At 72.6% G+C, this 114,772-nt stretch carries 99 protein-coding genes and 1 tRNA gene (2 of these 100 cut by a window edge); 57 read left to right on the top strand and 43 right to left on the bottom strand.

The features are described 5' to 3' along the window. The 4 genes from OIE12_RS08530 to OIE12_RS08515 form a co-directional block, all read left to right on the top strand. On the top strand, position 1 holds a 1-nt sliver of the coding sequence (locus OIE12_RS08530; RefSeq protein ID WP_329133370.1) for a YggS family pyridoxal phosphate-dependent enzyme. It extends 719 nt beyond the left edge of the window; a 1-nt sliver of its 720-nt coding sequence is all that appears in the window; its start codon lies beyond the left edge, outside the window; only part of the stop codon is in view: it crosses the left edge, with 1 base visible at position 1. Between the two features lie 129 nt (positions 2-130). Continuing rightward, positions 131-763: a cell division protein SepF gene (locus tag OIE12_RS08525; RefSeq protein ID WP_329133368.1), complete on the top strand. Its 633-nt coding sequence runs from the start codon at positions 131-133 to the stop codon at positions 761-763. Between the two features lie 62 nt (positions 764-825). After that, the gene (locus OIE12_RS08520) at positions 826-1,116 is read left to right on the top strand and encodes a YggT family protein (protein ID WP_006143575.1); all 291 of its coding nucleotides are present in this window, start codon (positions 826-828) and stop codon (positions 1,114-1,116) included. 52 nt (positions 1,117-1,168) lie between these two features. Then, on the top strand, positions 1,169-2,395 hold the full coding sequence (locus OIE12_RS08515) for a DivIVA domain-containing protein (protein WP_329133366.1): 1,227 nt from the start codon (positions 1,169-1,171) through the stop codon (positions 2,393-2,395). Positions 2,396-2,687: 292 nt separating this feature from the next. Here the strand turns inward: OIE12_RS08515 and ileS are convergent, their stop codons facing one another. Continuing rightward, on the bottom strand, positions 2,688-5,831 hold the full coding sequence (gene ileS, locus OIE12_RS08510; RefSeq protein ID WP_329133364.1) for an isoleucine--tRNA ligase: 3,144 nt from the start codon (positions 5,829-5,831) through the stop codon (positions 2,688-2,690). 282 nt (positions 5,832-6,113) lie between these two features. On the opposite strand from ileS, the gene OIE12_RS08505 reads away from it, so the two are divergent. The 5 genes from OIE12_RS08505 (at position 6,114) to OIE12_RS08485 (ending at position 10,899) form a co-directional block, all read left to right on the top strand. Then, on the top strand, positions 6,114-6,932 hold the full coding sequence (locus OIE12_RS08505) for a TraR/DksA family transcriptional regulator (RefSeq protein WP_443054028.1): 819 nt from the start codon (positions 6,114-6,116) through the stop codon (positions 6,930-6,932). A 78-nt stretch (positions 6,933-7,010) separates the two neighbouring features. Further along, a complete protein-coding gene (gene lspA, locus OIE12_RS08500) occupies positions 7,011-7,679 on the top strand; it encodes a signal peptidase II (RefSeq protein WP_329133360.1) in 669 nt (222 codons plus the stop codon). Between the two features lie 70 nt (positions 7,680-7,749). Then, positions 7,750-8,694, top strand: coding sequence for an RluA family pseudouridine synthase (locus OIE12_RS08495; protein ID WP_030380311.1), 945 nt, complete (start codon positions 7,750-7,752; stop codon positions 8,692-8,694). Next, positions 8,691-9,179, top strand: coding sequence for a GNAT family N-acetyltransferase (locus tag OIE12_RS08490; protein WP_329133357.1), 489 nt, complete (start codon positions 8,691-8,693; stop codon positions 9,177-9,179). Before OIE12_RS08495 ends, OIE12_RS08490 begins: the two co-directional genes overlap by 4 nt. Before the next feature lie 133 nt (positions 9,180-9,312). Then, positions 9,313-10,899 carry a Na+/H+ antiporter gene (locus tag OIE12_RS08485; RefSeq protein WP_329133355.1) on the top strand — a complete coding sequence of 529 codons (1,587 nt, stop codon included), beginning with the start codon at positions 9,313-9,315 and terminating at the stop codon, positions 10,897-10,899. Positions 10,900-11,003: 104 nt separating this feature from the next. Here OIE12_RS08485 and OIE12_RS08480 read toward each other — a convergent pair whose 3' ends face one another. After that, positions 11,004-12,185 carry a mechanosensitive ion channel family protein gene (locus OIE12_RS08480; RefSeq protein ID WP_329133353.1) on the bottom strand — a complete coding sequence of 394 codons (1,182 nt, stop codon included), beginning with the start codon at positions 12,183-12,185 and terminating at the stop codon, positions 11,004-11,006. A gap of 120 nt (positions 12,186-12,305) precedes the next feature. On the opposite strand from OIE12_RS08480, the gene OIE12_RS08475 reads away from it, so the two are divergent. Further along, positions 12,306-12,890: a dienelactone hydrolase family protein gene (locus tag OIE12_RS08475; RefSeq protein ID WP_329133351.1), complete on the top strand. Its 585-nt coding sequence runs from the start codon at positions 12,306-12,308 to the stop codon at positions 12,888-12,890. A gap of 22 nt (positions 12,891-12,912) precedes the next feature. Here OIE12_RS08475 and OIE12_RS08470 read toward each other — a convergent pair whose 3' ends face one another. The 4 genes from OIE12_RS08470 to OIE12_RS08455 all read right to left on the bottom strand — a co-directional run bounded on the left by OIE12_RS08470 (position 12,913) and on the right by OIE12_RS08455 (position 17,853). After that, positions 12,913-14,586, bottom strand: a complete 1,674-nt coding sequence (locus OIE12_RS08470; protein WP_329141784.1) for an alkaline phosphatase D family protein — start codon at positions 14,584-14,586, stop codon at positions 12,913-12,915. A gap of 197 nt (positions 14,587-14,783) precedes the next feature. Then, positions 14,784-15,596, bottom strand: coding sequence for a thioredoxin domain-containing protein (locus OIE12_RS08465; protein ID WP_329133349.1), 813 nt, complete (start codon positions 15,594-15,596; stop codon positions 14,784-14,786). A gap of 107 nt (positions 15,597-15,703) precedes the next feature. Further along, entirely contained in the window at positions 15,704-16,399 is a 696-nt protein-coding gene (locus OIE12_RS08460; protein ID WP_329133347.1) for a hypothetical protein, read from the bottom strand. A 119-nt stretch (positions 16,400-16,518) separates the two neighbouring features. Then, positions 16,519-17,853, bottom strand: coding sequence for a DUF2252 domain-containing protein (locus OIE12_RS08455; RefSeq protein WP_329133346.1), 1,335 nt, complete (start codon positions 17,851-17,853; stop codon positions 16,519-16,521). Between the two features lie 274 nt (positions 17,854-18,127). Between OIE12_RS08455 and dnaE the strand changes: the two genes are divergently transcribed. Then, positions 18,128-21,667: a DNA polymerase III subunit alpha gene (gene dnaE / locus OIE12_RS08450; RefSeq protein ID WP_329133344.1), complete on the top strand. Its 3,540-nt coding sequence runs from the start codon at positions 18,128-18,130 to the stop codon at positions 21,665-21,667. Positions 21,668-21,862: 195 nt separating this feature from the next. Here the strand turns inward: dnaE and OIE12_RS08445 are convergent, their stop codons facing one another. Next, complete coding sequence (locus tag OIE12_RS08445; protein ID WP_329133342.1) at positions 21,863-22,057, bottom strand: hypothetical protein; 195 nt, start codon at positions 22,055-22,057, stop codon at positions 21,863-21,865. 223 nt (positions 22,058-22,280) lie between these two features. Here OIE12_RS08445 and OIE12_RS08440 point away from each other — a divergent pair, with 223 nt between their 5' ends. The 4 genes from OIE12_RS08440 to OIE12_RS08425 all read left to right on the top strand — a co-directional run bounded on the left by OIE12_RS08440 (position 22,281) and on the right by OIE12_RS08425 (position 26,448). Next, complete coding sequence (locus tag OIE12_RS08440; protein ID WP_329133340.1) at positions 22,281-23,495, top strand: NYN domain-containing protein; 1,215 nt, start codon at positions 22,281-22,283, stop codon at positions 23,493-23,495. A gap of 261 nt (positions 23,496-23,756) precedes the next feature. Next, entirely contained in the window at positions 23,757-24,728 is a 972-nt protein-coding gene (locus OIE12_RS08435; RefSeq protein ID WP_329141782.1) for an ABC transporter ATP-binding protein, read from the top strand. A gap of 140 nt (positions 24,729-24,868) precedes the next feature. Continuing rightward, positions 24,869-25,690, top strand: coding sequence for an ABC transporter permease (locus tag OIE12_RS08430; RefSeq protein ID WP_329133338.1), 822 nt, complete (start codon positions 24,869-24,871; stop codon positions 25,688-25,690). A gap of 32 nt (positions 25,691-25,722) precedes the next feature. Then, entirely contained in the window at positions 25,723-26,448 is a 726-nt protein-coding gene (locus OIE12_RS08425) for an AAA family ATPase (protein ID WP_329133336.1), read from the top strand. A 122-nt stretch (positions 26,449-26,570) separates the two neighbouring features. On the opposite strand, the gene ybaK is transcribed toward OIE12_RS08425, so the two are convergent. The 4 genes from ybaK to OIE12_RS08405 form a co-directional block, all read right to left on the bottom strand. Next, the gene (gene ybaK, locus OIE12_RS08420; RefSeq protein WP_329133334.1) at positions 26,571-27,080 is read right to left on the bottom strand and encodes a Cys-tRNA(Pro) deacylase; all 510 of its coding nucleotides are present in this window, start codon (positions 27,078-27,080) and stop codon (positions 26,571-26,573) included. A 64-nt stretch (positions 27,081-27,144) separates the two neighbouring features. Next, positions 27,145-27,885 (bottom strand): LON peptidase substrate-binding domain-containing protein, encoded by a 741-nt coding sequence (locus OIE12_RS08415; RefSeq protein ID WP_329133332.1) that lies wholly within the window; start codon positions 27,883-27,885, stop codon positions 27,145-27,147. Between the two features lie 20 nt (positions 27,886-27,905). Next, positions 27,906-29,120: a hypothetical protein gene (locus OIE12_RS08410; RefSeq protein WP_329133330.1), complete on the bottom strand. Its 1,215-nt coding sequence runs from the start codon at positions 29,118-29,120 to the stop codon at positions 27,906-27,908. Between the two features lie 154 nt (positions 29,121-29,274). After that, entirely contained in the window at positions 29,275-30,870 is a 1,596-nt protein-coding gene (locus OIE12_RS08405; RefSeq protein ID WP_443053778.1) for an oxidoreductase, read from the bottom strand. A 237-nt stretch (positions 30,871-31,107) separates the two neighbouring features. On the opposite strand from OIE12_RS08405, the gene hisD reads away from it, so the two are divergent. The 8 genes from hisD to hisF are packed head-to-tail and all read left to right on the top strand — an operon-like array spanning position 31,108 to position 36,902. Continuing rightward, entirely contained in the window at positions 31,108-32,433 is a 1,326-nt protein-coding gene (gene hisD, locus OIE12_RS08400; protein WP_329133327.1) for a histidinol dehydrogenase, read from the top strand. Continuing rightward, a complete protein-coding gene (locus OIE12_RS08395; RefSeq protein WP_329133325.1) occupies positions 32,430-33,623 on the top strand; it encodes a histidinol-phosphate transaminase in 1,194 nt (397 codons plus the stop codon). The genes hisD and OIE12_RS08395 overlap by 4 nt, the downstream gene beginning before the upstream one ends. After that, positions 33,620-34,213: an imidazoleglycerol-phosphate dehydratase HisB gene (hisB, locus tag OIE12_RS08390; RefSeq protein ID WP_030380290.1), complete on the top strand. Its 594-nt coding sequence runs from the start codon at positions 33,620-33,622 to the stop codon at positions 34,211-34,213. Before OIE12_RS08395 ends, hisB begins: the two co-directional genes overlap by 4 nt. Beyond that, positions 34,210-34,374 (top strand): hypothetical protein, encoded by a 165-nt coding sequence (locus OIE12_RS08385; protein ID WP_329133323.1) that lies wholly within the window; start codon positions 34,210-34,212, stop codon positions 34,372-34,374. Before hisB ends, OIE12_RS08385 begins: the two co-directional genes overlap by 4 nt. Further along, on the top strand, positions 34,371-35,018 hold the full coding sequence (gene hisH, locus OIE12_RS08380) for an imidazole glycerol phosphate synthase subunit HisH (protein WP_443053777.1): 648 nt from the start codon (positions 34,371-34,373) through the stop codon (positions 35,016-35,018). The genes OIE12_RS08385 and hisH overlap by 4 nt, the downstream gene beginning before the upstream one ends. A gap of 5 nt (positions 35,019-35,023) precedes the next feature. Beyond that, entirely contained in the window at positions 35,024-35,749 is a 726-nt protein-coding gene (gene priA, locus OIE12_RS08375) for a bifunctional 1-(5-phosphoribosyl)-5-((5-phosphoribosylamino)methylideneamino)imidazole-4-carboxamide isomerase/phosphoribosylanthranilate isomerase PriA (RefSeq protein WP_329133319.1), read from the top strand. After that, positions 35,746-36,150: a RidA family protein gene (locus tag OIE12_RS08370; protein WP_329133317.1), complete on the top strand. Its 405-nt coding sequence runs from the start codon at positions 35,746-35,748 to the stop codon at positions 36,148-36,150. The genes priA and OIE12_RS08370 overlap by 4 nt, the downstream gene beginning before the upstream one ends. Continuing rightward, positions 36,147-36,902, top strand: a complete 756-nt coding sequence (gene hisF / locus OIE12_RS08365; RefSeq protein WP_030380285.1) for an imidazole glycerol phosphate synthase subunit HisF — start codon at positions 36,147-36,149, stop codon at positions 36,900-36,902. Before OIE12_RS08370 ends, hisF begins: the two co-directional genes overlap by 4 nt. 22 nt (positions 36,903-36,924) lie before the next feature. On the opposite strand, the gene OIE12_RS08360 is transcribed toward hisF, so the two are convergent. Further along, positions 36,925-37,560, bottom strand: coding sequence for a TIGR03085 family metal-binding protein (locus OIE12_RS08360; RefSeq protein WP_329133314.1), 636 nt, complete (start codon positions 37,558-37,560; stop codon positions 36,925-36,927). A gap of 177 nt (positions 37,561-37,737) precedes the next feature. Here OIE12_RS08360 and hisI point away from each other — a divergent pair, with 177 nt between their 5' ends. The 11 genes from hisI to lgt all read left to right on the top strand — a co-directional run bounded on the left by hisI (position 37,738) and on the right by lgt (position 47,073). Then, positions 37,738-38,127 (top strand): phosphoribosyl-AMP cyclohydrolase, encoded by a 390-nt coding sequence (gene hisI / locus OIE12_RS08355; RefSeq protein ID WP_030380283.1) that lies wholly within the window; start codon positions 37,738-37,740, stop codon positions 38,125-38,127. A gap of 11 nt (positions 38,128-38,138) precedes the next feature. After that, complete coding sequence (locus OIE12_RS08350) at positions 38,139-39,671, top strand: anthranilate synthase component I (protein WP_329133310.1); 1,533 nt, start codon at positions 38,139-38,141, stop codon at positions 39,669-39,671. 96 nt (positions 39,672-39,767) lie between these two features. Beyond that, positions 39,768-40,406: a TIGR02234 family membrane protein gene (locus tag OIE12_RS08345; protein WP_329133308.1), complete on the top strand. Its 639-nt coding sequence runs from the start codon at positions 39,768-39,770 to the stop codon at positions 40,404-40,406. Between the two features lie 108 nt (positions 40,407-40,514). Continuing rightward, positions 40,515-40,739 carry an HGxxPAAW family protein gene (locus tag OIE12_RS08340; protein ID WP_030380280.1) on the top strand — a complete coding sequence of 75 codons (225 nt, stop codon included), beginning with the start codon at positions 40,515-40,517 and terminating at the stop codon, positions 40,737-40,739. A gap of 218 nt (positions 40,740-40,957) precedes the next feature. Further along, complete coding sequence (locus OIE12_RS08335; RefSeq protein ID WP_329133304.1) at positions 40,958-41,359, top strand: DUF2752 domain-containing protein; 402 nt, start codon at positions 40,958-40,960, stop codon at positions 41,357-41,359. Between the two features lie 123 nt (positions 41,360-41,482). Then, on the top strand, positions 41,483-42,292 hold the full coding sequence (gene trpC / locus OIE12_RS08330; protein WP_329133302.1) for an indole-3-glycerol phosphate synthase TrpC: 810 nt from the start codon (positions 41,483-41,485) through the stop codon (positions 42,290-42,292). A gap of 64 nt (positions 42,293-42,356) precedes the next feature. Continuing rightward, positions 42,357-42,548: a tryptophan biosynthesis modulator TrpM gene (trpM, locus tag OIE12_RS08325; RefSeq protein ID WP_329133301.1), complete on the top strand. Its 192-nt coding sequence runs from the start codon at positions 42,357-42,359 to the stop codon at positions 42,546-42,548. Between the two features lie 281 nt (positions 42,549-42,829). Next, positions 42,830-44,113, top strand: coding sequence for a tryptophan synthase subunit beta (trpB, locus tag OIE12_RS08320; RefSeq protein WP_329133299.1), 1,284 nt, complete (start codon positions 42,830-42,832; stop codon positions 44,111-44,113). Then, positions 44,110-44,949, top strand: coding sequence for a tryptophan synthase subunit alpha (gene trpA / locus OIE12_RS08315; protein WP_329133297.1), 840 nt, complete (start codon positions 44,110-44,112; stop codon positions 44,947-44,949). Before trpB ends, trpA begins: the two co-directional genes overlap by 4 nt. Before the next feature lie 108 nt (positions 44,950-45,057). Next, a complete protein-coding gene (locus OIE12_RS08310) occupies positions 45,058-45,834 on the top strand; it encodes a thioredoxin domain-containing protein (RefSeq protein ID WP_329133295.1) in 777 nt (258 codons plus the stop codon). Between the two features lie 120 nt (positions 45,835-45,954). Next, positions 45,955-47,073: a prolipoprotein diacylglyceryl transferase gene (lgt, locus tag OIE12_RS08305; protein WP_329133293.1), complete on the top strand. Its 1,119-nt coding sequence runs from the start codon at positions 45,955-45,957 to the stop codon at positions 47,071-47,073. 99 nt (positions 47,074-47,172) lie between these two features. On the opposite strand, the gene OIE12_RS08300 is transcribed toward lgt, so the two are convergent. From OIE12_RS08300 to OIE12_RS08275, 6 genes are read right to left on the bottom strand one after another with little or no spacing between them, the layout of a single operon-like run. Next, positions 47,173-48,024 carry an HpcH/HpaI aldolase/citrate lyase family protein gene (locus OIE12_RS08300; RefSeq protein ID WP_329133291.1) on the bottom strand — a complete coding sequence of 284 codons (852 nt, stop codon included), beginning with the start codon at positions 48,022-48,024 and terminating at the stop codon, positions 47,173-47,175. Continuing rightward, complete coding sequence (locus OIE12_RS08295) at positions 48,021-49,229, bottom strand: CaiB/BaiF CoA transferase family protein (RefSeq protein ID WP_329133289.1); 1,209 nt, start codon at positions 49,227-49,229, stop codon at positions 48,021-48,023. The genes OIE12_RS08300 and OIE12_RS08295 overlap by 4 nt, the downstream gene beginning before the upstream one ends. Continuing rightward, entirely contained in the window at positions 49,226-50,608 is a 1,383-nt protein-coding gene (locus OIE12_RS08290; protein WP_329133288.1) for an ADP-ribosylglycohydrolase family protein, read from the bottom strand. The genes OIE12_RS08295 and OIE12_RS08290 overlap by 4 nt, the downstream gene beginning before the upstream one ends. A 2-nt stretch (positions 50,609-50,610) precedes the next feature. Beyond that, a complete protein-coding gene (locus OIE12_RS08285) occupies positions 50,611-51,780 on the bottom strand; it encodes an ADP-ribosylglycohydrolase family protein (protein ID WP_329133286.1) in 1,170 nt (389 codons plus the stop codon). A 7-nt stretch (positions 51,781-51,787) separates the two neighbouring features. Then, entirely contained in the window at positions 51,788-52,942 is a 1,155-nt protein-coding gene (locus OIE12_RS08280; RefSeq protein WP_329133284.1) for an ADP-ribosylglycohydrolase family protein, read from the bottom strand. Continuing rightward, on the bottom strand, positions 52,939-54,195 hold the full coding sequence (locus OIE12_RS08275) for an ADP-ribosylglycohydrolase family protein (RefSeq protein ID WP_329141778.1): 1,257 nt from the start codon (positions 54,193-54,195) through the stop codon (positions 52,939-52,941). Before OIE12_RS08275 ends, OIE12_RS08280 begins: the two co-directional genes overlap by 4 nt. A 491-nt stretch (positions 54,196-54,686) precedes the next feature. Between OIE12_RS08275 and OIE12_RS08270 the strand changes: the two genes are divergently transcribed. The 3 genes from OIE12_RS08270 to OIE12_RS08260 all read left to right on the top strand — a co-directional run bounded on the left by OIE12_RS08270 (position 54,687) and on the right by OIE12_RS08260 (position 62,117). Continuing rightward, on the top strand, positions 54,687-55,418 hold the full coding sequence (locus OIE12_RS08270; protein ID WP_030382357.1) for a VIT1/CCC1 transporter family protein: 732 nt from the start codon (positions 54,687-54,689) through the stop codon (positions 55,416-55,418). Between the two features lie 635 nt (positions 55,419-56,053). Next, on the top strand, positions 56,054-60,661 hold the full coding sequence (gene gltB / locus OIE12_RS08265; RefSeq protein WP_329141776.1) for a glutamate synthase large subunit: 4,608 nt from the start codon (positions 56,054-56,056) through the stop codon (positions 60,659-60,661). Beyond that, a complete protein-coding gene (locus tag OIE12_RS08260) occupies positions 60,654-62,117 on the top strand; it encodes a glutamate synthase subunit beta (RefSeq protein ID WP_329133281.1) in 1,464 nt (487 codons plus the stop codon). Before gltB ends, OIE12_RS08260 begins: the two co-directional genes overlap by 8 nt. Positions 62,118-62,306: 189 nt before the next feature. Here OIE12_RS08260 and OIE12_RS08255 read toward each other — a convergent pair whose 3' ends face one another. The 4 genes from OIE12_RS08255 to OIE12_RS08240 form a co-directional block, all read right to left on the bottom strand. Further along, positions 62,307-63,176 (bottom strand): chitosanase, encoded by an 870-nt coding sequence (locus tag OIE12_RS08255; protein WP_329133279.1) that lies wholly within the window; start codon positions 63,174-63,176, stop codon positions 62,307-62,309. Positions 63,177-63,408: 232 nt separating this feature from the next. Continuing rightward, complete coding sequence (locus OIE12_RS08250) at positions 63,409-64,248, bottom strand: chitosanase (RefSeq protein ID WP_329133277.1); 840 nt, start codon at positions 64,246-64,248, stop codon at positions 63,409-63,411. 86 nt (positions 64,249-64,334) lie between these two features. Next, positions 64,335-65,075, bottom strand: a complete 741-nt coding sequence (locus tag OIE12_RS08245; RefSeq protein ID WP_329133275.1) for an ankyrin repeat domain-containing protein — start codon at positions 65,073-65,075, stop codon at positions 64,335-64,337. Between the two features lie 114 nt (positions 65,076-65,189). Beyond that, complete coding sequence (locus OIE12_RS08240) at positions 65,190-66,092, bottom strand: hypothetical protein (RefSeq protein WP_329133273.1); 903 nt, start codon at positions 66,090-66,092, stop codon at positions 65,190-65,192. 120 nt (positions 66,093-66,212) lie between these two features. Between OIE12_RS08240 and OIE12_RS08235 the strand changes: the two genes are divergently transcribed. Together OIE12_RS08235 and pepN are read left to right on the top strand one after the other, a co-directional pair. Next, positions 66,213-66,581 (top strand): chorismate mutase, encoded by a 369-nt coding sequence (locus OIE12_RS08235; protein ID WP_329133271.1) that lies wholly within the window; start codon positions 66,213-66,215, stop codon positions 66,579-66,581. Positions 66,582-66,675: 94 nt separating this feature from the next. Further along, positions 66,676-69,201 carry an aminopeptidase N gene (gene pepN, locus OIE12_RS08230; protein WP_329133269.1) on the top strand — a complete coding sequence of 842 codons (2,526 nt, stop codon included), beginning with the start codon at positions 66,676-66,678 and terminating at the stop codon, positions 69,199-69,201. 45 nt (positions 69,202-69,246) lie between these two features. On the opposite strand, the gene pyk is transcribed toward pepN, so the two are convergent. Beyond that, complete coding sequence (gene pyk, locus OIE12_RS08225; RefSeq protein WP_329133267.1) at positions 69,247-70,410, bottom strand: pyruvate kinase; 1,164 nt, start codon at positions 70,408-70,410, stop codon at positions 69,247-69,249. Between the two features lie 262 nt (positions 70,411-70,672). Between pyk and OIE12_RS08220 the strand changes: the two genes are divergently transcribed. Further along, positions 70,673-72,472 (top strand): bifunctional metallophosphatase/5'-nucleotidase, encoded by a 1,800-nt coding sequence (locus OIE12_RS08220; RefSeq protein WP_329133265.1) that lies wholly within the window; start codon positions 70,673-70,675, stop codon positions 72,470-72,472. Positions 72,473-72,485: 13 nt separating this feature from the next. Here the strand turns inward: OIE12_RS08220 and OIE12_RS08215 are convergent, their stop codons facing one another. The 3 genes from OIE12_RS08215 to OIE12_RS08205 all read right to left on the bottom strand — a co-directional run bounded on the left by OIE12_RS08215 (position 72,486) and on the right by OIE12_RS08205 (position 75,593). After that, positions 72,486-73,898, bottom strand: a complete 1,413-nt coding sequence (locus OIE12_RS08215; protein WP_329133263.1) for a lysine N(6)-hydroxylase/L-ornithine N(5)-oxygenase family protein — start codon at positions 73,896-73,898, stop codon at positions 72,486-72,488. Continuing rightward, a complete protein-coding gene (locus OIE12_RS08210) occupies positions 73,898-75,253 on the bottom strand; it encodes a pyridoxal phosphate-dependent decarboxylase family protein (protein WP_329133261.1) in 1,356 nt (451 codons plus the stop codon). Before OIE12_RS08210 ends, OIE12_RS08215 begins: the two co-directional genes overlap by 1 nt. 257 nt (positions 75,254-75,510) lie before the next feature. Beyond that, positions 75,511-75,593 (bottom strand) — tRNA-Leu (locus OIE12_RS08205). A 92-nt stretch (positions 75,594-75,685) separates the two neighbouring features. Here OIE12_RS08205 and OIE12_RS08200 point away from each other — a divergent pair. Next, entirely contained in the window at positions 75,686-76,342 is a 657-nt protein-coding gene (locus OIE12_RS08200) for an ANTAR domain-containing response regulator (protein ID WP_329133258.1), read from the top strand. A gap of 73 nt (positions 76,343-76,415) precedes the next feature. Here OIE12_RS08200 and OIE12_RS08195 read toward each other — a convergent pair whose 3' ends face one another. From OIE12_RS08195 to OIE12_RS08165, 7 genes are all read right to left on the bottom strand, one after another. Continuing rightward, positions 76,416-77,132, bottom strand: a complete 717-nt coding sequence (locus OIE12_RS08195; RefSeq protein WP_329133256.1) for an ABC transporter ATP-binding protein — start codon at positions 77,130-77,132, stop codon at positions 76,416-76,418. Further along, positions 77,129-78,082, bottom strand: a complete 954-nt coding sequence (locus OIE12_RS08190; protein ID WP_329133254.1) for an ABC transporter ATP-binding protein — start codon at positions 78,080-78,082, stop codon at positions 77,129-77,131. The genes OIE12_RS08195 and OIE12_RS08190 overlap by 4 nt, the downstream gene beginning before the upstream one ends. Before the next feature lie 5 nt (positions 78,083-78,087). Then, positions 78,088-79,896 (bottom strand): branched-chain amino acid ABC transporter permease, encoded by a 1,809-nt coding sequence (locus OIE12_RS08185; RefSeq protein WP_329133252.1) that lies wholly within the window; start codon positions 79,894-79,896, stop codon positions 78,088-78,090. A 4-nt stretch (positions 79,897-79,900) separates the two neighbouring features. Next, entirely contained in the window at positions 79,901-80,830 is a 930-nt protein-coding gene (locus tag OIE12_RS08180) for a branched-chain amino acid ABC transporter permease (RefSeq protein WP_329133250.1), read from the bottom strand. A 123-nt stretch (positions 80,831-80,953) separates the two neighbouring features. Beyond that, positions 80,954-82,177, bottom strand: coding sequence for a branched-chain amino acid ABC transporter substrate-binding protein (locus tag OIE12_RS08175; RefSeq protein ID WP_329133248.1), 1,224 nt, complete (start codon positions 82,175-82,177; stop codon positions 80,954-80,956). 621 nt (positions 82,178-82,798) lie between these two features. Then, positions 82,799-83,287 carry a PaaI family thioesterase gene (locus tag OIE12_RS08170; RefSeq protein WP_329133246.1) on the bottom strand — a complete coding sequence of 163 codons (489 nt, stop codon included), beginning with the start codon at positions 83,285-83,287 and terminating at the stop codon, positions 82,799-82,801. Positions 83,288-83,379: 92 nt separating this feature from the next. Further along, positions 83,380-85,659, bottom strand: coding sequence for an FdhF/YdeP family oxidoreductase (locus OIE12_RS08165; protein WP_329133244.1), 2,280 nt, complete (start codon positions 85,657-85,659; stop codon positions 83,380-83,382). Between the two features lie 169 nt (positions 85,660-85,828). Between OIE12_RS08165 and polA the strand changes: the two genes are divergently transcribed. Then, positions 85,829-88,552 carry a DNA polymerase I gene (gene polA, locus OIE12_RS08160; protein WP_329133242.1) on the top strand — a complete coding sequence of 908 codons (2,724 nt, stop codon included), beginning with the start codon at positions 85,829-85,831 and terminating at the stop codon, positions 88,550-88,552. A gap of 716 nt (positions 88,553-89,268) precedes the next feature. Next, positions 89,269-91,011, top strand: a complete 1,743-nt coding sequence (locus OIE12_RS08155) for a lytic transglycosylase domain-containing protein (protein ID WP_329133239.1) — start codon at positions 89,269-89,271, stop codon at positions 91,009-91,011. A gap of 42 nt (positions 91,012-91,053) precedes the next feature. On the opposite strand, the gene hrpB is transcribed toward OIE12_RS08155, so the two are convergent. Continuing rightward, positions 91,054-93,633 (bottom strand): ATP-dependent helicase HrpB, encoded by a 2,580-nt coding sequence (gene hrpB, locus OIE12_RS08150; protein ID WP_329133237.1) that lies wholly within the window; start codon positions 93,631-93,633, stop codon positions 91,054-91,056. A 71-nt stretch (positions 93,634-93,704) separates the two neighbouring features. Continuing rightward, positions 93,705-94,517, bottom strand: a complete 813-nt coding sequence (locus OIE12_RS08145; protein WP_329141774.1) for a class I SAM-dependent methyltransferase — start codon at positions 94,515-94,517, stop codon at positions 93,705-93,707. A gap of 374 nt (positions 94,518-94,891) precedes the next feature. Here OIE12_RS08145 and rpsA point away from each other — a divergent pair, with 374 nt between their 5' ends. From rpsA to OIE12_RS08125, 4 genes are all read left to right on the top strand, one after another. Next, positions 94,892-96,385: a 30S ribosomal protein S1 gene (rpsA, locus tag OIE12_RS08140; RefSeq protein WP_329133235.1), complete on the top strand. Its 1,494-nt coding sequence runs from the start codon at positions 94,892-94,894 to the stop codon at positions 96,383-96,385. 238 nt (positions 96,386-96,623) lie between these two features. Beyond that, positions 96,624-97,562 (top strand): PAC2 family protein, encoded by a 939-nt coding sequence (locus OIE12_RS08135; protein WP_329133233.1) that lies wholly within the window; start codon positions 96,624-96,626, stop codon positions 97,560-97,562. 141 nt (positions 97,563-97,703) lie between these two features. Further along, positions 97,704-98,330 carry a dephospho-CoA kinase gene (gene coaE, locus OIE12_RS08130; protein ID WP_329133231.1) on the top strand — a complete coding sequence of 209 codons (627 nt, stop codon included), beginning with the start codon at positions 97,704-97,706 and terminating at the stop codon, positions 98,328-98,330. Positions 98,331-98,379: 49 nt separating this feature from the next. Next, the gene (locus OIE12_RS08125) at positions 98,380-98,760 is read left to right on the top strand and encodes a tetratricopeptide repeat protein (RefSeq protein WP_329133229.1); all 381 of its coding nucleotides are present in this window, start codon (positions 98,380-98,382) and stop codon (positions 98,758-98,760) included. 29 nt (positions 98,761-98,789) lie between these two features. Here the strand turns inward: OIE12_RS08125 and OIE12_RS08120 are convergent, their stop codons facing one another. Then, a complete protein-coding gene (locus OIE12_RS08120; protein ID WP_329133227.1) occupies positions 98,790-99,056 on the bottom strand; it encodes a DUF6343 family protein in 267 nt (88 codons plus the stop codon). 128 nt (positions 99,057-99,184) lie between these two features. Here OIE12_RS08120 and OIE12_RS08115 point away from each other — a divergent pair, with 128 nt between their 5' ends. Further along, entirely contained in the window at positions 99,185-99,874 is a 690-nt protein-coding gene (locus tag OIE12_RS08115) for a class I SAM-dependent methyltransferase (protein ID WP_329133224.1), read from the top strand. Positions 99,875-99,902: 28 nt separating this feature from the next. Here OIE12_RS08115 and OIE12_RS08110 read toward each other — a convergent pair whose 3' ends face one another. After that, complete coding sequence (locus OIE12_RS08110) at positions 99,903-100,394, bottom strand: RNA-binding S4 domain-containing protein (RefSeq protein WP_329133222.1); 492 nt, start codon at positions 100,392-100,394, stop codon at positions 99,903-99,905. An 87-nt stretch (positions 100,395-100,481) separates the two neighbouring features. Here OIE12_RS08110 and OIE12_RS08105 point away from each other — a divergent pair, with 87 nt between their 5' ends. The 3 genes from OIE12_RS08105 (at position 100,482) to OIE12_RS08095 (ending at position 103,620) form a co-directional block, all read left to right on the top strand. Continuing rightward, entirely contained in the window at positions 100,482-101,237 is a 756-nt protein-coding gene (locus tag OIE12_RS08105) for a uracil-DNA glycosylase (RefSeq protein WP_329133221.1), read from the top strand. A gap of 181 nt (positions 101,238-101,418) precedes the next feature. Beyond that, on the top strand, positions 101,419-103,311 hold the full coding sequence (locus OIE12_RS08100) for an FUSC family protein (RefSeq protein ID WP_329133219.1): 1,893 nt from the start codon (positions 101,419-101,421) through the stop codon (positions 103,309-103,311). 132 nt (positions 103,312-103,443) lie between these two features. Continuing rightward, the gene (locus tag OIE12_RS08095) at positions 103,444-103,620 is read left to right on the top strand and encodes a hypothetical protein (RefSeq protein ID WP_199806916.1); all 177 of its coding nucleotides are present in this window, start codon (positions 103,444-103,446) and stop codon (positions 103,618-103,620) included. 27 nt (positions 103,621-103,647) lie between these two features. Here the strand turns inward: OIE12_RS08095 and OIE12_RS08090 are convergent, their stop codons facing one another. Together OIE12_RS08090 and OIE12_RS08085 are read right to left on the bottom strand one after the other, a co-directional pair. Further along, the gene (locus OIE12_RS08090) at positions 103,648-104,124 is read right to left on the bottom strand and encodes a hypothetical protein (protein ID WP_329133215.1); all 477 of its coding nucleotides are present in this window, start codon (positions 104,122-104,124) and stop codon (positions 103,648-103,650) included. Next, positions 104,115-104,915: an ATP-binding protein gene (locus OIE12_RS08085; protein ID WP_329133213.1), complete on the bottom strand. Its 801-nt coding sequence runs from the start codon at positions 104,913-104,915 to the stop codon at positions 104,115-104,117. Before OIE12_RS08085 ends, OIE12_RS08090 begins: the two co-directional genes overlap by 10 nt. A 269-nt stretch (positions 104,916-105,184) precedes the next feature. Here OIE12_RS08085 and OIE12_RS08080 point away from each other — a divergent pair, with 269 nt between their 5' ends. From OIE12_RS08080 to OIE12_RS08065, 4 genes are all read left to right on the top strand, one after another. Then, positions 105,185-106,045 (top strand): helix-turn-helix domain-containing protein, encoded by an 861-nt coding sequence (locus OIE12_RS08080; protein ID WP_329133211.1) that lies wholly within the window; start codon positions 105,185-105,187, stop codon positions 106,043-106,045. Between the two features lie 90 nt (positions 106,046-106,135). Then, complete coding sequence (locus tag OIE12_RS08075) at positions 106,136-106,351, top strand: DUF397 domain-containing protein (protein ID WP_050811338.1); 216 nt, start codon at positions 106,136-106,138, stop codon at positions 106,349-106,351. Positions 106,352-106,650: 299 nt separating this feature from the next. Then, entirely contained in the window at positions 106,651-107,298 is a 648-nt protein-coding gene (locus OIE12_RS08070) for a uridine kinase (RefSeq protein ID WP_329133209.1), read from the top strand. Positions 107,299-107,404: 106 nt separating this feature from the next. Then, on the top strand, positions 107,405-108,199 hold the full coding sequence (locus tag OIE12_RS08065; RefSeq protein ID WP_329133207.1) for a methyltransferase domain-containing protein: 795 nt from the start codon (positions 107,405-107,407) through the stop codon (positions 108,197-108,199). 4 nt (positions 108,200-108,203) lie between these two features. Here OIE12_RS08065 and OIE12_RS08060 read toward each other — a convergent pair whose 3' ends face one another. The 4 genes from OIE12_RS08060 to OIE12_RS08045 form a co-directional block, all read right to left on the bottom strand. Beyond that, a complete protein-coding gene (locus OIE12_RS08060; RefSeq protein WP_329133205.1) occupies positions 108,204-109,154 on the bottom strand; it encodes a carbohydrate kinase family protein in 951 nt (316 codons plus the stop codon). After that, on the bottom strand, positions 109,151-110,056 hold the full coding sequence (locus tag OIE12_RS08055) for a pseudouridine-5'-phosphate glycosidase (RefSeq protein WP_329133203.1): 906 nt from the start codon (positions 110,054-110,056) through the stop codon (positions 109,151-109,153). Before OIE12_RS08055 ends, OIE12_RS08060 begins: the two co-directional genes overlap by 4 nt. A gap of 103 nt (positions 110,057-110,159) precedes the next feature. Further along, entirely contained in the window at positions 110,160-110,723 is a 564-nt protein-coding gene (locus OIE12_RS08050; protein ID WP_329133200.1) for a methylated-DNA--[protein]-cysteine S-methyltransferase, read from the bottom strand. A 59-nt stretch (positions 110,724-110,782) separates the two neighbouring features. Beyond that, on the bottom strand, positions 110,783-111,655 hold the full coding sequence (locus OIE12_RS08045; protein ID WP_329133198.1) for a glycerophosphodiester phosphodiesterase: 873 nt from the start codon (positions 111,653-111,655) through the stop codon (positions 110,783-110,785). A gap of 229 nt (positions 111,656-111,884) precedes the next feature. Between OIE12_RS08045 and OIE12_RS08040 the strand changes: the two genes are divergently transcribed. Both OIE12_RS08040 and uvrB read left to right on the top strand, forming a co-directional pair. Next, positions 111,885-112,766: an MHYT domain-containing protein gene (locus OIE12_RS08040; RefSeq protein ID WP_329133197.1), complete on the top strand. Its 882-nt coding sequence runs from the start codon at positions 111,885-111,887 to the stop codon at positions 112,764-112,766. Positions 112,767-112,806: 40 nt separating this feature from the next. Further along, positions 112,807-114,772, top strand: partial view of an excinuclease ABC subunit UvrB gene (uvrB, locus tag OIE12_RS08035; protein ID WP_329133196.1) — the 5' portion only. Its footprint extends 179 nt past the window's final position; only the first 1,966 of its 2,145 coding nucleotides appear in the window; it begins with the start codon at positions 112,807-112,809; the stop codon falls past the right edge of the window.

The following is a 114,772-nucleotide window of genomic DNA, read 5'->3' as shown; positions in this document are numbered from 1 at the left end:
ACGTCGCCAGGAAGTCGGACCACAGCAGAAAATATGGTCATTACCGCTGGTAGCGGGCGTAACGACCTCGTGGATCGCGGGCACTTGGGAAGTCGTCAGTGGATCCACCACAGAGCGGAGGACTCGGAGCATGGCCGGCGCGATGCGCAAGATGGCGGTCTACCTCGGCCTCGTGGAGGACGATGGGTACGACGGCAGGGGGTTCGACCCCGACGACGACTTCGAACCGGAGCTCGACCCGGAGCCCGAACGGGAGCGCCGTCGGCACGAGCCGTCACACCAGTCACTTCAGCCGCAACGGGACGAACCGGCACGATCGGTACAGCCGCCCGCGCCGCGCGAGCCACTGCCCCACGCCGCTTCGCTTCCCGCGGAATCCGGACGTCCGGCACGCATCGCGCCCGTGGCATCCATCACACAAGAACGCGCCAGCCTGGAGAAGAACGCACCGGTGATCATGCCCAAGGTCGTGTCGGAACGAGAGCCGTACCGGATCACGACACTTCACCCCCGGACCTACAACGAGGCCCGTACCATCGGGGAACACTTCCGTGAGGGCACCCCGGTGATCATGAATCTGACTGAGATGGATGACACAGACGCGAAGCGACTTGTCGACTTTGCGGCCGGTCTGGTGTTTGGTCTTCACGGCAGCATCGAGCGGGTGACGCAGAAGGTCTTCCTGTTGTCTCCTGCTAACGTCGATGTCACGGCGGAGGACAAGGCCCGCATCGCAGAGGGCGGGTTCTTCAACCAGAGCTGAGAAGCAGGGCCCGGCAGGACCAGGAATGACGCACAGAAACAGGGGAGAGGGACGCACGGATCATGGGCGTGGTGGTGCAGGTCGTCTACGTCGTGCTGATGTGCTTCCTCGTGGTGCTCATCTTCCGGTTGGTCATGGACTACGTCTTCCAGTTCGCCCGCTCATGGCAACCCGGCAGGGCGATGGTGGTCGTCCTCGAGGCGACCTACACTGTCACCGATCCACCGCTGAAGCTTCTGCGGCGGTTCATCCCGCCGCTGCGTCTCGGGGGCGTGGCGCTCGACCTGTCCTTCTTCGTACTGATGATCATCGTCTACATCCTGATCTCCCTCGTGGGTAGTGCACTGGGGTGAGCGTGGACGACATGGGCCTGCCGACTGCCGACGACAACGTTGAGGTGAAGAAATGCCGTTGACCCCCGAGGACGTGCGGAACAAGCAGTTCACGACCGTCCGCCTCCGAGAAGGCTATGACGAGGACGAGGTCGATGCCTTCCTCGACGAGGTCGAAGCCGAACTGACCCGGCTGCTGCGCGAGAACGAGGACCTGCGCGCCAAGCTGGCCGCGGCCACGCGTGCCGCCGCGCAGAACCAGCAGAACATGCGCAAGCCCCCGGAGGGCCAGGACGGACCGCCGCACCAGGGCGGCCCGCACCAGCAGCAGGGCGGTCCGCACCAGCAGGGCGGCCCCCACCAGCAGGGCCATCCGCAGCAGGGGCACCCGCAGCAGGGCATGCGAGGTCCCGGCGCTCCGGTGCCCGCCGGCATATCGGGCCCGCCGCAGCAGCAGATGGGTGGCCCCATGGGTGGTCCGCCCCAGCTGCCGAGCGGCGCCCCGCAGCTGCCCGCCGGCCCCGGTGGCGGTCAGGGCGGCCCGCAGGGTCCCGGCCCGATGGGTCAGGGCCCCGGTCCCATGGGCCAGGGACCGATGGGCGGCCAGCCGCCCATGCAGCAGATGGGCGGCCCCATGGGCGGTCCGATGGGTGGCCCCGGCCCCATGGGTGGTCCGATGGGCGGCCCCGGTCAGGGCCCTGGTGGCGACAGCGCCGCCCGTGTCCTCTCGCTGGCCCAGCAGACCGCCGACCAGGCGATCGCCGAGGCCCGCTCAGAGGCCAACAAGATCGTCGGCGAGGCGCGTTCGCGTGCCGAGGGTCTGGAGCGGGACGCCCGTGCCAAGGCCGACGCCCTGGAGCGGGACGCGCAGGAGAAGCACCGCGTCGCGATGGGCTCCCTGGAGTCCGCCCGCGCCACGCTGGAGCGCAAGGTCGAGGATCTGCGCGGCTTCGAGCGCGAGTACCGTACGCGGCTGAAGTCGTACCTGGAGTCGCAGCTGCGTCAGCTGGAGACCCAGGCCGACGACTCGCTGGCGCCGCCGCGCACGCCGGCCACGGCGTCGCTGCCGTCGCCGTCCGCGCCGTCCATGGCGCCGGCGGGGGCGAGCGCGCCGTCCTACGGCGGCAACCAGCCGATGGGTGGTCCGCAGGGGCCGTCGGCGCCGTCGTACGGCGGGCAGCAGCAGATGACGCCCGCGATGACGCAGCCGATGGCGCCGGTCAGGCCGCAGGGCCCGTCCCCGATGGGCCAGGCTCCGTCCCCGATGCGGGGCTTCCTGATCGACGAGGACGACAACTGAGCGCGGCGTAGCCCGCGCGACGGGGTCGTCGGCAGACCCGGAAGGCGGTCCCGGAGGTTTCCCTCCGGGACCGCCTTCGTGTGTGCGCGCCTAGCTTTTCTCGCCCCCGCCGCCCCTTCCCATTCCCGTCCCCGGGGGCAAGCCCCCGGACCCCCGAGAAGATTGCGCAGTTCCCCGCGCCCCTATCAGGGGCGCGGGGAACTGCGCACGGGGTCAAAGGGGCGGAGCCCCTTGAGGATGGGACGGGTAGGGGCGGCGGGGGCGAGGAAAATGCCCGCCGCCCCCCGGAGGGTTACGCCTTGCGGAGGCGGAACGTGAGGGTCAGGGAGTCCTCCGTGAACGGATCACCGTACGACCCGTCCGCCTCCCCCCGCACGAACTCCGTCGCCAGCACCTCGTCCGCGATCAACCCGGAGTGCTCGGACAGCGCCGCCGCCACCCCCGGCTCCACCGCGTCCCACCGCAGCACGATCCGGTCCGCGACGTCCAGCCCGCTGTTCTTCCGCGCCTCCTGGATCAGCCGGATGGCATCCCGCGCGAGCCCCGCCCGCCGCAGCTCCTCCGTGATCTCCAAGTCCAGCGCGACCGTCGCCCCGGAGTCGGAGGCCACCGACCACCCCTCCCGCGGGGTCTCCGTGATGATCACCTCGTCCGGCGCCAGCGTGATCTTCTCGCCGTCGACCTCCACCGACGCCGTCCCCTCGCGCAGCGCCAGCGACAGCGCCGCCGCGTCCGCCGCCGCGACCGCCCGGGCCACGTCCTGCACCCGCTTGCCGAACCGCTTGCCCAGCGCCCGGAAGTTGGCCTTGGCCGTGGTGTCCACCAGGGACCCGCCGACCTCGCTCAGCGCGGCCAGCGACTCGACGTTCAGCTCCTCCGTGATCTGCGTGTGCAGCTCGGGGTCGAGGGACTCGAAGCCGTTCGCCGCGATCAGCGCCCGCCGCAGCGGCTGGCGCGTCTTGACGCCGGACTCCGCACGCGTGGCGCGGCCCAGCTCGACCAGCCGCCGCACCAGCACCATCTGCCGCGAGAGCTCCGGGTCGATCGCGGACAGGTCCGCCTGAGGCCAGGAGGACAGGTGCACGGACTCCGGCGCGTCCGGCGTCACCGGCACCACCAGGTCCTGCCACACCCGCTCGGTGAGGAACGGGGTCAGCGGGGCCATCAGCTTCGTCACCGTCTCGACGACCTCGTGCAGCGTGCGCAGCGCCGCCTTGTCGCCCTGCCAGAACCGGCGCCGGGAGCGGCGCACGTACCAGTTGGACAGGTCGTCGACGAACGCGGACAGCAGCTTGCCGGCGCGCTGGGTGTCGTAGCCCTCCAGGGCCTGGGTCACCTGGTCGGTCAGCGCGTGCAGCTCGCTCAGCAGCCAGCGGTCGAGCACCGGGCGGTCGGCCGGGGCCGGGTCGGCCGCGCTCGGCGCCCAGCCGGAGGTCCGGGCGTACAGGGCCTGGAAGGCGACCGTGTTCCAGTAGGTCAGCAGCGTCTTGCGGACGACCTCCTGGATGGTGCCGTGGCCGACCCGGCGGGCCGCCCAGGGCGAGCCGCCGGCCGCCATGAACCAGCGGACCGCGTCGGCGCCGTGCTGGTCCATGAGCGGGATCGGCTGCAGGATGTTGCCCAGGTGCTTGGACATCTTGCGGCCGTCCTCGGCCAGGATGTGGCCCAGGCAGACGACGTTCTCGTACGACGACTTGTCGAACACCAGGGTGCCGATGGCCATCAGCGTGTAGAACCAGCCGCGGGTCTGGTCGATCGCCTCGGAGATGAACTGCGCCGGGTACCGGCTCTCGAACAGCTCCTTGTTCTTGTACGGGTAGCCCCACTGCGCGAACGGCATCGAGCCCGAGTCGTACCAGGCGTCGATGACCTCGGGCACGCGGGTGGCCGTCGCCCCGCAGCCGTCCTGGGGGCAGGCGAAGGTGACCTCGTCGATGAACGGGCGGTGCGGGTCCAGCCCGGACTGGTCGGTGCCGGTCAGCTCGGTGAGTTCCGCGCGGGAGCCGATCACCGTGAGGTGGTCCTCCGCGCAGCGCCAGATGGGCAGCGGGGTGCCCCAGTAGCGGTTGCGGGAGAGCGCCCAGTCGATGTTGTTGTTGAGCCAGTCGCCGTACCGGCCGTGCTTGACCCGCTCCGGGAACCAGTTGGTCTTCTCGTTCTCCTGCAGGAGCCGGTCCTTGACGGCGGTGGTGCGGATGTACCAGGACGGCTGCGCGTAGTAGAGCAGCGCGGTGTGGCAGCGCCAGCAGTGCGGGTAGCTGTGCTCGTACGGCAGGTGCCGGAAGAGCAGACCGCGCTCCTTGAGGTCCTCGGTCAGCTTCTCGTCGGCCTTCTTGAAGAAGACGCCGCCGACCAGCGGGACGTCCTCCTCGAAGGTGCCGTCGGGGCGCACCGGGTTGACGACGGGCAGCCCGTAGGAGCGGCACACCTTGAGGTCGTCCTCACCGAAGGCGGGGGACTGGTGGACCAGACCGGTGCCGTCCTCGGTCGTCACGTACTCCGCGTTGACGACGTAGTGCGCGGGCTCGCTGAACTCCACCAGCTCGAAGGGGCGCTGGTACGTCCAGCGCTCCATCTCGGCGCCGGTGAAGGACTGTCCGGTCCTCTCCCAGCCCTCGCCGAGCGCCTTCTCGACCAGCGGCTCGGCGACGACCAGCTTCTCCTCACCATTCGTCGCGACGACGTACGTGACGCCGGGGTGGGCCGCGACGGCCGTGTTGGACACCAGCGTCCAGGGCGTCGTCGTCCACACCAGGAGCGCGGCTTCGCCGGCCAGCGGGCCGGAGGTGAGCGGGAAGCGGACGTAGACGGAGGGGTCGACGACCGTCTCGTAGCCCTGGGCGAGCTCGTGGTCGGACAGGCCCGTGCCGCAGCGCGGGCACCAGGGGGCGACGCGGTGGTCCTGGACGAGCAGGCCCTTGGTGAAGATCTCCTTCAGCGACCACCAGACCGACTCGATGTACTCGGGGTCCATCGTGCGGTAGGGGTCGTTGAGGTCGGTCCAGTACCCCATGCGGGTCGTGAGCTCTTCGAAGGCGTCCGTGTGGCGCGTCACCGACTCGCGGCACTTGGCGTTGAACTCGGCGATGCCGTACGCCTCGATGTCCTGCTTGCCGGTGAAGCCCAGCTCCTTCTCGACCGCCAGCTCGACGGGGAGGCCGTGGCAGTCCCAGCCGGCCTTGCGCGCCACGTGGTAGCCGCGCATGGTGCGGAAGCGGGGGAAGACGTCCTTGAAGACGCGGGCCTCGATGTGGTGGGCGCCCGGCATGCCGTTGGCGGTGGGCGGGCCTTCGTAGAACACCCATTCGGGGCGGCCCGCGGACTGGTCCAGGGTCTTGGCGAAGATCTTCTGCTCGCGCCAGAAGTCGAGCACCGCGTGCTCGAGCGCGGGCAGGTCGACCTGGGCGGGCACCTGGCGGTACGTCGGCGCTGTCATCAGCGAGATTCCTCCAACGGACTTGCTGCCTTCCGTCGGAGGGACGAGAGCCACTACTCGTGCGTACGCCGTGTGCGGCGGGCTCCCGCGGTACCACCCTCCTTGGCCCGCCGGCGCACCCTGCGCTCCGGTGAGCCCCCTCATTGGGGTCGCGATACCGGGTCTACTCGCCGCCGCCGGCCCCGGTGACGGCGGCCCGCTGCGGCTTTCTTCCGGCGGCTCCGGGGTGATCTTCGCGTCGCGCTCGCCCCCGGGCTCCCACCGTCCCCGGGTCGCTCTGGGCTGCGTACGCCGCTACTCGTCCCCATCCACGCTTTTTCGCTCCGCCCAGTGTACGGCGCCGGGCCGACAGCGGCCGACCGGTTTCCGGGACGACCCGGGCCGCCGGGTCCGGCCGCGCGGGTGACCCGAACGGCACGGCGGCGGCGTCCGGATTCCGGGACGGGGCGCCGGGCGGATTACCCGGCCGGGAGCTGGGCACAACGCTTGCATGCTCGCCGCCCGGCACCCGCCGGGCGGACCGATACCCGGCATGCCCCGTTGCCGAGGGTCACAAGTCGATTTATCGTCCCAGCACGATGCGCACGAACCACCCCGCGAAGCAGACGGGAGCCCACGGTGGTTGCTAAGAAGACTCCGGCCACGGCCACGGCGGCGAAGGACCCCACCCCCGTGCCCAAGGCCCGGCTCGCCGCGGTGGACCCCGGTGAGCTCGCGGTACGTCCCGGCGAGGACCCCTGGACCCCGGACGAGGTCGCCGAGGCCCGGGCCGAACTGCAGTCCGAGCTGATGCGGCTGCGCACCGAGCTCGACTCCTCCGGCCGGGCGCTCGCCGGCCTCATGCGCGACTCCGGGGACGGCGCCGGCGACGACCAGGCCGACACCGGCACCAAGAACATCACGCGCGAGCACGAACTGGCCCTCGCCGCCAACGCCCGCGAGATGCTGGAGCAGACCGAGCGCGCCCTCGACCGGCTCGACACGGGCACCTACGGCCTCTGCGAGAACTGCGGCAACCCCATCGGCAAGGCGCGCATGCAGGCCTTCCCGCGCGCCACGCTGTGCGTGGAGTGCAAGCAGAAGCAGGAACGCCGTTTCTGAAGCCCTCCTGAGCGCCTGCTGTGACGGTGACGTGTCGTACTCTCGTCCTCAGTCAGGTACCTAGGTTGAGGGATTCACGTGGCAGAGGCGGAGCGCATCATCGGTACGCCGGACATCCCGGAAGCGGCGGGGAGCGGGCCCGAGGAGGCCCGTGAGCAGGCCGCCGCCGACGACGCCTCCGCGCGCGCGGAGGCCGAATCCGGGGAGAGCGGCGAGACCGGGGAGAGCGGCGAGCCCGGCGGGCCCGCCGCCCGTCCCCGCGGCCGGCGGCGGATCGCCGTGCTGTTCTCCGTGGCCGCGTTCGCCTACGCCCTCGACCTGGTCAGCAAGCTCATCGTGGTGGCGAAGCTGGAGCACCACGCCCCCGTGCGCCTCATCGGCGACTGGCTCCAGCTGGAGGCGATCCGCAACGCGGGCGCCGCCTTCAGCTTCGGCGAGGCGTACACGGTGATCTTCACGGTGATCGCGGCGGCCGTGATCGTGGTGATCGCCCGCCTGGCCCGCAAGCTCTACAGTCTGCCCTGGGCGATCGCGCTCGGCCTGCTGCTCGGCGGCGCGCTCGGCAACCTCACCGACCGCGTCTTCCGCGCCCCCGGCGTCTTCAAGGGCGCGGTCGTCGACTTCATCTCGCCCAAGCACTTCGCCGTCTTCAACCTGGCGGACTCGGCGATCGTGTGCGGCGGCATCCTGATCGTGCTGCTCTCCTTCCGCGGCCTGGACCCGGACGGCAGCGTCCACAAGGACTGAGGCCGGCCGGCCGCCGGAGTTTTCCACAGGCTCGTGCGGGGGGTTCCGGCCCGTCCGGCATACTCGACGGGTGAGCACGCTTCCCGAGATCCGCACCCTGCCCGTGCCCGACGGCCTGGAGGGCGAGCGCGTAGACGCCGCCATCTCCCGCATGTTCGGCTTCTCCCGTACGAAGGCGGCCGAGCTGGCCTCGGCGGGCAAGGTGCACGTCGACGGCTCGGCGGTCGGCAAGTCGGAGCGGGTCCACGGCGGCGCCTGGCTCGAGGTCGAGATGCCGCAGGCGCCCGCGCCGGTGCAGATCGTCGCCGAGCCGGTCGAGGGCATGGAGATCGTGCACGACGACGAGGACGTGGTCGTCATCGTCAAGCCGGTCGGCGTCGCCGCGCACCCGAGCCCCGGCTGGACGGGGACGACCGTGATCGGCGGCCTGGCCGCCGCCGGGTACCGCATCTCCACCTCCGGCGCCGCCGAACGCCAGGGCATCGTGCACCGTCTGGACGTCGGCACCTCGGGCCTGATGGTGGTGGCCAAGTCCGAGCGGGCGTACACCTCGCTCAAGCGCCAGTTCAAGGAGCGCACGGTCGACAAGCGCTACCACACCCTCGTCCAGGGCCACCCCGACCCGACCAGCGGCACCATCGACGCCCCCATCGGCCGCCACCCGCACCACGACTACAAATGGGCGGTCACCGCGGAGGGCAAGCCCTCCGTCACGCACTACGACCTGATCGAGGCGTTCCGCGCCGCCTCCCTGCTCGACGTGAAGCTGGAGACCGGCCGCACCCACCAGATCCGCGTCCACATGGCCGCCCACCGCCACCCCTGCGTCGGCGACCTCACCTACGGCGCCGATCCGACCCTCGCCAAGCGGCTGCGGCTGACCCGGCAGTGGCTGCACGCGGTCCGCCTCGGCTTCGAGCACCCCGGCGACGGCGAGTGGGTCGAGTTCGCCAGCGACTACCCCGAGGACCTGCAGCAGGCCCTGGACCAGGTGCGTGAGGAGACCTACGCATGAGCACGACGACCGGTGACGGGCAGCCGTACGAGGTGCGCGTCGCCGAAGGCCCCGCCGACCGCGAGGCCTGCTTCGCGGTCCGCAAGGAGGTCTTCGTCGTCGAGCAGGGCGTCCCGCAGGACATCGAGTACGACGTCCACGACGCCGGCGCGGTGCACGTACTGGCGGTGCGGCGGGCGGACGGCATGCCGCTCGGCACCGGCCGGCTGCTGTCCGGCGAGGCGGCCGCGGCGAAGAACGGCGGCGAACCGTCGGTGGGCTCCCTCGGCCGGCTCGCGGTCACCAAGGAGGCGCGCGGCCTCGGCGTCGGCGCGGCCCTGGTGCGCGCGATAGAGGAGGCGGCCCGGGAGCGCGGCCTGACCGCCGTCGATCTGCACGCGCAGACGCACGCGCTGGGTTTTTACCGGCGGCTGGGGTACGAGGCGTACGGACCGGAGTTCCCGGACGCCGGGATACCCCACCGGGCGATGCGGCGCCCCGTCTGAGACGGACGGGGCGGCGGCGCGGCGGGGCCGGCCGACGGAGTCTGCCGGTGCGGCCCCCGGGGGTGGCGTGGCAGGCTGGATCTCCGGCCCTTCTTGATCGTCCTGATCGTCCCTGACCCCGGGAGCGCTGACCGTGGACCAGCTGGCCCTGCTGTTCGTGCTGCTCCTCGGGGCCGTGGTGAGCGTTCCGGTGGGGGACCGGCTCGGACTGCCCTCGCCGGTGCTCATGACGCTGCTCGGCATCGTGCTGGCGCTGCCGGACTTCGTCCCCAACGTCGACATCCCGCCCGGTCTGATCCTGCCGGCCCTGCTGCCGCCGCTGCTGTACGCGGCGGTGCGGCGCACCTCCTGGCGGCAGTTCACGGCCAACAAACGGCCCATCTTCCTGCTGGCCGTGGCCCTGGTGTTCGTCACCATGATCGCGGTCGCGGCGGTCGCGGGCGCCGTCGTCCCGGGGCTGCCGATCGCTGCCGCCGTCGCGCTCGGCGCGCTGGTCGCGCCGCCCGACCCGGTGGCCGCGACCGCCGTCGCCGGGCAGCTCGGGCTGCCGCGCCGGCTCGTCTCCATCCTGGAGGGCGAGGGCCTGTTCAACGACGTCACCGCGATCACGCTCTACCACGTGGCCATCGCCGCCGCCGTCAGCGGCTCGTTCTCGCTGCCCGCGGCCCTGCTCGAACTGCTGCTCTCCGCGGTCGTCGCCGTCGTCGTCGGCACGGTGCTCGGCTGGCTGTCCAACAAGCTGATGGACGTCCTCGGCGACCCGACCCTGCAGATCGGGCTCACCCTGCTGGTGCCCTTCGCGTCGTACGTCATGGCCGACGAACTGCACGGCTCCGGCGTGCTGGCGGTGCTCACCACCGCGCTGTTCCTCGCGGAGTACGCCACCGACCCGGACGACGTGCTGACCCGGCTCGCCGGGCACACCTTCTGGGAGGTCGTCGACACCCTGGTCACCGGGGTGGCGTTCGGCCTGATCGGACTGGAGCTGCACCACGCGCTCTCGACCGCCGAGGGCCGCTGGGGCGAGATGCTCGGCTGGGCCGGGGCGGTCGTCGGCGTCGTGATCCTCGTCCGCCTGCTGTGGCTGCTGCCCGCCACCTGGCTGACCCAGCGGCTGCACAGCCGGCGCGACCAGGACGAGGACATCCCGACCAGCTGGCGGGAGACCATCGTGATGTGGTGGTCCGGGATGCGCGGAGTGGCCTCGGTCGCGCTGGCGCTCGCCATCCCGCTGGAGATGGACGACGGTTCGCCCTTCCCGGACCGGGGCGAGATCGTCTTCATCGCCTTCGCGGTCATCATGGCCACGCTCGTCCTCCAGGGCCTGACGCTGCCCTGGCTGGTGCGCCGGCTGGGGGTGCAGGCCGACACCGAGCGGGAGAAGGAGTTCGAGAAGGAGCTCGCCACCCGCGCGGCCCGGGCGGCCAAGAAGCGGCTCGCGGAGATCGAGCAGCACGAGGACCTGACCGAGGAACTGTCCGAGCAGATGCTGCGCCGGGCCTTCGACATCGGGGTGCGGATCAGCCCCGACATGGCGGAGGACGAGCGCCGGGAGGCGCACGAGAAGCGGGCGCGGCGGCTGAAGCGGATCCGGCGCATCCAGGGCGAGATGCTGAGCGCCGCCCGGCACGAGATCCTGGCCGCCCGCAGCGAGCCGGGCGCGGACCCGGAGGTCGTCGACCGCGTCCTGCGCCACCTGGACGTGCGCAGTCTGCGGTGACGACCGCCGGGGCGGTGCCCTGCGGGGAGCCGCGGTGTCGCCGGCCCGGGCCCTGCGAAGGGCCCGGCCCCGCGCCCTGCGAAGGGCCCGGCCCCGCGCCGGGCTCAGCCCTTGCCGGGCGGCCGGTTGGCCGTGACCCAGCTCGCGCCCTCCGACTGCCGGGACCGCGTCCCGTCGGACCGCCCGGGCCCGGACTCGTCCGGCGGCGCGGGCCGGGCGCCCGGGACGGCGAAACGGCCGTCGAGATGGTGCGGCGGCCGTACCGCCTCCGCCGTGTTGACCCGCGGCAGCGCGTACGGATGGTGCTCGCTCAGCCAGCGGATCATCTCCTCGCGGACCGCGACCCGCACCGTCCAGATGTCGTCCGCGTCCTTCGCCGTCACCAGTGCCCGCACCTCCATGGTGTTGGGCGTGGTGTCGGTGACGACGAGGCTGTAGGCGCGCCCGTCCCACGCCGGGCACTGGCGCAGGATGTCCCGCAGCCGCTCGCGCATCGTCTCCACGGGCGCGCTGTGGTCGACGTGGAAGTAGACCGTGCCGGTCATCTGCGCGCCGCCGCGCGACCAGTTCTCGAACGGCTTGGAGGTGAAGTACGACACCGGCATGGTGATCCGGCGTTCGTCCCAGGTCCGCACCGTCAGGAACGTCAGCGTGATCTCGTCGACGGTGCCCCACTCGCCGTCCACCACCACGGTGTCGCCGATCCGCACCATGTCGCCGAAGGCGATCTGCAGCCCGGCGAACAGATTGCTCAGCGTCGACTGCGCGGCGACACCGGCGACGATCCCGACGATGCCCGCCGAGGCCAGGATGGAGGCGCCGGCCGCCCGCATCGCGGGGAACGTCAGCAGCATCGCGGCGACCGCGACCACCCCGACGACCGCCGAGACGACCCGCATGATCAGCGACACCTGGGTCCGCACCCGGCGCACCCGTGCCGCGTCGCGGTGGGCGCGGGCATAGCGGCTGTACGACGTCTCGACGACCGCCGCCGCGATCCGGATCACCAGCCAGGCGGCGGAGCCGATCAGCACCAGGGTCAGGGCGCGCCCGATGCCGACGTGGTGGTCGTCGAGCAGCTTCGCCTCGTCGTAGGAGCCTCTCAGCAGGGCCGCGCACAGCACGAGCTGGTAGGGGATGCGGCCGCGGCGCAGCAGACCCCACAGGGGGGTCTCGTGGTGCCGCTGGTCCGCTTGGCGCAGCAGACGGTCCGAGGCCCAGCCGAGGAACAGGGTGAGCAGGACGGAACCGCCGACGACGATCAGGGGGCGGAGTACGTTCTCCATGCCTCCGAACGTAACCGGCACGGCCGGTCATGAACATGTGTCGTCCCGGCGATCGCGGGTAGCCCCGGGCGCCCGCGTGAGCGACCTCACGCACCCTCTGCGGCTGGCACCATGGGGTCCATGAACATCATGCTCTTCCACTCGACGTACGGACTGCGGCCCGCCGTCCGCGAGGCCGCCGACCGGCTGCGTGCCGCCGGGCACGAGGTGTGGACCCCGGACCTCTTCGACGGCCGTACGTTCGACACGGTCGAGGAGGGCACGGCCCACAAGGACGAGCTCGGCAAGGAGGAGCTGCTCAAGCGGGCGGTACTGGCCGCCGCTCCGTACTCCGAGCGCGGCCTGGTGTACGCCGGCTTCTCGCTGGGCGCCGCGACCGCCCAGACCCTGGCGCTCGGCGACGCGAAGGCCCGGGGACTGCTGCTCCTGCACGGCACGTCGGACCTCGCGCCGAACGCCTCGGTGGACGACCTGCCGGTCCAGCTGCACGTGGCGGAGCCGGACCCGTTCGAGCCGGACGACTGGCTGAGCGCCTGGTACCTGCAGATGGGCCGGGCGGGGGCCGACGTGGAGGTCTACAGGTACGCGGGCGCCGGCCACCTCTACACCGACCGCGGGCTCCCCGACTACGACGAGGAGGCCGCCGAGGCCACCTGGCGGGTGGCGCTCGGTTTCCTGGAGACCCTGGAGGCCGGAGAAGACTGAGTCCTCATGAGCCGACGAGCCCTCAGACGGGATCCTGCGCCCGCTCGACCCGCTGCGTGCCGCTCCGGGTGCGGTACGACCGGGCCCAGGAGGAGGTCGCGGCCGGGTCCCGGCGGTCGGAGACGACGTAGTAGTCCATCTGCGCCCGCTCGGGGGTGAGGTCGAGCACGCCGTAGCCGTGCCGGTCGGTGTCGACCCACTGGACGTGCCGGTTGGCGGTGCGGATCAGCGGGGCCGCCATCGCCGAGACGGTGCCCTCGGGTGCTTTGACGAAGTCGTCGAGGTTGTCGGACGTGATCGAGGTGACCACGAACTCGACGCCCGCGGAACCGGACTTCGGATAGGTGGCCGCGTCGAACGGCACGTCGTTGGCCCAGGCCATGTGGATGTCGCCGGTGAGGAAGACGGTGTTGCCGATGCCGTGCTCCCGCAGATGGCCGAGGAGTTCGCGCCGGTCGCGGGTGTAGCCGTCCCACTGGTCGGTGTTGAGGGCGAGCCCCTCTTTGGGCTTGCCGAGCAACTGGGCCAGCGGCCGCAGCAGGGCGGCGGAGAGGGAGCCCACCGCGAACGGCGCGATCATGACCGAGTTCCCGACCAGCCGCCAGGTGGTGTCGGACGCCTTCAGCCCCGCCTTGAGCCAGTCGAGCTGGCCCCGTCCGGTGAGGGTGCGCTCCGGGTCGTCGACCGAACCGCTGCCCGTGGCCGCCTGTTCGGAGCGGAAGGTGCGCAGGTCGAGCAGGGACAGATCGGCGAGCGTGCCGAAGCGCAGCCGGCGGTAGGTGGTGCCCTCGGTCGCGGGCCGGACCGGCATCCACTCGAAGTAGGCCTGCTTCGCGGCCGCCTGGCGGTCCGTCCAGGCGCCCTCTTCGCCCTCGGTGTGGTTGCCCGCGCCGCCGGACCACGCGTTGTCGGCGAACTCGTGGTCGTCCCAGATCGCGACGACCGGCGCGGTGTGGTGCAGCGCCTGCAGATCGGGGTCGGTCTTGTACGTGCCGTGCCGCACCCGGTAGTCGGCGAGTGTGACGATCTCGTGCGCCGGGGAGTGCGGGCGGACGACGGTGCCCCGGTGGGCGTACGTGCCGGTGGGGAACTCGTAGATGTAGTCGCCGAGATGCAGCCAGGCGTCCAGGTCGCCGCGGGCGGCCAGATGACGGTAGGAGGAGAAGTGGCCGGCCTCCCAGTTGGCGCAGGCGACGACGCCGAGGCGCAGGTGGGTGAGGCGGGCGTCGGCGGCCGGGGCGGTGCGGGTGCGGGCGACGGGGGACTCGGCGGGGCCGGCGGTGAAGCGGAACCAGTAGTCGGTGGCCGGCCGCAGCCCGCGGACGTCGGCCTTGACGGTGTGGTCGCGGGCGGCGGTCGCGGTGAGGGACCCCTTGGCGACGATCTCGGTGAACGCCCGGTCGGTGGCGACGACCCAGCCGACCCGGACGTCAGGACCGAGTCCGGAGCCGGGCACCGCCTCGGGGGTGGGCGTCACCCGGGTCCACAGCAGGATGCCGTCGGGCAGCGGGTCGCCGGAGGCCACGCCGTGCAGGAAGGCGGTGGTGCCGGGCGCGGCCCGGGCGGGCAGCGCGGCGGCGAGCGGGCCGACGAGTCCCGCGGTGGCGGCGGCCGCCCTGCCGACGGTCCGGCGCAGCGGCGCGAGCGCCTCCGCGAGCCGGGAGGTCTCCTCGGGCGAGGCCGAGGGCGCGGGGATGGAGGGGACGCGCGTGGAGGGCACCGGCGGAGGCGGTGCGGAAAGGGGCGCGGCGGCGGGGGTGCTGTCGGACGATCCGTGTCGGCTGGGGGTCACGGACGATCAGGCTAGTGTCCGGAACCGGCCGCCAGCGGGCGAACTCGTCAAAGTCCGCCCGCTGTTCGGCCGGCGACGTCAGGGCCTCAGGGTGTCCGGCGTCAGGACGCCAGCGCCTTGTCGATGGCGGTGTTGAAGTCGTCCACCGTCATGGGTGCGTTCTGCCCGTCGGAGCCGGTCAGCGTCTTGCCGTCCATCTTGAGCGTCGGGGTGCCGTTCACGCCGCTCTTGTCGAACTTCGCCGACATGTCCAGCGCCCACTTGTCGTAGGTGCCGTTCTTGACCGCCTTCTGGAACGCCGCGTTGTCCTTCAGCGCGGGCACGGTGTTGGCGACCTTGATCAGGTAGGCGTCGTCCTTGAACTTGTCCTCGGTCTCCTCGGGGTGCCACTTCTTGGAGTAGAGGGCCGTCTTGTAGTCGGCGAACGCGTCGGTGCTGACGTTGAGGGCGGCACCCATCGCGCTCAGCGCGTTCTTGGAGCCCTCGCCCTGGCTGTTGGTGTCGATGAACGTGGCACCGATGTACTGGATCTTGTACTTGCCGTCCTCGACGCCCTTGTGGACGGTCGGGCCGACGGTCTGCTCGAAGCTCGCGCAGATCGGGCAGCGCGGGTCCTCGTACATCTCGAGGGTCTTCTTGGCGCTGTCCTTGCCGATGACGACGGTCAGGCCGTCCTTGCCGCTGGTGTGGGCCGGCTTGACGAGCTTGTCGTCCTTCGCGGCCTCCCAGTAGCCGGGCTTGTTGCCCTGCACGACCGCGTAGCTGATGCCGCCGGCTATCGCCAGCACGGCGACTATGGAGCCGGCCACGATGACCTGCCGCTTGACCTTGTCGCGCTTGGCCTGGCGCTCGCGCTCCTGGCGCAGCCGCTCCCGGGCCGCCGTCTTCGCCGCCGCGCTGTTTCGCTTGCTCATGTGGGTGATCTCCGTGGGAACGCGCGTACCGGTCGGGTACGCGGAATGCCTGTCGGGGTGGGGGCGTGCTCGGGTGCCGTCCCGCTCCGTCCGGGGGCGCGTGCGCCTCAGCCGAGCGAGGGGACGGGCAGGGCCGGGCACGGCGGGCCCCGCAGGCCCAGGGAGTGCGCGAACAGCCGGGCGCGCGGTGCGGGAGCCGCCGGGTGCGCGGGAAGCGCCGTGCGGCCCGCCGTGCGGCGCCGTACCGTGACCGCGGCGACCGCGAGCAGCAGCGGCCGGAAGGTGACCGCGGCGGCCGCGCGCAGCAGCTGGGCCAGGGCCCGCTCGCCGCGGCGCAGCCAGGCGGCCGCGAGCAGCCCCACGGTCACATGGGCGGCCAGCAGCAGCCAGGCGGTGGCCGGGTCGGCGAGCAGCGTGGAGACCCGTGCGGTGCCGGAGCCGGTCATGTGGGTGAGCGGGGTGCCGACCCCGCCGCCGCGGCACAGCACGTCCCAGCCGACCGAGCGCAGCGGCCCGGTGACGGGGCCGCCCGCGGCGCCGTAGCAGGCGTGCTGGCCGGTGGTGAAGACCGTGTCGGCGCCCAGTTCCAGCGGGACGAGGAGCGCCGCGATCCGCCCGAAGCCGCGCTCGCGGCCGGCCAGGGCGTAGGCGACGGCGAACACGGCGGCAGCGGTCGCGGCCACCGTGCCGGTCGGCAGCGGGACCCCGGACAGCAGCACGTGCGACGCGGTGCCGAGTGTCACGACGATCGCCGTGAACAGCGCCGCGCGTACGGCTCTGAGGTGGTTCGCTGATATGTCCATCGCGCTGGAGAGTGTCCCATGCGCTCCGGTAAGCGCCCCCTAAAGGGGAGCTGTGCGTTACCGGAGCGTTGTGGTGGCGGAGGCCGGGAGGGGGCCCGGCCGGGCGGTCACGGGCCGGGTCAGAGGCCGGGGATCCGGCCGTTGCGGAACAGGTCGACGAAGATCTGGTGATCGGCACGCGCGCGTGCGCCGTAGCTGTGCGCGAAGTCGACCAGGAGGGCCGCGAAGCCGTCCTCGTCGGCGGCGATCGCGGCGTCAATGGCCCGCTCGGTGGAGAACGGCACCAGGGACTCGCCGGACTGGTCGTCCGCCGCCGCGTGCATCGTGGCGGTGGCCCGGCCCAGGTCGGCGACGACGGCGGCGATCTCCTCCGGGTCGTCGATGTCGCCCCAGTCCAGGTCCACGGCGTACGGCGACACCTCGGCGACCAGTTGCCCGGCGCCGTCCAGCTCCGTCCAGCCCAGCCAGGGGTCGGCGTGCGCCTGGAGGGCGCGCTGGGAGATCACCGTGCGGTGGCCCTCGTGCTGGAAGTAGTCGCTGATCGCCCGGTCCGTGATGTGCCGGGAGACGGCCGGGGTCTGGGCCTGCTTGATGTAGATGACGACGTCGTTCTCCAGGGCGTCGCTGTTGCCCTCCAGGAGGATGTTGTACGAGGGCAGCCCGGCCGAGCCGATGCCGATGCCCCGGCGGCCCACGACGTCCTTCACACGGTAGGAGTCGGGGCGGGTCAGGGAGGACTCCGGCAGCGTCTCCAGATAGCCGTCGAAGGCGGCGAGCACCTTGTAGCGGGTGGCGGCGTCCAGCTCGATGGAGCCGCCGCCGGGCGCGAAGCGGCGCTCGAAGTCGCGGATCTCCGTCATCGAGTCCAGCAGGCCGAAGCGGGTCAGCGAGCGGGCGTCGCGCAGCGCGTCGAGCAGCGGGCCCTGGGCGGTGTCCAGGGTGAACGGCGGCACCTCGTCGTCCTTGGCACCGGTGGCCAGGGCGTGGACGCGCTCCCGGTAGGCGCCCGCGTAGACGCCGACCAGCTCGGAGATCTGCTCGTCGCTGAGCGCCTTGGCGTACCCGATCAGGGCGACCGAGGCGGCCAGCCGCTTCAGGTCCCAGGTGAAGGGGCCGACGTACGCCTCGTCGAAGTCGTTCACGTTGAAGATCAGCCGGCCGTTGGCGTCCATGTACGTGCCGAAGTTCTCCGCGTGCAGGTCGCCGTGGATCCACACCCGGGAGGTGCGCTCGTCCAGGTAGGAGCCCGTGAAGTCGCCGTCGCCCGCCGCGTCCAGGTCGTGGTAGAAGAGGCACGCCGTGCCCCGGTAGAAGGCGAACGCGGAGGCCGCCATCTTGCGGAACTTCACGCGGAACGCGGCCGGGTCGGCGGCCAGGAGCCGGCCGAAGGCGGTGTCGAAGACGGCGAGGATCTCCTCGCCGCGGTGCTCGGCGGTGAGCTGCGGGACCGACATCGCTGGGTGCCTCCAGGTGCAGGTGGTGCGTGACAGATGTGACGGGGGCGACGTCCGCCGGGCCGGACGACGGGCGGTCGCCCCGCCGGTCCTTCCAACGCGCGACGGCCACCGGAAGTGCCCGCGCCGCGCGCGCCCGGACGACACGCGCGGCCCCCGCACGAAGGTACGCGGAGGGGGCCCGCCGGTGTCAGTGCCGGGGCATAGACTTCCGAGCTGACCCCCGGACTGTCCGCCAGCCCGTCGCCCCTCGTTTCCGTTGGAGGCCGAAACCGTGTCGAAGCCGCCGTTCACGCACCTGCACGTCCACACCCAGTACTCGATGCTGGACGGCGCCGCGCGGCTGAACGACATGTTCAAGGCCTGCGACGAGATGGGGATGACGCACATCGCCATGTCCGACCACGGCAACCTGCACGGGGCGTACGACTTCTTCCACTCCGCGAAGAAGGCGGGCGTGACGCCGATCATCGGCATCGAGGCGTACGTCGCCCCCGAGTCCCGGCGCAACAAGCGCAAGATCCGCTGGGGCCAGCCGCACCAGAAGCGGGACGACGTGTCCGGTTCGGGTGGTTACACCCACAAGACGATCTGGGCGGCCAACGCCACCGGACTGCACAACCTCTTCCGGCTCTCCTCCGACGCCTACGCCGAGGGCTGGCTGCAGAAGTGGCCCCGTATGGACAAGGAGACCATCTCCCAGTGGTCCGAGGGGCTCATCGCCTCCACCGGCTGCCCCTCGGGCGAACTGCAGACCCGGCTGCGCCTCGGCCAGTACGACGAGGCCCTGAAGTCGGCCGCCGAGTACCAGGACATCTTCGGCAAGGACCGCTACTTCCTGGAGCTGATGGACCACGGCATCGACATCGAGCACCGGGTCCGCGACGGCCTCCTGGAGATCGGCAGGAAGCTCGGCATCCCCCCGCTGGTCACCAACGACTCGCACTACACCTACGCGCACGAGGCGAGCGCCCACGACGCCCTGCTGTGCATCCAGACCGGCAAGAACCTCTCCGACCCCGACCGCTTCAAGTTCGACGGCACCGGCTACTACCTGAAGTCCACGGACGAGATGTACGCCATCGACTCCTCGGACGCCTGGCAGGAGGGCTGCCGCAACACCCTCCTGGTCGCCGAACAGGTCGACACCACGGGCATGTTCGAGAAGCGCGACCTGATGCCCAAGTTCGACATCCCCGAGGGCTACACCGAGGTCACCTGGTTCAAGGAGGAGGTCCGCCGCGGCATGGAGCGCCGCTTCCCCGGCGGCATCCCCGAGGACCGCCAGAAGCAGGTCGAGTACGAGATGGACGTCATCATCCAGATGGGGTTCCCGGGCTACTTCCTCGTCGTCGCCGACTTCATCATGTGGGCCAAGAACAACGGCATCGCCGTCGGCCCCGGGCGGGGCTCCGCGGCCGGCTCGATCGTCGCCTACGCCATGGGCATCACCGACCTCGACCCCATTCCGCACGGCCTGATCTTCGAGCGGTTCCTCAACCCCGAGCGCGTCTCCATGCCCGACGTCGACATCGACTTCGACGAGCGCAGGCGCGTCGAGGTCATCCGGTACGTCACCGAGAAGTACGGCGCCGACAAGGTCGCCATGATCGGCACCTACGGCAAGATCAAGGCCAAGAACGCCATCAAGGACTCCGCGCGCGTCCTGGGCTACCCGTACGCGATGGGCGACCGCATCACCAAGGCGATGCCCGCCGACGTCCTCGGCAAGGGCATCGACCTCAACGGCATCACCGATCCCTCGCACCCCCGCTACAGCGAGGCCGGCGAGGTCCGCGGGATGTACGAGAACGAACCGGACGTCAAGAAGGTCATCGACACCGCCAAGGGCGTCGAGGGCCTGGTCCGGCAGATGGGCGTGCACGCCGCCGGCGTGATCATGTCCAGCGAGACCATCACCGAGCACGTGCCCGTCTGGGTCCGGCACACCGACAACGTGACCATCACGCAGTGGGACTACCCGAGCTGCGAGTCGCTCGGCCTGCTGAAGATGGACTTCCTCGGCCTGCGCAACCTGACGATCATGGACGACGCGGTCAAGATGGTGAAGGCCAACAAGGGCCTCGACATCGACCTGCTGTCGCTGCCGCTGGACGACCCCAAGACCTTCGAACTGCTCCAGCGCGGCGACACCCTCGGGGTCTTCCAGTTCGACGGCGGTCCCATGCGCTCCCTGCTGCGCCTGATGAAGCCCGACAACTTCGAGGACATCTCCGCCGTCTCGGCGCTCTACCGGCCCGGCCCCATGGGCATGGACTCGCACACCAACTACGCGCTGCGCAAGAACGGCGCCCAGGAGATCACCCCGATCCACCCCGAGCTGGAGGCCCCGCTCAAGGAGGTCCTGGACGTCACCTACGGCCTGATCGTCTACCAGGAGCAGGTGCAGAAGGCCGCCCAGATCATCGCCGGGTACTCGCTCGGCGAGGCCGACATCCTCCGTCGCGTGATGGGCAAGAAGAAGGCCGACGAGCTGGCGAAGAACTTCACCATCTTCCAGGCCGGCGCCAAGAAGAACGGCTACAGCGACGAGGCGATCCAGGCCCTGTGGGACGTCCTGGTCCCGTTCGCCGGCTACGCCTTCAACAAGGCGCACTCCGCCGCGTACGGCCTGGTCTCGTACTGGACGGCCTACCTGAAGGCCAACTACCCGGCCGAGTACATGGCCGGACTGCTCACCTCGGTCAAGGACGACAAGGACAAGTCGGCCGTCTACCTCAACGAGTGCCGGCGCATGGGCATCAAGGTGCTCCCGCCCAACGTCAACGAGTCGGAGTCCAACTTCGCCGCCCAGGGCGACGACGTGATCCTCTTCGGCCTCTCCGCGGTGCGCAACGTCGGCACCAACGTGGTCGACTCGATCATCAAGTCCCGCAAGGCGAAGGGGAAGTACGCCTCCTTCCCGGACTACCTGGACAAGGTCGAGGCCGTCGTCTGCAACAAGCGGACCACGGAATCCCTCATCAAGGCGGGCGCCTTCGACTCCATGGGGCACACCCGCAAGGGGCTCACCGCCCAGTACGAACCGATGATCGACAACGTGGTCGCGGTCAAGCGCAAGGAGGCCGAGGGCCAGTTCGACCTCTTCGGCGGCATGGGCGACGCCGACACCAGCGAGCCGGGCTTCGGGCTCGACGTGGAGTTCTCGCCCGACGAGTGGGACAAGACGTATCTGCTCGCCCAGGAGCGGGAGATGCTCGGCCTCTACGTCTCCGACCACCCCCTCTTCGGCCTGGAGCACGTGCTGTCCGACAAGGCCGACGCGGGCATCGCCCAGCTCACCGGCGGCGACTTCGGGGACGGCGCGGTCGTCACCATCGGCGGCATCATCTCCGGGTTGCAGCGCAAGATGACCAAGCAGGGCAACGCCTGGGCGATCGCCACCGTCGAGGACCTGGCCGGCTCCCTGGAGTGCATGTTCTTCCCGGCGACGTACCAGCTGGTCTCGACGCAACTGGTCGAGGACGCCGTGGTGTTCGTCAAGGGCCGGCTCGACAAGCGGGAGGACGTGCCGCGGCTGGTCGCGATGGAGCTCCAGGTGCCCGACCTGTCCAACGCGGGGACCAACGCGCCGGTGGTGCTCACCATCCCGGCCACCAGGGTCACTCCGCCCATGGTCAGCCGGCTCGGCGAGATCCTCAGTCACCACAAGGGCGACAGCGAGGTGCGGATCAAGCTCCAGGGCCCCCGCAAGACCACGGTCCTCCGGCTCGACCGGCACCGGGTGAAGCCGGACCCGGCGCTCTTCGGCGACCTCAAGGTGCTGCTCGGCCCGTCCTGCCTGGCGGGTTGAGACCCGCCCGGACCGCCGGGCCCGTCAGGCTCACCCGGCCCGCCGGGCCGAGGGCCTGTCCGGCCCGGTGGGTTGAGGGGCCGACGTGAACGCCCGGTGGAGATCCCGGCAGGGATTCCGGCCGAGGTCGGCGCGCACAGGTGCACGCAAGGGGCGCATCCCGCACGGGATGCGCCCCTTGTAGTACGCCCGGCCTCAGTTGTGGCCGAAGCTCTTCCGCTGCTTGCGGCCGGGCTGGGCCGGGCCCGCATCCGCCGGGGCTATGGAGGCGGCCTGCGCCTCCCGCTCGGGCCGGTGCGCCTGCTCCGCCGCGTGTTCCGCCTGGGCGGAGCGGTTCTGCGGGCCGTTGTTCTTCTGCTGCTTGCGGTTCTGGTTCTTGTTCTTGGCCATGCTGATTCGCCTCCTGTTAAGGGGGTCCGGGGGTCGGACGGGATCAGACTCACACAGCCGTACAAAGAACGCATTCCGGGCAATTACCGTGTGTGACAAGGTGGCTGGCGGCATACGCGCCCGTGCGCCACGCCGAAGATCCAGTTCGGACCGTTAACCCCCGTGCCGTCGGGCAGACTCGAAGGAAGCCCGAAGCAAACCTCCCGGAAAGAGGGTGGACCGCGTGGACCGCTGCATCGTCCTGGTGGACGCCGGATACCTGCTCGGGGCCGCCGCCAGCCTTCTCGCGGGTGAACCCTCCCGCTCCCGCATCACCGTCGACCACGCCGCCCTCATCCAGGGCCTGCGCGACCGCGCCGAGTCCGACACCCGGCAGCCCCTGCTGCGCATCTACTGGTTCGACGGCGCCCCCGACCGCGTCCCGCAGCCCGAGCACCGCAGGCTGCGCGTGATGCCCCGGGTCACCGTCCGCCTCGGCGCCCTGACCCGCAGCGACGGACGGTGGGCGCAGAAGGGCGTCGACGCCGCCATGCACGCGGAACTCACCGAACTCGCCCGCAACCGGGCCTGCTCCGACGTGGTCCTGGTCACCGGGGACGGCGATCTGCTGCCGGGCATGATGGCCGCCAAGGAACACGGCGTCGCCGTCCACCTCTGGGCGGTGCAGGCCGCCGACGGCGACTACAACCAGTCCGAGGACCTGGTCGCCGAGGCCGACGAACGCCGGGTCCTGGACCGCGCCTGGATCACCCGGGCGGTACGCGCCAAGGAGTACGGCGGTATCTGCGCGCCCCCGCACGTGCCCCGGCCCGAGATCGCCGCGATCCTCTCCGCCCCGCTGCCGGAGTCCTCGCTCTCCGCCGCGCCCGAACGCCCCGCCGAGCAGCCCCGGCACCCGGCGGCGGCCGAGCCGCGCAACGGCTCGGGGGAGCGCGGGCTGCCCGCCGCGAAGGGTGTGCCCACGCCGAAGGACCTCGCGGGGCTGCGCGCCCCCGGCCCGCAGCCGGCGTCCCCGCCGCCCTCGGCGACGCTGCGGTGGTCCTCCGACAAGGGCTGGGTCGACCGGCCCGGGGGCGAGTCCTCCGAGGCCGCCTCGCTGCCGACGCTCGCGCAGCTCACCAGTGCGGAGCAGCGGTGGGCCGACCGCGAGGAGGACATCACGGCGGTCGGCGGCGACCCGCTTGAGGTCGGACAGGTGTTCGCCCGCCGTTGGGCGGAGCGGCTGACCGACCAGATCCATCTGCAGAAACTTTCCGGCATGTATCCCCGGGTGCCCCACCGCATCGACGGCGAGCTGCTGCGGTACGCGGCGCGCTTCGGCCTGCTCGCCCACAAGGACGACCAGATCGACGAACAGGACCGCTACGCGATCCGCGCGGGCTTCTGGCGCGAAATCGACGGCCGAACGGCTACGGAACGGGTGCCGGCGGGGGAGTAGGGGGCGCGCCGTCGGGGCGCGGGGCTGTGTTGTCTGCGCGGCTCCGCCGCGGGGTGCGCGACAAGCCCCCACCGGCGGTCAGCCGACAACGTACCCCGGGGTCCAAGGGGCGGAGCCCCTTGAAGGGATGGGAAGGGTAAGGGCGGCGGGGGCGAGAAAAGCCCTCCGGGCGCCACCCCGGCGAGGGTTTGTCGGCGATACCCCGTAGTCTCGTCCTTTGTGAGTACGCGCACCGCACCGACCCGACAACAGGGCGACGTCGTGTGCGCCGTACGCGGACTGACCAAGACCTACCCCGCCGCCCGCGCCCGCCGCGGCACCCCCGCCATCCCCGAGATCACCGCCACCGACGACATCCGCCTGGACGTCCGCCGCGGCGAGATCTTCGGCCTGCTCGGCCCCAATGGCGCCGGCAAGTCCACCCTCGTCCGCCAGCTCACCGGCCTGATGCGCCCCGACCGCGGCAGCGTCGAGATCCTCGGCCACGACATCGTCCGCCACCCCGAGCGCGCCTCCCGCATCCTCGCCTACCTCGGCCAGGAGTCCACCGCCCTCGACGAGCTGACCGTCTCGCTGGCCGCCGAGACGACCGGTCGACTGCGCGGCCTCGACCTGCGCCGGGCCCGCGTGGAGCGGGACGCCGTCCTGGAGGAGCTCGGCCTCACCCCGCTGGCCGCCCGCCCCTTGAAAAAGCTCTCCGGCGGCCAGCGCAGACTCGCCTGCTTCGCCGCCGCCCTCGTCGGCGAGCGCCCCCTGCTGGTGCTGGACGAGCCCACCACCGGCATGGACCCGGTCGCCCGCCGCGCGGTGTGGGCCGCCGTCGACCGCCGCCGCGCGGAACACGGCACCACCGTGCTGCTGGTCACGCACAACGTCATCGAGGCGGAGACCGTCCTCGACCGGGTCGCCGTCCTGCACCACGGCCGCGTCGTCGCCTGCGACACGCCCGCGGGTCTCAAGGCGGAGGTCGCGGGCGAGGTCCGCGTGGAACTCGTCTGGCGCGACCGCCCGCCACTGGACGTGCCCGAGGTCGCCGCCCTGCACGACCGCGCCGCCGAGTCCGGACGCCGCTGGACGCTGCGGCTCGCTCCCGAGGAGGCCAGGGCCGTCGTCGCCACGGTCACCGGCGGCGCCGCCTTCGCCGCCCTGGACGACTTCACCCTCGCCACGCCCAGCCTGGAGGACGTCTACCTCGCGCTCGGCGGGGACGTCCGGGGACTGGTGAAGGCGTGAGGCGGGCCGGTGCGGCGGTGAGCACGCCGGGCGCCGCGTCCGTACGGTCCGTGGGGAACGGAACGACCGCCCCGAGGGAGAAGACCCCGAGGGAGAAGACCCCGAGGGAGAAGACCCCGAGCGAGAAGGAGCAGCGCGTCGTGAGTGTCGTACCCGCCGGGATCCTGCCCGCCGCCCCCGGGGCGGTGCCGGACGCCGCCCCGGAGGCGGCCGTCCTCGGACCGCGGGCCCGGCTGTGGCCCGCGCTCGCCGCCGTGTACAAGGCGCAGCTCTCCCGCGCCCGGGTCGCCCGCATCCCGCTGCTGTTCGTGGCGACGTTCCAGTCGATCGGCATCATGATCCTCATGCGCGGGGTCGTGGACGACGCCGCCGGGGCGCGCGCGGTGGTCGCCGGCTCCTCCGTCCTCGTCGTGGCCTTCGTGGCGCTCAACCTGCTGGCGCAGTACTTCGGGCAGCTCCGCGCCGACGGCGGCCTCGACCACTACGCCACGCTCCCGGTGCCGCCGGCCGCCGTGGTGCTCGGCGCGGCGGGCGCGTACGCCTCCTTCACCGTGCCGGGCACGGTGGTCACCGCCGTCTTCGGCTGTCTGCTGTTCGGACTGCCGCTCGGCCATCTGTGGATCCTGGCCGCGGTGATTCCGCTGGCCGGGGCCGCGCTCGCCGGGCTCGGCGCCGCCCTGGGGCTGCTCGCCCCGCGCCCCGAACTCGCCACCCTGCTCGGCCAGCTCGGCATGTCGGCGGCACTCCTGCTCGGGGTGCTCCCGCCCGGCCGGCTGCCGGAGGTGGTCCGCCTCGCGCGCGATCTGCTGCCGTCCACGTACGGTGTGGAGGCGTTCGCGCGGACGTTCGGGGAACACCCGGACTGGATGTACGTCCTCGGCGACCTCGCCGTGTGCGCCGGCGTCGGGCTCGCCTCGCTGGCCGTGGCGACCTGGGCGTACCGGCGCGCGGCCGTCCGGTGACGCGACCGACCGACTCGACCGACGATGACAGGGTGACCGTTCCGTTGACTCCTCCGCCCCCGCAGGAACCGTCCCGCCACGACCAGGCCGGACAGCAGGCCCCCGCCCCGTCCGCCCCGGCGGCGCCGGGGCCCGCGTACGAGCGGTGGCAGGGGCCCGACGGTGCGGCCGTGCCCGGGCCCTTCGGCCAGGGGCCGGGCGTGTCGTACGCACAGGACGGACCCGGTATGAAGACCGAAGTGCGGGAGGGCGTCGTCGTCGCGCTGGGCGTGGCGGTGACGGGGGTGCTGCTCGGGGTGCTGTGGTGGTGGCTGGCGCCGCATGTGCCGCTGGTCGGGGACGTGGTCGGCAAGAACTGGGTCGTCTACCTCAAGGACAGCGAGGGGGAGCAGGCGATCGGGGTCGACGGGACGTTCACGCTGCTCGCGCTGGCGTTCGGGGCGGTGAGCGCGGTGGTGGTGTTCCTGGCCCGGCGGCGGGGCGGGGTGCCGTTGGTGGTGGCGCTCGCGGTGGGCGGCGTGCTGGGATCGTTGCTCGCGTGGCGGGTGGGGGTCTGGCTGGGGCCCGCGCAGGATGTGGTCGCGCACGCGAAGAGTGTGGGCAAGGGGGTGACGTTCTCCGCGCCGTTGAAGCTGGGCGCGAAGGGGGCGTTGCTGGCGTGGTCCCTGGCGGCGCTGGTCGTTCACCTGGGCCTCACGGCGTTGTTCGGCCCGAGGGACCCGGAACCCGTGCCGGCGCCGTTGCCTCCGGCGGCCTAGGGGCACGGTCGGCCGGGGGTGCTGTCACGGCGGCTTCGCGACCCGGCGCTCGCCGGGTGCCGCTGCGCCCACCCGTGCCGCCCCAGCGGCACGACTGCCCGCAGTGGGGAGCCGCGCCCCTGCTAGCCCCGCGCGATCGGCGCGACGACCGCCCCCGTCAGCGTCGCCAGGTCACCCGGGGCGAGCTCCACCTCCAGGCCCCGTCGGCCCGCCGACACGCACACCGTGGCGTGCGCGGAGGCGGACGCGTCCAGGACCGTTCGCAGGCGTTTGCGCTGGCCCAGGGGGGAGATGCCGCCGCGTACGTACCCCGTCGTCCGCTCGGCCAGCGTCGGGTCGGCCATCGCCGCGCGCTTGCCGCCCACCGCCGTCGCGAGCGCCTTCAGGTCGAGCGAGCCCGCCACCGGGACCACGCCGACCACCAGCGCGCCGTCCACGTCGGCCACCAGCGTCTTGAAGACCCGGTCCGGGGAGACACCCATCGCCTCGGCCGCCTCCTCGCCGTACGAGGGGTGGGAGGGGTCGTGGTCGTAGGAGTGGACCGTGTACGCCACCCCCGCCGCCGTCAGCGCCACCGTGGCCGGGGTCCCGCCCCCGCCCGGCTGCTGCTGTTTCTTCGTCTTCTTCGCCATCCCGGCCCTCGTACGTGTTCGCGTTCGTCTTCGTACCGTGCTGCGCACCCCGTCCCGCGCCGGGTCAGTTGAGGCTCTGCGGGCCCCGCGTCAGTTCCGCCGCCGGCAGCGACGGCAGATTGCGGATGATCGCGGTCTCCGCGCGCAGCAGCTTCAGCTCGTCCCGCAGCCGCGAGGCGGTGTCCGGCGCCTGGAGCAGCCGCTGCTTCGCCGGGGTGTCCAGCATCGCCGCCGCGGCGACCAGGTACGACACCACGGACGGCTCGTCGGGGAGCTCCCCGCTGGTCGACAGCGACCGCTCCCGCGCCCCGGCCAGCCGCTTCTGGTACTTGCGGAACGCCCGCAGCACGCCCTCGGCCAGCGTCGCGGCACCGTCGCCCGGCTCCTCCTCCAGCTCCTCCAGTTCGGCCGTCAGGAAGGCGCCGGAGGCGTCCACCGAGAGCAGCCGGACCCGGGTGGTGCCGGTGGCCAGCACCTCGAACGTGCCGTCGGGCCGCTCCCGGATGGTCGCCGCGTCCGCGACGCAGCCCACCGCGTGCAGTGCCTTGGCCGGATCGGCCCCGAAGCCCGCCGCGGGCCCCCGCTCGGGCACGGCCGTCGGATCGGGCATGCCGGGCTCGCTGGGCGCCACCTCGTGGCCGTCGCGGATGGCGACGACGGCGAAGCGGCGCGGTTCCTCCTCGGGGGTCTTCAGCAGCTCGCGCATCATGGCGCGATAACGCTCCTCGAAGACGTTCAGCGGAAGCACGAGCCCCGGGAACAGCACCGAGTTCAACGGGAAGAGCGGAAGCCGGACGATGGTCACGACGGGACAGCCTAATGGTCCTACGGCCGGGAACGGCCGGTGCGGTCACCCGGCGGGTACGGATCGGAGGCGCCGGGTGGGCGCGCGGGGCGCGGACCGCCCGCGTGCGGCGCGCGGCCGTGCGCCGCCCGGAGCCGGACGCCGTCCCGTACCCGCAGGAACCGGGCGAGCGGGTCGTCGCCGTCCCGTTCCCAGGGGAACGAGATGGCGTACGGGCCGATCAGGCGCAGCTGCTCCAGCGCGTCGTCCCAGCGGTACAGGCGGACCAGCACGTGCGCGAGGAGGTTGCGCACCTCGGCGGGCCAGGGGTCGGCCGGCGCGTACCCGGCGGAGAGCGCGACGGCCCGGTCCGCCGCCGCGTCCAGCCGGGACCGCGAGACGGCCGCGCCGCCCCGTGCGGCGAGGTAGGCGTGGGCCGCCCGGACGGGCAGCGCCTGCACCAGCGACCCCGGGAGCGCGTCCTGCGCGGCCCGCTCGGCGAAGTCGAAGCACTCGCGGTGGCACGCCGGGCCGGAGCCGCCCCGGGCGTCGCACGCGCTCGCGAGGTACCGCAGGGCGGCCACATGGCACCCGTAGTGGTGCGGGGAGCGGCGCACGGCCTCCACCCACAACCGCTCGAACTCGGTGTGTCCCGCACGGACGCCCCGGGCGTGGTCCAGGGCGATCCGCCAGGGCACCGGGTCGCCCCCGCCGCTCTCGGCGACCGCCGTGACCAGCGGACTCGCCCGGCGCAGCAGTTCGGCGCGGGCCGGGGAGACCCAGCCGCGGTCCACCGCGAGCTGGGCCCCGACCAGCGCCGCGTCCGGGGAGTCCGGGTCGGCGGCGCACCAGTCGTCGAACCACTCGCCGCGCGAGCGCGCGAACAGCGCGAGCCGCCGGACGTAGCCGTCGCGGTCCTCCCACGCGGCGGCCTCGCGGGTGGCGGCCAGCAGCGCGGCCGCCGGCCCGTACTCGCCGCGGCCGGCCGCGACGAGCGCGGGGGAGAGGCGGTCGTCGGGCGCGTCGAGCAGCACCTCGTCATCCGGAACGAGACCGCCCGGGAGGAGACCGTCCGGACCGAGACCGTCCGGACCAAAATCGCCGGGACCGGGGCCGTCCGAACCGGGGCCGCCTGGAACACGACCACCCGCCCGCGAGAGACCGTCGGGGACGGGCCCGGCGGCGGGTCGCGGAGCGTTCCGGGACGGCCGAGCGGTACGGAGCAGGGCGCGCAAGCGGGTCATGGTGTCGACCATTGAAAACACCAGGTCGCGCACGCGCCAGAGGTGCGGACGAAACGGAAATTGGTTGTACGGGGGAGGGTCAAGGCGCGGTAAAAGGTGAGCAACCCTCATCTGTCGCACGGGTGTACGCATGCCCCGTGCGCCCCGGTCCGTCGAGGGACTTCCCTCAGCTCCGCCGCAGCGCCCGCGTCACACCCGCGGCCACCGTCGTCGCCAGGACCCAGCCCAGCAGGATCAGCGCCGTGGCCAGCCACTGCCAGCCGCCGGCGAGCCGCCACTGGTCGGCCTGCCCGAGGTCGATCACCGGCAGCAGCAGGTCGAGCGCGAACAGCGAGGCGTTCCAGTGCGGATGCTTCTGCGGATCGACCGGCGGCGGGTCGTTCCCCGCGAACGCCAGCGACGCGGCCGCCCACAGCACCGCCATCCACACCGCGGCCCGCCCCGGCCGGTACCCGTAGGCCACCGTCCAGTCCTGCGCGTACCCCCACAGCTTCGCGGCGAGCGGCAGGGTCTCCCGACGGCGGCGCTGCTTGGCGAGCAGCACCTCGCGGGCGTCCTCGTCCTCCCCGGAGCCGCGCAGCACGGCCGCGAGCCGTTCGTAGGGTTCCGGGTCGTACTCGGCGGTCGCCGCGGTGACCCATTCCACGCGCCGCTGGAGCGGGAAGGCGTCCTGCGGCACCAGGTTCTCGTAGGTGAAGCCGCCCATGTGCAGCCGGCCGGGGCCGGGCCAGCTCGTCGTACGGTCGACGAGGTTGCCGATCCGGGCGCCCGACAGCACCACCCGGCCGCGCTCCGGCCGCTCCCCGAGGAAGCGCAGCTCGGGCATCTGCACCCGGCGCAGCGACAGCTCCTGGTCGTCCCGGAAGCGGAACCGGGCGCCCTCCAGGTCCACGGAGTCCCCGAACCGCCCGTCGTCGAGGCGGATTCCGCCCAGCGCCTCGAAACGCTGTACGAGCGTGCCGCGGGCCGGGGTGGTGCCGCTGGTCAGCACCGGGTTGCCGAGTCCGGCGGGGCTCAGGTAGAGCGTGCGTTCGACGGTGAGCTGGGGCGCGTTCAGGGCGTGCCGTGTGGCCGTACTGGCCAGCCGGGCGCCCCGCAGGCTCAGCGACACGCCGACCTGGGCGCTGCGCAGGCTCAGCTCGCCCTCCGTGTGGAGCATCTCGGCCTGGAGGTCCTGGCCGACCGAGATGCCGTCCGCGACGATCGCCCGGCCGGTGCGGTCCCGGCCCACGGCCGCCTGGTTGAGCAGCAGATCGGTGCCTATGTGCGCGTCGGTGAGCCGGATGCCGCCGGGGACCCGGCAGCGCGGCAGATGCAGATCGCCCTCGGTGTGCACCCGGGCCGCCTCCAGCCGGGGCATCGCGCAGTCCAGCAGCCGCACGGTGGTGAACCGGGCCTCCGGCAGCCGTACCTCCTGCTCGAAGCGGCAGCCCTTGATCTCGACGTACGGATCGACGGTGCCGCCCGCCAGATCGAGCGGGTCGGTGATCCGCACCCCGGTCAGCTTCAGCGAGGCGACCCGGCCGGCCAGCGCGGGCGGGCCGTCGAGCAGCAGCCAGCACACCACGCGGGCGCGGACCGTGCGCTCGGGGCCCCAGGGGGCGCCGCCGTGTGGATCGTCCACGCGCGCGTCGCCGCTGCGCAGGTCGTAGACGGTGCCGGCACGGAACGCCTGCCACATGCCGGCCTCGACGGTGGTCAGTCCGTCGGGAACATCGGGAACATCGGTCGTCGTGGCGCGCAGGCCGTCACTCTCGGTCACGGCGCGCCCGTCCTCCCCGTCACGGTGCCTCCTTCCTGCCCCACAGGTGGCGCTACTCGCGGGTTGGTACAACGGGTGATGCCCGCTGAGTCAGGTGTTGAACACTCAAAGTGACGACGACTTCGCCGCCCGCCCGTCCATGCGTGGCGTATCGGCCACGTGTGCGAGCCGTGCGTGACGTATCAGCCACTGATACGGACGGACGGCCACCGTTGCCGGTCTGAGAGAATTGACCGTGTGATCTCCCGAATCGATCTGCGCGGCGACGCCCTTCCCGAGGGACCCGCCCTGCGCGACCTGCTGCCCCGAGCCGACTTCGACGTCGCGGCCGCCCTGGAGAAGGTGCGCCCGATCTGCGAGGCCGTGCATCATCGGGGCGACGCGGCGCTGATCGACTTCGCCGAGAAGTTCGACGGCGTCCGGCTGGAATCCGTCCGCGTACCCGCCGAGGCCCTGAAAGAGGCGCTGGAGCGGCTCGACCCGCAGGTTCGCGCGGCCCTGGAGGAGTCCATCCGCCGCGCCCGCATGGTCCACCGCGCGCAGCGCCGCACCACGCACACCACCAAGGTCGTCCCCGGCGGCACGGTCACCGAGAAGTGGGTCCCGGTCGACCGCGTCGGGCTGTACGCGCCCGGCGGCCGCTCGGTCTACCCGTCCTCCGTGGTGATGAACGTGGTGCCCGCCCAGGAGGCCGGCGTCGAGTCGATCGCGCTCGCCTCCCCGGCCCAGGCCGAGTATGACGGCCTGCCGCACCCGACGATCCTCGCCGCCTGCGCCCTGCTCGGCGTCGACGAGGTGTACGCCGCGGGCGGCGCCACCGCCGTCGCGATGTTCGCCTACGGCACCGAGTCCTGCCCGCCCGCGAACATGGTGACCGGCCCCGGCAACATCTGGGTCGCCGCCGCCAAGCGCTTCTTCACCGGCCGCATCGGCATCGACGCCGAGGCGGGCCCGACCGAGATCGCGATCCTCGCCGACGCCACGGCCGACCCGGTGCACGTCGCCTCCGACCTGATCAGCCAGGCCGAGCACGACCCGCTGGCCGCCGCCGTCCTCGTCACCGACTCCCCGGAGCTGGCCGACGCGGTCGAGCGCGAACTCCAGCCGCAGGTCGCCGCCACCAAGCACGTCGAGGACCGCATCGTGCCCGCCCTCACGGGCCGCCAGTCCGCGATCGTCCTGGTCGACGGCGTCGAGGAGGGCCTGCGCGTGGTCGACGCGTACGGCGCCGAGCACCTGGAGATCCAGACCGCCGACGCCGCGGCCGTCGCCGACCGCGTGCGCAACGCCGGCGCGATCTTCGTCGGCCCCTGGGCCCCGGTCTCGCTCGGCGACTACGCGGCCGGCTCCAACCACGTCCTCCCGACCGGCGGCTGCGCCTGCCACTCCTCGGGGCTCTCCGTCCAGTCCTTCCTGCGCGGCATCCACGTCGTCGACTACACGCGCGACGCGCTCGCCGAGGTCGCCCACCATGTGGTGACGCTCGCGGAGGCGGAGGACCTGCCGGCGCACGGCGCGGCGGTCAAGGCGAGGTTCGACTGGAAGGTACCCGGAAGCAAGTGAGCACGTTCGGCATCGACGACCTCCCCGTACGGGACGAACTGCGCGGCAAGTCCCCCTACGGCGCACCGCAGCTCGACGTCCCCGTGCGGCTGAACACCAACGAGAACCCGTACCCGCTGCCCGAACCGCTCGTCGAGCGGATCGCCGAACGGGTGCGCGAGGCCGCCCGCACCCTCAACCGCTACCCGGACCGGGACGCGGTCGAGCTGCGCACCCGGCTCGCCGAGTATCTGACGAAGACCGGCGGCCACCCCGTCGGCCCGGAGAACGTGTGGGCCGCCAACGGCTCCAACGAGGTCCTCCAGCAGCTGCTGCAGACCTTCGGCGGGCCCGGGCGCACCGCGATCGGCTTCGAGCCGTCGTACTCGATGCACTCGCTCATCGCGCGCGGCACCGGCACCGGCTGGATCTCCGGCCCCCGCAACGACGACTTCACCATCGACGTGCGCGCCGCCGAGCGGGCCATCGCCGAGCACCGCCCCGACGTCGTCTTCATCACCAGCCCCAACAACCCCACCGGCACCGCGGTCCCGCCCGCCACCGTCCTCGCCCTGTTCGAGGCCGCCCAGGCGGCGAAGCCCTCCCTGGTCGTCGTCGACGAGGCGTACATCGAGTTCAGCCACGGCGACTCGCTGCTGCCGCTGCTGGAGGGACGGCCGCATCTCGTCGTCTCCCGCACGATGTCGAAGGCGTTCGGCGCGGCGGGACTGCGCCTCGGCTACCTCGCCGCGCACCCGGCCGTCGTCGACGCCGTCCAGCTCGTCCGGCTGCCGTACCACCTCTCGGCCGTCAACCAGGCGACCGCGCTGGCCGCGCTGGAGTTCTCCGACACGCTGCTCGGCTACGTCGAACAGCTGAAGACCGAACGGGACCGGCTGGTCGCTGAACTGCGCGGAATCGGCTACGAGGTGACGGCGTCCGACGCCAACTTCGTCCAGTTCGGGCGGTTCGCCGACTCCCACGAGGCATGGCGGAAGATCCTCGACCGGGGCGTCCTGGTCCGGGACAACGGCGTACCGGGGTGGCTGCGGGTGACCGCGGGAACCCCGGCGGAGAACGACGCGTTCCTCGAAGCGGTGAACGAAGTGATGGCGTCAGCCACACGCGCACTCAGGAAGGACCTCGGGGCGGACCACGAGAAGGCCACCGCGACGGACCTCAAGGACCAAGGACAGGAGCGGAGCGCATGAGCCGCGTCGGGCGCGTGGAGCGCACCACCAAGGAGACCTCGGTCGTCGTCGAGATCGACCTCGACGGCACCGGCAAGGTCGACGTGTCGACGGGCGTCGGCTTCTACGACCACATGCTCGACCAGCTCGGCCGGCACGGTCTGTTCGACCTCACCGTGAAGACCGAGGGCGACCTGCACATCGACTCCCACCACACCATCGAGGACACCGCCCTCGCGCTCGGCGCCGCCTTCAAGCAGGCCCTCGGCGACAAGGTGGGCATCTACCGCTTCGGCAACTGCACGGTCCCGCTGGACGAGTCCCTCGCCCAGGTCACCGTCGACCTCTCCGGCCGCCCCTACCTGGTGCACACCGAGCCGGAGACCATGGCGCCGATGATCGGCTCGTACGACACCACGATGACCCGGCACATCCTGGAGTCCTTCGTCGCCCAGGCGCAGATCGCGCTGCACGTGCACGTGCCCTACGGGCGCAACGCGCACCACATCGTCGAATGCCAGTTCAAGGCGCTCGCCCGCGCCCTGCGCTACGCCTCCGAGCGGGACCCGCGCGCGGCCGGCATCCTCCCCTCCACCAAGGGCGCGCTGTGAACGGGGGGTCGACGGCGCTCATCGTGCTGGGGCTCTTCCTGGCGGGCGGGATCGTCTCCTTCGTCCGGCAGAAGATGCCCACGAGCCTCATCGTGCTGCTCTCCGTCGGCGCGGCCATGTGCCTCGTCGCGGGCGTCATGCGACTGGAGGTGTGGAATTGACCAGTCCGAGCACCCGGAAGGTCGTCGTCTTCGACTACGGCTTCGGCAACGTCCGCTCCGCCGAGCGCGCCCTCGCGCGGGCCGGCGCGGACGTCGAGATCACCCGTGACTACGACCGGGCCATGAACGCCGACGGCCTGCTCGTGCCCGGCGTGGGCGCCTTCGCGGCCTGTATGAAGGGGCTCCAGGAGGCCCGCGGCGACTGGATCATCGGCCGCCGGCTGGCCGGCGGCCGCCCGGTCATGGGCATCTGCGTCGGCATGCAGATCCTCTTCGCCCGCGGCATCGAACACGGTGTCGAAACCGAGGGCATGGACGAGTGGCCCGGCTCCGTCGAACCCCTCAAGGCCGACGTCGTCCCCCACATGGGCTGGAACACCGTCGAGGCACCGGCCGGCTCGCAGCTCTTCGCCGGGCTCGACGCCGACGCGCGCTTCTACTTCGTGCACTCCTACGCCGTCCACGACTGGACCCTCAAGACCGCGAACCCGGCCCTGCGCGCCCCGAAGGTCACCTGGTCCACGCACGGCGAGCGGTTCGTCGCCGCCGTCGAGAACGGCGCCCTGTGGGCCACCCAGTTCCACCCCGAGAAGTCCGGCGACGCCGGCGCCCAGCTCCTCACCAACTGGATCGGAACCCTGTAGACACCATGGCCACGCTCGAACTCCTCCCCGCCGTCGACGTCCGCGACGGCCAGGCCGTCCGCCTGGTCCACGGCGAGTCCGGCACCGAGACCTCCTACGGCTCCCCCCTGGAGGCCGCCCTTGCCTGGCAGCGCTCCGGCGCCGAGTGGCTGCACCTGGTCGACCTGGACGCCGCGTTCGGCACCGGCGACAACCGCGCGCTGATCGCCGAGGTCGCGGGGGCCATGGACATCAAGGTCGAGCTGTCCGGCGGCATCCGCGACGACGACACCCTCGCCGCCGCCCTCGCCACCGGCTGCACCCGCGTCAACCTCGGCACCGCCGCCCTGGAGACCCCCGAATGGGTCGCCAAGGTCATCGCCGAGCACGGCGACAGGATCGCCGTCGGCCTCGACGTGCGCGGCACCACCCTGCGCGGCCGCGGCTGGACCCGCGACGGCGGCGACCTCTACGAGACGCTGGCCCGCCTCGACAAGGAGGGCTGCGCCCGCTACGTCGTCACCGACATCGCCAAGGACGGCACCCTCCAGGGCCCCAACCTGCAACTGCTCAGAGACGTCTGCGCCGCCACCGACCGCCCGGTGGTGGCCTCCGGCGGCGTCTCCTCCCTGGACGACCTGCGCGCCCTGACCTCCCTCGTCCCGCTCGGTGTCGAGGGCGCCATCGTCGGGAAGGCCCTGTACGCGAAGGCGTTCACGTTGGAAGAGGCCCTGGAGGTTGTGTCGTCATGACGTCCGACGCCGTACGGCGCGTGCAGAGCGGAAGCACCTGGGAAGAGTCCTTCGGTTTCGCACGCGCCGTCGCGGCGGGCGACCGTGTCCTGGTGGGCGGCACCACGGCCTTCCGGGACGGCGTCCTGCAGGGCGAGGGCGACCCCTACGAGCAGGCCAGGGCGGCCTTCGCCGGCGCCCTGGAGGCGATCGCCGAGTTCGGGCTCGGCCCCGAGTCGGTGGTCCGCACCCGCGTCTACCTCACCCATCCGCGGGACGTGGACGAGGTGGGCCGGGCGCACAAGGAACTCTTCGACGCGGTGCGGCCGGTCGCCAGCCTGCTCGTCGTGGACGGATTCTTCGACTCGCGCGTGCTGGTCGAAGTCGAACTGGAAGCATTCAGAGGAGCCGTGGATTCATGACCCTGGCGGTCCGAGTCATCCCCTGCCTGGACGTGGACAACGGCCGGGTCGTCAAGGGCGTCAACTTCCAGAACCTGCGGGACGCGGGCGACCCCGTCGAGATGGCCAAGGTGTACGACGCCGAGGGCGCCGACGAGCTGACGTTCCTGGACATCACCGCCTCCTCCGGCGACCGCGAGACCACCTACGACGTCGTCCGCCGCACCGCCGAGCAGGTCTTCATCCCGCTCACCGTGGGCGGCGGCGTACGTACGCCCGAGGACGTGGACAAGCTGCTGCGGGCGGGCGCGGACAAGGTCGGCGTCAACACGGCGGCGATCGCCCGCCCCGAACTGATCCGCGAGATCGCCGAACGGTTCGGCCGCCAGGTCCTGGTCCTCTCCGTCGACGCCCGCCGCACGGAGACCGGCTCCTTCGAGGTCACCACCCACGGCGGCCGCCGCGGCACCGGCATCGACGCCGTCGAGTGGGCCCACCGGGCCGCCGACCTCGGCGCCGGGGAGATCCTGCTCAACTCGATGGACGCGGACGGCACCAAGGACGGCTACGACCTGGAGATGATCCGGGCCGTGCGCAAACACGTCACGGTCCCGGTGATCGCCTCCGGCGGCGCCGGCGCCCTGCCGCACTTCCCGCCGGCCGTGGAGGCCGGCGCGGACGCGGTGCTCGCGGCCTCCGTGTTCCACTTCGGCGATCTGCGCATCGGCGAGGTCAAGCGGGAACTGCGGGAGGCGGGCCACCCCGTACGGTAGGCCCGCCCGCCCCGGGGCCCTGTCAGTTCCCGAGCCGCTTGGTGCCCCGCGCCTTGGCGACCGCGTCCACGTCGCCGTCCAGCTCCACCCGGGCCGCGCCCTGCCGGCCGTGCGCGAACAGCAGCAGCTCCGAGGGCTCCCCGGTGACGGTGACCACCGGTGTGCCGCGGTGGGCGACGGCCGTCTGGCCGTCCGGCCGCCGCAGCACCAGGCCGGTCGGGGCGCCGCGGCCCAGCATCCGGGCCATCCGCTCCAGTCGCGACCACAGGGTGTCCTGGAAGACCGCGTCCAGCTCACGGGGCGTCCAGTCGGGCTGCGCCCGGCGCACGTCCTCGGTGTGCACGTAGAACTCGACGGTGTTGGACGCCTCGTCGATCTGCTTCAGCGAGAAGGGCGAGAACCGGGGCGGACCGGTACGGATGAGCTGGATCAGCTCCTCGTACGGCTTGGCCCGGAACTCGTCCATCACCCGGTCGAGGCGCGGGGCCAGCTGCTTGATCACGATCCCCCCGGCCGCGTCCGGCCGCCGCTCCCGCAGGACGATGTGCGCCGCCAGATCCCGTGTCCGCCACCCCTCGCACAGGGTGTCCGCATGGGGCCCCGACGCCTCCAACAGATCCGCCAGAAGAAGTCGTTCACGCTTCGCATGGGTCGACATACGCTCAGCTTACGACCGGCGCCCCCGCAAGGGGCGCGGGACGGTACCGCGCGCGGTTCCGCCACAGGCGGCGCGGCCGGCAGTGCCCCACCCGCACCCGCCAAAAAGTACGACTACAGGGTCCGCCCTGTGGACAACCGGAAGATCCACAACTCCCCGCGCGGCACAATGACACGCATGACCAGCCGCACGCCCGCACCGCCACCCGCCGACAGCCCCCTGCCCCCCGACCTCGCCGCCCGCCTCAAGCGGACTCCCGACGGCCTCCTCCCCGCCATCGCCCAGCAACACGACACCGGCGAAGTCCTCATGCTCGGCTGGATGGACGACGAGGCCCTCCACCGCACCCTCACCACCGGCCGCTGCACCTACTGGTCCCGCAGCCGCCAGGAGTACTGGGTCAAGGGCGACACCTCCGGCCACGTCCAGCACGTCAAGTCCGTCGCCCTGGACTGCGACGCCGACACCGTGCTGGTCAAGGTCGACCAGGTCGGCGCCGCCTGCCACACCGGCGCCCGCACCTGCTTCGACGCGGACGTCCTCCTGCCCACCACCCCCGCTCAGTAGGGTCGACCGCCATGGACCTCGAGACGTTCCGCAAGCTGGCCACCGACCGCCGCGTCATCCCCGTCAGCCGCAAGCTCCTCGCCGACGGCGACACCCCGGTCGCGCTCTACCGCAAGCTCGCCGCCGAACGCCCCGGCACCTTCCTGCTGGAGTCCGCGGAGAACGGCCGCGCGGCGTTCACCTGGTCCCGCTACTCCTTCGTCGGCGTCCGCAGCCAGGCCGCGCTGACCGAACGCGAGGGCCGCACCCACTGGCTGGGCACCCCGCCCGTCGGCGTCCCGGCCGACGGCGACCCGCTCGCCGCGCTGCGCGCCACCGTCGAGGCCCTGCACACCCCCCGGGACCTCGCCCACGACCTGGGGCTCCCGCCCTTCACCGGCGGCATGGTCGGCTACCTGGGCTACGACATCGTGCGCCGTCTGGAGAAGGTCGGCCCCGGCGAGCGGGACGACCTGGGGCTCCCCGAGCTGACCATGCTGCTCACCTCCGACCTCGCCGTCCTCGACCACTGGGACGGCACGGTCCTGCTCATCGCCAACGCGATCAACCACAACGACCTGGACACCGGCGTCGACGAGGCCTACGCCGACGCCGTGGCCCGGCTGGACGCGATGGAGGCGGACCTGGCCCGGCCGGTCGCACAGCCGCCCGCCGCGCTCCCGCCCTCCGAACTGCCCGAGTACACCGCGCGGTGGGGCGGACCCGACTTCCGGAAGGCCGTCGAGGACATCAAGGAGCGCATCCGGGCCGGGGAGGCCTTCCAGGTCGTCCCCTCGCAGCGGTTCGAGACACCGTGCACGGCGAGCGCGCTGGACGTCTACCGGGTGCTGCGGGCGACCAACCCGTCGCCGTACATGTATCTGTTCCGCTTCCCCTGCGCGGACGGCGAGGCCTTCGACGTCGTCGGCTCGTCCCCCGAGGCGCTGGTCAAGGTGGAGGACGGACACGCCATGGTCCACCCCATCGCCGGCACCCGGCCGCGCGGGGCGAGCCCGCAGGAGGACCAGGCACTCGCCGACGAACTGCTCGCCGACCCCAAGGAGCGCGCCGAGCACCTCATGCTCGTCGACCTCGGCCGCAACGACCTGGGCAGGGTCTGTGAGCCCGGCTCGGTCGAGGTGGTCGACTTCATGTCCGTCGAGCGGTACTCGCACGTCATGCACATCGTGTCCACGGTCACCGGTCGCGTCGCCGCCGGCCGCACCGCGTTCGACGTGCTGACCGCCTGCTTCCCCGCGGGCACCCTCTCCGGCGCGCCCAAGCCCCGCGCCCTGCAGATCATCGACGAACTCGAACCGTCCCGGCGCGGCCTGTACGGCGGCTGCGTCGGCTACCTGGACTTCGCGGGCGACTCCGACACGGCCATCGCGATCCGTACGGCGCTGCTGCGGGACGGCACGGCGTACGTGCAGGCCGGCGCCGGAATCGTCGCGGACTCGGACCCGCTCGCCGAGGACACCGAGTGCCGCAACAAGGCCGCGGCGGTACTCCGCGCGGTCCACACGGCGAACCGCCTGGAAGGAGCCGCCACGGGAGCACGGTGACCGGGGACAACACCGAGGACAACACGGACACGGTGACCGAGGACACGGAACCCGACCCGAACCCCGGGTGACCGTTCGCCCGGTGTTCGGGTGATAGTGGAGTACGTGACTGCCCTACCTCACCCCTCCGCCGAGGAGTCCGCGCCCGCCCGGTCCGGACGCCGCAGCCTCGCCACCGCCCTGCTGAGCGGGGCGCTCGGCGCCGCCGTGGCCCTGCTCTCCACCCGGCAGGGCTGGTCCTCCGGCACCGTCGCGGTGCCCGGCGGCAACTTCCCGCTGCACGTCAAGGGCAGCGACGTCACCGGCGTCCCCGCGGCCCTCGCCGTGGTCGGACTCGCCGCGCTCGTCGCCGTCTTCGCCGTCCGCCGGACCGGCCGCTACCTGGTCTCCGCGCTGCTCGCGCTCTCCGGCGCCGGCACGATCGCCGCGGCCCTGCTCGGGGCCGGCGACAGCTCGGCGCTGGACGAGCAGGCCGCCCAGACCTCCGGCGACGCCTCCGCCACCGCCGCGGCGCTCACCCATACGGCCTGGCCGTACATCGCGGCCCTCGGCGGTGCCCTGCTGCTGCTCGCCGGGCTGCTCGCGCTGCGCTACGGCCGGCTGTGGCCGGCGATGTCCGGCCGCTACGAACGCGACGGCACGCCCCGGCCGCGCCGGGCCCGCCCGGTCGACCCGGACCGTCCCGAGGACCTGTGGAAGGCGCTGGACCGGGGCGAGGACCCGACCGGCGCGTAGGGGAGCCGCCGGGCGGGTGACCCCCGCGCTCACGGCGCGGGCGCCGGTGCGGGAGAATGACCGCAGAGCGTCCGGCTCACCTACGTACACAGCAACGAGGAGCAAGTCATGGCGGGCAGCAGCCACGGTCACACCCCGGCCGCCTGGACCGGTGTCATCATCGCCTTCATCGGTTTCTGCGTGGCGGGGGTGTTCATGGTCGCGGCCCAGCCGGCGGGTTTCTGGGCGGGGATCGGGCTCATCCTGCTGGGCGCGGTCGTCGGCGGGATCATGCGCATGATGGGCCTCGGCCAGCCGAAGCACACCCACCCGGCCCACCAGGTCCAGGGCTGACCGACCCCCCGGTTCTTTTTCCCGCCCCCGCCGCCCCTACCCATTCCCGTCCCTCCGGGGGCAAGCCCCCGGACCCCCGAAAGATTGCGCAGTTCCCCGCGCCCCTTGATAGGGGCGCGGGGAACTGCGCAACGGGGTCCAAGGGGCAGAGCCCCTTGAGGACGGGAAGGGTAGGGGCGGCGGGGGCGAAAAACGCTTGGGCGCGCCAGAATGCCGGGGTGAACGTCGAACCACGCGCCGTGGCGGCCCCCGCCGCGACCCTCGCGGCAACCGTCGCCGCCTTCGCCTACGTCGCCGCCGTCGACCCCAACGAGCCCGGCCACTACCCCGCCTGCCCCCTCCTCCGCGTCACCGGCCTGTACTGCCCCGGCTGCGGCGGCCTCCGCAGCGCCCACGCCTTCGCCCACGGCGATCTCACCACCGCCCTCACCGACAACGTCTTCGCCGTCGCCGGCTTCCTCGGCTTCGCCGTGCTGTGGACCGTCTGGGTGGTCCGCGCCCTCACCGGCCGCCCCCTCCGCCTCGAACCCGGCCCCCTCCCGCTGTGGACCGGCGGCGCGTTGCTGCTGGTCTTCACGGTTGTCCGGAACCTGCCCTTCGGTGGCCGGCTCCACCCTTGATCATCGGGGATACGTCCAGGTAGTGGGACCGGCCCGGGCCGGATGCGAGGACCACGGGTTCCTCCGGATACCATCGCAAGAGCCATCGGCTCAGCATCAACCGGCAGGAAGGGGGCCGCTCGCGTGAGTGTGCTCGACGAGATCATCGACGGAGTCCGTGCCGACCTCGCGGAGCGGCAGGCGCGCGTCAGCCTCGACGAGCTCAAGGAGCGCGCGGCGAAGGCTCCCGCGGCCAAGGACGGGCTCGCCGCGCTGCGCGGCGACGGCGTCAAGGTGATCTGCGAGGTCAAGCGGTCCAGCCCCTCCAAGGGCGCGCTCGCCGCGATCGCCGACCCCGCCGGACTGGCCGCCGACTACGAGGCGGGCGGCGCGGCCGTCATCTCCGTCCTCACCGAACAGCGCCGCTTCGGCGGCTCGCTCGCCGACCTCGAGGCGGTCCGCGCGCGCGTCGACATCCCGATCCTGCGCAAGGACTTCGTCGTCACGTCGTACCAGCTGTGGGAGGCCCGGGCGTACGGCGCCGACCTGGTGCTGCTGATCGTGGCCGCCCTGGAGCAGCCGGCCCTGGAGTCGCTGATCGAGCGCGCCCACTCCATCGGCCTCACCCCGCTCGTCGAGGTGCACGACGAGGACGAGGTCGAGCGGGCGGTGGACGCCGGCGCGCAGGTGATCGGCGTCAACGCGCGCAACCTCAAGACGCTCAGCGTCGACCGGGGCACGTTCGACCGGGTCGTCCCCGAGATCCCCGAGCACATCGTCAAGGTGGCCGAGTCCGGTGTGCGCGGCCCGCACGACCTGATCGCGTACGCCAACGCGGGCGCCGACGCGGTGCTGGTGGGCGAGTCCCTCGTCACCGGGCGCGACCCGAAGACGGCCGTCTCCGACCTGGTCGCCGCCGGCGCGCACCCCGCGCTGCGGCACGGGCGCGGCTGACGTGAACCGGGTGGGCGACATGGGCGGTCACCCGGGCGGCCGTACGCCGGTAGGGTTGGCCGCGATGACTTCCTCGTACCCCTCGGCGACCAGGGACCCCTATGCCCGCCTCGCCCGCGGATGCCGGCCGCGTGGCTGCCGGGCGCCCGCGCGGCGGGTGCACGGGCGACGGGTGCGGTACGTCATCGGGGCGGAGCCGGGACAGGTGAACGGGATGCGATGGCCGGCGGCGCGCCGGTCACCTGCGGTGCGCTGAGCGAGGCCGACGGGACCGTTTGCGGTTCCGTGCGGTAGGCGACGGTTTGTCGGGGTCGGTGGGCCTTGTGGCCCGGCTGCGGGGCGAGTGTGGTTGCTCGGGCCCACGCGGCGGAGCCGCATGTCGAGACAGCCCCGCGCCCCTGAGGGGCGCGAGACTCCACGACGCATCCGCACTCGCCCCGCAGTCACCGCAGCCCGAGCCGCTGGGCGTCCGCGCGCACCCACCCGTACATCCCCGTCCGTACAACAACCCCAGGGCTTCGCCCACGAGGTATCCCCATGTCCAGCGAGTTCTTCATTCCCGACCCGGAGGGTCACGTCCCGAGCGCCGAAGGGTACTTCGGCGCGTTCGGCGGGAAGTTCATCCCGGAGGCGCTCGTCGCCGCCGTGGACGAGGTCGCCGTCGAGTACGACAAGGCGAAGGCGGACCCCGAGTTCGCGCGTGAGCTGAACGAACTGATGGTCGACTACACCGGTCGGCCCAGCGCGCTCACCGAGGTGCCCCGGTTCGCCGAGCACGCCGGGGGCGCCCGCGTCTTCCTCAAGCGCGAGGACCTCAACCACACCGGCTCACACAAGATCAACAACGTGCTCGGCCAGGCCCTGCTCACCAAGCGCATGGGCAAGACCCGCGTCATCGCCGAGACCGGCGCCGGCCAGCACGGCGTCGCCACCGCCACCGCCTGCGCACTGTTCGGGCTCGACTGCACCATCTACATGGGCGAGATCGACACCCGCCGCCAGGCCCTGAACGTGGCCCGGATGCGGATGCTCGGCGCCGAGGTCGTGGCCGTCAAGTCCGGCAGTCGCACCCTGAAGGACGCCATCAACGAGGCGTTCCGCGACTGGGTCGCCAACGTCGACCGCACCCACTACCTGTTCGGCACCGTCGCAGGTCCGCACCCCTTCCCGGCGATGGTGCGCGACTTCCACCGGGTGATCGGCGTCGAGGCCCGCCGCCAGCTCCTGGAGCGCGCCGGACGGCTGCCCGACGCCGCCGTGGCCTGCGTCGGCGGCGGCTCCAACGCCATCGGTCTGTTCCACGCGTTCATCCCGGACGAGGACGTACGCCTGATCGGCTGCGAGCCCGCCGGACACGGCGTCGAGACCGGCGAGCACGCGGCCACCCTCACCGCCGGTGAGCCCGGCATCCTGCACGGCTCGCGCTCGTACGTGCTCCAGGACGACGAGGGGCAGATCACCGAGCCGTACTCGATCTCGGCCGGCCTGGACTACCCCGGCATCGGCCCCGAGCACGCGTACCTCAAGGACAGCGGCCGCGGCGAGTACCGCGCGGTCACCGACGACGCCGCCATGCAGGCGCTGCGCCTGCTGTCGCGCACCGAGGGCATCATCCCGGCCATCGAGAGCGCCCACGCGCTGGCCGGTGCCCTGGAGGTCGGCAGGGAGCTGGGCCCGGACGGGCTGATCCTGGTCAACCTCTCCGGGCGCGGCGACAAGGACATGGACACCGCCGCCCGGTACTTCGGGCTGTACGACACCGACGCCGAGGTGGCCGCCGACGCCGCCGACACCGCGGAGATCGAGGGGGACGCCAAGTGAGCGGCGCAGCGTTGAACAGCCACAGGGGCCAACTCCTGACCGACGCCCTCGCCGCCGCGAAGGCGGAGGACCGGGCCGCGCTCATCGCCTACCTCCCGGCCGGGTTCCCGACCGTGGACGGCGGCATCGCCGCCATCAAGGAGGTCTTCGACGGCGGCGCCGACGTCGTCGAGGTCGGCCTCCCGCACAGCGACCCCGTCCTGGACGGACCCGTCATCCAGACCGCCGACGACATCGCCCTGCGCGGCGGTGTGAGGATCGCGGACGTGATGCGGACGGTCAGGGAGGCCCACGCGGCCACCGGCAAGCCCGTCCTCGTCATGACCTACTGGAACCCGATCGACCGCTACGGCGTCGAGCGGTTCACCGCCGAGCTGGCCGAGGCGGGCGGCGCGGGCTGCATCCTGCCCGACCTGCCGGTGCAGGAGTCCGCGCTGTGGCGGGAGCACGCCGAGAAGCACGGTCTCGCGACCGTCTTCGTGGTGGCGCCCAGCAGCCGGGACGCCCGGCTCGCCGAGATCACGGCAGTAGGCAGCGGGTTCGTGTACGCGGCCTCGCTGATGGGTGTCACCGGCACCCGCGAGTCGGTCGGCGCGCAGGCGCAGGACCTGGTGGAGCGGACCCGCGCCACCCGCTCCGACCTGCCCGTCTGCGTCGGCCTCGGCGTCTCGAACGCCGCCCAGGCCGCCGAGGTGGCCGGGTTCGCCGACGGTGTGATCGTCGGCTCGGCGTTCGTCAAGCGGATGCTGGACGCCCCGGACGAGACGGCGGGGCTCGCGGCCGTACGGGAGCTGGCGGGCGAGCTGGCGCGCGGTGTCCGCGAGGGCCGGCGGTGAAGCGGGCCGGCCGTAGCCGGCGGTAAACACGACGACGCCCGCTCACTCGAACGGGTGGACCTGGGGCCGGGGAGGCGCGCTGCGCCTCCCCGGTTCGTTCTGCCGGATGTGAGCGAGAAGAACCGTGAGGGAAAGCGCACCGCCCGGCAGCGGCTGGCGGACGAGCGCGAGAAGCAGAAGGCCGCCGACAAGCGCCGCCGCGCGCTGATCATCGGGGCCTCGGTGGTCTGTGTGCTGGGCCTCGCGGCCGTCGGCGGCGTCCTGGCCGCCAACTCCGGCAAGGAGGACAAGAGCGCCACCGCGGGCCCGGCGGTGGCGCCCTCGGGCGCGATCGGCAAGGACGCCCTGGCCATCCCCGTCGGCAAGGACTCGGCCAGGGCGAGCCTCACGGTCTGGGAGGACTTCCGCTGCCCGGCCTGCCAGGCCTTCGAGAAGACCTACCGCTCGACGATCCACGACCTGGTCGACGCCGGACAGCTCAAGGTCGAATACCACCTGGTCACCCTCATCGACGGCAACACCCGCGGCAGCGGCTCCCGCCACGCGGCCAACGCGGCGGCCTGCGCGCAGGACGCGGGCAAGTTCCTCGCGTACCACGACGTGCTCTACGACAACCAGCCGCAGGAGACGGACGACGCCTTCGCGGACGACGCCAAGCTGATCGACCTGGCGAAGAAGGTCGACGGCCTCGACACCCCGGCCTTCCGGTCCTGTGTGAAGGACGGCACGCACAACACGTGGGTGGACAAGTCCAACGCCGCCTTCCAGGCCGGCAACTTCAGTGGCACGCCCACCGTGCTGTTCGACGGCAAGAACCTCGTCGAGGACCGCTCCATGACCCCGGCGAAGCTCAAGCAGATGGTCCAGGCGGCGAACAAGGGGTGACCGGGCGGGGCACGGCGGCCGGGCCCGCCCCCGGGGCCCGGTTACCGGGGCGTACGTTATGGAGCCGTAGCCAGGCGGGTTGCCGTGCCGCACGGTCGGCAGGGTAGCGTCGACCCTGCCATGTACCTTGCCTACATTCCCAGCCCGTCGCGCGGAGTGCTGCACCTCGGCCCCATTCCGCTGCGCGGCTACGCGTTCTGCATCATCATCGGCGTCTTCGTGGCCGTCTGGCTCGGCAACAGGCGCTGGGTCGCCCGCGGCGGCCGGGCCGGCACGGTGGCCGACATCGCGGTGTGGGCCGTGCCCTTCGGCCTCGTCGGCGGACGGCTCTACCACGTCATCACCGACTACGAGCTGTACTTCAGCGCGGGCCGCGACTGGGTGGACGCCTTCAAGATCTGGGAGGGCGGCCTCGGCATCTGGGGCGCCATCGCCCTCGGCGCGGTCGGCGCCTGGATCGGCTGCCGGCGCCGGGGCATCTCCCTGCCGTCGTACGCCGACGCCATCGCGCCCGGCATCGCGATCGCACAGGCGCTCGGACGCTGGGGCAACTGGTTCAACCAGGAGCTGTACGGCCGGGAGACGCACGTTCCCTGGGCGCTGCACATCACCTCCTCCGAGGGCGGCCGGGTACCGGGCTACTACCACCCGACGTTCCTGTACGAGTCGCTGTGGTGCGTAGGCGTCGCGCTGCTCGTCATCTGGGCCGACCGGCGCTTCAAGCTGGGCCACGGCCGGGCGTTCGCCCTGTACGTCGCCGCGTACTGCGCGGGCCGCGCCTGGATCGAGTACATGCGGGTGGACGACGCCCACCACTTCCTCGGCGTGCGGCTCAACGACTGGACCGCGCTGGTGGTGTTCCTGGCGGCCGTCGCGTACATCATCGTCTCGTCGAAGAAGCGGCCGGGCCGCGAGGAGACGGTGGAGCCGGGCGAGCCGGGGCAGCCGGGTGCGGACGCCCCCGGCGAGCCGGGCGCGAAGGACGCCGAGGGTGTCGGCGAAGCCGGCGCGGATGCGGACGCGGTGACGTTGAAGAAGACCGGCACCGACGGCAAGGCGGCTGCGGACAAGCCCGCCGGGGACAAGGCGGCCGACTCCAAGGACAAGGGCGCGGTCGCCGAGCCCGCCGGGGTCAAGGCCGCCCCTTCGGGGGCCACCGCCTCGAAGGCCACCGCGACGGACGGCAAGGCGTCGGCGGAGGCTCCCTCCGGACCGGCGTCGGCGACCAAGAAGAGCTGAGCGCACCGCACACGGAACTCGACGAGAACCGGCGACGGAGACCGGGGGCGCCGCACGGCACACGTGCGGCGCCCCCGCTCCCGTACGTCAGGGCGCGGGTCAGCGCCGGCGGCGGGCCAGGGTCAGGGTGCGGTGGGCGACCGCCACCACCGCCGCGTCGATGAAACGGCCGTCGGGCAGCGCCTGGGCGCCCGCCGTGGCCGTGGCCGCCTTCGCGATCTGTTCCGCCTCCACGATCTCCTTCGGCGTCGGCAGATACGCCCGCTCGATCACCGGCAGCTGACGCGGATGGATCGCCGCGCGCCCCAGGAACCCCAGGGCCCGGCCGTGCGTGCAGGACGCGGCCAGCCCCTCCAGGTCCCGTACGTCCGGATACACCGACTGCACCGGCGCCGGCAGCCCCGCCGCCCGCGCGGCCGCCACCACCCGGGAGCGCGACCAGTCCAGGCCCCGGTCCTCCCGTACGCCCAGATCGGCCCGCAGATCCGCCTCGCCCAGCGCGATCCCGCGCAGCGCGGGGTGGGCGCAGGCGATGGCGAACGCGCGTTCCACCCCGAGCGCCGACTCCAGGAGGGCGTGCAGCGCGACTCCGCCGCCGTCCGCCTCGGCCCGGGCCGGCCCGGTCAGCTCCGCGACCCGTACGACCTCCCGGGGCGAGGTCACCTTCGGCAGCCGCAGCCCGGACACCCCCGGCAGCCCGGACAGCGCCTTCAGGTCGCCCTCCACCCAGGGGCCGTCCAGGGCGTTCACCCGCACGTGCACCGGCACGGGCTGCGGCTCGCCCAGTCGGTCCGCCGTCGCCGAACGGGCGTACTCCTTGCGGTCGGGCGCGACCGCGTCCTCCAGGTCGATCAGCACCACGTCCGCCCCCGAGCCCAGCGCCTTGCCGACCACGTCCGGCCGGTCGCCGGGCGCGTACAGCCAGGTCAGCGGCAGCACGTCGGCGGTCATACGGCCTCCTCGGCGCGCAGCGCCGCGATCTCGGCGGCCGTCAGCCCCAGCTCGCCGAGGACCGCCTCGGTGTCGGCGCCGTGCGGCCGGCCCGCCCAGCGGATGCCGCCGGGCGTCGCGGAGAGCCGGAACAGTACGTTCTGCATGCGCAGCACGCCCAGCTCGGGGTCGTCGGGGACGGTGGCGAAGGTGCCGAGCGCCTGGTACTGCGGGTCGGTCAGCACCTCCCGTATGTCCTGCACGGGGGCGACGGCCGCCTCCGCCTTCTCGAACTCCGCGAGCACCTCCTCCCGGGTGCGTTCGGCGATCCACGCGCCGACCGCCGCGTCCAGCTCGTCCGCGTGCTCCGCCCGCCCCGCACCGGTCGCGAACCAGGGCCGGGCGGCCAGGTCGGGGCGGCCGACCAGCTCCATCAGCCGTACGGCGACCGACTGCGCGGAGGTGGAGACGGCGACCCAGCCGCCGTCGGCGGTGCGGTAGGTGTTGCGGGGCGCGTTGTTGGTGGACCGGTTGCCGGTGCGCGGCTGGACGTAGCCGAGCTGGTCGTACCAGAGGGGCTGGGGGCCGAGCACGGTGAGGATCGGCTCGATGATTGCCATGTCCACGACCTGGCCCTGGCCGGTGCGCTCCCGGGCGGCGAGGGCCGTCATCACCGCGTACGCCGTGGTCAGGCCCGCGATGGAGTCGGCGAGGCCGAACGGCGGCAGCGTGGGCGGGGCGTCCGGCTCGCCGGTGATCGCGGCGAAGCCGCTCATCGCCTCGGCGAGGGTGCCGAAGCCCGGCCGGTGCGCGTACGGGCCGAACTGGCCGAACGCGGTGACCCGGGCCAGTACGAGCCGCGGGTTGACGGCGGACAGCTCCTCCCAGCCCAGGTCCCACTTCTCCAGCGTGCCGGGGCGGAAGTTCTCCACGATCACGTCGGCGGTCGCGGCGAGCCGGAGGAGGGTGGCGCGGCCACCGGGCCTGGACAGGTCGAGGGTGAGGGTCCGCTTGTTGCGGCCGAGTAGCTTCCACCACAGGCCGACGCCGTCCTTGGCGGGACCGTGGCCGCGGGAGGGGTCCGGCTTGGCCGGGTGCTCGACCTTGACGACCTCGGCGCCGAAGTCGCCGAGGAGGGTGGCGGCGAGGGGGCCGGCGAAGAGGGTCGCCAGATCGAGGACGCGCAGACCGGCCAGCGGAGGTGTCTGTTCCTGGTGGTGGGTCATCGGCGGTGGATCTCCCGGTGGGTGAGCTGGGCCAGGGTGTCGAAGCCGACGCCGTCGAAGTCGCCGACGGAGGTGGCGAGCCGGTTCTTCAGCGGGGCGGTCCAGCGCTCGGGCAGCGCGGCGGGGTCGCCCGCGAGCAGACCGGCGATGCTGCCGGCGGCCGCCCCGTTGGAGTCGGTGTCCCAACCCCCGGACACGGTCCGGCAGACGGAGGCGGAGAAGTCGCCGTCCGCGTGGGTGAGGGCGGCGGCGATCAGCGCGGTGTTGGGGACGGCGTGCACCCAGTGGTAGCCGTGGTGAAGGTCGTGGAGTTGGTCCACGACGGTGTCGAAGTCCGCGTGCTCCCGGGCCAGTTCGATCGCCTGCCGGACGGCCCGGGCGAGGCGGGAGCGGGGCGGGACGACGCTCAGGCCGGTGGCCAGGCAGTGGTGCACGTCGTGGGCGCCGGTGGCGGCCTCGGCGAGGACGGCGGCGGTGAACATGGCCGCGTAGACGCCGTTCGCGGTGTGCGTGAGGGTGGCGTCGCGGTGCGCCTGCGCGGCGGCGGCGACCGGGTCGCCCGGGTTGGTCCAGCCGTGGACGTCGGCACGGATGAGGGCGCCGATCCACTCGCGGAACGGGTTGCGGTGGCGGGCGGTGAGCGGGGGTTCGATGCCGGAGAGGAGGTTGCGGTAGGCGACGCGTTCGGCGGTGAAGGTGCGGCCGGCGGGGAGCTCGTCGAGCCAGAGGCGGGCGACGTCGGGCGTGGTGAAGGTGCGGCCGTGGCGGCGGAGGAGGAGCAGGTTGAGGACGGGATAGTTGAGGTCGTCGTCCTCGGGCATGCCGTCGATGTTCTCGGCGAGGGAGGTGGGGGCGGAGCGGCGGTTCCAGGGGGCGGTGTGCCCCTTGGGCAGGCCCCGGGCGGTGAAATAGGCGGTGACGGGGTTGTTGCCGGTGGCGGTGGCCAGTTCGCGCAGTGTGGTGAGGGGGAGTTTCTCCACGGGTTTGCCGAGGAGGCAGCCGGCGGCTCTGCCGAGCCAGGACGCTTCCAGCGCGGCGGGGGTGGGGTGCGTGAGGTGGGGTGGGGGTGCCGTCACGGAGGTTGCGCTTGCCGGCGCAGACGGCCGGGTGCGGGTGGCCTCGATGGCGACCAGGTCTGTGGGCTCGTCGTCTGCCAGGTGGCTGGGGAGGTCGGCGAGTTCGTCGAGCAGGTCTTCGGCGAGGAGGCGGAGGTAGCGGGAGGTGGGGTGGGGGGAGGCGCCCGCTCTCGGTGGGGCGTCGGGGCCGCCCGCGGCCGCCCAGCGGCGGGCGATCGCCTCCGGGCGGCGGCCGTCCTGTTCCGCCTGGCGGAGTTCGTGGCCGAGCAGGTCCTCCGGCTGGACCCAGGTGACGCGCAGCATGGTCAGCCCCCGATCCCGTCGAGCAGCCCCGCGAACGCGGCCTCGTGCGCCCGGCGGCGGGTCACGTCCCGCGTGAACACCTCGCGCGCGACCTCCGCGAGCGTGCGCGCCGGTGCGTGCAGGTCCAGACGGCTCGCCTCGGCGACCGTCTTCGCCCAGTCGTCCGGCACGGGCGAGCCGAGCGCGCCCGCGAGCGCGCCGGACATCGTGGCGATGGAGTCGCAGTCCCGGCCGTAGTTGACGGAGCCGAGCACCGCGTGCCGGTAGTCGCCGCCCGCGACCACCAGCATCCCCAGCGCGACCGGCAGTTCCTCGATCGCGTGCAGCCGGGAGGGGCGGCGGGCGCCGAGCGAGGGGGCGCGGTAGTCGGGGCCGACGGTGTCGTACGGCTCCACGGCCCGTCGCAGCGGTCGTAGCGCCGACTCGAAGTCCGTGTACCGGGCGGCCGTTTCGCACACCGTCTCGATCGCCGCGCGGGTGCCGTCCTTCGCGAGCGAGAGGCAGGCCGAGACCACCGTGTCGGGGGTCGCGCCCGGCGCGCAGGCCGCCGCGACCGCCGCCGCGAGGACGCCGGCCGCCTCCCTGCCGTACGACGACTGGTGCGCGCCCGCCACGTCGAGCGCCTCGGCGTACGCGCCCGCCGGGTTGCCCGCGTTGACCAGGCCGACGGGGGCCATGTACATCGCGGCGCCGCAGTTGACGATGTTGCCGGTGCCGGCCTCGCGGGGGTCGACGTGGCCGTAGTGCAGCCGGGCCACGAGCCACTTCTCGGCGAGGAAGATCCGCTGCAACGGCAGTGCCTCGGCCTCCAGCTCCGGGATCCAGCGCGGGCGTTCGATCAGCTCCGGGACCAGGTGCTCGGCGACCGCGTACGCGTCCAGGTGGTCGCGGACGGCGGCGTAGACCCGTACCAGCGCGTGGGTCATCAGGGTGTCGTCGGTGACGTGGCCGTCGCCCTTGTGGTACGGGGCGAGGGGGCGGGCGGTGCGCCAGTGGCCGCCGTTCCAGGGGCCGACGATGCCGTGGATCCGGCCGCCGTGCCGCTCGGTGATCTGCTCGGGGCTGTAGCCCTCGACCGGCCCGCCGAGGGCGTCGCCGACCGCCGCGCCGACCAGGGCGCCGGTGATCCGTTCGTCGAGAGTGGGCGTCGTCTCGCCAAGAGTGGGCGTCATGTCCGAATCATCCCCCTGTGGAGGCCGGTTCCGTGGAGGTCAGGAGTTCGGCGAGGTGTACGAGGTCGGTGCCGGTGAGGCGGGGGAGGGCGCAGCCGGAGAGGGTGCGGCAGGCCGCCCGCCAGGTGTCCGGGATCGCGTCGGCGCCGCCGAGCGCGCCGGTGAGGGCGCCCGCGAGGGCCGGGGCGGAGTCCGCGACCCGGGAGAGGCAGGCGGCGGCCGGCACCGCCTCGGCGATCCGGCCGCGGGCCGCCGTCGCCAGGGCGAGCGCGACGGGGACGGTCTCGGCGGCGGCGATGCCGTAGCTGTAGACGTGGTCGACGATCCGGTGCTCCAGGAGCGGGAGCACGGTGAAGGTGTCGGGGCAGGTGGCGGCGAGGTCGAGGGCCAGGCGGGCGTTGCGGCCGATCTCGGTGGTGGCGGGAAGTTCCGCGAGGGCGGCCTCGGCGCAGGCGGTGACGTCCTCGCCGGCCAGGGCGAGGGAGAGCGCGGCGGCCATGGCGCGGGCGCCGTGCACGCCGTCGCCGTCCTGGGTGTAGCGGGCGTCGAACTCGGCGAGATCGGCGGCGCGGCGGGGTTCGCCGGGGTGGGCGACGGCCAGGACGCAGGCGCGTACGCAGGCGGCGTCGTCGAAGTAGTGGGGGTTGTCGTGGCCGGTGGCGGGCGGGCGGAGGCCGGCGGCGAGGTTGCCGAGACCGGCCCGGACGGAGATGCGGGCGCGGAGGGGGAGCAGGGCGGACTCGACCTCGGGGGCGCGGTCGGTGGCGGCGGCGATCTCGTCCGCGACGGCGCTCCAGGAGAGGTCGATGGCGGCGCGTATGCGGCGGTCGTGGGTGAGGTCGCCGAGGGTGGCGGCGTCGCCGGCGCGGAGCACCGACTCGGCGGCGAAGGCCGCCCACTCGGCGTCGTCGGAGGGGCCGAGACGGAGGGGTTCGGGGGGTTGGTTGAGGGCGATGGGGACGGGGAGGGTGGTGGTGGCGTTCTGCTCGGCGAAGGTGTCGAGTTCGCGGGTGAGGCGACGGGTCCAGTCGGGGAGGCGGGCGGCGCGGTGGCGGGCGGCGGGCCAGCCGGCGGCGTCGCCTGCGGCGAGGCCGAGCAGGAGGCCTTCGGTGCGGCGCGGGGCGTCGGGGGTGTGGGGGGTGTGCGGGGTGTGTGGGGTCATGGGGTGGGTTCCTCGGGGGCGGGTGCGGTGGTGCGGGGGGTGCTGTCGAGCCCGGGGGTTACTGGCGCGGGTCGGTTGGTGTCGGCCGGGAGCGGATCGCGCAACTCGGCGCTACGAGGTGCCTCCCCCAAGCTCTCGGCTTCGCTCGAGCAGGGGGGACCCCCATCGCCCACCCGTGCCGCCCCAGCGGCCCGACTGCCCGCAGCTGGGGTGCCGGGGGCGCCAGTCGCCCCAGCGGCGCGACGGCCCGCGGTGAGGGTGTCGGTGGTGTCGGTCGCGGCTTCGGGCTTCGTGGCGCGCGGAGTGGTGGTCGCTGCTTTCACCAACGCTTCTGCCACCTCCAGGACGTGGTGGCCCTTCATCGAGGGGAGGCATGTGCCCCGGGACGGGCCGATCGCCTCGGACCAGGCCGGGGGGATCGCCGACGCGCCGGTCGTCGCGCCGGACAGGGCGCCTGCCACCGCTGCCGTCGTATCGGCGTCGCGGCCCATGTTGACGGCCGTCAGCACCGCCTCGCGGAAGTCGCCGTCCGCCGCCGCGTACGCGCCGAAGGCGAGGGCGACCGCCTCGGGGGCGAGGTCGGTCCAGGGGTAGCCGCCGACGACCACCGCGGAGCGGACCGCGCGTTCGCCCCGGTGGGCAGCCGTCACGGCGCGGCGCAGTGAGCGGGCGGTCCAGGAGTCGTCCGGGACCACCGCCAGCGCGGAGGCCACCACCGCGCCCACCGGCGCCCCCGCCATCGCCGCCGCGACGCCCGCCGCCACCGCCTGGCCGCCGTAGATGCCCTCGCCCTCGTGGCTGACCGAACCGTCGATCGCGACCAGTCGGGCCGCCTCGGCGGGCCGCCCCGCGGCGAAGACCCCGAAGGGCGCCGCCCGCATGGCGAGCCCGTCGCTCCAGGCGTGCCGGTGCTGCGCGGAGATCGGCGCCGCCAGCCCCCGGCGCAGGTTCTCCAGCGTGCCGCGCTCGCTGAAGCCGGCGCCGCGGAAGGGACCCTCGTCCCGGTCGGCGATCCAGTGGTGCCAGGCGTCCTCGACGTGCGCCACGGTGAGCGCGGAGCCGTGCCGGGCCAGCAGCAGCCCCGAGAACATCGCGTACTCGGTGTCGTCCGTGCCGGCCGGGTGTTCGGCGACGTACCCCGTGACGCGGCCCCAGCGGGCCCGGATCTCGGACGGTTTCAGGTTCTCGGCGGGGGCACCGAGCGCGTCCCCGACGGCCAGCCCGAGCAGCGCGCCGCGCGCCCGGTCGAGCAGCCCACCGGGGTCCGGATACGGATGCGCCGGAGCCGGAGCCGGAGCCGGAGCCGGAGCCGGAGCCGGAGCCGGAGCCGGAGCCGGAGCCGGAGCCGGAGGCGGGGACGGTTGCGGGGCCGGGGCCGGGGCCGGTTGCGGGGCCGACGACGGGTGCGGGGGAGTGCGGGCGGGGGAAGCCATGGCGCCGCTCCTTCCGGGGGCACGGCCTGCGCGCCGCTCCCGCGATGGGAGCGCGGTCCGTGGGAGACCCTCTGCCGGATCCGTCCCCGAACGGCGGTTCACAGGAGCGCGGAGTGCCCGACTGTCACCCGGTCGCGCGTCGCCCGGGCGTACGATCGAAACGGCGCCGCGAACCACAAAAGCCCAGGTAAGGGCTGCCTTTCCTTGCTGGCGGGCGCGGAATCAGCGGCGTACCTTGGGTGTTGTCGAAGTATGGACTCAGTCCAAAAGAGTCCCGAAGGCTTCCCGTACGACTCACCCTGGGGGACCGCATGGCCGTCATCGAGACCGGCGCCGCACTGCACGAGGCGCACCGCGACAACCACACCCACCGCGACGTCAACGGCGGCTGGCTGCGCCCCGCCGTGTTCGGCGCGATGGACGGGCTCGTCTCCAACCTCGCGCTGATGACCGGCGTGGCGGGCGGCGAGCTGAGCCGGTCCACGATCGTGCTCACCGGGCTCGCGGGCCTCGCCGCCGGCGCCTTCTCCATGGCGGCCGGCGAGTACACCTCCGTCGCCTCCCAGCGCGAGCTGGTCGAGGCCGAGCTGGACGTCGAGCGGCGCGAGCTGCGCAAGCACCCCAAGGACGAGGAGGCCGAGCTCGCCGCGCTGTACGAGACGCGGGGCGTGGAGCCGGCGCTCGCCCGCGAGGTGGCCCGTCAGCTCTCGAAGGACCCCGAGCAGGCGCTGGAGATCCACGCCCGCGAGGAGCTGGGCATCGACCCCGGCGACCTGCCCTCCCCGCTGGTCGCCGCCGTCTCCTCCTTCGGTTCCTTCGCGCTCGGTGCCCTGCTGCCCGTGCTGCCGTACCTGCTGGGCGCCACGGTCATCTGGCCCGCCGTGCTGCTGGCGCTCGCCGGGCTGTTCCTGTGCGGCGCGGTGGTCGCCCGGGTGACCGCGCGCAGCTGGTGGTTCAGCGGTCTGCGCCAGCTCGCGGTGGGCGGAGCGGCGGCCGGTGTGACGTACCTCCTGGGCAGCCTGTTCGGCGGGGCCGTAGGATAAGAGGGCGCAGGTTTATGCAGGGAACCGCATAGGTAGACACTACTCGGCGGTATCCCGGTCGGTTTCCGTGGTTTCGGCGACTCGGCCACTGGGCATGAGCCGTAAGCGCTGTGGGCAATGAGGCCTGCCGTGCACCCCGTGGGGCGGGCGGCGCCGCCCTCCCACCGGACCGGCGGTCACCGATCTGCCCGTACGGTCCCCCCGACTTCCACCGTCGCGCGCGGTACCCCCGCCGCGCTCCCGGTGACCGCATGATGTCCGCGCGACGTCCTCCCCGATGTCCGCATGATGGAACGGAGTATCCGGTTTCCGGGATTCGCTCCATCATGTAACCTGCTCGAAATTTCGCGCTCATGTGCACTTGTCCGCGTACACATGTCGCAAACGCACCGCCACACGGTGCACCGCACCGCCGCAGTGCACTCGCACCACCGCATCAATGGTGGAGCCGCACCGCCACCGCACCGCCCGTCGGTGCACCCGCACCGCTCACCGCGGCGCACTCGCACCGCCACGGCGGCGCACTTCTCGCAGAGGGCCAACGTCGTCCCTCGGCACCCGCTCCTCCCGCACAGGCCGCCCTCACGGCCGGGAGGCGCGCGCACCCCAGCCACATGACGACGACGGGAGAGCCGATGCGTACGACGCGCCAGCCGTCCCAGCACTCCACGACTGGCCAGAACTGGTCCTTCATGGATGCTCGCCCTGCCGCGCAGGGCATGTACGACCCGCGCAACGAGCACGACGCCTGCGGCGTCGGCTTCGTGGCCACGCTCACCGGTGAGGCGAGCCACACGCTGGTCGAGCAGGCGCTCACCGTCCTGCGCAACCTGGAGCACCGCGGTGCCACCGGCTCCGAGCCCGACTCGGGCGACGGCGCCGGCATCCTCTCCCAGGTCCCGGACGCCTTCTTCCGCGAGGTGGCCGGATTCGAGCTTCCCGAGGCCGGCGCGTACGCCGTGGGCATCGCCTTCCTGCCCGAGGCGGGGACGGACGAGGCCGCCGCCCGTATCGAGGGCCTCGCCGCCGAGGAAGGCCTCACCGTCCTCGGCTGGCGCGAGGTGCCGGTCGCGCCCCAACTGCTCGGCGCCACCGCCCGCGCCACCATGCCCGCCTTCCGCCAGGTCTTCGTCACCGACGGCGCCTCGACGGGCATCGCCTTGGACCGCAAGGCGTTCGCCCTGCGCAAGCGCGCCGAGCGCGAGGCCGGCGTCTACTTCCCGTCGCTGTCCGCGCGGACCATCGTCTACAAGGGCATGCTGACCACCGGCCAGCTCGAGCCCTTCTTCCCGGACCTGTCCGACCGCCGCTTCGGCTCCGCGATCGCGCTGGTGCACTCCCGGTTCTCCACCAACACCTTCCCGAGCTGGCCGCTGGCCCACCCGTACCGGTTCGTCGCGCACAACGGCGAGATCAACACGGTCAAGGGCAACCGCAACTGGATGCGCGCCCGCGAGTCCCAGCTCGCCTCCCAGCTGCTCGGCAACGGGAACACCGAGGCCGAGAACCTGGAGCGGCTCTTCCCCGTCTGCACCCCGGAGGCGTCCGACTCCGCCTCCTTCGACGAGGTCCTGGAGCTCCTGCACCTCGGCGGCCGCTCCCTGCCGCACTCCGTGCTCATGATGATCCCGGAGGCCTGGGAGAACCACGCCTCCATGGACGCCGACCGCCGCGCCTTCTACGCGTACCACTCCACGATGATGGAGCCCTGGGACGGCCCGGCCTGCGTCACCTTCACCGACGGCACCCAGGTCGGCGCGGTCCTCGACCGCAACGGACTGCGCCCCGGCCGCTACTGGGTCACCGACGACGGCCTCGTCGTCCTCGGCTCCGAGGTCGGCGTCCTCGACATCGACCCCGCCAAGGTGGTCCGCAAGGGCCGCCTCCAGCCGGGCCGGATGTTCCTCGTCGACACCGCCGAGCACCGCATCATCGAGGACGACGAGATCAAGGCCCAGCTCGCCGCCGAGCAGCCGTACGCCGAGTGGATGGAAGCCGGCGAGATCGAGCTGAGCGACCTGCCCGAGCGCGAGCACATCGTGCACACCCACGCCTCGGTCACCCGCCGCCAGCAGACCTTCGGCTACACCGAGGAAGAGCTGCGCGTCATCCTCGCGCCGATGGCCAAGGCCGGCGCCGAGCCGATCGGCTCCATGGGCACCGACAGCCCGATCGCCGCGCTCTCCGAGCGCCCGCGGCTGCTGTTCGACTACTTCACCCAGCTCTTCGCGCAGGTCACCAACCCGCCGCTGGACGCCATCCGCGAGGAGCTCGTCACCTCGCTGCGCTCCTCGCTCGGCCCCTCGGGCAACCTCCTGGAGCCCACCGCGGCCTCCTGCCGCAGCGTGCTGCTGCCCTTCCCGGTGATCGACAACGACGAGCTGGCCAAGCTCATCCACATCAACGCCGACGGCGACATGCCCGGCATGAAGGCCGCCACCCTCTCCGGCCTGTTCCGGGTCTCCGGCGGCGGCGAGGCGCTGGCCGCCCGCATCGAGGAGATCTGCGCGGAGGCCGACGCCGCCATCGGCAACGGCGCCCGGCTGATCGTCCTCTCCGACCGGCACTCCGACGCCGAGCACGCGCCGATCCCGTCGCTGCTGCTCACCTCGGCCGTCCACCACCACCTCATCCGCACCAAGCAGCGCACCCAGGTGGGCCTGCTGGTCGAGGCCGGCGACGTCCGCGAGGTGCACCACGTCGCCCTGCTCATCGGCTTCGGCGCCGCCGCGGTCAACCCGTACCTGGCGATGGAGTCCGTCGAGGACCTGGTCCGGGCCGGCACCTTCCTGTCGGGCATCGAGACCGAGCAGGCCATCCGCAACCTGATCTACGCCCTCGGCAAGGGCGTGCTGAAGGTCATGTCCAAGATGGGCATCTCCACCGTCGCCTCCTACCGGGGCGCCCAGGTGTTCGAGGCCGTCGGTCTGGACGACGCCTTCGTGGACCGGTACTTCAACGGCACCACCACCAAGATCGGCGGCGTCGGCATCGACGTCATCGCCGAGGAGGTCGCCGCCCGGCACGCCAAGGCCTACCCGGCCACCGGCATCGCCCCCGCGCACCGCGCGCTGGAGATCGGCGGCGAGTACCAGTGGCGCCGCGAGGGCGAGCCGCACCTGTTCGACCCGGAGACGGTCTTCCGTCTCCAGCACTCCACCCGCACCCGCCGCTACGACATCTTCAAGAAGTACACGGACCGGGTGAACGAGCAGTCCGAGCGCCTGATGACGCTGCGCGGGCTGTTCCAGTTCAAGTCCGGCCGGGGCCCGATCCCCGTCGAGGAGGTCGAGCCGGCCTCCGAGATCGTCAAGCGGTTCTCCACCGGCGCCATGTCCTACGGCTCCATCTCGCGCGAGGCGCACGAGACGCTCGCCATCGCCATGAACCAGCTCGGCGCCAAGTCGAACACCGGCGAGGGCGGCGAGGACCCCGACCGCCTGTACGACCCGGCGCGCCGCTCGGCGATCAAGCAGGTCGCCTCCGGCCGCTTCGGCGTCACCAGCGAGTACCTGGTCAACGCGGACGACATCCAGATCAAGATGGCCCAGGGCGCCAAGCCCGGCGAGGGCGGCCAGCTGCCCGGCCACAAGGTGTACCCGTGGGTGGCCAAGACCCGGCACTCGACGCCGGGCGTGGGGCTCATCTCCCCGCCGCCGCACCACGACATCTACTCCATCGAGGACCTGGCGCAGCTGATCCACGACCTGAAGAACGCCAACCCCAGGGCCCGCATCCATGTGAAGCTGGTCTCCGAGGTCGGCGTCGGCACGGTCGCGGCCGGTGTGTCCAAGGCCCACGCGGACGTCGTGCTGATCTCCGGCCACGACGGCGGCACCGGCGCCTCCCCGCTGACCTCGCTCAAGCACGCGGGCGGCCCCTGGGAGCTCGGCCTCGCCGAGACCCAGCAGACGCTGCTGCTCAACGGCCTGCGCGACCGGATCGTGGTCCAGACGGACGGCCAGCTCAAGACCGGCCGTGACGTCGTCATCGCCGCGCTGCTCGGCGCCGAGGAGTTCGGTTTCGCCACCGCCCCGCTCGTCGTCTCCGGCTGCGTCATGATGCGCGTCTGCCACCTGGACACCTGCCCGGTCGGCATCGCCACCCAGAACCCGGTGCTGCGCGAGCGGTTCTCCGGCAAGGCCGAGTACGTGGTGAACTTCTTCCAGTTCATCGCCGAGGAGGTCCGCGAGATCCTCGCCGAGCTGGGCTTCCGCTCCATCGAGGAGGCCGTCGGCCACGCCGAGGCGCTCGACGTCACCCGCGCCGTCGACCACTGGAAGGCGCAGGGCCTGGACCTGGAGCCGCTGTTCCACGTCCCCGCGCTGCCCGAGGGCGCCGCCCGCCACCAGGTGATCGCCCAGGACCACGGGCTGCAGAAGGCGCTCGACAACCAGCTGATCAAGCTGGCCGCCGACGCCCTGTCCGCCGACTCCGCCACCGACGCGGCGCCGGTGCGCGCCCAGGTCGCCATCCGCAACATCAACCGCACGGTCGGCACCATGCTCGGCCACGAGGTGACGAAGAAGTTCGGCGGCGCCGGCCTGCCCGACGACACCGTCGACATCACCTTCACCGGCTCCGCGGGCCAGTCCTTCGGCGCCTTCCTGCCGCGCGGCATCACCCTGCGGCTGGAGGGCGACGCCAACGACTACGTCGGCAAGGGCCTGTCCGGCGGCCGCGTGATCGTCCGTCCCGACCGGGGCGCCGATCACCTCGCCGAGTACTCCACCATCGCGGGCAACACCCTCGCCTACGGCGCCACCGGCGGCGAACTGTTCCTGCGCGGTCGTACGGGTGAGCGGTTCTGTGTCCGCAACTCCGGCGCGCTCGTCGTCTCCGAGGGCGTCGGCGACCACGGCTGCGAGTACATGACCGGCGGCCACGCCGTCGTCCTCGGCCCCATCGGGCGCAACTTCGCGGCCGGCATGTCCGGCGGCATCGCCTACGTCGTCGACCTCGATCCGGCCGACGTCAACCCGGGCAACGCCGACGCCGTCCAGGAGCTCGACGAGGCCGACCGGCAGTGGCTGCACGAGGTCGTGCGCCGCCACCAGGAGGAGACCGGCTCCACCGTGGCCGCCAAGCTCCTCGCCGAGTGGGACACCGCGGTGACCCGCTTCAGCAAGATCATCCCCAGCACCTACAAGGCTGTGCTCGCCGCCAAGGACGCCGCCGAGCGAGCCGGTCTCTCCGAGACCGAGATCACCGAGAAGATGATGGAGGCGGCGACCAATGGCTGATCCCAAGGGCTTTCTCAACCACGGCCGCGAGGTCGCCCGTTCCCGCCCCGTCGAGGAGCGGGTGCGGGACTGGAACGAGGTCTACGTTCCCGGCTCGCTGCTGCCGATCATCTCCAAGCAGGCCAGCCGCTGCATGGACTGCGGCATCCCGTTCTGTCACAACGGCTGCCCGCTGGGGAACCTGATCCCGGAGTGGAACGACTTCGCCTACCGCGAGGACTGGTCGGCCGCCTCCGAGCGGCTGCACGCCACCAACAACTTCCCGGAGTTCACCGGGCGGCTGTGCCCGGCCCCGTGCGAGTCGGCGTGCGTGCTCGGCATCAACCAGGCGCCGGTCACCATCAAGAACGTCGAGGTCTCCATCATCGACAAGGCGTGGGACACCGGTGACGTGACGCCGCAGATCCCCGAGCGCCTGTCCGGCAAGACCGTCGCCGTCATCGGCTCCGGGCCGGCCGGCCTCGCCGCCGCCCAGCAGCTCACCCGGGCCGGTCACACCGTCGCCGTCTACGAGCGCGCCGACCGCATCGGTGGCCTGCTCCGCTACGGCATCCCCGAGTTCAAGATGGAGAAGCGGCACATCAACCGCCGCATCGAGCAGATGCGCGCGGAGGGCACCCGCTTCCGCACCGGCGTCGAGGTCGGGCGTGACGTCACCGCGGCCGGTCTGCGCAAGCGGTACGACGCCGTCGTCATCGCCGCCGGCTCCACCACCGCCCGCGACCTGCCCATCCCGGGCCGGGAACTCAAGGGCGTCCACCAGGCGATGGAGTACCTGCCGCTGTCGAACAAGGTCCAGGAGGGCGACTACGTCACCTCCCCGATCTCCGCCGAGGGCAAGCACGTCGTCGTCATCGGCGGCGGCGACACCGGCGCCGACTGCGTGGGCACCGCCCACCGCCAGGGCGCGGCCTCGGTGACGCAGCTGGAGATCATGCCCCAGCCCGGCGCCGAGCGGAACCCGGTCAGCCAGCCCTGGCCGACGTTCCCGATGCTGTACAAGGTCACCTCCGCGCACGAGGAGGGCGGCGAGCGGCTCTACTCCGTCTCCACCACCCACTTCGAGGGCGACGAGGACGGCAATGTGCAGTGGCTGCACCTGGTCGAGGTCGAGTTCGTGGACGGCAAGCTCAACCAGAAGCCCGGTACCGAGCGCAAGATCCCGGCCCAGCTGGTCACCCTCGCCATGGGCTTCACCGGCCCCGACAAGGAGAACGGCCTGATCGAGCAGCTCGGCCTGGACCTCGACGAGCGCGGCAACATCGCCCGCGACGCCGACTTCCAGACCAACGTCCCCGGCGTGTTCGTCGCCGGTGACGCCGGGCGCGGCCAGTCGCTCATCGTGTGGGCCATCGCCGAGGGCCGCTCCGCGGCGCGCGGCGCGGACCGCTTCCTGACCGGCGCGAGCGACCTGCCGGCGCCGATCCGGCCGACGGACCGCTCGCTGATGGTCTGACCCCGCCCGGTGACCCCGCCGGGTCCGCGTGGAGCGGCCCGGCGTAAGGTCGTCGCACACACGTCCCGTACAACGGCGTACGGGCGGGACCTTCGGGGGAGCGATTCCCCTTGAGGCCCCCCGAACGGCGCCCGCCCCGCAGTCCCCGACCGGACACTGGGCGGGCGTCGTTGCATGTGCTCCGAGCGGCTACTGGTCGATGCGGTAACGCTCGCCGTACGCCCGCCACACCAGCGGGGTGTCCAGATCGACGTTGCCGTCGTCCAGGAACCGGCGCAGCGCCGTGTCGATGCGCGAGGTGTCGCCGTGGTCGCGCCCGGCGTCGTCCCTCTTGATCGCCTCACGGCGGACGTCCAGGAACGCGTTCAGATACGCCGTGCGCGAACCGCCGTCCGACGGCAGCTTCGCCCGGCGCAGCGCCTCGTCCCGCAGCCCGTAGAAACCGTCGGCGTCGACGCCCGGGCCGTGCAGCACCATGGCGTCGTAGTAGATCAACTGGCCGAGCGTGCCGAGTCCGTCCAGCTTGGCCAGCCGGACCGCCGGGTCGAAGTAGACCCGGTCGCGCTCCTTCTCCTGCGCGGTGCGGAACGCCTTCACGTGCGCCTCGGCCCGCCAGGCGGCGGTGAATCCGGGGTCCAGGCCCTTGTGCGAGTCGGTGCCGTTCACCGCGCGCAGCGCGGGGAGGTAGGGGGCGAGGCGGTTGTCCGGGTGGGCCTTGGTGTACCGCTCGACGAGGGTGAGCAGGTCGTCGGTGCCGGTGCAGAACCCGATGATCCCGGCGGTGTAGCCGTGCCCGTCGCCGGTGTCCTCGATCGAGCCGTACGCCGTGCGCCAGTTCAGCGTGGAGTTCTCCACGCTGGAGACGAAACGTTGCGCCAGCTCCTTCTTGGCGGGTGCGGCGAGCCCCGGCGGAGCGTCGGCGACGACAGCGTCGTCCGCGCGCCGCTCCTTCCCGTCCGCGACGGAGGCGGAGGCGGACGCGGAGGCGGCGGGCTCCCCGACGGCGTCGCCCCCGCCGTCGGGCGCGGCCAGATGCACGACCCCGACGACGACGGGCACGGCAAGAACGAGCAGACACCCTCGCCAAGCCCCCGACCTGGGCTTCGCCCTCGACCTGGGCTTCGCCCCCGATCTCGACTCCGCACGCATGCGGGCAATCTACCGAACGGCTGTGAAACAGGGGGATGGGGGGATCTGTAGGTTTTCGGGTGAGGGTGCGGGTGCGTCGTGCTTGCTCGCGCAGTTCCCCGCGCCCCTTGTGGGGCGCGAAACGGGGCGAAGAAAACCCACGTCAGCCGATCTCGTACCGCTCCCCGTACACCCGCCACCGCAACGGCGTTTCCAACGTCAGATTTCCCTCCCGCAGGAACACCCGCTGCGCCGTGTCCACCCGGCTCGTGTCCACCTCCGCGCCACGCTCCCGCATCGCGGCCCGCCGCACGTCCAGGAACGCCCCGAGGTACTCCACCTCGGAACCTCCCTCCGCCGGGCTCTCCGCCCGCCGCAGCGCCTCCGCCCGGATCCCCCCGAAGCTCCCCGCCCGCTTCCCCGGGCCGTGGAAGACGATCGCGTCGTAGTAGACGAACTGCCCCAGCGCCCCCAGACCGTCCTCCTTCGCCTGCCGGACCGCCGGATCGAAGTACACCCGGTCCCGCTCCGCGTCCTGCGCCCGCCGGAACGCCGGCACCTCCGCCTCCGCCTTCCACGCCGCCGTGAACCCGTCCCCGAGCCCCTCGTGCGAGTCCGTGCCGTCGACCGCGCGCAGCGCGGGGAGGTACCGGGCGAGCCGGTTGCCGGGGTGATCGTCGGTGTACGTCTCCACCAGCGTCAGCAGATCGTGCGTGCCCGTGCAGAACCCGATGATCCCGGCGGTGTACCCCTGCCCGTCACCGATGTCCTCGACGTAGCCGTAGGCGCTGCGCCAGTCCAGCGTGCCGTTCTCCGCGCTGGCCACGATCTGCTGTGCGATCTCCTTCTTCGCCGAGGAGTCCAGCCCCGCCCCGCGTCCGCCGTCCTTGCGCCCGGCCCCGTCGTCCACGGCCCGGTCGCCGGACCCGGGCGCCAGGCCGTACACCGCGGCCACGACCAGCACGGCCACGGCCGCCCACCACACGTGACGGACTCGCTTCATGCCGTACAGCCTACGGTCGCCGCACCGCTGCCCGGGGCGCCGACGCGGCCACGCCCACCCGCCGGGGGAGGCCCGAGGACCCCTGGTCAGACGCCGCGCCCCGCCCGCCCCAGCAGCTCCGTCACGATCGCCGCGTGCCCCAGCTGCCGGTCGTCGCCCGCGATCACCCGGCCGTCCCGGACCAGCGTCACCTCCACCGTCGGCGCCCCCTTCTCCGCCACGAACCGCCGCACCCGGTACCCGGGACCCGCCCCGTACGCCGCCTCCAGGCCCGCCCGCAGCTCCGCGGCGACGTCCGCCGCCGCCCAGCGCCGCGCCTCCGCCAGCGCCTCGTCGCGCGCCCCGGCCCCCGCCGCCAGCAGCGCCCGTACACACCCGGGCGAGCCCCGCCGCGCCGCGGCCACCAGCGGTGGCTCCCCGCCCGGGCCAGGGCGGTCGGGGTCCGCGCCGGCGGCGAGCAGCGCCGCGACCACCCCGGCGTGCCCGAGCCGCACCGCCCAGGTCAGCGACCGGAACCCGTACTCCTCCGCCAGGTCCACCGTCGCCCCGGCCGCCAGCAGCGCCCGTACGACCTGCTCGTGCCCGCCGCACGCCGCCCCGCACAGCGGCGCGTCCGTGCCGCCGCTCAGCCGGTCCGGATCGGCGCCGGCCGCCAGCAGCAGCCGTACGATGCCGGGCTCGTCGCCGACCGCCGCGACGTACAGCGCCGTCTGCCCGTCCTCGTCGGCCGCCTCCGGGTCCGCACCGTCCCGCAGCAGCCGTACGACCGCGTCCGCGTCGCCCTCGTACACCGCCGTGAGCAGTCCCGGCGGCCCTTCCCTGTCCATCCCTCGACCCTCGCGCGCGAAGGGCCCGCGGGCAAAGGAAATAAGGGGCATCCGGTACGTGTTCTGCACCACCCGCCCCCGCCGTCCCCCTCGCCGCCTCCCGTCACCCCATGCCTACGTGTCGCACTCCAGCACCGTCCGGCACAGTCCGCACCGCGCCCGCACCCGCCCCCGTACCGGCACCCGGATGCGCTGGAAGCAGACGGGGCAGGGGAACGCGACCCGCAGTGGCTCCCGCACGCCCGGCGCGAAGGAGTACGCCGTCCCGGCCTCCGCGCGCTCCCCGCCGCCCGCGTGCTCCAGCGCGTGCCGGCGGTCGCGGGCGTAGCGCCGGCGGCCCGCCCAGCCCGCGGCCGACAGCGGCGGCTCCCGCTCGTCCTGCCGGGCCCGCGCCAGCCCCTTGGTGTACGCCGTGTACGCCTGCGGGCTGGTGAACCACACCGACGGGTCCTCCCCGAACGCCAGCGCCCGCTTGGCCAGGACGTAGCCGAACTCCTCAGGGGTGAGGTAGCCCAGCTTCTGCGAGGAGGCCCCGTCCTCCCGGTAGGCGTCCAGCAGCAGCCAGCCCGCGCCGAGGTAGGCGGCCGCCGTGTCGGTGAGGATCTCGTTGTCCCGGGTGCCGGCGAACGCCAGGTCCAGGCGGTGCAGATAGACGTGCATCACCTCGTGCGCGAGGGCGGCGCCGATGTCCCGGCGGTGGGTGCGGAACCGGTCGTTCAGTTCGATGAAGTACTCGGGGCCCGCGGCCAGTTCCACATGGGCCGCGTGCGTCATCTCCCGGAAGCCGACGATCATCCGGGCGTCCGGCAGCCGGTAGTGCCGCACCATCTCCCGGGCCACCCGCTGCGCCCCCAGATGCAGATCGTCGACGTCGGCGAAGGCCACGTCCACCGGGAGCACGCTGGTGTCGAACGTCCGCACGGTGTCGTACGACAGCCGCCGGTACAGCGCGGTGACGGCCGCCCGCACCGTGTCCAGATGGGGGAACCCGTGCTCCACCGGCCCACCGTTCACCACGCCCGCACCCCCTGAAGACGCCGGCCGCGCGACGCCCGGCCGCGCCCTCCACTGTAGGCACTGTCCGGCCTGCGGAACGTGCCGGAGCCGTACCCCCGCCGCCCCGTAGGGTGTGCGCCCATGACCACCAGCAACAGTGCCGGCAGCCGCAGTGCCGGGACCGATCCCGCGGTCCGCGCGGAGCTCGAACGGCTGCGCGACAGCATCGACAACATCGACGCCGCCGTCGTCCACATGCTCGCCGAACGCTTCAAGTGCACCCAGCAGGTCGGCCATCTCAAGGCCGCGCACCGGCTGCCCCCGGCCGACCCCGAGCGGGAGGTCCGCCAGATCACCCGGCTGCGCCGGCTCGCGGAGAGCGCCAAGCTCGACCCGGCGTTCGCCGAGAAGCTCCTCAACTTCATCATCGCCGAGGTCATCCGCCACCACGAGCACATCGCGGACACCGCCGCCGACCCCGCCTCCGGCACCCCCGCGAACCCCTCCTGAGCCGCCCGCGCCGCCCGCCGCGCCCCGTCGCGCTCCGGGGCGGCGCCCGCCGTCCGCAGGGCCCCCCTGTGCCGTGCGGACGGCATCGGGCAGCATGGCCACCATGTCCGTACTGACGCGCGACGAAGCGCAGACCCGTGCACAGCTTCTTGACGTCCACCACTACACGGTCGGCCTCGACCTCACCGTGGGCGACGACACCTTCGACTCCCGTACCGTCGTCCGGTTCACCGTGCGCGGCGACTCCGGCACGGACGGCACGGACGGCACGGACACCTTCGTCGAACTCAAGCCGGCCGCGCTGCGCTCCGTCACCCTCGACGGACGGTCCCTGGACCCGGGCACCCTGGACGACAACCGGCTGCCCCTGAAGAACCTCGCCCCCGGCGCGCACGAGCTGCGCGTCGACGCCTCGATGCGCTACTCCCGCACCGGCGAGGGCATGCACCGCTTCACCGACCCCAGCGACGGCGAGGCGTACGTCTACACCCAGATGTTCATGGACGACGTCCAGCGCGTCTTCGCCGCCTTCGACCAGCCCGACCTCAAGGCCGTCTTCGACCTCACCGTCACGGCCCCCGAGGGCTGGACCGTCCTCGCCAACGGCGTCACCGAGCAGACCGGCGACGGCGTCTGGAAGGCCGCCGCCACGCCGCCGATCTCCACCTACCTCGTCGCCGTCGCCGCCGGCCCCTGGCACTCGGTGCGCACCGAACACCGCGGACTGCCCTTCGGCATCCACTGCCGCCGCTCGCTCGCCCCGTACCTCGACGCGGACGCCGAGGAGATTCTCGACATCACCCGCGCCTGCTACGACCGCTACCACGAGAAGTTCGAGGAGCCCTACCCCTTCGACTCCTACGACCAGGCGTTCGTCCCCGAGTTCAACGCCGGCGCCATGGAGAACCCCGGACTGGTCACCTTCCGCGACGAGTTCGTCTACCGCTCCGCCGTCACCGACACCGAGCGCCAGACCCGTGCCATGGTCATCGCCCACGAGATGGCCCACATGTGGTTCGGCGACCTCGTCACCCTCCAGTGGTGGGACGACATCTGGCTCAACGAGTCCTTCGCCGAGTACATGGGCTACCAGACCGCCGCCGAAGCCACGCGCTTCACCGACACCTGGACCGAGTTCGGCGTCTCCCGCAAGGCCTGGGGCTACGACGCCGACCAGCGCCCCTCCACCCACCCCGTCGCCCCCGAGGCCGTTCCCGACACCGCCTCCGCGCTGCTCAACTTCGACGGCATCTCCTACGCCAAGGGCGCCTCCGCACTGCGCCAACTGGTCACCTGGCTGGGCGAGAAAGACTTCCTGGCCGGCATCAACACGCACTTCGCCCGCCACAGGTTCGCCAACGCCACCCTCGCCGACTTCCTCGACTCCCTCGCCTCCGCGACCGAACGCGACGTCCACGCGTGGGCGGACGCGTGGCTGCGGACGACGGGGGTGGACACGCTCACGCCGGTGCTCACCCGCACCGACGACGGCACCCACGCCCTCACCGTCACGCACGACGGCAGCCGCCCCCACCGCATCGCCGTCGGCCTCTACGACCACGACCTCACCGACGAGGGCCGCCTCACCCTGCGCTCCCGCCTCGAACTCGACGTCCCCGGCACCACGGAGCACCCCCTGGGCAAGCGTCCCGTCCTGCTCGTCCTGAACGACTTGGACCTCACCTACGCCAAGGTCCGCTTCGACGCGGAGTCGTACGACACCGTGCGCGCCGCCCTCTCCGGCCTCCCCGACCCCCTCACCCGGGCCGTCGTCTGGAACTCCCTGCGGGACGCCGTCCGCGACGGCGAACTCGCCCCGGAGGTCTACCTGGAGACCGCCCGCGCGCATCTGCCGCACGAGAGTGACGTGGCCCTCGTCCAGGGCGTCCTCGCCTTCGCCGGCGGCCAGATCGCCGACCGCTACCTCGCCCCCGAGCGGCGGCCGGCCGCCCTGGCCACCCTCACCGACCTCGGCCGCGACCTCATTCGCCGCACCGAGGACGGCGACCACCCCGGGCTCCGCCTGGCCGCCGTGCGCCACCGCATCGACGTCGCCGCGCACCCCGACACCATCGCCGCCTGGCTCGCCGACGGCACCGTCCCCGGCGGCCCCGAACTCGACCCCGAGCTGCGCTGGCGCATCCTCGGCCGGCTCGCCGTCCTCGGCGCCACCGACGAGGCCGCGATCGCCGCCGAACTCGCCCGCGACCCCAGCGCCACCGGCCAGGAGGGCGCCGCCCGCTGCCGCGCCGCACTGCCCGACCCCGAGGCCAAGGCCCGGGCCTGGGCCGCGATGTTCACCGACGACCCCGCCGCGGACCTCTCGAACTACCTGTTCACCGCCACCGCCCGCGGCTTCTGGCAGCCCGAACAGGCCGAACTCCTCGCGGAGTACGTCGACCGGTACTACGAGGACGCCACCGCCCTGGCCGCCCGCCGCGGCCCCGCCATCGCCGACGCGGCCGGCCGCTGGGCGTTCCCGGCCCACGCCGTCGACGCGGACCACCTGCGACGGGGCGAGCGGTGTCTGCGCGAGGACGACCCCGCCCCCTCCCTGCGCCGCAGGCTCGCCGACCAGCTCGACGACCTGGCGAGGGCCCTGCGGGTGCGCGAGAGCTGACCGGCACGTGTGTGGGGGGCGTGCGCGCACACGCCCCCGCACGGACTACGCGGGACGGTCGTCCGCACCGACGCGGTGCACCCGCACCATGTTCGTCGTCCCCGGCACCCCGGGCGGCGAACCCGCGGTGATGACCACGAGGTCCCCGCGCGCGCAGCGCCCGTACCGCAGCAGCAGCTCGTCGACCTGCGCGACCATCGCGTCCGTCGTGTCGGCGGCCGGGCCCAGGAACGTCTCCACCCCCCACGTCAGGCTCAGTCGCGAACGGGTCGCCTGCTCGGCGGTGAAGGCGAGGAGCGGGATCGGCGAGCGGTAGCGGGAGAGGCGGCGCACCGTGTCACCGCTCTGGGTGAACGCCACCAGGAACCTCGCCCCGAGGAAGTCGCCGATCTCGGCCGCCGCCCGGGCGACGGCGCCGCCCCGGGTGCGCGGCTTGTTCCGGTCCGTCAGCGGCGCGAGCCCCGCGGCGAGGAGGCCCTCCTCCGCCGCCTCGACGATCCGCGCCATCGTCGTGACCGCCTCCACGGGGTGCCTGCCCACGCTCGTCTCGCCCGACAGCATCACCGCGTCCGTGCCGTCGAGCACCGCGTTCGCCACGTCACTGACCTCCGCGCGCGTCGGCCGCGCGTGCTCGATCATCGAGTCCAGCATCTGCGTGGCGACGACGACCGGCTTGGCGTTGCGCTTCGCCAGCCGCACCGCCCGCTTCTGGACGATCGGCACGTGTTCGAGCGGCATCTCGACGCCCAGGTCGCCGCGGGCGACCATGATCCCGTCGAACGCGGCGACGACGTCCTCGATCGCCGCGACCGCCTGCGGCTTCTCCACCTTGGCGAGGACGGGGAGCCGGCGGCCCTCCTCGTCCATGACGCGGTGCACGGCCTCGATGTCACGGCCGCTCCGGACGAACGACAGGGCGACCACGTCGAAGCCGGTGCGCACCGCCCACCGCAGATCGGCCTCGTCCGCGGGCGACAACACGGGCCCGGGCCCGCTGACCGGCCCCCGCAGATCGGCGAGCACCCCCACACTGCGCCCGGTCTCATCGGCGGCCTTCCGCACCCACCGGTACCGCTCCTCGTGCTCCCCGCGCCCTTCGTACCCGAGAGCGAACCGGGCCACGTCCATCCCGGCATCGACCAACGCCTTGATCTGCTCATACGAGTCGGTAGCGGGCCCCAAGGTGCAAACGATCTTAGCTCGACGCATATATCCGACTTTATGACAGCCTGCCTGACAGGGGCGCGGGGAACTGCGCGAAACGGGGCGGAGCCCCGTGCCGGGGTCCAAGGGGCGAAACCCCTTGAAGGGACGGGAAGGGCAGGGGCGGCGGGGGCGAAAAAATCCCCGCGGCAACCCCCGGTCACCAACTCGCAACCCCCACCCCCTGTCGCACCCCCGCACCCCCGGGCCACAATCTACGCGCGTCACCACACCAACAGACCCGCCCCACCCAAGGAGCCCCCCTCACATGCCCCTGAACCGCCGCCGGTTCCTGGAGAACGCCGCGCTCACCACCACCGCCGCCACCCTCACCACCACGGCAGCCACCACCACCGCCCACGCCGCCGGCTCCCACAAGAAGCCCGAGCGCCGCCACACCCTCACCGTCATGGGCACCACCGACCTCCACGGCCACCTCTTCAACTGGGACTACTACAAGGACGCCACGTACACCGACACCGCCGGCAACTCCCAGGGCCTGGCCCGCATCTCCACCCTCGTCAACCGGATCCGCAAGGAGAGGGGCCGTCAGAACACCCTCCTCATCGACGCCGGCGACACCATCCAGGGCACCCCGCTCACCTACTACTACGCCAAGGTCGACCCCATCACCGCCAAGGGCGGCCCCGTCCACCCCATGGCCCGGGCCATGAACACCATCGGCTACGACGCCGCGGCCCTCGGCAACCACGAGTTCAACTACGGCATCGAAACCCTCCGCAAGTTCGAGGCACAGCTCGACTTCCCCCTCCTCGGCGCCAACGCCGTCGACGCCACCACCCTCAAGCCCGCCTTCCCGCCGTACCTCATCAAGACGTTCCGCGTCCACGGCGGCCCGCCCCTGAAGGTGGCCGTCCTCGGCCTCACCAACCCCGGCATCGCCATCTGGGACAAGGCCTACGTCCAGGGCAAGCTCGCCTTCCCCGGCCTGGAGGAGCAGGCCGCCACCTGGGTGCCCAAGCTGCGTTCCATGGGCGCCGACGTCGTCATCGTCTCCGCCCACTCCGGCGCCTCCGGCACGTCCTCCTGGGGCGACCAACTGCCCTACGTGGAGAACGCGGCGGCCAACGTCGCGAAGAAGGTTCCGGGGATCGACGCCATCCTCGTCGGCCACGCCCACGTCGAGATCCCCGAGCTGAAGGTCACCAACGACACGACCGGGAAGACCGTCGTCCTCTCCGAACCCCTCTGCTTCGCCGAACGCCTCACCGTCTTCGACATCGAGCTGACCCTGCACAAGGGCCGCTGGGAGGTCGAATCGGTGAGCGCCTCGCTGCGCAACACCAACGAGGTCGAGGACGACCCGCGCATCACCAGGCTGCTCACCGACGAGCACGCCGCCGTCGTCACCTACGTCAACCAGGTCGTCGGCACCGCCACCGAGACCCTGACCACCGTCGACGCCCGCTACAAGGACGCCCCGATCATCGACCTGATCACCAAGGTCCAGGAGGACGTCGTCAAGGACGCGCTCGCCGGCACCGAGTACGCCGGACTCCCCGTCCTGGCCCAGGCGTCTCCGTTCTCGCGCACCTCCGAGATCCCCGCCGGCGACGTCACCATCCGCGCTCTGTCGAGCCTGTACGTCTACGACAACACGCTCGTCGCCAAGCTCCTGACCGGCGCCCAGATCCGCGCCTACCTCGAATACTCCGCCGAGTACTACGTACGGACCGCGGCCGGGGCCCCCGTCGACGTCGACGCGCTCACCAACGCGGGCGACCGCCCCGACTACAACTACGACTACGTCTCCGGACTCACCTACGACATCGACATCGCGCAGCCCGCCGGCAGCCGCATCAAGAACCTGGCCCGCGACGGCAGCCCGCTCGACGACTCGGCGCAGTTCGTCCTCGCCGTCAACAACTACCGCGCCAACGGCGGCGGCGCCTTCCCGCACGTGGCGAACGCCAGGGAACTGTGGTCGGAGTCCACCGAGATCCGCACCCGCATCGCCGAATGGGTCACCGCCAAGGGCGTCCTCGATCCCAAGGACTTCGCCTCCGTCGACTGGAGGCTGACCCGCGACGGCACCCCGGTGTTCTGATCCCGGTCACACGTCACACCCCGTCCACGAGGGGCGTCAGCGCCACCGCGCCGCCGCCCCGCGTGGACGGGACCCGGGACGCCGCCCGCTCCCGCAGTCCGAACGACGTGAACGCCGTCCGCCGCGGCAGCGGATACGGCTCCGTACCCGTCACCGCGTTCAGGATCGTCGCACTGCGCCACGCCGTCATGCCCAGGTCCGGCGCGCTCACCCCGTGGGTGTGCGACTCCGCGTTCTGCACGTACACCGCGCGGCCCGTCGCGGCGATCTCCCGTGCGAGCACCAGCCGGTACTTCTCGTCGATACGGGGACGCCCGGCGGCGTCACGGCAGATGTAGGGGTCCAGCGACCGCAGCAGCGACTCCACCGGACGTTCGCGGAAACCCGTCGCCAGCACCACCGCGTCCGTCGCCAGACACGTCCGCAGCCCCTGCCGGGCGTGTTCCAGGTGCAGTTCGACCCGGGAACCCGACAGCCACCCGGCGGTCCGCACCCGAACCCCGGGGGTCAGCACGACGTCCGGCCAGCCGCCCGGCAGCGTACGGCGGTACAGCTCCTCCTGCACCGCCGCGATCGTTCCGGCGTCGATGCCCTTGTACAACTGCCACTGCGCGGGCAGCAGCCGGTCCCGTACGGGCTCGTCCAGGGCGTGGAAGTAGTCCGCGTAGTCCGGGGTGAAGTGCTCAAGACCCAGCTTCGAGTACTCCATCGGCGCGAACGCCTCCGTCCGGGCCAGCCAGTGCAGCCGCTCCCGGCCCGCCGGACGGTGCCGCAGCAGGTCGAGGAAGACCTCCGCCCCCGACTGCCCCGCCCCCACCACGGTCACATGACCCGCCGCCAGCACCCGCTCCCGGTGCGCCAGGTAGTCCGCCGCGTGGCACACCGCCACCTCCGGCGCCCCCACCAGCGGCCGCAGCGCCTCCGGCACGTACGGCTCCGTGCCCACCCCGAGGACCACGTTGCGGGTGTGGGCGCGGCCCAGTGCCTCGACCCCGCCCTCCGCGTCCACCTGGCCGTAGTCCACCTCGAACAGCTCGCTGCGCGGATTCCACCGCACCGCGTCCACCTGGTGCCCGAAGCGCAGCGCCGGCAGCCGCTCGGCGACCCAGCGGCAGTACCCCTCGTACTCCGCCCGCAGGATGTGCGGCCGCTCCGAGAAGTAGAACGGGAACAGCCGCTCGCGCGCCCGCAGATGATTGAGGAAGGACCACGGGCTCGTCGGGTCGACGAGGGACACCAGGTCGGCCAGGAACGGCACCTGCAACCGGGCGCCCTCGATCAGCAGCCCCGGATGCCAGTCGAACCCCGGCCGCTGTTCGAGGAAGACCGCGTCCAGGCCGGGCAGCGGCTGGGCGAGCGCCGCCAGCGACAGATTGGCCGGCCCGATGCCGACACCGACGAGATCACGGGGGGACGTGGACGTCATCAACGGAGGTGTCCTTCCACCAGGCGCAGCAGACCCGCCCACTCGTCCGTGCGGGCCCGGGGATTGAGAAGAGTGACCTTGAACCACAGCCGGCCGCCGAGCCGCGCCCGGCCCAGCACCGCCCGCCCCTGGAGCAGCAGCCGCCGCCGCACCTCGGCGACGAGATCGTCGTCCGCCCCCGCCGGACGGAACACCACCGTGCTGATCACCGGCCGGCCGTACAGCTCGAACCCGGGATGCTCGGCCACCAGCCCGGCGAACTCCCGCGCCCCCGCGCACACCCGGTCGACCAGCGCCCCCAGCCCCGTACGCCCCAGCGCGCGCAGCGTCACCGCCACCTTGAACACATCGGGACGGCGGGTCGTGCGCAGCGAACGCCCCAGCAGATCCGGCAGCCCCGCCTCGACGTCGTCGGCGGCGCTCAGATAGTCGGCCCGCTGCCCCAGCACCGCCAGATCCCCGCCGTCCCGTACCGCGAACAGCCCCGCCGCCACCGGCTGCCAGCCCAGCTTGTGCAGGTCAAGCGCCACGCTGTCGGCGGCGTCGAGCCCCGCGAGCAGCCCCCGGTGACGGTCGCTGAACAGCAGCCCGCCGCCGTACGCGGCGTCCACGTGCAGTCGTGCGCCGTACCGGGCGCACAGCGCGGCGACCCGCGGGAGCGGGTCGATCAGCCCGGCGTCCGTCGTCCCCGCCGTCGCGGCGACGAGGAGCGGGCCCGACGTCCGCGCCAGCACCGTGTCCAGCGCCGGGGGGTCGAGCACGCCGTCCGGCGCGGGCACCACCACCGGGTCGGGGAGCCCGAACAGCCACGCCGCCCGGGTGAGCGAATGGTGCGCGTTGGCCCCGCACACCAGCCGCACCCCCGGGCCGCACGCCTCCCGGGCCAGCAGCACGGCGAGCTGATTGGCCTCCGTGCCGCCCGACGTCACCAGCGCGTCCGCCATCCCGGCCGCCCGCGCCAACGCCCGTGTCACCAGCGCCTCCAGGGCCGAGGCGGACGGGGCCTGGTCCCAGGAGTCGAGCGAGGGGTTCAGCACGCTCACGGCGAGGTCCGCGGCGACGGCCACGGCCAGCGGCGGACAGTGCAGATGCGCCGCGCACAACGGATCCGCCGGGTCGGCGGCCCCCGCGGCGAGCACCCGCACGAGGTCGTCCAGCGCCTCCGGGTCGCCCTCCTCGGGCAGCACCTCGCCGACGACGTCCCGCACCAGGGCCGCCACCGCCCCCGGACCGCCGGCGGGCAACGGGCCGCCGCGCTCCCGGCCGCCCTCCTGAAGCGCACCGAGCACGCGGTCGACCAACGACCGCACCACGGCCGCGCCCCACGGACCGGAAGCCAGGGCTGACGTGCACATACGACATCCTCCGGGCACGCGGAGCCGGAAAACCCGCGCACCGCACCCCCCAACGACACCACGCAGGGTGGGGAAACGGGGCCGGAACGGGCACCGAGCGTGACGGAAGGTGACGGTGCACAGCAAAGATGATGTGCGACAACGAGGGCGGCGGAGGATCGGCGCCCCGGCGGCGCGAAAGGCGGCGCGAAAGGCGGCGCGAAAGGCGGCGCAAAAAAGCGGAGGCCCACGTTCCCGTGAGCCTCCGCCTCGCTATGTACCGGGTGCGGGACTCGAACCCGCAAGCCCTCTCGGGCAGAGGTGTTTGAGACCTCCGTGTATACCGTTCCACCAACCCGGCCGGCGCACGGTGAGTCTACCCGGTCATCATCGCTCCGTGCTCCTGGGTAGGCTGCGTAGGCAGCACTACCTGCCAGGCCCCGAGGAGCCCCCGTGACCGTGCCCGAGTCGCCCCAGTCCGCTGACACAGCCGATGACGACAAGTCGCACGTGCCTCCCTTGACGACGCGCGTGGTCATCGCCGAGGACGAGGCGCTCATCCGGCTCGACCTCAAGGAGATGCTGGAGGAGGAGGGCTACAGCGTCGTCGGCGAGGCCGGGGACGGCGAGCGGGCCGTCGAACTGGCCCGGGAGCACCGGCCCGACCTCGTCATCCTCGATGTGAAGATGCCGAAGCTCGACGGCATCTCGGCGGCCGAGCAGATCGCCGAGGAGCGCATCGCCCCGGTGCTGATGCTCACCGCGTTCTCGCAGCGCGACCTCGTGGAGCGGGCACGCGACGCGGGGGCGATGGCGTACCTGGTGAAGCCGTTCAGCAAGAGCGACGTCGTCCCGGCGATCGAGATGGCCGTCTCGCGGTTCACGGAGCTGAAGGAGCTGGAGAAGGAGGTCGCCGACCTCTCGCAGCGCCTGGAGACGCGCAAGCTGGTGGACAGGGCGAAGTCCGTGCTCCAGACCGAGTACGGGCTGACGGAGCCGGCCGCCTTCCGGTGGATCCAGAAGACGTCGATGGACCGGCGCATGTCCATGCAGCAGGTCGCGGAGGCCGTCATCCAGGACGCCGAGGAGAAGAAGGCGGCGAAGGGCTGAGCCCCGCTCCCACCGCACGACAAGGCCCGCACCCCCGGAGGGTGCGGGCCTTGTCGTGGGCGGCCTCGGTGGCTCAGTCCTCGCCGAGGTACGCCTTGCGGACCGACTCGTCGTGCAGCAGGTCCTGCCCGGAGCCGGAGAGGACGATGTTGCCGATCTCCATGACATGCCCCTGGTCGGCCAGCGAGAGCGCCGCCTGGGCGTTCTGCTCGACGAGGAGGATCGTCGTGCCCTGGGCCTTGAGCTCCGCGATGGTCGCCATGATCTTCTGCATCATGATCGGCGAGAGGCCCATGGAGGGCTCGTCGAGCATGAGCAGCTTGGGCTGGGACATCAGGGCCCGGCCCATGGCGAGCATCTGCTGTTCACCGCCGGAGAGGGTGCCCGCGGCCTGCTTCCGCCGCTCCCCGAGGATGGGGAAGAGGTCGTAGGCGCGCTGGATGTCCTTCTCGATGCCCTCCTTGTCCTTGCGGAGGAAGGCGCCGAGCTGGAGGTTCTCGGCGATGGAGAGGCGCGGGAAGATGTGCCGGCCCTCGGGGGAGTGGGCGAGCCCGAGCGCGACGATCCTGTGCGCGGGGACGCCGGTGAGCGGCTTGCCGTCGAACATGATCCGTCCGGAGCTGGGCTTGAGCAGTCCGGAGAGGGTGCGCAGGGTGGTCGTCTTGCCGGCGCCGTTGGTGCCGATGAGGGTGACGACCTGGCCGGCCTCGACGCTGAACGAGATGCCCTTGACGGCTTCGATCTTGCCGTAGGCGACCTTGAGGTCCTCGACCTCCAGGAGTGCGGTCACTGGGCTTCTCCCTTGGTGGTGCCGGTGCTCTCCGCGGCGTCGGCCTCGGCGGTGCTGCCCGGGGCATCGGCCTGGACCTCGGCCGCGTCGGCCGGGGTGGCGTCGGCCGGGGTGGCGTCTGCCTGGGCCTCGGCCTCGGCCTCGGCCGCTCGGACCTCCGCCGCCTCGGCGTCCCCCGGGGCGCCCTCGAAGGGCTCGCCGAGGTAGGCGGCGACGACGCGCTCGTCGGCCTGGACGACGTCGGACGTGCCCTCGACGAGTTTCTCGCCCTGGACGAGGACGGCGACGCGGTCGCAGAGGTTGAAGATGAAGCGCATGTCGTGCTCGATGACGAGCACGGCGATGCCCTTGTCGCGGATGGCGAAGACGAGTTCCTCGGTCGCCCGCGTCTCCTGCGGGTTCATTCCGGCCGTGGGCTCGTCCAGGAGGAGCAGACCGGGCTCGCTGGCGAGGGCGCGGGCGATTTCGAGCTTGCGCTGTTCGCCGTAGGGAAGGTTGCGGGCGAGGTGATCGCGTTTGTGGGCGAGTCCGATGAATTCGAGCAGTTCCAGCGCCCGTTCCTCGCTCGCCTTCTCGGCCTTCCGGAATCCGGGGCCGCGCAACAGGGCGGACCAGAGCCCTTCCTTGGTGCGCGTGTGGCGGCCGACGAGGACGTTTTCCAGGACGGTCATGTTGGCGAAGAGCCGGATGTTCTGGAAGGTCCGGGCGATTCCGGCCTTGGTGACGAGATGGGGTTTGGGCGGAAGGATCTTGTCGTGGTAGCTGACGGTCCCTTCGGTGGGCACGTAAAGACCGGTCAGGCAGTTGAAGAAGGTGGTCTTTCCGGCTCCGTTGGGCCCGATCAGGCCGACGATCTCGCCCGTGTTGACGGTGAGGTCGACGGACCGTACGGCGGTGAGGCCGCCGAACCGCATGGTGACGTCGCGGGCCTTGAGTGCGGGAGTGGTCATGGTGGTCACGCCCCTGCCTTGGTGACGCCGAGGGTGGAGTCGGGAAGGCCCTTCTCGGGGACGTCGAGCTGGTCGATCTCGTGGAATTCGAGCTGGCGCCGCCGGTTGGCGATGACGCCCTCGGGACGGAAGCGCATCAGCAGCACGAGCGCGATGCCGAACGCGAAGAGCTCGTAGTTCTGCAGGAAGCCGAGCTTCTCGGGGATCAGATAGAGCAGCGCGGCACCGAGCAGCGGGCCGTTGACGGTGCCCATGCCGCCGAGGACGACGGCGGCGAGCAGGAACGCGCTGTTGGGCGGCGCCGCGCCCGCGAACTGGTACGGCGCCGGGTTGACGCTGTACGAGACGTGCGCGCCGACCGTGCCGGCCAGGCCGGCCAGCGAGGCGCCGAGGGCGAAGGCGACGAGCTTGACGCGGAAGCCGTTGATGCCCATGGCGGTCGCGGCGGTCTCGTCCTCGCGAATCGCGATCCAGGAGCGGCCGATCCGGCTGTCGGCGGCCCGGGTGAAGACCAGGACGACGATGGCCGTCACCAGCAGCATCAGGAAGAAGTAGTTGGAGAACCGGCCGAGGGTGAACCCGGCGACGTCGTGGCTGTCCCCGAGGTTGAACCCGAAGATCTCCAGGTCGGGGATGCGGCTGATGCCGTTGGGACCGTTGGTGATGTTGGGTCCGGAGCTGCCGTCCAGGTTGTTGACGGCGATACGGAAGATCTCTCCGAAGCCCAGGGTGACGATGGCGAGGTAGTCGCCGCGCAGCCGGAGTGTCGGGGCGCCGATGAGGACGCCGAAGACGAGCGTGACGGCCATGCCGGTCAGGGCGGCGGCCCAGAACGGGAACTGGGTGCCGGAGAACCGGCTGTACTCACTGCCGGAGACCAGGGCCGCGGTGTACGAGCCGACGCCGAGGAAGGCGACGTAACCGAGGTCGAGGAGGCCGGTGAGGCCGACGACGATGTTGAGACCGAGGGCGACGGTGCCGAAGGTGAGGATGTTGACGCCGAGGTTGGCGTTGTGGTCGTCGCTCTGGGTGAAGGGGAAGATCACCGCGGCCAGGAAGGCCAGCGCGACCGCGAAGCCCTTGTGCCGGCTGCTGATCTCGGTGTACCGGGCGAGCAGCCCCGAACGGTTGAACGCGAGGAGGGCGAAGACGAGGAGCAGCACGAAGCCGACGAAGGTCTCGCTGTCGTCGCTGTCGATGCCGATGCCGTAGGTGAAGGCGAGCAGCGCCACGGCGGTACCCAGGGTGATCACCAGCCGGCGCACCCAGGGGCTGGCCGGAACGGTGATGCGGCCCGGGTCGGGCGAGGTCAGATAGGCGCGGATGCCGCCGGGCCCGGCCGGCGCGGTGAGCGCGCCGACGACGGCGAGGGCACTGGCGACGGCCGCGACGTAGCCGCCGGGGTCGAGGTTGGCGAGACCGCCGAGGTCGACCGCGATGGCGATGACCGCGAACCAGCAGACGGCGAATGCGGACAGGGCGGCGTAGAAGAGGGCCGAGGGCGTGGCGATCCGCTCCGCGCCGGGGAGCCGGAGCAGACCGAGCCGGGCGGCGCCGAAGAAGAGCGTGAACACGCCGGCGACGATGGCGAGGATCTGCAGACCGGCGGGGTAGCCGTAGACCGTCAGGTCGCCGGGGAACTCGCTGGTCCAGGTCCAGGACAGGAAGGCGGAGGCGATGGTGCCGACGCCGCCGAGCAGGACGAGGGCGAGACCGGCGCCGGGGGCGAGGGGTATCAGCCCGCGGGGAGCGGGCGGCGCGGGCGACACGGTGGGTTCCGGTGTCGTGGGTTCCGGGGTCGTCGTGTGGGTCATGCGATCACGCCCTGTCCGCGACACGTTCCCCGAGGAGGCCCTGTGGCCTCAGCAGGAGGACGAGGATGAGGAGGACGAAGGCCCACACGGAGGCCCAGCCCTGGCCGCCGAGCTGCTCCATGCCGGGGATGTCCGCGATGTAGGCGGTGGCCATGGCCTCGGCGACACCGAGGACGAGACCGCCGAGCATGGCGCCGTAGATGTTGCCGATGCCGCCGAGGACGGCGGCGGTGAAGGCCTTGAGACCGGCCTGGAAGCCCATCTCGTACTTGACGGAGCCGTACTTGAGGCCGTACGCGACGCCCGCGACCGCGGCGAAGAGGCCGCCGATGGCGAAGGCGATCACGATGATGCGGTTGGTGTCGATGCCCATGAGCTGGGCGGTGTCCGGGTCCTGGGCGGTGGCCTGCATGGCGCGGCCGGTGCGGGAGAGACGGACGAAGAAGGCGAGGGCGGTCATGCACAGCACGGCGGCGAGGACGAGGAAGATGTCGCCGCTCTGGATGCGCACGGAACCGACGTGGTACGGCCCGAAGGGCAGCTGCGGGAAGACGCGGTCGGTCTTGGCGCCGGGGTACCAGTTGAAGACGGCCTGCTGCAGGGCGAGCGAGAGGCCGATCGCGGTGATCAGGGGGGCCAGGCGTGGTGCGCCGCGCAACGGGCGGTAGGCGAACCGTTCGGCTCCGACGGCGACGAGGACGGCGACGACCGCTCCACCGGCCAGCATGAGGGGGAGGGCCAGCCACATGCTGGTGTTGCCGGGGAGCCAGAGGTAGACCGAGAGGGCGCCGAAGCCCCCGGTCATGAAGATCTCGCCGTGGGCGAAGTTGATGAGCTGGACGATGCCGTACACCATCGTGTAGCCGATGGCGATCAGCCCGTACATCGAGCCGAGGAACAGCCCGTTGGCCAGCTGCTGCGGCAGTGTGTTCACCGCGCGGCCTCCGTGTGTGAAGTGAGGGAGTGGACCGGTCCGGTGGGACGGCCGGGCCGGCATAGGGAAGGGGCCGCGCGGTGACGGGTGGTCTGCCGCGCGGCCCGGGGTGGTGCGGTGCGGTCAGCCGGCGTCGTAGGTGCCGCTCTTGACGGCCTTCCACTTGCCGTCCTTGACCTGGTACACGGTCAGCTGCTTGTTGGTGGTGTCGCCGTACTCGTCGAAGGCGACCGGACCGGCGATGCCGTCGAACTTGACCTTCTGGACCTGGTCGACGATCTGCTGGCGGGCGTCGTCCGGAACCTTGCCGTCCTTCACGACCTCGCCGACGGCCTTGATGATCGCCGTGGCGGCGTCGTAGGAGTAGCCGCCGTAGGTGCCGTAGTCACCGGGGTACTTCTTGGCCTTGTAGGCGGCGATGAACTCCTTGGCGGCGGGCAGGGTGTCGACGGGGACGCCGACGGAGGTGGCGAGGTCACCCTCGGAGGTCTTGCCCGCGGTCTTGATGTACGTGTCGGAGAACATGCCGTCGCCGCCGAACAGCGGGATGTCGGCGCCGGCGTCCTTGAGCTGCTTGGTCAGGATCTGCGACTCGTCGTACTGGCCGCCGTAGTACAGCATGTCGGCCTTGGAGTTCTTCACCTTGGTGACGAGGGTGGAGAAGTCCTTGTCACCGGTGTTGACGTGGTCGGTGCCGGCGATCTTGCCGCCCAGCTTGGTGAAGCTGGAGGTGAACAGCTTGGCGAGACCGGCGCCGTAGGTCTGCTTGTCGTCGACGACGTAGACCTTCTTCTTCTTCAGCGTGTCGTGCGCGTACTGCGCGGCGAACCCGCCCTGGAGGGCGTCGGTGGTCGCGGTGCGGAAGTACGTCTTGTACGGGCGCGTCTTCTTGGTCTGCCAGTCCTTGCCCTGGGTCAGCTCGGGCGCGGTGTTGGAGGGGGAGACCTCCACCAGGTTGGCGGTGGCGAAGACCTGCTGCATCTGGGTGGCCACGCCGGAGTTGAGGGGACCGACGACACCGAGGACGTCGTCGTCGGCGACGAGCGCGGTGGCGTTCTGCTGGCCGGTGGCGGGAACGGCCTTGTCGTCCAGGGCCTTCACCTTGAAGGTGACGCCGGGGACGGTCTTGTTCTTGTTGGCGTCGTCGACGGCGATCTGCACGCCGTACTGGATGCCGAGGCCGGTCGCGGAGTTCTGGCCGGTCAGCGGGGCGTCGACGCCGATGACGACGGTGGTGCCGCCCTTGTCGTCGCTGCCGCCGCTGTCGTCCCGAGAGCCGCAGGCGGTGAGGGTGAGTGCTCCCGCCGCCAGGGCGGCGGTGATGGCGATGAGCGAACGTGGGCGCACGATCGTAAGTCCTTTCACTGGCGCAGCTGTTTCCCCGTGGAAGCAGCCGAGTCGTACGGCGGCCGGTTGTGGCTTTTCGGCTGCGCGGTGACTGGCGGTGACTCTAAGCGCGTGCGAGGAAGGCAGAGGAGGACTTGGCCAAGGCTGTGACGCTCTTGTTATGACACGAGGTAATGCAGAGCGGTACCGACTGGGTGGAACGGCGGAATTCTGACCCATTCGTCCGGTCCGCATGCTGAGAACCCGCAGCACGAGGCGGATTCGTTCAGGAGTCTCGGCGGTTTTGCTGATGACGGGGAAACGTTGCCAGAGGTTACTCATGGTGTTTCCGGCAAGGGGTGCGCGCCGTGCTGCCCCGGGGGAATATGGGGGTGTTTATTACCCGCGTATTACGCAGCGTTACGCCCGGGAAAGGGAATCCGGCATTCTTCGGCACATCGCGTATGTCGTCCCATACGCGGATGCGGGGTGAGCGGGGGGAGCGGGAGGAGGGCCCGCGGACATGCCTGTGCCGGAGCACGGTGCCATGCGCTCCGGCGCAAGGGGGGTTCCGGGCTGGTGCTTCGGGTGTTCGCCGGGGTGCCCTGGCGCCTCGGGCGTTCGCCGGGTCCTCCCGGTGCTTCAGGCCTTGGCCGGGACGTCCGGTGCGGTGCCGGGGGTGACGTCGCGCAGCATGCAGGTCAGCCGGGCGCTGCACACCCGCCGGCCCTCCTCGTCGCTGATCACCACGTCGTACGTCGCCGTGGAGCGGCCCCGGTGCAGCGGGGTCGCCACGCCGGTGACCAGGCCCGACCGGGCGCCGCGGTGGTGGGTGCAGTTGAGGTCGACGCCGACCGCGAGCTTCTTGCTGCCGCCGTGCAGCATCGCGCCCACCGAGCCGAGCGTCTCGGCCAGGACGGCGGAGGCACCGCCGTGCAGCAGCCCGTACGGCTGGGTGTTGCCCTCGACCGGCATCGTGCCGACGACCCGCTCCGCGGACGCCTCGGTGATCTGCACGCCCATCCGGGTGCCCAGGTGCCCCGCCGAGAACAGCGCCACCAGATCAACACCGAGCGCGGCGTACTCGTCGACGACCTCCTGCGGGAAGGTCACGTTCCGCTGTTCACCCATGGGCCCTGGCTCCGTTCGTTCGTCGTGGACGGTCCCCGTCCGTGACCGGCCACCGGCGACGCGTGCCGCCGCCGGCTTCGCTGAGCGAACGCTCAGTCGGTCGCCGATTGTTCCAGGCGGACCACGACGGACTTGCTGGCGGGGGTGTTGCTGGTGTCGGCGGTGGCGTCCAGCGGGACCAGCACATTGGTCTCCGGGTAGTACGCCGCCGCGCAGCCCCGGGCGGTCGGGTAGTGCACGACGCGGAAACCGGGGGCCCGCCGCTCCACGCCGTCCCGCCACTCGCTCACCAGATCGACGTAGGCGCCGTCGGCCACCCCCAGGGCGCGCGCGTCCTCCGCGTTGACCAGCACCACCCGGCGGCCGTTCCGGATGCCCCGGTAACGGTCGTCCAGGCCGTAGATGGTGGTGTTGTACTGGTCGTGCGAGCGCAGCGTCTGCAGCAGCAGCCGGCCCTCGGGCAGCTCCGGGTACTCCACCGGGGCCGCGGTGAAGTTGGCCTTGCCGGTGGCGGTGGGGAAGCGCCGCTCGTCGCGCGGGGCGTGCGGGAGGGCGAAGCCGCCGGGGCGGGCCACGCGCGCGTTGAAGTCCTCGAAGCCGGGGACGACCCGGGCGATGCGGTCACGGATCGTGGCGTAGTCCCGCGCGAACTCCTCCCACGGCACCCTGCTGTCCTGGCCGAGCACCCGCCGTGCCAGCCGGCACACGATGGCCGGCTCGGACAGCAGCTGCGGACCGGCGGGCTTCAGCCGGCCGCGGGAGGCGTGCACCATGCCCATGGAGTCCTCCACGGTCACGAACTGCTCGCCACCGCCCTGCACGTCCCGCTCCGTGCGGCCGAGGGTGGGCAGGATCAGCGCGCGGGCGCCGGTCACCGTGTGGGAGCGGTTGAGCTTCGTCGACACGTGCACCGTGAGCCGGGCGCGGCGCATGGCGGCCTCGGTGACCTCGGTGTCGGGCGAGGCGGAGACGAAGTTGCCGCCCATGGCGAAGAAGACCTTCGCCTCGCCGTCGCGCAGGGCGCGGATGGCCCGGACGACGTCGTAGCCGTGCTCCCGGGGCGGGGCGAAGCCGAACTCCTTCTCCAGGGCGTCCAGGAACGCGGGGGCGGGCCGCTCGAAGATGCCCATCGTGCGGTCGCCCTGCACGTTGGAGTGGCCGCGCACCGGGCACACGCCCGCGCCGGGACGGCCGATGTTGCCGCGCAGCAGCAGGAAGTTGACGACCTCGCGGATCGTGGGCACCGAGTGCTTGTGCTGGGTCAGGCCCATCGCCCAGCACACGATGGTGCGCTTGGAGGCGAGCACCATCCGGAGCGCGCGGTCGATGTCCTCCCGGGTGAGACCGGTCGCCGTCAGCGTCTGTGCCCAGTCGGCGGCCCGGGCCGCCTCGGCGAACTCCTCGAAGCCGTGCGTGTGGGCGGCGACGAACTCCTCGTCGACCGCGCCCTCCGTCTCGAGGATCAGCTTGTTGAGGAGCCGGAACAGGGCCTGGTCGCCGCCGAGCCGGATCTGCAGGAACAGATCCGTGAGCGCGGCGCCCCTGACCATGCCCTGCGGCGTCTGGGGGTTCTTGAACCGCTCCAGGCCCGCCTCGGGCAGCGGGTTGACGCTGATGATCCGCGCGCCGCCCGCCTTCGCCCTCTCCAGCGCGGAGAGCATCCGCGGATGGTTGGTGCCCGGGTTCTGCCCCGCCACGATGATCAGATCGGCCTGGTGCAGGTCCTCCAGGAGGACGCTGCCCTTGCCGACGCCGATCGTCTCCGACAGGGCCGAGCCCGAGGACTCGTGGCACATGTTGGAGCAGTCGGGCAGGTTGTTGGTGCCCAGCTCGCGGGCGAAGAGCTGGTAGAGGAACGCCGCCTCGTTGCTGGTGCGGCCCGAGGTGTAGAAGACCGCCTCGTCGGGGGAGGAGAGCGCGGTCAGTTCCTCGGCGACGATGTCGAAGGCGCGGTCCCAGCCGATCGGCTCGTAGTGGTCGGCGCCCTCCGGCAGATACATGGGATGGGTGAGCCGGCCCTGCTGGCCCAGCCAGTAGCCGCTGCGCCCGGCCAGATCGGCGACGGAGTGCTCACGGAAGAACTCCGGGGTGACCCGGCGCAGGGTGGCCTCCTCGGCGACCGCCTTGGCGCCGTTCTCGCAGAACTCGGCGGTGTGCCGGTGATCGCCCTCGGGCCAGGCGCAGCCGGGGCAGTCGAAGCCGTCCTTCTGGTTGACGCGCAGCAGCGTCAGCGCGGTGCGCCGCACGCCCATCTGCTGCTGGGCCATGACGAGGCTGTGCCGGACGGCCGGGAGGCCGGCCGCCGCGTGCTGCGCCCCGGTGACCTGCGGGGCGTCCTGCACCGGATCGGCCTTCGGCGGCTTCGTTGCCATCGCACGCTCTCCCTTGCGCCCGCGGGTGTGACCTGCCGTCTCCGATCCTCGCACGGGGCACCGACAACGATGCCCCCGGTGGGCGGGAGCAATGGTTGCCGGGTGGCGGCCGGGCGGCGCGGGGGCCGGTGGGGCCCGGCTGTCAGTGGGGCGTGGCAGGATCGGGGACGTGGCAGAGACAGCATCGAAGAAGACCGACACGACCCCCGGCGGCGACCGTCCGCGGCTGATGCTCATGGACGGGCACTCGCTGGCCTACCGCGCGTTCTTCGCGCTGCCCGCGGAGAACTTCACGACCGCGACGGGCCAGCCGACGAACGCCATCTACGGCTTCGCGTCGATGCTGGCGAACACGCTGCGCGACGAGGCGCCCACACACTTCGCGGTGGCGTTCGACGTCTCCCGCAAGACCTGGCGCTCGGAGGAGTTCACCGAGTACAAGGCGAACCGCTCCAAGACGCCCGACGAGTTCAAGGGCCAGGTCCAGCTCATCGGCGAACTGCTGGACGCGATGCACGCGAACCGCTTCGCCGTCGAGGGGTTCGAGGCCGACGACATCATCGCCACCCTCGCCACCCAGGCCGAGGCCGCCGGTTTCGACGTCCTGATCGTCACCGGCGACCGCGACTCCTTCCAGCTCGTCAGCGACCACATCACGGTGCTGTACCCCACCAAGGGGGTCTCGGAGCTGACCCGGTTCACCCCCGAGAAGGTCGTCGAGAAGTACGGGCTGACGCCCGCCCAGTACCCCGACTTCGCGGCCCTGCGCGGCGATCCGTCCGACAACCTGCCCGGCATCCCGGGCGTCGGCGAGAAGACGGCCGCGAAGTGGATCAACCAGTTCGGCTCGTTCGCGGAACTCGTCGAGCGCGTCGAGGAGGTCAAGGGCAAGGCCGGGCAGAACCTGCGCGACCACCTGGAGTCGGTGAAGCTCAACCGCCGGCTCACCGAGCTGGAGCGGCAGGTCGAGCTGGAGAAGACGGTCGCCGACCTGGAGCGCGTCGCCTATGACCGCAAGGCCGTCACGATGCTCCTGGACACCCTGGAGATCCGCAATCCCTCCCTGCGTGAACGGCTGTTCGCCGTCGACCCCGGCGCCGAGCAGGCCGAGGCCACACCGGTCGCCGCCGGTGTCGCGGTGGACGGCGCGGTGCTCGGCGCGGGCGAGCTGACGCCCTGGCTCGCCGAGCACGGCACGGTTCCGCTCGGCCTGGCCACGGTCGACACCTGGGCGCTGGGCACCGGCTCGGTCGCCGAGGTGGCACTCGCCACGGCCACCGGTGCCGCCGCCTGGTTCGACCCGACCGCGATCGACGAGGCCGACGAGCAGGCGTTCGCGGCCTGGCTCGCCGACGCCGAGCGCCCCAAGGTGCTGCACAACGCCAAGGGCGCGATGCGCGTCTTCGCCGAGCACGGCTGGACGATCGAGGGCGTCACGATGGACACCGCCCTCGCCGCCTACCTGGTCAAGCCCGGCCGCCGCTCCTTCGATCTGGACGCGCTGACCCTGGAGTACCTCGGCCGCGAACTGGCGCCCCCGGCCGCCGCCGACGGCCAGCTCGCCTTCGGCGCCGACGAGGAGGCCGAGGCGGACGCGCTGATGGTGCAGGCCCGCGCCATCCTCGACCTCGGCGAGGCGTTCACCGGCAGACTGGAGGAGGTCGGCGCGGCCGATCTGCTGCGCGACATGGAACTGCCGACCTCCGCGCTGCTCGCCCGCATGGAGCGGCACGGCATCGCCGCCGACCGGGCCCATCTGGAGTCCATGGAGCAGATGTTCGCGGGCGCCGTCCAGCAGGCGGTGAAGGAGGCGCACGCGGCGGCGGGCCACGAGTTCAACCTCGGCTCGCCCAAGCAGCTCCAGGAGGTCCTCTTCGGCGAACTGGGCCTGCCGAAGACGAAGAAGACCAAGACCGGCTACACCACGGACGCCGACGCCCTGGCCTGGCTCGCCGCCCAGACCGAGAACGAACTCCCGGTGATCATGCTCCGTCACCGCGAGCAGGCCAAGCTCCGCGTCACCGTCGAGGGCCTGATCAAGACGATCGCCGCGGACGGCCGCATCCACACCACGTTCAACCAGACCGTCGCCGCCACCGGACGGCTCTCCTCCACCGACCCCAACCTCCAGAACATCCCCGTCCGCACGGACGAGGGCCGCGCCATCCGCCGCGGCTTCGTCGTCGGTGAGGGCTACGAGTCGCTGATGACGGCCGACTACAGCCAGATCGAACTGCGCGTGATGGCCCACCTCTCCGAGGACGCCGGCCTCATCGAGGCGTTCACCTCCGGCGAGGACCTGCACACCACCGCCGCCTCCCAGGTCTTCGGCGTGGAACGCTCCGCGGTGGACGCGGAGATGCGTCGCAAGATCAAGGCGATGTCGTACGGCCTGGCGTACGGGCTGTCGGCCTTCGGCCTCTCCCAGCAGCTCAACATCGACGCCGGCGAGGCACGCGCCCTGATGGAGGCCTACTTCGAGCGGTTCGGCGGCGTACGGGACTATCTGCGCCGCGTGGTGGACGAGGCCCGGGCGACGGGCTACACGGCGACGCTCTTCGGCCGCCGCCGCTATCTGCCCGACCTCAACAGCGACAACCGCCAGCGCCGCGAGGCCGCCGAGCGCATGGCGCTCAACGCCCCCATCCAGGGCACGGCGGCGGACATCGTCAAGATCGCCATGCTCAAGGTCGACAAGGCGCTGCGCGCGGCCGGCCTGACCTCCCGCATGCTGCTCCAGGTCCACGACGAAATCGTCCTCGACATCGCCCCCGGCGAACGCGACCGGGTCGAATCCCTGATCCGCCAGGAAATGACCACAGCGGTCCACCTCAAGGCCCCCCTGGACGTCTCGGTGGGCTCCGGCCCCAACTGGGAATCAGCGGCCCACTGACCACCCTGCCCCGCACCCCGCAGGGGCGCGGGGCAGCGTTGCCACGCGGCTCCACCGCAGGAGGCGTCCTACCTGCTTCCAGCAGGGGGCGCCCCACTGCTTGGAAGGGGCGCGGGGCTGTGTTTTTGCGCGGCTTCGCCGCGGGTGCGCGTTGAAGGGGCGCGGGGCTGTGTCTTTGCGCGGCTTCGCCGCGGGGGCGCGTTGAAGGGGCGCGGGGAACTGCGCGACAAGCCACAACGCACCCGCACCCGCCCACGAACCCACCCACCCGAGCTCTCAGGCGCCCCACCCCACCCACCCGAACTCCCAGGCGCTCCACCCCCACCCACCCCCAATTCCCCACCAACCCCCACACCCACCCACCCCGACCTCCCACCCGCACCCAACTCCCCACCCACCCCCGACTCCTACCCACCCCCGGGGTCCAAGGGGCAGCGCCCCTTGAAGGGACGGGAAGGGTAGGGGCGGCGGGGGCGAAAAACCCTCACCCGCACCACAACCGTCCAACGCCCACAACCGTCAAGTAAGGGTGACGCACACGCGACACCCCCACGCGCACATGGCCAACCGGTGAAGACCCGCCATCAACGGGTGCCACCCAGCCGCACGTTGCCGTAGGGTCACCACCGTCACGGTGCCAGGGCGGCACACGCCCGCCCAACGCACCGTCGAGAGCAGAAGAGCACGGACGTTCGTCCACGGGAGGGGCGTACTCTATGGCGGCGCATTTCGGCAGGCGGCTCCGCAAGGGCGCGGCAACCACCGCCCTCGCAGCCGCAGCAGTCGCGGCACTCTCCGCGTCCCAGGCCCCCGGAGTCACCGCCGACGACCACGGCAGACAGACCACCGGCTCCGCCCAGAACACCCCCGACGCCACCGGCGACGACTCGGCGACCGGCGACGGCCACTACTACACCGACCTCCCCACGCTCGACAGCCCCACCCCGGCCCCCGACGACAACGCGAACTCCGGCTCCGGCGGCACCGGCGACGACTCCGGCATCCCCGCCACCGTCCTCGACGCCTACAAGAAGGCCGAGGCCGAACTCCGCGAGTCCAAGCCCGGCTGCAACCTCCCCTGGCAACTCCTCGCCGCCATCGGCAAGGTGGAGTCCGGCCAGGCCCGCGGCGGCCGCGTCGACGCCGAGGGCACGACGTACTCCAAGATCCTCGGCCCCGTCCTCAACGGCAGCGGCTTCGCCCACATCCCGGACACCGACAACGGCGCCTACGACGGCGACAGCACCTACGACCGCGCCGTCGGCCCCATGCAGTTCATCCCGTCGACCTGGGCCTGGGCCGGCCGCGACGGCAACGACGACGGCGTCAAGGACCCCAACAACGTCTACGACGCCGCTCTCGCCGCCGGCCACTACCTGTGCCGCGCCGACCGCGACCTGTCCGTCCAGTCGAACCTGAACGCCGCGATCCTCAGCTACAACCACTCGCAGGACTACCTCAACACCGTCCTGTCGTGGCTGGAGTTCTACCGCAAGGGCACCCACTCGGTGCCGGACGGCACGGGCACCCTGCCCCGCCACCGCAGCGACGAGAGCAGCGGCTCGGGCACCGGTTCGACCCCCGCGACGACCACCACACCGCCGGCGTCCCACACCACCGAGCCCGGCAACACCGGCTCGCATTCCGGTTCCGGCTCCGACTCCGGCTCCGACGCGGGCGGCAAGCCGTCCACCGAGCCGACGAAGCCGAGCACACCCCCCTCGACGACACCCACCCCCACGCCGACCGACACCGTCGACCACCTCGACGACGCCGGCACCGGCAGGCTGACCGCGCGGGCGGGTGACACGTTCGGCGAGAAGATCGTGGTCCGCCCGGAGACCAAGGCGGGCACGGCCGTGGCCAAGGTCCGCATCCGCTTCACCATCGTCGGCGACACGGACGCCACCTTCACCGGCGGCGAGAAGACCGCCACCGTCCGCACCGGCGGCACCGGCACCGCCACCGCGCCCGCCCTCGTGGCCGGCGAGAAGACCGGCGAATTCACGGTCCGCGCCGTGGTCGTGGGCCGCACCGTGGCCGCCCTCGACCACACCGCCACCGTCACCGCACGCACGGCCGACGCCCTGGTCCGGGTCGGCGACACCCCGCTGACCTGCACCCCCGGCGGCGAGTTCGCCGAGCAGATCCAGCTGAAGGCCACCTACAAGGGCGCCGCCCCCGGCAAGGTCGCCGCGACCGCCACGCTCATCAAGTCCGCGGACGACGCGACCGAGAACGACAAGGGCCCCTACTTCCAGGACCCCGCCGGCACGGCCGACGACGCCGACAAGAAGCCCGTACGCACCCTCACGGGGCTGACGACCGACCCCGACGGCGTGCTGAAGCTGCCGAAGCTGTACGCGGACGACACCACGGGCACGTTCCTGCTCCGCGTCACCACGGCGGGCGGCGCGACCGTCACGCTCGAACTGAAGGTCGCCGAGGCGGCGTCGTAGCCCCCGTCCCCGCGGGCCGGTCCACCGTGACCGGCCCGCGCCTCAGCGACGCGGCCGCGCGTTGGTGTGCCGGGTCGGCTCCGCGGCCGCCGGGTCCTCCGGCCACGGGTGCTTCGGGTACCGGCCGCGCAGCTCCGCCCGTACGGCCCGGTAGCCGTCCCGCCAGAACGAGGCGAGGTCCGCGGTGACGGCGGCGGGCCGTCCGGCGGGGGAGAGCAGGTGCACGAGGACCGGCACCCCGGCCAGGACGGGCGAGCTGTCCAGACCGAACATCTCCTGCACCTTCACGGCGAGCACCGGCCGTTCCGGATCGGCGTAGTCGACGCGGATCCGCGACCCGCTGGGCACGGTGAGCCGCTCCGGGGCCAGCTCGTCCAGACGGGCCGCCTCGCCCGAGGCCCACGGCAGCAGCCGGCCCAGCGCCTGACCGGCGTCGATCCGCCCGAGGTCCGCCCGCCGCCGGGCGCGGCCCAGCTCGGGCTCCAGCCACTCCGCCACGCGCGCGTGCAGCGCGTCGTCCGAGACGTCCGGCCACGGCGGGCCGAGCCGCAGCCGCACGAACGCCAGCCGCTGCCGCAGCGCCACCGCCTCCGGCGACCACCGCAGCAGGCCGAACCCCTCCCGCCGCAGCCCCTCCAGGAGCGCGTCGCGGACGAGCCCGGGCGCGGCGTCCGGCAGCGGCCGCACCGACAGCTCGATCGCCCCCAGCCGCTCCACCCGCTGCGCCACGACGTCGCCGTGGGCCCAGCGCACCTCCTCCTGATCGGTCCGCAGCGCCGCGGCCGCCTCCCGGGCCACGTCCTCCGGGACGGGCGCGGCGAGCCGCACGCGCGCGTGCCCGCCGGCCGCCGGCCGGTCGGCCACGGCGACGACGATCCACGGCGCCCCCCGCAACGCCGACCCCTCACCCAGCTCGGCCCGCGTCCCCGAGGCCATGAGATACGACCCGCCGTCGAGCCGCGCCACCCGCTCGGGAAAGGCCAGCGCGACGGCCCGCCCGACGAGCCCGTCGTCCCCCGCACCGGCCACGTCGGCGCCGGGCGACCGCCCGCCGGGGCCGGAGGGCCGGTCGTCGTGGCCGGAGGGCCGGCCGTCGGTCCCCGCGGCTCCCCGGCCGCGGGACCGCCCGCCCGGCTCCGTCACCACGGCACGCAGCCGCCGTACCTCGCTCCGCCAGCGGGCCGCGTACGCGTCGCCCCCGCGCCGTGCGGTGCGCAGTGCCCCGGCCAGGTCGTCGCCGTACGCCCGCGGGGCCTCCTCGGACAGCAGCGCCACCACCTCGGCCGCCGCGCCGGAGGTGTCCAGCAGGGCCCGGCCCAGTCGCGGGTGCAGCCCCCACCGCACCAGCCGTGCCCCCCGGTCCGTGGCCCGCCCCCGGGGGTCCACCGCGCCGACGGCGGTCAGGGTCTCCCGGGCCGCCGCCATCGCCCCGCCCGGCGGCGGATCGAGCAGCGCCAGCCCGGAGGCGTCGGGATCGCCCCAGCAGGCCGCCTGGAGCGCGAACGCGGTCAGGTCGGCCACCTTGATCTCCGGCGCCGGGAACGGCGGCAGACGGCCGTCCTCGGCCTCCGCCCAGCACCGGTACACCACTCCGGGCGCCTCCCGTCCGGCCCGTCCGGCCCGCTGCCGTCCGGCCGCCCGGGAGGACCGTACGGTCGTCAGACCGCTCAGCCCGCGCGCATGGTCCACGCGCGGCTCCCGCGCCAGCCCCGCGTCCACCACCACCCGCACCCCGGGCACCGTCAGCGACGACTCGGCCACCGAGGTGGCGAGCACCACCCGGCGCCGCACCCCGGGGGACAGCACCGCCTCCTGCACGGCCGCCGGCGCCCGCCCGTGCACCTGGAGCACGTCCACCGCGCCCAGGTCCCCCAGCAGCCCGGCCACCCGGGCGATCTCCCCGACGCCGGGCAGGAAGCAGAGCACGTCGCCGGGCCGCTCGGCCAGCGCCCGCCGTACCACCGACTCCGTGTGGGACAGCAGCGCCGGGTCCACCCGCATCCCGTGCGGCGGCCGCACGGGCCGGGCCGGCGGCGCCCACACCACCTCCACCGGATGGGACACCCCTGCGGCCTCGACCACCGGGGCCCCGCCCAGCAGGCGCGCCCACCCCTGCGCGTCGGTCGTCGCCGAGGCCGCGACCAGCCGCAGTCCGGGCCGCAGCGTCCCGCGCACGTCGAGCAGGAAGGCGGCGGCCGTGTCGGCGTCCAGATGCCGCTCGTGGCACTCGTCCAGGACCACCACGTCGACCCCGGGCAGCTCCTGGTCGCGCTGGAGCCGCTGCAGCAGCACACCGGTGGTGACGACCTCCACGCGCGCGTGGCGTCCGACGACGCGCTCCCCGCGCACGGTGAACCCGATGTCGCCGCCCACCTCCTGGCCCAGCAGCCACGCCATCCGCCGTGCCGCCGCCCGCGCCGCGATCCGCCGCGGCTCGGCCACCAGGACCCGGCGCGCGGGACCCCCGCCCACCAGCCCCGCCAGCACCAGCGGCACCAGGGTCGTCTTGCCGGTGCCGGGCGGCGCCACCAGCACGGCGGTCCCGTGGCCCTCCAGGGCGTCGTTCAGAGCGGGCAGGGCCCCGCGTACGGGCAGCGCCTCCAGGGCGTCGTCACGGATCACGCCCCCCAGTGTCGTACGCCGGCGTGATCGCCCTCCACGCGCGCGTGAAGCAGCGATTACGCCGTCATCGCTCAGTCCCTCTCACACACGAAGATCGCCGTACCCGGGATCAGCCCGCCGCGCAGCGGGGACCAGCCGCCCCACTCCGAGGTGTTCCAGGAGGGCCACTCCGGCTCCACCAGGTCCACCAGCCGGAAACCGGAGGCCACGATGTCGCGGACGCGGTCGCCGAGCGTCCTGTGGTGCTCGACGTACACCGCGCGGCCGTCCTCGTCCTGTTCCACGTAGGGCGTGCGGTCGAAGTAGGACGCGGACACGCTCAGCCCCTCGGGGCCCGGCTCGTCCGGGAAGGCCCAGCGGACCGGATGTGTCACCGAGAACACGAAACGGCCGCGCGGCCGCAGCACCCGGCGCACCTCCCGCAGCACCAGCCGCGGATCGGCCACGAAGGGCAGCGCCCCGTACGCCGAGCAGGCCAGGTCGAACGAGGCGTCGGCGAAGGGCAGGACGGCGGCGTCGGCGCACACCAGGGGGAACGGTCCGCCGATCCGCAGCGCGTGCTGGAGCTGGCGGTGGGAGAGGTCCAGCGCGACCGGGCGGGCACCCTGCGCGGCCAGCCAGCGCGAGCACTGGGCCGCGCCGGCGCCGATCTCCAGGACGTCCCGGCCTGCCAGCGTCTCCGGCGGGCCGAGCAGTTCGGCCTCGACCTCGTCGAGGCCCTCCGGGCACCAGACGAAGCGGTCGTCACCGAGGAACGTGCCGTGTTCGACCTGGTACTCGTCCGCGTTGCGGTCCCACCAGCCCCGGTTGGCGCGGGCGCTCTCCGTCACTCCGGCGACACGCCGCGTGGCCTCGGGTTCGAGCGGTTCGGACTCTTGGATGATCGGCTCCCTCGTCGTACTCTTCCGTCACATCTCGGCGCCGCCGTCGCGGCGGTGCCGCTCGAGGGTGCCGTGGGACGCCGCGTGGCCTCCGCGGACGGTGATTGTGCCGGGTATGCGGGGATCCGCCCCGGGTGTGCGCCTTCGCGCATTGACCCTGTCCGGCTGCCCCCGTATGCTACAAGTTGCGCTGCGGGCCTGCGCTCCTCAGACGTAGCAGGCTGCGCTCGCATCTGTTGTATGTCCCCTCGGTTGTCGAGGCGCCACCGCGTTGTCGCGGGGTGCTTCCTAAGCTGTCCGGCTTCTGCAGAGCGAAACGGGCTCCCGGCGCAAGCAGTACCTACGACTTCAATGTCCGTACCGGAGCCCTTTCCCACATGACGAGCAGCACCGAGACCACCGCCACCACCCCGCAGGTTGCGGTCAACGACATCGGTAACGAGGAAGCCTTCCTCGCCGCGATCGACGAGACGATCAAGTACTTCAACGACGGCGACATCGTCGACGGCGTCATCGTGAAGGTCGACCGGGACGAGGTCCTGCTCGACATCGGTTACAAGACCGAAGGTGTCATCCCGAGCCGCGAGCTCTCGATCAAGCACGACGTCGACCCCAACGAGGTCGTCGCCGTCGGTGACGAGATCGAGGCCCTTGTTCTCCAGAAGGAGGACAAGGAAGGCCGCCTGATCCTCTCGAAGAAGCGCGCCCAGTACGAGCGTGCCTGGGGCACCATCGAGAAGATCAAGGAAGAGGACGGCATCGTCACCGGTACCGTCATCGAGGTCGTCAAGGGTGGTCTCATCCTCGACATCGGCCTCCGCGGCTTCCTCCCGGCCTCCCTGGTCGAGATGCGCCGCGTCCGCGACCTCCAGCCCTACGTGGGCAAGGAGCTCGAGGCGAAGATCATCGAGCTGGACAAGAACCGCAACAACGTGGTCCTGTCCCGCCGTGCCTGGCTGGAGCAGACCCAGTCCGAGGTCCGCCAGACGTTCCTCACGACCCTCCAGAAGGGTCAGGTCCGCTCCGGTGTGGTCTCCTCGATCGTCAACTTCGGTGCCTTCGTGGACCTGGGTGGCGTCGACGGCCTGGTGCACGTCTCCGAGCTGTCCTGGAAGCACATCGACCACCCCTCCGAGGTCGTCGAGGTCGGCCAGGAGGTCACGGTCGAGGTCCTGGACGTCGACATGGACCGCGAGCGCGTCTCCCTGTCGCTGAAGGCGACCCAGGAAGACCCGTGGCAGCAGTTCGCCCGCACGCACCAGATCGGCCAGGTCGTGCCCGGCAAGGTCACCAAGCTGGTTCCGTTCGGTGCGTTCGTCCGCGTGGACGAGGGCATCGAGGGTCTGGTCCACATCTCCGAGCTGGCCGAGCGCCACGTGGAGATCCCGGAGCAGGTCGTCCAGGTCAACGACGAGATCTTCGTCAAGGTCATCGACATCGACCTCGAGCGCCGTCGCATCAGCCTCTCGCTGAAGCAGGCCAACGAGGCCTTCGGCGCCGACCCGTCGACGGTCGAGTTCGACCCGACCCTGTACGGCATGGCCGCGTCCTACGACGACCAGGGCAACTACATCTACCCCGAGGGCTTCGACCCCGAGACCAACGACTGGCTCGAGGGCTACGAGACCCAGCGCGAGGCGTGGGAGACCCAGTACGCCGAGGCGCAGCAGCGCTTCGAGCAGCACCAGGCGCAGGTCATCAAGTCCCGCGAGGCGGACGAGAAGGCCGCTGCCGAGGGTGGCGAGGCCGCCGCTCCGGTCGCGTCCGGCGGCGGTTCGTACTCCTCCGAGGGTGGCGACACCTCCGGCGCGCTCGCCTCGGACGAGGCGCTCGCGGCGCTGCGGGAGAAGCTGGCCGGCGGCCAGAGCTGAACCCCGGCCACGCGTCGGACCCCGGCCTGAGCGCCCGTCGCTGAGACCGGACCACCGAGCCGAACGGAAGGCCCGCACCCCCTCGGGGTGCGGGCCTTCCGCGTTGTGCCGCCACCGCCGGACGCGCGGTCGGGTGCCCGGCCGGATGCCCGGTTTTCCCCACCCGGCCCGGCCGTGCGGGAATGCGCGTGTCCCGCGCCACGTTGTCTCCAGTTGGACACGAGGAGGAGCGGTCACAGTGCTTGATCCGCAGAGTTTGTACGCATGGGAGCCGAAGGGCCTGGCCGTCGTCGACATGGCGCTCGCGCAGGAGTCGGCCGGACTTGTCATGCTCTACCACTTCGACGGCTACATCGACGCCGGCGAGACCGGTGACCAGATCGTCGACCGGCTGCTCGACTCGCTGCCCCACCAGGTCGTCGCCCGCTTCGACCACGACCGGCTCGTCGACTACCGCGCCCGTCGGCCGCTGCTGACCTTCAAGCGCAACACCTGGACCGACTACGACGAGCCCACGATCGACGTGCGCCTCGTCCAGGACGCCACCGGGGCGCCCTTCCTGCTGCTGTCCGGTCCCGAACCGGACGTCGAGTGGGAGCGCTTCGCCGCGGCCGTCGGACAGATCGTGGAGCGGCTCGGCGTCCGCCTGGCGGTGAACTTCCACGGCATCCCGATGGGCGTCCCGCACACCCGCCCCGTCGGCCTGACCCCGCACGGCAACCGCACCGACCTGGTGCCGGGCCACCGCAGCCCCTTCGAGGAGGCGCAGGTGCCCGGCAGCGCGGAGGCGCTCGTCGAGTACCGCCTGGCGCAGGCCGGGCACGACGTGCTGGGCGTCGCCGCGCACGTCCCGCACTACATCGCCCGCTCCCCCTACCCGGACGCCGCGCTGACGGTCCTCGAGGCCGTCACGGCCGCGACCGGACTGGTCCTGCCCGGCGTCGCGCACTCCCTGCGCACCGACGCCCACCGCACCCAGACCGAGATCGACCGGCAGATCCAGGAGGGCGACGAGGAACTGGTCGCCCTGGTCCAGGGCCTCGAGCACCAGTACGACGCCGCGGCGGGCGCCGAGACGCGGGGCAACATGCTGGCCGAGCCGGTGGAGATCCCGTCCGCCGACGAGATCGGCCAGGAGTTCGAGCGCTTCCTCGCGGAGCGAGAGGGCGACGGCTGATCCGATAGTCTGCCGGACGGCCACGACCTGCCCGTCCCCGCCGCGACGCGGACGATCCGGCGGGCCGGACAGGCGGTACCCGCCGTCAGTCGTGACGTCGTCCCCGCCGGTGCGGGAGTTGAGTGAGGTGAAGGCGCGCTCATGCTGTCCGTGGGCCTGACCGGCGGCATCGGCGCCGGCAAGAGCGAGGTGTCCCGGCTGCTCGTCGCGCACGGCGCCGTGCTGATCGACGCCGACCGCATCGCCCGCGAGGTCGTCGCCCCCGGCACGCCGGGACTCGCGGCCGTCGTCGAGGCCTTCGGCGAGGAGATCCTCGCCGAGGACGGCAGCCTCGACCGCCCCCGCCTCGGCGCCGTCGTCTTCGCCGACCCCGACCGGCTCGCCGTGCTCAACTCGATCGTGCACCCCCTGGTCGGCGCCCGCTCCCGCGAGCTGGAGTCCGCCGCGGCCGAGGACGCCGTCGTCGTCCACGACGTGCCGCTCCTCACCGAGAACGGCCTCGCACCCCTGTACGACGTGGTCGTGGTCGTCGACACGGACCCCGCCACCCAGCTCGACCGGCTGGTACGGCTGCGCGGCATGAGCGAAAAGGACGCGCGCGCCCGCATGGCGGCCCAGGCGTCCCGCGAGGAACGGCGCGCGATCGCGGACGTCGTCATCGACAACGACGTGCCCCTGCCCGAACTGGAGCGGCAGGTACGGGAGCTGTGGGACGACCTCGTCCGCCGCGCACGCCGACGGACCACGGCACGGCCGCCCCAGGAATAGCGGTTTTGCCGGGGGCGTTGAAGCGGCCGAGTGAGGGAAGGACTTCGTCGTGCCCGACATCAGCGGTTCCCGTGGACGGACTCCGGAAACGAACGTGATCGACTTCCGCGCCGCCGAGCAACTGCTCGCCGCACGCGACCCGCGGGGCGCGGTCAAGCTGCTCGACGGACTCATAGCCGCGCACCCGGAGAACACCGCGGCCCGGCTGCTGCGCGCCCGGGCCTTCTTCGCCGCCGCCCAGCTGCGCCCCGCCGAGCTGGAGTTCAGCATCGTCCTGGAACGCGAACCGGACAACGCCTTCGCCCACTTCGCGCTCGGACGGACCTACGAGCGCCAGCTGCGCCCCGAACAGGCCAAGCGGCACTTCCGACTCGCTGCCGCGCTCGACCCCAACCCGCGCTACCTGGACGCCGCCCGCTTCGACGCGTGAGCCGGAGGGATCATTGGCGGGTCCCCGGCTCAGCGACGCCGCTGCTCCGGTGGCGCATAGGGCGGGATGTCGCGGCCCGGCTGCCAGTGCGGGCCTTGCCGGATGTGCCGCAGCACCATGAACAGATCGACGGTCACGATCAGCCACAGCACCCCGCAGAGGGCCGCCCAGCCCGTCCGGCCCGCCAGCGCGAGCGCCACCGTGCCGCCGATCGTCCAGACCTCGCCCCAGAGACTCAGCCAGAAGCGCAGCCGCAGCGGACTGCGTGCCGTCGTCGGTTCACTGCCGGTACGCATAGGCCTCACCCCTTCCCATTGTCGCGCGCCGGTTTCCTGTTCCCCCGTCGAACGTTCACTCCAACGAGTGACGGGTGCGGGGGAACGGCGGCGGACCGGCCGTCCGTTCTCCCGGCATGAGGCAGGACATGCGAGCGGGACACGAGGGAACGGGGCCCGGAGCGATCACCCCGGACGGCTGCGCGGTCGAGCTCTACGCCCGGCTGCCCGTGGGGGAGGAGCCCGAGATCATCGCCGCGGCGGTGCCACCGGGGGCGCGCATCCTGGAACTGGGCAGCGGGGCGGGGCGGATGACGCATCCACTGCGGGAGCGCGGCTTCCGGGTCACGGCGGTGGACGAGTCCGCGGCGATGCTGGAACGGGTCCGCGGGGCCCGCACGATATGCGCCCCGATCGAGGACCTGCGGCTGGACGAGACGTTCGACGTGGTGCTGCTCGCCTCCTTCCTCGTCCACGCCGGGGACGTCGAGGTGCGGCGGGGCCTGCTGCGGACCTGCGCGCGGCACGTGGCGGCGGACGGCTGCGTGCTGATCCAGCGCGAGGGCGAGGACTACCACACCGACCTGCCGCGGGAACGGGTCGACCCGAGCGGGTTCACCGTGCGCATACGCTCGGCGGAGCCCGTCGGCGACGGCGTGCACGAGGTGCGCGCGGAGTACGAGTTCCCGGACGCCACATGGACACAGACGTTCCTGGCGCGGCCCCTGACCAGGGAGCAGTTCGAGGAGGCACTCGCGGAGGCCGGCCTGCGCGTGGACCGCTACCTGACCGAGGACCGGGTGTGGGTACGGGCGGCGCCGGTGCAGGAGTCGGCTTAGGGAGCGCGGTGCCCCACCGGAAGCGGGCTCAGGGGATGTCGGTGTCGCCGTCCCCCGGGGCCAGGCCGCGCAGCCGGTCCAGTTCGCGGCGGTCGCGCTTGGTGGGCCGACCGGCGCCCCGGTCGCGGACGGCGATCGGGGCGCCGGCCTCGCGGGGCGGCGGGGGCGGGCTGTTGTCGACGTAGCACTCGGCCGCGACAGGGGCGCCGACCCGCTTGCGGATCAGACGCTTCACGACGACGACCCGCTCGCGGCCGGCGTGCCGCAGCCGTACCTCGTCGCCGACGCGGACGGCGTACGCGGGCTTCACGCGCTCGCCGTTCACGCGGACATGGCCGCCCCGGCAGGCGGTCGCGCCCATCGAGCGGGTCTTCACCAGGCGCACGGACCAGATCCAGCTGTCGACGCGCACGCTCTCGCCCCCGGCGGGCCGCGCGGCGACCGCGGCGGCGACGGCGTCGGGGTGGGTTCCGGTGCCGGGCGCGGCGCCGGTGTCTCCGTCTCTGACCTCAGAAGCCATGCTCCGACCTTAGCCGCAGCCAGGGGCGGACCGGACCCGCCCGGGACCGGAACTCGCGCAGCCCTCCCGGGGATCTACGGTGGTGGTATGGACGGCAGCGCGCTGGAGGAGCTCGACGGGCGGATCGCCGGGTGCCGGGCGTGCCCGCGGCTGGTGGCCTGGCGCGAGGAGGTGGCCCGCACCCGGCGGGCCGCCTTCGCCGACTGGACGTACTGGGGACGGCCGGTGCCGGGCTTCGGCCCGCCCGACGCCGCGCTGCTGATCGTCGGACTCGCCCCGGCGGCCCACGGCGGGAACCGCACCGGACGGATGTTCACCGGCGACCGCTCCGGGGACGTGCTGTACGCGGCGCTGCACGAGGTCGGGCTGGCCTCGCAGCCGACGTCCGAACGGCTGGACGACGGGCTGGAGTTGTACGGCGTGCGGATCACCTCGCCCGTGCACTGCGCCCCGCCCGCCAACAAGCCCACCCCGCGGGAGCGGGACACCTGCCGGCCCTGGCTCGTGCGGGAACTGGCGCTGCTCCGGCCGACGCTCCGGGCGGTGGTGGTGCTGGGCGCGTTCGGCTGGCAGGCCGCACTGCCGGCCTTCGCCGAAGCCGGCTGGACGGTGCCCCGCCCCCGGCCGGCCTTCGGCCACGGCGCCCGCGTTCGGCTGGACCGGGCCGAGGGAACCGTCGGCGCCAGCGGCACAGGCGACGACGGTGTCCTGGAGCTCTTCGGGTGCTTCCACGTCAGCCAGCGCAATACGTTCACCGGGCGGCTCACGCCCGAGATGCTCCGCGAGGTGCTGCGCACGGCGGCCACGGCCGCGGGACTGCCGACCACGGAGCCCTCTCCGTAGGGCCGGCCCCGGGCCGATGCCGCCGTCCGCCCCCCTCGCACCCCGCCGGCCCGTCCGCCGTCACCCCGGTGAAACACCGGCGTTCCCCGTCCCGCCCGTCTCCGCCGTACCGTAGAGACACCGAAGAGCCCGGCCACCGTCGCCCGAAGGCCCCGCCCCGCCCTCGTCCGACAGGAGCCCCGTGACCCGCGCCCCCTTCCGTCTGCCGCCCTGGCTCGCCCACGCGCTGCGCGCCCAGCGCGGCCCGGTGCCCTGGAACGCGGTGGTGCGCGGAGCGCTGGCCGCCGGGCCGCTGCTGCTCGCGGGCGTGCTCGCCGGACGCACCTCCGTGGGGGTCGTCGCCGCGCTCGGCGCCATGCTCGCCGGGGTCAACGACCGGCCCGGCAGCCGGCGCGCCTCGGTCGGCCGGCTGGGCCTGCCGGCGCTCGCCGGCGCCGCCGGGCTGCTCGTCGGCACGTATGCCGGGCGGCACACCGGCGCGGTGGCCCTGACGCTGCTGCTCACCTTCCTCGGGCTGCTGGCCGGTGCGGTCAGTGCCGTCGGGCCCGTCGCCTCCGCCTCCGGCACCCAGCTCCTGGTCACCTCCGCCGTCGGCGCCGGGATGATGCTGCCGGAGCCGGGCTGGGAGAGCGCGCTGATCTATCTCGTGGGCGCCGGCTGGCTGCTCGGCCTGCGCCTGGTGCTGCCCACCCCCGGCACCACCGCGACAGGCGGCGCGCGGCTCGACTTCCGGTTCGACGGGGAGCGGGCGGCGGTCGCCGACGTGTACGAGGCCGTCGCCGCGCTCCTCGACGCCACCGGCACCCCGGAAGCCACCGCCCACCGGGCCGCCCTGACCGCCGCCCTCGACCAGGCCCAGGACGCCCTCGCCGGCCCCCGGTTGCGGCGGCACGCCGGTTCCGCGGCCGAGCGGCGGCTGCACGCGCAGTACGCCGCCGCCCTGCCACTGGCCGAGGCCGCGACCGCGCTGGCCTGGGCCGGGCGTCCGGTCCCGGTCCGGGCCGCGGAGGGGCCGCGCCGGCTCGCCGCCGCCGTCCGCGCCCACACGCCCACCGGCCCGCTGCCCGCGCCCACCCGCACCGCCGCCGCGCTGCGCGCACTCGACGACGCCCTGCTCAGGGCCGCCGAGGCCTTCGACCGCGGCGACGGCGGCCGGCTGCACACCCGCCGGCGCGGCGCCCGCTCGCTGCTGCGGACCGCGCTCGGTCCCGGCGGACGCGAGTACGGCTTCCGGGTCGCACTGAGTTTCGGGGCGAGTGCCGCCGTCGCACAGGCCCTGCACCGGACGGGCTGGTACGGCAGCCACCCCCACTGGTACTGGCTCCCGGCCACCGCCGTCTTCCTCGTCAAGCCCGATCTCGGCCCGCTGGTCTCGCGTGTGCTCTCCCGGGCGGCCGGGACGGTGCTGGGGGCCGTCGTCTTCGCCGGGGTCGCCGCCCTCGTGCCCCGGCCGGGCGGGCTGATCGCGGTGGTCGCGCTGTGCGGGGCGCTCATCCCGGTCGCCGCACGGCATTTCGCCGCCCAGACCGCCGTCATCACGGTGCTCGTTCTGGCCCTGCTCATGGTCGGCGGGGAGCCGGGAGCCTCCTGGAACCGGATCGGCGAGACCCTGTTGGCCTGCGCCATCGTCCTGCTCGTCGGCCATCTCCCGGTGCCGGGGGAGCGCGCCGGGGGCGTCAGGGCCCGGCTGACGGCGGCGGCCGACGCGGCGTACGCCTATCTCGCGCACGTCCTGCACGAGCCCGGGGACCGGGCCCGCCGGTGGACGCTGCGGCGTGACGCCTACCACGCGCTGGCCGAGGCCCAGGCCGCCATCGGGAGGGCCGCGGCCGAACTGCCGGCCCTCGCACGGCACACGGAGGGCACCGCCGAGGTGGCCGCCACGCTGGAGCGGCTGGTGGACACCACCACGGCCTGCGCCGTGCACCTCGACGACGCCGGGAGCCTCGACCCCCGCCACCGGGAGCGGCTCGACCAACTGCTCGCCGAACTCGCCGCACGCCGTCGGCGGGCGGGGCTCGGCACCGCGGAGAAAAGCGTCGAAAAGGAGACGGGCGTCACACAAATACGGTGAACGAGTGTCAACAACATCTCAGTACCGTCACGTCCGGAGACCTATACCCTGTCTCAGGCGTTTAACTCTACGGACCACAACCGTTCCGGGAGAGGTTCCGGGGAGTACGGCGCGTGACACGGAGGTGTACAGGTGAACGGGAGAACGGTGCTCGAGCGGTTCCCCGCCGGTGGCCCCCGCGGCTCGTGGCCCGCGGAGGAGTTCGCGCAGGCGCGCCGTCAGGAGGGGACCCCCGCCGAGGTCGTCATGGACCTCGCCACGGACACCTTCCTCGTGATCGTGCGCGCGGCGGAGGTCGTGGCCGACTGATCGTGCCGCCGGTTGTCGCAGGGGGCTTCAGGCGCTGAGGGGCCGCGACCACGCCGGGGTCGCGCCCGTGACCCGGCACAGCGCCAGGTAGAGGGGGATCGGCGGGGTGTACGGGAGAGTGCCGTGCGGCCGGTGGATCAGCTCCACGGGGCCGTGGCCGGCGCCGGGGCCGTGCGTCCGGCGGGTGACCACCGCGCCCGCCGTGTAGCGCGCGGGCGTCGGCCACTCCAGGGCCACGTCGGAGTCGGAGGGAACGATCCACCACCAGTGCGCGCGGTCCGCGTAGACGCAGCCGACGCGGGGGAGCCGGGGCATCAGCTGGGCCCCGAGGGCGGCGGGCACCGCCACCGCGTCGCAGCCGAGCGGCAGGTGCATGTCGGCGGGGATGGGGAGCCGGTCGGACGCGGCGGGCGTGCGCCGGGCGCGTCCGAGGCCGGCCAGAGTGGCCAGGGTCAGGACCCGGGCGCCGTGGGGGCCGCCTGCCGGGGCGCCCGTCACATCCATACGGACCTCATGTCCCAGAGGGCTTCGGCCTCGTCGAGCGCTTCCGTCTCGTCGCCGCGTCCGCCCTCGGCCGGGGGCTTCTTCGCGCTCCAGCCGAGATCGGAGCGCGGGACGGGGGGCGGAGTGGTGCGGTGCCCGGGAGCGGGGTGCGGCTCCGGGCCGGCACCGGTGTCCGGGGCGTCGGCTTCCGGGGCGTCGGCGGCCTCCGGGGAGCCATGGGGCTCGGCGGGCCGGACGTCCTGCGGGGAGTCGTGGCCCTCGGGGGAGTCGGGGCGGGACCTGTCGCCGGAACACGACAGGTCCCGGGGGGTCGGAACCTCGGCCCGGCGCGGAAGCTCCGCCCAGACCAGCAGCCCCGGCCCGGTCTCCTGGGCGCCCCAGGCCCGGCACAGTGCCTCGACCAGGAGCAGACCCCGGCCGTGCTCCTCCTCCGGTCGGCGCGGGGAGGGATGCGGTTCGCCCGGGGCACAGCCCTCGTCACGCACGGCTATGCGCACCAGCTCGTCGTCGTCGCGCAGCTCGCAGACGACGCTCTCGCTGGCGGTGTGCACGATCGCGTTGGTGACGAGTTCGGAGACGATCAGGGCGGCCGAGTCGCAGGTGTCCCCGCAGGCCCCCCAGTCACTCAACCGCTGCCGTGTCAGCCGCCGGGCCCGTGCCACGGAACCCGGATGGGCGGACAGCTGGAAGCGGAACCGGTGTTCTGCGGCCGCCTCGGGGCGTACCCCGGGGGCGGCATGCAGACCCGACCGGTCCTCGGCGTCTGTTTCTAAACGCGCGGGCGGAGTCACGCTTGCCACTATCTCCCCGTCGGGAACACTTGGCAAGAGTCACTCTGAAAATTGCAGAGTGCGGTGTGCGCTCGAAAGAGGGCGTGGCACACTGCTCGCAACAGCACGCCGAGCGGCGCCAGTTGGAACCTCTGTACGGAACGTGGTCATACGGGTGTGGAACGTCGTTTTCCCACCCGGACGCCCGTTGCGGACGAACCGTTCGAACAAGAGCGGGGAGGCTTCCGAACGGCGCCGCCCGGCCTGTCCGGACCAGGAGGAGGGGCGAGATGAGCGAACCGCGGTCCGCGCCGACGGTCGGACAGGTCGTTCTCGGTCGGCGCCTGCTCGACCTGCGTGAACGCGCGCAGCTCAAGCGTGAGGAGGCCGCGCGCATCCTGCGCGTCGCGCCCGCCACCGTGCGCCGGATGGAGACCGCCGAGGTCGCCCTCAAGATTCCGTACCTTCAGCTGCTGCTGCAGGCGTACGGGGTCGACGAGGAGGAGGCCGAGGCGTTCGTCCGGCTGGCCGAGGACGCCAACAAGCCCGGCTGGTGGCAGCGCTACCACGACATCCTCCCGGGCTGGTTCTCGATGTACGTCAGCCTGGAGGGAGCCGCGGCCCTCATCCGCTCGTACGAACCCCATTTCGTCCCCGGACTCATGCAGACCGAGGACTACGCCCACGGCGTCCTGAAGTCGGGCGCCGTCGGGCAGACCAGCCCGGACGAGATCTCGCGGCACGTGGATGTGCGCATGCGCCGCCAGCAGCTGCTCACCCGCGAGGACGCGCCCCACTTCTGGGCCGTGATGGACGAGACCGTACTGCGCCGCCCCGTCGGCGCCCCGGAGGTGATGCGCGCCCAGATCGACAAGCTGCTCGAGCTCGGCGAGCTGTCCAACGTGACGCTCCAGGTGATCCCGTTCTCCTCGGGACCCCACCCGGGCACCTACGGGCCGTTCGTCCTCTTCCGGTTCGCCATGCCGGAGCTCCCGGACATGGTCTACAGCGAGTACCTGACCGGCGCGGTCTACCTCGACTCGCGCTCCGAGGTGGCGACCCACCTCGAGGTCATGGACCGCATGGCGGCCCAGGCCGCCACGGCACAACGCACGAAGGAGATCCTCGAGGATCTTCGCAAGGAGCTGTGAATGGACCGCATCGCACACGACCGCATCAACATCAAGCAGGACCGCCGCGCCGCGGCCGGCTCGCTGACCCGCAACCGCGTCTACAACGGCATGCCCGCGCGGGAACTGGGCAGCGAGGGCTGGCACAAGCCGTGGAGCGGCGGCAACGGGGGCAACTGCCTGGAGGCCATGAAGCTCTCCGACGGCCGCATAGCCGTCCGCCAGTCCACCGACCCCGACGGACCCGCGCTGATCTACACCTCCGCCGAGATGACCGCGTTCATCGAGGGAGCGAAGGCGGGTGAGGCCGACTTCCTGCTCTCCTGACGTGCGTCCCGAAGGCCCCGCCGACGGCCTTCCCGACGGACACCGGCCCGGACGTTGCCACCGGACCCTGCTTGCTCACCCTGTCCCTTCCGATCGGCCCTCTCACGCTGATCACCGACCCGCAGCACCAGCCCGATCGCTTCGATCGCCGCTTTGACTAATCATCTTCTTCTCAATGATGTTGAGTTGACCCGCCGGAACACCGCGTGCACGACCGGTCCGGCCGCCCCCGTCCCCGAACGGCGCCGCCTTTCGGGGTGCGCACGGGGGCGCCGTGCCGGCGCGGCATCATGGGCCGTGTGCGACTCGAAGCGATCACCTGGGAGCGCCTCGCCGAGGCGCTCGCCGACCGTCTGCTCGACCTGAAGCCGGAGGACGGCGGCTCCTGGCCGCGCGTCGCGGTGGACGGAGCCCCGGCCGCCCGGCCCGGCGCGCTCGCCGAGCGCGTCGGCGAGGCGCTCCGGGCGCGCGGCCGTCCGTCCCTCGTCGTCGCCGCGGAGGGCTTCTGGCGCCCCGCGTCACTCCGGCTCGAGCACGGACACCACGACCCCGACTCCTACTACGACGGCTGGCTGGACACCGGCGCCCTGTGGCGCGAGGTGTTCGGGCGCCTCGAACCCGGCGCCGACGGACACGTCCTGCCGGACCTGCGGGATCCGGCCACCGACCGGGCCACCCGCAGCCCCTATGTCCCGCTCCCACCCGGCGGGGTGCTCCTGCTGCACGGCTCCTTCCTGCTGCACCACTGGTTCCCGTTCGATCTGACCGTCCATGTCCTCCTCTCCGCCGGCGCCCTGCGCCGCCGCACCCCCGAGGCCGAGCACTGGACCCTGCCCGCCCACGCGCGCTACGAGGCCGAGACGGACCCCGCAGGCACCGTCGACGTCCTGGTCCGCGCGGACGACCCCCGGCACCCGGCATGGAACGGCGGGGACCGCCCGGCGTAGCACGCCTCTCCTGCGCCGTCCTGCACACCGTGTCGCCGCAGGCCAGTCTGCCGGAACCGCCGGATCGCCGGAGGAGCCTGTGGATAAGTCTGAGATCATCGCCGGCATGACGCGATCCGACGGATACCTCCTCGACAACCGGCAGACGGAGGCGGGCCGGCGCTTCGCCGCACTCGCCACCCTGTTCGACCCCGGCACCTTCCGTCACCTCGAGAACCTCGGCATCGCACCCGGCTGGCGCTGCTGGGAGGTCGGCGCCGGCGGCACCTCGGTGATCTCCTGGCTGGCCGGGCGGACCGGCCCGTCCGGCCAGGTCCTCGCGACCGACATCGACACCTCCTGGGCCACCGCGGCCGCGCGGCCCCCGATCGAGGTGCGCACCCACGACGTCGGCGCCGAGAAACCGCCGGGCGACGGCTTCGACCTGGTGCACGCCCGGCTCGTCCTGGTCCACGTGCCCGACCGGGACCGCGCCCTGCGCTCGATGATCGACTCCCTGCGCCCCGGCGGCCACCTGCTGATCGAGGACGCCGACCCCGCGCTGCAGCCGCTGCTCTGCCCCGACGAGTACGGCCCCGCGCAGGAGCTCGCCAACCGGCTGCGCAGGGGGTTCCGCTCCCTCCTCGCCGAGCGCGGCGCCGATCTGTCGTACGGGCGCGGGCTGCCGCGGCTGCTGCGGGAGGCCGGGCTGAAGGACGTCCGGGCGGACGCGTACTTCCCGATCACCTCGCCCGCCTGCACCGACCTCGAGGCGGCCACGGTCCGTCAGGTCCGCGACCGCCTCGTCGCCGCGGGACTGGCCACCGACGAGGAGATCGACCGGCACCTCGCCAACCTGGCCTCCGGGACGATGGACCTGGCCACGTCCCCGATGATCTCGGCCTGGGGACGCAAGGACTAACGGCTCAACCCGCGCGGGCGCTGCCCGGTGGCCGCCCGCCCACCTCGCCCACGGCCAGCGCGCCGGCCCGGCAGCCCTCCCGCGCCGCCGCCACCGGATCCGCGCCCGCGCCCGCGCCGGACAGCAGGGCGGCGAGGAACGCCCCGGTGAAGGCGTCCCCTGCCCCCGTGGTGTCCCGTAGGGCCGCGGGCAGCGCCGGAACCCGGCCCCGTACGGCTCCGGACACGGCCACCAGGGCACCGCGCGCCCCCTGCGTGGCCACGACCAGGGGCACCCGGCGGCTCAGCGCGGCCGCGGCCTCCTCCGGCTCGGACAGCCCGGTCAGCAGACACGCCTCGTCCCGGCTGGGCAGGAGGACGTCGACGCCCTCGGCCAGCGTCAGGAAGCGCTCCGTCCCCAGCACGCTGAGGAAACCGGCCGACGCGGGATCGAGGCTGACGGGCACTGCCCGCGCGCGTGCCGCCGCGACGGCGACCGACACCAGTGCCCTGCCCGTGGCGGAGAACAGCAGATAACCCGACAGATGCAGCCGCGCCACACCGTCGAGCAGCGCCGGTGACCAGTCGCCGGGCCCCAGTCGCAGTGAGGCCCCGCTGTCCGTGAGGAACGTGCGTTCCCCCGAGGCGTCCGTGTCCACCAGACAGATCACGGTTCCCGTCGGCGCGTCCGGGTCGACCACGAGCCGCGCACGCACCCCGCACGCCGTCAGCTCGCGCTCGTGCCAGGCGGCCGACTCGGCCCCGACCCTGCCCAGCAGCCGCACGTCCTCCAGGCCCCAGTGGGCGGCCCAGCACGCCACGTTGGCGCCCGCCCCGCCCGGCACGGTCCGGATCGCGGCGGCCGTGTCGGTACCCGGCACCGGCAGCCCCCGGTGCCGGGCCACGACGTCCGTCACCACGTCACCGACCACGAGCAGCGCCCCGCCCGTGCCTCCGGGCCCAGCGGGACCGGTCACGCGCCGGCCCAGACCGCCGCGATCCGCGCCGCGAGCCGTACGTTGCCCCGTACCGCCGCCAGGTTGGCGGCGAGCGAGGCGCCGTCGGTGTGCCGCACCAGGTGGTCCAGGAGGAACGGGGTGACCGCCTGCCCCGTCACGCCCCGCTCCTCGCACGCCCGCAGCGCGTCGGCCAGCACGCGCGCGTGCAGCGCGGGATCGAGTTGCTCCTCCTCGGGGAGCGGATTGGCCACGATCAGCGCCGACGCGGGTCCGCGCAGCGAGGTCTGCGCCCGCATCACCGCCGCGACCTGCTCCGGGGTGTCCAGCCGCCAGTCGACGGGATGGCCCGAGTCGGACAGGTAGAAGCCGGGGAACCGGTCCGTGCCGTACCCGGCCACGGAGACCCCCAGCGTCTCCAGCCGCTGGAGGGTCGCGGGGACGTCCAGGATCGACTTCACGCCCGCGCACACCACGGTGATCCTGGTGCGCGCGAGCAGTCCCAGGTCCGCGGACTCGTCCTGGGTCACCGTCCACTCCCGGTGCACCCCGCCCAGGCCCCCGGTCGCGAACACCCGTACGCCCGCGAGCGAGGCGAGGAGGGCCGTCGCGGACACCGTCGTCGCGCCGCTCGCCCCGGTGGCCACCGCGAGCGGCAGGTCACGGTGGCCCAGCTTGCGGATCCCGTCCTCCTGGGCGATCCGTTCCAGCTGGTCCTTGTCGAGCCCCACATGCGGCTGCCCGTCGAGCACGGCGATCGTGGCCGGGGTCGCCCCGCCCTCGCGCACCAGCTCCTCCAGCTCGTGCGCGACCCGCAGGTTGCGCGGGCGCGGCAGCCCGTGGGCGATGATCGTGGATTCCAGCGCGACCACCGGCCGGCCCGCGACGAGCGCTTCCCGCACCTCTTCGGACACCACTAACACGCATTGCCTCCCGTCTTCGGCTCCTGCCTCATCTCTGGCGGGTGCCGCACCCCGCCAAACGTGCGGAGCCGAGGCGGGCCGGACGAGCGGTTGCCGAGGCGGGTCAGAAGAGCGGTTCCGGAAGCACCCCCTCCAGTGCCAGCAGCCTGCGCTTGGTCTCCAGACCGCCCCCGAAGCCGCCGATGCCGCCGTCGCTCTCCACCACCCGGTGGCAGGGCACCACCACCGGCAGCGGATTGGCGCCCATCGCCAGCCCCACGGCCTGCGCCGCCCCCGGCTGGCCCACCCGCCGGGCCAGATCGCCGTACCCCACCACCGAGCCGTAGGGCACCCCGGAGGCCAGCTCGCGCAGCACCTGGCGGTGGAAGCCGGAGATCAGCGACCAGTCCAGCGGCAGCGCGAACTCCCGCCGCCGGCCCGCGAAGTACCCCTCCACCTGGGATATCGCCTCGGACAGCAGCGGGGAGGCGGCATCGTGCAGCGGCTCGCCGCCCAGCCGGGCCGTGAGCCGCTCCAGCGCCTTGCCGCGCACCGGGTCCGTGGCGTGGAAGACGACGTTCACCAGGCCGTCCCGCGTCGCGGCCAGCAGCAGCGGACCGATGTCCGTGGGGAGCACCGTCCAGACGGCCCGCCGTACGGCGCTGCCCGCACCGTTCTCACCGTTCATGGGCCCACGGTACGGCGCACCACTGACAACGCCCCGGCACGGGAGGACCGCCGGGCGGCTCAGTCCTCCTCCACCGCCCGCCGCACCACGTCCGGCACATTGGTGATGATGCCGTCGACGTCGTACCCGGCGACGCGGCGAGCCACCTCGGCGCTGTTCACCGTCCACGCCATCACCCGCAGCGGACGGCCGTGCGGGCCCTCGACCGCGTGGGCGGCGGACACGTACCCGGCCGACAGCGTGGGATGGGCGCCGTTGACGCCGTCGGTGAACTCGGCGTACCGGGGCAGGTCGGCGACGCGCGGGGTGCCCAGGTAGGCGGTCCGCACCGTCGGCCGCAGTTCGTGCACGGTCCGTACGGTGTCCGCGTCGAAGCTCTGCACCACCAGCCGCCGCCGGACGTGGTCGGCGTCGAGCCAGCCCCGGTCGGCGAGGGTGTTCAGGGTCTGCCGGGCGAGGCCGGGGTACAGCTCCGGGTTCTTGATCTCCAGGACCAGCTTCTCGTGGCGCAGCGTGACCCGGTCCAGGTACTGGCGCAGCGTGGGCACCCGGGTGCCGGCGTACTCGCGGCCGAACCAGCTGCCCGCGTCCAGCCGGGCGATCTCCCGTTCGGTGAAGTCGCCGACCTTCCACGGCGCCCGGTCGGGATACACCTGCTCGACGTCGGTCGTACGCGCCAGTGTGTCGTCGTGCAGGACGACGAGCCGGCCGTCCCTGGTGCGCTGGACGTCGTTCTCCACCCAGTCGAAGCCCATGTCGGCGGCCTTGTCGACGGCGGGCAGGGTGTTCTCCGGCGCGTATCCGGAGGCGCCCCGGTGGGCCACGATCACGGGGGCGTCGTGCACCGTGGCCCCCGCGTGGGACGGGGGCAGTATGGCGATGCTCGTCCCCAGGAGCGCGGTGGTCGTGGCGGCGGCTACGCGCGCGTGCATGCGTACTCCTCGCGTCGGCGAACACGAACAGCACAAGACTGACAGCACAGCGTCACTGGGCAAGTCGCAGAGCGGGCGTCGATTACCAGGAGTTGTCCAACTGTGGTCACACAGGATGCACAAGTGGGGGCGGCCCGTGATTGTTTGCCGGAAAATCGTTCGACCATTCAGGTCCGGGTCATACTCTCTGCCTGGCAAAAACGCAGTACGTCGGAAAGGGCAGCCGCGCATGCAGGGCACCGTCGACGGCTTCAGCTACGGGATCGTCACCCCACTGGTGGCGTTCTTCATGGCCTTCCTGGGCGCGGCGCTGGGGCTGCGCTGCACCACCAGATCGATGCTCGTCGCCCAGTCCTGGCGGGCCGGCTGGCTCGCCCTGGGCTCGGCCGCCATCGGCTCCGGCATCTGGACGATGCACTTCATCGCCATGATGGGGTTCACCGTCGCGGAGACGCCCGTGCACTACGACCAGGCGATCACCTTCGCCAGCCTCGGGGTGGGCGTCCTCATGGTCGGCATCGGCGTGTTCATCGTCGGCTACCGCGGTGCCACGGGGGTGCCGCTGTTCACCGGCGGCACCATCACGGGTCTGGGCATCGCCACGATGCACTACCTGGGCATGGCCGGCATGCGGCTCAACGGGACGCTGCAGTACAACACCCTCACCGTCGCCGCGTCCGTGATCATCGCCATGGCCGCCGCGACCGCCGCGCTCTGGGCGGCCGGACAGGTCCGCGGCTTCCTGTGGAGCGTCGGCGCCAGCCTCGTCATGGGGCTCGCCGTCAGCGGCATGCACTACACCGGCATGGCCGCCCTCAGCGTCCATCTGCACGGCGGGTCGGGCAGCCCGGCCGGCGACTCCCCGGCCTCCCTCCTCGCGCCTCTGATGATCGGCCCGCTGGTCTTCCTCTGCCTGGCCGGCGTCGTCGTCATGTTCGACCCGCTGATCATCGCGGGCGGATCCGGCCGGCCCCCGGTGGAACAGCGCCGCCCCGGCGTCCCCGCCCACCCCCCGGCCGTCGACGCCGTCGACGCCGGACTGCGCCGCACCCTCGCCCGCCCCGGGCAGCGCACGGTGCCACGGGACCACCGGACCCCGCAGAACCGCTGACCGGACCCCGTTGTCAGTGGCGGGTCGTACGGTGGATGACATGCGGCCCGTTTCCACGATCGAACGTACGGTGGCGCCTTTCGAGGTCGTCAGCCCCTATCGGCCCAGCGGCGACCAGCCCACGGCCATCGCCGAGCTGGAGCAGCGCATCCGCGCGGGTGAGAAGGACGTCGTCCTGCTGGGCGCGACCGGCACCGGCAAGTCCGCCACCACCGCGTGGATGATCGAGAAGCTGCAACGCCCCACCCTGGTGATGGCACCCAACAAGACCCTCGCGGCCCAGCTCGCCAACGAGTTCCGCGAACTGCTGCCCAACAACGCGGTCGAGTACTTCGTCTCGTACTACGACTACTACCAGCCCGAGGCCTACGTCCCCCAGTCGGACACCTACATCGAGAAGGACTCCTCGATCAACGAGGAGGTGGAGCGGCTGCGCCACTCCGCCACCAACTCCCTGCTCACCCGCCGTGACGTCATCGTGGTCGCCTCCGTCTCCTGCATCTACGGCCTGGGCACCCCGCAGGAGTACGTGGACCGCATGGTCCCGCTCCGGGTCGGCGACGAGATCGACCGCGACCAGCTGCTGCGCCGCTTCGTCGACATCCAGTACACGCGCAACGACCTGGCCTTCGCCCGCGGCACCTTCCGGGTCCGCGGCGACACCATCGAGATCTTCCCGGTCTACGAGGAGCTGGCCGTCCGGATCGAGATGTTCGGCGACGAGATCGAGGCGCTGTCCACCCTCCACCCGCTCACCGGCGAGATCATCAGCGACGACCAGCAGCTCTACGTCTTCCCCGCCTCCCACTACATCGCCGGCCCCGAGCGCATGGAGCGGGCGGTCAACGGCATCGAGAAGGAGCTGGAGGAGCGTCTGGCCGCCCTGGACCAGCAGGGCAAGCTCCTGGAGTCCCAGCGCCTGCGCATGCGGACGACGTACGACATCGAGATGCTCCGCCAGATCGGCACCTGCTCCGGCGTGGAGAACTACTCGATGCACTTCGACGACCGCGCGCCGGGCACCGCGCCGAACACCCTCCTCGACTACTTCCCCGAGGACTTCCTTCTCGTCATCGACGAGTCGCACGTGACCGTGCCGCAGATCGGCGCCATGTACGAGGGTGACGCCTCCCGCAAGCGCACCCTCGTCGACCACGGCTTCCGGCTGCCCTCCGCCCTGGACAACCGCCCGCTGAAGTGGGAGGAGTTCCAGCAGCGCATCGGCCAGACCGTCTACCTGTCGGCGACACCGGGCGCCTACGAGCTCTCCCGTGCCGACGGTCACGTCGAACAGATCATCCGCCCCACCGGTCTCGTCGACCCCGAGGTCGTCGTCAAGCCCACCGAGGGCCAGATCGACGACCTGGTGCACGAGATCCGCACCCGCACGGAGAAGGACGAGCGGGTCCTGGTCACCACGCTGACCAAGAAAATGGCCGAGGACCTCACCGACTACTTCGTGGAACTCGGCATCCAGGTGCGCTACCTGCACAGCGACGTCGACACTCTGCGCCGCGTCGAACTGCTGCGCGAGCTGCGCGCCGGTGAGTACGACGTCCTGGTCGGCATCAACCTCCTGCGGGAGGGCCTCGACCTGCCCGAGGTCTCCCTGGTGGCGATCCTCGACGCCGACAAGGAGGGCTTCCTGCGCTCCGGGACGTCCCTGATCCAGACGATCGGCCGTGCCGCGCGCAATGTCTCCGGCCAGGTCCACATGTACGCCGACAAGATCACCCCGGCGATGGAACGGGCGATCGACGAGACCAACCGCCGCCGCGAGAAGCAGATCGCCTACAACACCGCGCACGGCATCGACCCCCAGCCGCTGCGCAAGAAGATCAACGACATCGTGGCGCAGATCGCCCGCGAGGACGTCGACACCGAGCAGCTGCTCGGCACGGGCTACCGCAAAGGGAAGGACGCCAAGGCGCCGGTGCCCGCGCTGGCCAACCACCAGGTCGGGAACGCCCCGGCCGCGAAGGGCAAGGCGGCCAGGGGCAAGGCCG

This window comes from Streptomyces sp. NBC_00670 (assembly GCF_036226765.1).
GTDB lineage: Bacteria > Actinomycetota > Actinomycetes > Streptomycetales > Streptomycetaceae > Streptomyces.
This window is presented reverse-complemented; position numbering and strand designations above follow the sequence as displayed.

What these genes read in the sequence shown, in the direction of transcription:
- OIE12_RS08525 (WP_329133368.1), top strand. Translation starts at nt 131, where the DNA reads ATGGCCGGCGCGATGCGCAAGATGGCGGTCTACCTCGGCCTCGTGGAG.
- OIE12_RS08520 (WP_006143575.1), top strand. Translation starts at nt 826, where the DNA reads ATGGGCGTGGTGGTGCAGGTCGTCTACGTCGTGCTGATGTGCTTCCTC.
- OIE12_RS08515 (WP_329133366.1), top strand. Translation starts at nt 1,169, where the DNA reads ATGCCGTTGACCCCCGAGGACGTGCGGAACAAGCAGTTCACGACCGTC.
- ileS (WP_329133364.1), bottom strand. Translation starts at nt 5,831, where the DNA reads ATGACAGCGCCGACGTACCGCCAGGTGCCCGCCCAGGTCGACCTGCCC.
- OIE12_RS08490 (WP_329133357.1), top strand. Translation starts at nt 8,691, where the DNA reads ATGAGCACGACGACCGGTGACGGGCAGCCGTACGAGGTGCGCGTCGCC.
- OIE12_RS08480 (WP_329133353.1), bottom strand. Translation starts at nt 12,185, where the DNA reads ATGGAGAACGTACTCCGCCCCCTGATCGTCGTCGGCGGTTCCGTCCTG.
- OIE12_RS08475 (WP_329133351.1), top strand. Translation starts at nt 12,306, where the DNA reads ATGAACATCATGCTCTTCCACTCGACGTACGGACTGCGGCCCGCCGTC.
- OIE12_RS08465 (WP_329133349.1), bottom strand. Translation starts at nt 15,596, where the DNA reads ATGAGCAAGCGAAACAGCGCGGCGGCGAAGACGGCGGCCCGGGAGCGG.
- OIE12_RS08460 (WP_329133347.1), bottom strand. Translation starts at nt 16,399, where the DNA reads ATGGACATATCAGCGAACCACCTCAGAGCCGTACGCGCGGCGCTGTTC.
- OIE12_RS08455 (WP_329133346.1), bottom strand. Translation starts at nt 17,853, where the DNA reads ATGTCGGTCCCGCAGCTCACCGCCGAGCACCGCGGCGAGGAGATCCTC.
- OIE12_RS08445 (WP_329133342.1), bottom strand. Translation starts at nt 22,057, where the DNA reads ATGGCCAAGAACAAGAACCAGAACCGCAAGCAGCAGAAGAACAACGGC.
- ybaK (WP_329133334.1), bottom strand. Translation starts at nt 27,080, where the DNA reads ATGGCGAAGAAGACGAAGAAACAGCAGCAGCCGGGCGGGGGCGGGACC.
- OIE12_RS08410 (WP_329133330.1), bottom strand. Translation starts at nt 29,120, where the DNA reads ATGGTCGACACCATGACCCGCTTGCGCGCCCTGCTCCGTACCGCTCGG.
- hisB (WP_030380290.1), top strand. Translation starts at nt 33,620, where the DNA reads ATGAGCCGCGTCGGGCGCGTGGAGCGCACCACCAAGGAGACCTCGGTC.
- priA (WP_329133319.1), top strand. Translation starts at nt 35,024, where the DNA reads ATGGCCACGCTCGAACTCCTCCCCGCCGTCGACGTCCGCGACGGCCAG.
- OIE12_RS08370 (WP_329133317.1), top strand. Translation starts at nt 35,746, where the DNA reads ATGACGTCCGACGCCGTACGGCGCGTGCAGAGCGGAAGCACCTGGGAA.
- hisF (WP_030380285.1), top strand. Translation starts at nt 36,147, where the DNA reads ATGACCCTGGCGGTCCGAGTCATCCCCTGCCTGGACGTGGACAACGGC.
- OIE12_RS08360 (WP_329133314.1), bottom strand. Translation starts at nt 37,560, where the DNA reads ATGTCGACCCATGCGAAGCGTGAACGACTTCTTCTGGCGGATCTGTTG.
- hisI (WP_030380283.1), top strand. Translation starts at nt 37,738, where the DNA reads ATGACCAGCCGCACGCCCGCACCGCCACCCGCCGACAGCCCCCTGCCC.
- OIE12_RS08350 (WP_329133310.1), top strand. Translation starts at nt 38,139, where the DNA reads ATGGACCTCGAGACGTTCCGCAAGCTGGCCACCGACCGCCGCGTCATC.
- OIE12_RS08340 (WP_030380280.1), top strand. Translation starts at nt 40,515, where the DNA reads ATGGCGGGCAGCAGCCACGGTCACACCCCGGCCGCCTGGACCGGTGTC.
- trpM (WP_329133301.1), top strand. Translation starts at nt 42,357, where the DNA reads ATGACTTCCTCGTACCCCTCGGCGACCAGGGACCCCTATGCCCGCCTC.
- trpB (WP_329133299.1), top strand. Translation starts at nt 42,830, where the DNA reads ATGTCCAGCGAGTTCTTCATTCCCGACCCGGAGGGTCACGTCCCGAGC.
- lgt (WP_329133293.1), top strand. Translation starts at nt 45,955, where the DNA reads ATGTACCTTGCCTACATTCCCAGCCCGTCGCGCGGAGTGCTGCACCTC.
- OIE12_RS08300 (WP_329133291.1), bottom strand. Translation starts at nt 48,024, where the DNA reads ATGACCGCCGACGTGCTGCCGCTGACCTGGCTGTACGCGCCCGGCGAC.
- OIE12_RS08295 (WP_329133289.1), bottom strand. Translation starts at nt 49,229, where the DNA reads ATGACCCACCACCAGGAACAGACACCTCCGCTGGCCGGTCTGCGCGTC.
- OIE12_RS08290 (WP_329133288.1), bottom strand. Translation starts at nt 50,608, where the DNA reads ATGCTGCGCGTCACCTGGGTCCAGCCGGAGGACCTGCTCGGCCACGAA.
- OIE12_RS08285 (WP_329133286.1), bottom strand. Translation starts at nt 51,780, where the DNA reads ATGACGCCCACTCTTGGCGAGACGACGCCCACTCTCGACGAACGGATC.
- OIE12_RS08280 (WP_329133284.1), bottom strand. Translation starts at nt 52,942, where the DNA reads ATGACCCCACACACCCCGCACACCCCCCACACCCCCGACGCCCCGCGC.
- OIE12_RS08270 (WP_030382357.1), top strand. Translation starts at nt 54,687, where the DNA reads ATGGCCGTCATCGAGACCGGCGCCGCACTGCACGAGGCGCACCGCGAC.
- gltB (WP_329141776.1), top strand. Translation starts at nt 56,054, where the DNA reads ATGCGTACGACGCGCCAGCCGTCCCAGCACTCCACGACTGGCCAGAAC.
- OIE12_RS08260 (WP_329133281.1), top strand. Translation starts at nt 60,654, where the DNA reads ATGGCTGATCCCAAGGGCTTTCTCAACCACGGCCGCGAGGTCGCCCGT.
- OIE12_RS08250 (WP_329133277.1), bottom strand. Translation starts at nt 64,248, where the DNA reads ATGAAGCGAGTCCGTCACGTGTGGTGGGCGGCCGTGGCCGTGCTGGTC.
- OIE12_RS08245 (WP_329133275.1), bottom strand. Translation starts at nt 65,075, where the DNA reads ATGGACAGGGAAGGGCCGCCGGGACTGCTCACGGCGGTGTACGAGGGC.
- OIE12_RS08235 (WP_329133271.1), top strand. Translation starts at nt 66,213, where the DNA reads ATGACCACCAGCAACAGTGCCGGCAGCCGCAGTGCCGGGACCGATCCC.
- pepN (WP_329133269.1), top strand. Translation starts at nt 66,676, where the DNA reads ATGGCCACCATGTCCGTACTGACGCGCGACGAAGCGCAGACCCGTGCA.
- pyk (WP_329133267.1), bottom strand. Translation starts at nt 70,410, where the DNA reads ATGCGTCGAGCTAAGATCGTTTGCACCTTGGGGCCCGCTACCGACTCG.
- OIE12_RS08220 (WP_329133265.1), top strand. Translation starts at nt 70,673, where the DNA reads ATGCCCCTGAACCGCCGCCGGTTCCTGGAGAACGCCGCGCTCACCACC.
- OIE12_RS08215 (WP_329133263.1), bottom strand. Translation starts at nt 73,898, where the DNA reads ATGACGTCCACGTCCCCCCGTGATCTCGTCGGTGTCGGCATCGGGCCG.
- OIE12_RS08210 (WP_329133261.1), bottom strand. Translation starts at nt 75,253, where the DNA reads ATGTGCACGTCAGCCCTGGCTTCCGGTCCGTGGGGCGCGGCCGTGGTG.
- OIE12_RS08190 (WP_329133254.1), bottom strand. Translation starts at nt 78,082, where the DNA reads ATGACCACTCCCGCACTCAAGGCCCGCGACGTCACCATGCGGTTCGGC.
- OIE12_RS08185 (WP_329133252.1), bottom strand. Translation starts at nt 79,896, where the DNA reads ATGACCCACACGACGACCCCGGAACCCACGACACCGGAACCCACCGTG.
- OIE12_RS08170 (WP_329133246.1), bottom strand. Translation starts at nt 83,287, where the DNA reads ATGGGTGAACAGCGGAACGTGACCTTCCCGCAGGAGGTCGTCGACGAG.
- OIE12_RS08165 (WP_329133244.1), bottom strand. Translation starts at nt 85,659, where the DNA reads ATGGCAACGAAGCCGCCGAAGGCCGATCCGGTGCAGGACGCCCCGCAG.
- OIE12_RS08155 (WP_329133239.1), top strand. Translation starts at nt 89,269, where the DNA reads ATGGCGGCGCATTTCGGCAGGCGGCTCCGCAAGGGCGCGGCAACCACC.
- rpsA (WP_329133235.1), top strand. Translation starts at nt 94,892, where the DNA reads ATGACGAGCAGCACCGAGACCACCGCCACCACCCCGCAGGTTGCGGTC.
- coaE (WP_329133231.1), top strand. Translation starts at nt 97,704, where the DNA reads ATGCTGTCCGTGGGCCTGACCGGCGGCATCGGCGCCGGCAAGAGCGAG.
- OIE12_RS08120 (WP_329133227.1), bottom strand. Translation starts at nt 99,056, where the DNA reads ATGCGTACCGGCAGTGAACCGACGACGGCACGCAGTCCGCTGCGGCTG.
- OIE12_RS08115 (WP_329133224.1), top strand. Translation starts at nt 99,185, where the DNA reads ATGCGAGCGGGACACGAGGGAACGGGGCCCGGAGCGATCACCCCGGAC.
- OIE12_RS08110 (WP_329133222.1), bottom strand. Translation starts at nt 100,394, where the DNA reads ATGGCTTCTGAGGTCAGAGACGGAGACACCGGCGCCGCGCCCGGCACC.
- OIE12_RS08105 (WP_329133221.1), top strand. Translation starts at nt 100,482, where the DNA reads ATGGACGGCAGCGCGCTGGAGGAGCTCGACGGGCGGATCGCCGGGTGC.
- OIE12_RS08090 (WP_329133215.1), bottom strand. Translation starts at nt 104,124, where the DNA reads ATGGATGTGACGGGCGCCCCGGCAGGCGGCCCCCACGGCGCCCGGGTC.
- OIE12_RS08080 (WP_329133211.1), top strand. Translation starts at nt 105,185, where the DNA reads ATGAGCGAACCGCGGTCCGCGCCGACGGTCGGACAGGTCGTTCTCGGT.
- OIE12_RS08075 (WP_050811338.1), top strand. Translation starts at nt 106,136, where the DNA reads ATGCCCGCGCGGGAACTGGGCAGCGAGGGCTGGCACAAGCCGTGGAGC.
- OIE12_RS08065 (WP_329133207.1), top strand. Translation starts at nt 107,405, where the DNA reads ATGACGCGATCCGACGGATACCTCCTCGACAACCGGCAGACGGAGGCG.
- OIE12_RS08050 (WP_329133200.1), bottom strand. Translation starts at nt 110,723, where the DNA reads ATGAACGGTGAGAACGGTGCGGGCAGCGCCGTACGGCGGGCCGTCTGG.
- OIE12_RS08045 (WP_329133198.1), bottom strand. Translation starts at nt 111,655, where the DNA reads ATGCACGCGCGCGTAGCCGCCGCCACGACCACCGCGCTCCTGGGGACG.
- OIE12_RS08040 (WP_329133197.1), top strand. Translation starts at nt 111,885, where the DNA reads ATGCAGGGCACCGTCGACGGCTTCAGCTACGGGATCGTCACCCCACTG.